108 protein-coding genes and 1 tRNA gene are annotated in these 112,960 nt (G+C 67.7%); 45 read left to right on the top strand and 64 right to left on the bottom strand.

The genetic code is table 11. The features are described from left to right. Nucleotides 1-199: 199 nt before the first annotated feature. Nucleotides 200-940 carry a 6-phosphogluconolactonase gene (locus tag ACWF0M_RS25970; RefSeq protein WP_452238310.1) on the top strand — a complete coding sequence of 247 codons (741 nt, stop codon included), beginning with the start codon at nt 200-202 and terminating at the stop codon, nt 938-940. 104 nt (nt 941-1,044) lie between these two features. Here ACWF0M_RS25970 and ACWF0M_RS25965 read toward each other — a convergent pair whose 3' ends face one another. The 6 genes from ACWF0M_RS25965 to ACWF0M_RS25940 all read right to left on the bottom strand — a co-directional run bounded on the left by ACWF0M_RS25965 (nt 1,045) and on the right by ACWF0M_RS25940 (nt 6,702). After that, nucleotides 1,045-1,365: a hypothetical protein gene (locus ACWF0M_RS25965; protein WP_452238309.1), complete on the bottom strand. Its 321-nt coding sequence runs from the start codon at nt 1,363-1,365 to the stop codon at nt 1,045-1,047. Nucleotides 1,366-1,449: 84 nt separating this feature from the next. After that, entirely contained in the window at nt 1,450-2,073 is a 624-nt protein-coding gene (locus ACWF0M_RS25960) for a hypothetical protein (protein ID WP_452238308.1), read from the bottom strand. Between the two features lie 93 nt (nt 2,074-2,166). Beyond that, a complete protein-coding gene (locus ACWF0M_RS25955) occupies nt 2,167-2,517 on the bottom strand; it encodes a VOC family protein (RefSeq protein ID WP_452238307.1) in 351 nt (116 codons plus the stop codon). Between the two features lie 3 nt (nt 2,518-2,520). Continuing rightward, nucleotides 2,521-3,336: a MerR family transcriptional regulator gene (locus ACWF0M_RS25950; protein WP_452238306.1), complete on the bottom strand. Its 816-nt coding sequence runs from the start codon at nt 3,334-3,336 to the stop codon at nt 2,521-2,523. A 127-nt stretch (nt 3,337-3,463) separates the two neighbouring features. Next, complete coding sequence (locus tag ACWF0M_RS25945; RefSeq protein ID WP_452238305.1) at nt 3,464-4,834, bottom strand: ricin-type beta-trefoil lectin domain protein; 1,371 nt, start codon at nt 4,832-4,834, stop codon at nt 3,464-3,466. Beyond that, nucleotides 4,831-6,702, bottom strand: coding sequence for a ricin-type beta-trefoil lectin domain protein (locus tag ACWF0M_RS25940; protein ID WP_452238304.1), 1,872 nt, complete (start codon nt 6,700-6,702; stop codon nt 4,831-4,833). The genes ACWF0M_RS25945 and ACWF0M_RS25940 overlap by 4 nt, the downstream gene beginning before the upstream one ends. Before the next feature lie 221 nt (nt 6,703-6,923). Here ACWF0M_RS25940 and ACWF0M_RS25935 point away from each other — a divergent pair, with 221 nt between their 5' ends. Next, complete coding sequence (locus tag ACWF0M_RS25935; protein WP_452238303.1) at nt 6,924-8,150, top strand: family 16 glycosylhydrolase; 1,227 nt, start codon at nt 6,924-6,926, stop codon at nt 8,148-8,150. 28 nt (nt 8,151-8,178) lie between these two features. On the opposite strand, the gene ACWF0M_RS25930 is transcribed toward ACWF0M_RS25935, so the two are convergent. Beyond that, the gene (locus tag ACWF0M_RS25930; RefSeq protein WP_452238302.1) at nt 8,179-9,369 is read right to left on the bottom strand and encodes an ROK family transcriptional regulator; all 1,191 of its coding nucleotides are present in this window, start codon (nt 9,367-9,369) and stop codon (nt 8,179-8,181) included. A gap of 246 nt (nt 9,370-9,615) precedes the next feature. Between ACWF0M_RS25930 and ACWF0M_RS25925 the strand changes: the two genes are divergently transcribed. The 7 genes from ACWF0M_RS25925 (at nt 9,616) to ACWF0M_RS25895 (ending at nt 18,031) form a co-directional block, all read left to right on the top strand. Next, nucleotides 9,616-10,677, top strand: a complete 1,062-nt coding sequence (locus tag ACWF0M_RS25925; protein WP_452238301.1) for a LacI family DNA-binding transcriptional regulator — start codon at nt 9,616-9,618, stop codon at nt 10,675-10,677. A gap of 172 nt (nt 10,678-10,849) precedes the next feature. After that, nucleotides 10,850-12,541 (top strand): ABC transporter substrate-binding protein, encoded by a 1,692-nt coding sequence (locus tag ACWF0M_RS25920; RefSeq protein WP_452238300.1) that lies wholly within the window; start codon nt 10,850-10,852, stop codon nt 12,539-12,541. 60 nt (nt 12,542-12,601) lie between these two features. After that, entirely contained in the window at nt 12,602-13,618 is a 1,017-nt protein-coding gene (locus tag ACWF0M_RS25915; protein WP_452238299.1) for an ABC transporter ATP-binding protein, read from the top strand. Then, nucleotides 13,615-14,595, top strand: a complete 981-nt coding sequence (locus ACWF0M_RS25910) for an ABC transporter permease (RefSeq protein WP_452238298.1) — start codon at nt 13,615-13,617, stop codon at nt 14,593-14,595. The genes ACWF0M_RS25915 and ACWF0M_RS25910 overlap by 4 nt, the downstream gene beginning before the upstream one ends. Before the next feature lies 1 nt (nt 14,596). Further along, nucleotides 14,597-15,628 (top strand): ABC transporter permease, encoded by a 1,032-nt coding sequence (locus ACWF0M_RS25905; RefSeq protein WP_452238297.1) that lies wholly within the window; start codon nt 14,597-14,599, stop codon nt 15,626-15,628. Next, nucleotides 15,625-16,623 (top strand): ABC transporter ATP-binding protein, encoded by a 999-nt coding sequence (locus ACWF0M_RS25900; RefSeq protein ID WP_452238296.1) that lies wholly within the window; start codon nt 15,625-15,627, stop codon nt 16,621-16,623. The genes ACWF0M_RS25905 and ACWF0M_RS25900 overlap by 4 nt, the downstream gene beginning before the upstream one ends. Nucleotides 16,624-16,633: 10 nt before the next feature. After that, the gene (locus tag ACWF0M_RS25895; protein ID WP_452238295.1) at nt 16,634-18,031 is read left to right on the top strand and encodes a GH1 family beta-glucosidase; all 1,398 of its coding nucleotides are present in this window, start codon (nt 16,634-16,636) and stop codon (nt 18,029-18,031) included. Between the two features lie 195 nt (nt 18,032-18,226). Here ACWF0M_RS25895 and ACWF0M_RS25890 read toward each other — a convergent pair whose 3' ends face one another. The 5 genes from ACWF0M_RS25890 to ACWF0M_RS25870 all read right to left on the bottom strand — a co-directional run bounded on the left by ACWF0M_RS25890 (nt 18,227) and on the right by ACWF0M_RS25870 (nt 25,496). Beyond that, nucleotides 18,227-20,320 carry an NPCBM/NEW2 domain-containing protein gene (locus tag ACWF0M_RS25890; protein WP_452238294.1) on the bottom strand — a complete coding sequence of 698 codons (2,094 nt, stop codon included), beginning with the start codon at nt 20,318-20,320 and terminating at the stop codon, nt 18,227-18,229. Nucleotides 20,321-20,363: 43 nt separating this feature from the next. Then, entirely contained in the window at nt 20,364-22,382 is a 2,019-nt protein-coding gene (locus ACWF0M_RS25885; protein ID WP_452238293.1) for an alpha-galactosidase, read from the bottom strand. Continuing rightward, nucleotides 22,379-23,194, bottom strand: coding sequence for a carbohydrate ABC transporter permease (locus tag ACWF0M_RS25880; protein ID WP_452238292.1), 816 nt, complete (start codon nt 23,192-23,194; stop codon nt 22,379-22,381). The genes ACWF0M_RS25885 and ACWF0M_RS25880 overlap by 4 nt, the downstream gene beginning before the upstream one ends. Next, nucleotides 23,191-24,036 carry a carbohydrate ABC transporter permease gene (locus ACWF0M_RS25875; RefSeq protein WP_452238291.1) on the bottom strand — a complete coding sequence of 282 codons (846 nt, stop codon included), beginning with the start codon at nt 24,034-24,036 and terminating at the stop codon, nt 23,191-23,193. Before ACWF0M_RS25875 ends, ACWF0M_RS25880 begins: the two co-directional genes overlap by 4 nt. Before the next feature lie 86 nt (nt 24,037-24,122). Further along, nucleotides 24,123-25,496 carry an ABC transporter substrate-binding protein gene (locus ACWF0M_RS25870; RefSeq protein ID WP_452238290.1) on the bottom strand — a complete coding sequence of 458 codons (1,374 nt, stop codon included), beginning with the start codon at nt 25,494-25,496 and terminating at the stop codon, nt 24,123-24,125. Between the two features lie 127 nt (nt 25,497-25,623). On the opposite strand from ACWF0M_RS25870, the gene ACWF0M_RS25865 reads away from it, so the two are divergent. From ACWF0M_RS25865 to ACWF0M_RS25850, 4 genes are read left to right on the top strand one after another with little or no spacing between them, the layout of a single operon-like run. After that, nucleotides 25,624-26,346 carry an SDR family NAD(P)-dependent oxidoreductase gene (locus ACWF0M_RS25865; protein WP_452238289.1) on the top strand — a complete coding sequence of 241 codons (723 nt, stop codon included), beginning with the start codon at nt 25,624-25,626 and terminating at the stop codon, nt 26,344-26,346. Nucleotides 26,347-26,357: 11 nt separating this feature from the next. Further along, the gene (locus ACWF0M_RS25860; protein WP_452238288.1) at nt 26,358-27,083 is read left to right on the top strand and encodes a FadR/GntR family transcriptional regulator; all 726 of its coding nucleotides are present in this window, start codon (nt 26,358-26,360) and stop codon (nt 27,081-27,083) included. Further along, on the top strand, nt 27,080-28,225 hold the full coding sequence (gene dgoD, locus ACWF0M_RS25855) for a galactonate dehydratase (RefSeq protein ID WP_452238287.1): 1,146 nt from the start codon (nt 27,080-27,082) through the stop codon (nt 28,223-28,225). The genes ACWF0M_RS25860 and dgoD overlap by 4 nt, the downstream gene beginning before the upstream one ends. Then, nucleotides 28,219-29,037 (top strand): hypothetical protein, encoded by an 819-nt coding sequence (locus tag ACWF0M_RS25850; protein WP_452238286.1) that lies wholly within the window; start codon nt 28,219-28,221, stop codon nt 29,035-29,037. The genes dgoD and ACWF0M_RS25850 overlap by 7 nt, the downstream gene beginning before the upstream one ends. A 2-nt stretch (nt 29,038-29,039) precedes the next feature. On the opposite strand, the gene ACWF0M_RS25845 is transcribed toward ACWF0M_RS25850, so the two are convergent. Continuing rightward, entirely contained in the window at nt 29,040-30,830 is a 1,791-nt protein-coding gene (locus ACWF0M_RS25845) for an exo-alpha-sialidase (protein WP_452238285.1), read from the bottom strand. 127 nt (nt 30,831-30,957) lie between these two features. Between ACWF0M_RS25845 and ACWF0M_RS25840 the strand changes: the two genes are divergently transcribed. Both ACWF0M_RS25840 and ACWF0M_RS25835 read left to right on the top strand, forming a co-directional pair. After that, entirely contained in the window at nt 30,958-31,578 is a 621-nt protein-coding gene (locus ACWF0M_RS25840; protein WP_452238284.1) for a bifunctional 4-hydroxy-2-oxoglutarate aldolase/2-dehydro-3-deoxy-phosphogluconate aldolase, read from the top strand. Between the two features lie 22 nt (nt 31,579-31,600). Further along, the gene (locus tag ACWF0M_RS25835; RefSeq protein ID WP_452238283.1) at nt 31,601-32,533 is read left to right on the top strand and encodes a sugar kinase; all 933 of its coding nucleotides are present in this window, start codon (nt 31,601-31,603) and stop codon (nt 32,531-32,533) included. 561 nt (nt 32,534-33,094) lie between these two features. On the opposite strand, the gene ACWF0M_RS25830 is transcribed toward ACWF0M_RS25835, so the two are convergent. The 10 genes from ACWF0M_RS25830 to ACWF0M_RS25785 form a co-directional block, all read right to left on the bottom strand. Next, entirely contained in the window at nt 33,095-33,715 is a 621-nt protein-coding gene (locus ACWF0M_RS25830) for a dihydrofolate reductase family protein (RefSeq protein ID WP_452238282.1), read from the bottom strand. Beyond that, a complete protein-coding gene (locus ACWF0M_RS25825; protein WP_452238281.1) occupies nt 33,715-34,206 on the bottom strand; it encodes an SRPBCC family protein in 492 nt (163 codons plus the stop codon). The genes ACWF0M_RS25830 and ACWF0M_RS25825 overlap by 1 nt, the downstream gene beginning before the upstream one ends. Before the next feature lie 3 nt (nt 34,207-34,209). Then, entirely contained in the window at nt 34,210-34,551 is a 342-nt protein-coding gene (locus ACWF0M_RS25820) for a metalloregulator ArsR/SmtB family transcription factor (RefSeq protein ID WP_433816706.1), read from the bottom strand. A 147-nt stretch (nt 34,552-34,698) separates the two neighbouring features. Continuing rightward, nucleotides 34,699-34,929 carry a hypothetical protein gene (locus tag ACWF0M_RS25815; protein ID WP_452238280.1) on the bottom strand — a complete coding sequence of 77 codons (231 nt, stop codon included), beginning with the start codon at nt 34,927-34,929 and terminating at the stop codon, nt 34,699-34,701. 26 nt (nt 34,930-34,955) lie between these two features. After that, a complete protein-coding gene (locus ACWF0M_RS25810; RefSeq protein WP_452238279.1) occupies nt 34,956-36,422 on the bottom strand; it encodes an ATP-binding protein in 1,467 nt (488 codons plus the stop codon). Beyond that, nucleotides 36,422-38,083 (bottom strand): FAD-dependent oxidoreductase, encoded by a 1,662-nt coding sequence (locus ACWF0M_RS25805; protein ID WP_452238278.1) that lies wholly within the window; start codon nt 38,081-38,083, stop codon nt 36,422-36,424. The genes ACWF0M_RS25810 and ACWF0M_RS25805 overlap by 1 nt, the downstream gene beginning before the upstream one ends. Nucleotides 38,084-38,186: 103 nt before the next feature. Next, nucleotides 38,187-39,941 carry a chitinase gene (locus ACWF0M_RS25800; protein ID WP_452238277.1) on the bottom strand — a complete coding sequence of 585 codons (1,755 nt, stop codon included), beginning with the start codon at nt 39,939-39,941 and terminating at the stop codon, nt 38,187-38,189. Nucleotides 39,942-40,046: 105 nt separating this feature from the next. Beyond that, nucleotides 40,047-40,523 carry a winged helix-turn-helix transcriptional regulator gene (locus ACWF0M_RS25795; protein WP_452238276.1) on the bottom strand — a complete coding sequence of 159 codons (477 nt, stop codon included), beginning with the start codon at nt 40,521-40,523 and terminating at the stop codon, nt 40,047-40,049. Beyond that, on the bottom strand, nt 40,520-41,764 hold the full coding sequence (locus ACWF0M_RS25790) for an MFS transporter (RefSeq protein ID WP_452238275.1): 1,245 nt from the start codon (nt 41,762-41,764) through the stop codon (nt 40,520-40,522). The genes ACWF0M_RS25795 and ACWF0M_RS25790 overlap by 4 nt, the downstream gene beginning before the upstream one ends. 136 nt (nt 41,765-41,900) lie before the next feature. Continuing rightward, nucleotides 41,901-42,275 carry a hypothetical protein gene (locus tag ACWF0M_RS25785; RefSeq protein ID WP_452238274.1) on the bottom strand — a complete coding sequence of 125 codons (375 nt, stop codon included), beginning with the start codon at nt 42,273-42,275 and terminating at the stop codon, nt 41,901-41,903. A gap of 214 nt (nt 42,276-42,489) precedes the next feature. Here ACWF0M_RS25785 and ACWF0M_RS25780 point away from each other — a divergent pair, with 214 nt between their 5' ends. The 3 genes from ACWF0M_RS25780 to ligD are packed head-to-tail and all read left to right on the top strand — an operon-like array spanning nt 42,490 to nt 45,753. Continuing rightward, nucleotides 42,490-43,587 (top strand): helix-turn-helix domain-containing protein, encoded by a 1,098-nt coding sequence (locus tag ACWF0M_RS25780; RefSeq protein ID WP_452238273.1) that lies wholly within the window; start codon nt 42,490-42,492, stop codon nt 43,585-43,587. 13 nt (nt 43,588-43,600) lie between these two features. Then, entirely contained in the window at nt 43,601-44,746 is a 1,146-nt protein-coding gene (locus ACWF0M_RS25775) for a branched-chain amino acid aminotransferase (protein WP_452238272.1), read from the top strand. Nucleotides 44,747-44,781: 35 nt separating this feature from the next. Further along, on the top strand, nt 44,782-45,753 hold the full coding sequence (ligD, locus tag ACWF0M_RS25770; protein WP_452238271.1) for a non-homologous end-joining DNA ligase: 972 nt from the start codon (nt 44,782-44,784) through the stop codon (nt 45,751-45,753). A gap of 3 nt (nt 45,754-45,756) precedes the next feature. Here ligD and ACWF0M_RS25765 read toward each other — a convergent pair whose 3' ends face one another. Continuing rightward, a complete protein-coding gene (locus ACWF0M_RS25765; protein WP_452238270.1) occupies nt 45,757-46,449 on the bottom strand; it encodes a CHASE3 domain-containing protein in 693 nt (230 codons plus the stop codon). A 95-nt stretch (nt 46,450-46,544) separates the two neighbouring features. Between ACWF0M_RS25765 and ACWF0M_RS25760 the strand changes: the two genes are divergently transcribed. Together ACWF0M_RS25760 and ACWF0M_RS25755 are read left to right on the top strand one after the other, a co-directional pair. Next, nucleotides 46,545-46,718: a hypothetical protein gene (locus tag ACWF0M_RS25760; protein ID WP_452238269.1), complete on the top strand. Its 174-nt coding sequence runs from the start codon at nt 46,545-46,547 to the stop codon at nt 46,716-46,718. A gap of 10 nt (nt 46,719-46,728) precedes the next feature. Further along, entirely contained in the window at nt 46,729-47,355 is a 627-nt protein-coding gene (locus ACWF0M_RS25755; protein ID WP_452238268.1) for a nucleoside/nucleotide kinase family protein, read from the top strand. On the opposite strand, the gene ACWF0M_RS25750 is transcribed toward ACWF0M_RS25755, so the two are convergent. Continuing rightward, nucleotides 47,336-47,569 carry a hypothetical protein gene (locus tag ACWF0M_RS25750; RefSeq protein ID WP_452238267.1) on the bottom strand — a complete coding sequence of 78 codons (234 nt, stop codon included), beginning with the start codon at nt 47,567-47,569 and terminating at the stop codon, nt 47,336-47,338. The genes ACWF0M_RS25755 and ACWF0M_RS25750 overlap by 20 nt on opposite strands. Nucleotides 47,570-47,894: 325 nt before the next feature. Between ACWF0M_RS25750 and ACWF0M_RS25745 the strand changes: the two genes are divergently transcribed. The 4 genes from ACWF0M_RS25745 to ACWF0M_RS25730 all read left to right on the top strand — a co-directional run bounded on the left by ACWF0M_RS25745 (nt 47,895) and on the right by ACWF0M_RS25730 (nt 50,235). After that, nucleotides 47,895-48,092 carry a hypothetical protein gene (locus ACWF0M_RS25745; protein WP_452238266.1) on the top strand — a complete coding sequence of 66 codons (198 nt, stop codon included), beginning with the start codon at nt 47,895-47,897 and terminating at the stop codon, nt 48,090-48,092. Between the two features lie 79 nt (nt 48,093-48,171). Then, a complete protein-coding gene (locus ACWF0M_RS25740; RefSeq protein ID WP_452238265.1) occupies nt 48,172-49,119 on the top strand; it encodes a proline racemase family protein in 948 nt (315 codons plus the stop codon). Between the two features lie 49 nt (nt 49,120-49,168). Beyond that, complete coding sequence (locus tag ACWF0M_RS25735; protein ID WP_452238264.1) at nt 49,169-49,492, top strand: putative quinol monooxygenase; 324 nt, start codon at nt 49,169-49,171, stop codon at nt 49,490-49,492. Beyond that, nucleotides 49,489-50,235 carry an endonuclease/exonuclease/phosphatase family protein gene (locus tag ACWF0M_RS25730; protein ID WP_452238263.1) on the top strand — a complete coding sequence of 249 codons (747 nt, stop codon included), beginning with the start codon at nt 49,489-49,491 and terminating at the stop codon, nt 50,233-50,235. The genes ACWF0M_RS25735 and ACWF0M_RS25730 overlap by 4 nt, the downstream gene beginning before the upstream one ends. Nucleotides 50,236-50,292: 57 nt before the next feature. Here ACWF0M_RS25730 and ACWF0M_RS25725 read toward each other — a convergent pair whose 3' ends face one another. Further along, nucleotides 50,293-50,940, bottom strand: a complete 648-nt coding sequence (locus ACWF0M_RS25725; RefSeq protein WP_452238262.1) for a GPR1/FUN34/YaaH family transporter — start codon at nt 50,938-50,940, stop codon at nt 50,293-50,295. A 210-nt stretch (nt 50,941-51,150) separates the two neighbouring features. On the opposite strand from ACWF0M_RS25725, the gene ACWF0M_RS25720 reads away from it, so the two are divergent. Continuing rightward, complete coding sequence (locus ACWF0M_RS25720; protein WP_452238261.1) at nt 51,151-52,203, top strand: zinc-dependent alcohol dehydrogenase family protein; 1,053 nt, start codon at nt 51,151-51,153, stop codon at nt 52,201-52,203. Nucleotides 52,204-52,648: 445 nt separating this feature from the next. Here the strand turns inward: ACWF0M_RS25720 and ACWF0M_RS25715 are convergent, their stop codons facing one another. From ACWF0M_RS25715 to ACWF0M_RS25700, 4 genes are all read right to left on the bottom strand, one after another. Beyond that, nucleotides 52,649-54,046, bottom strand: a complete 1,398-nt coding sequence (locus ACWF0M_RS25715) for a HAMP domain-containing sensor histidine kinase (protein ID WP_452238260.1) — start codon at nt 54,044-54,046, stop codon at nt 52,649-52,651. Beyond that, entirely contained in the window at nt 54,043-54,714 is a 672-nt protein-coding gene (locus ACWF0M_RS25710) for a response regulator transcription factor (RefSeq protein ID WP_452238259.1), read from the bottom strand. Before ACWF0M_RS25710 ends, ACWF0M_RS25715 begins: the two co-directional genes overlap by 4 nt. A 57-nt stretch (nt 54,715-54,771) precedes the next feature. Further along, nucleotides 54,772-55,437: a hypothetical protein gene (locus ACWF0M_RS25705; protein WP_452238258.1), complete on the bottom strand. Its 666-nt coding sequence runs from the start codon at nt 55,435-55,437 to the stop codon at nt 54,772-54,774. Between the two features lie 173 nt (nt 55,438-55,610). After that, a tRNA-Met gene (locus tag ACWF0M_RS25700) sits at nt 55,611-55,684 on the bottom strand. A 116-nt stretch (nt 55,685-55,800) separates the two neighbouring features. Here ACWF0M_RS25700 and ACWF0M_RS25695 point away from each other — a divergent pair. Next, complete coding sequence (locus ACWF0M_RS25695) at nt 55,801-56,766, top strand: N-acetyltransferase family protein (RefSeq protein ID WP_452238257.1); 966 nt, start codon at nt 55,801-55,803, stop codon at nt 56,764-56,766. Between the two features lie 119 nt (nt 56,767-56,885). Continuing rightward, nucleotides 56,886-57,470, top strand: a complete 585-nt coding sequence (locus tag ACWF0M_RS25690; RefSeq protein WP_452238256.1) for a hypothetical protein — start codon at nt 56,886-56,888, stop codon at nt 57,468-57,470. A gap of 93 nt (nt 57,471-57,563) precedes the next feature. On the opposite strand, the gene ACWF0M_RS25685 is transcribed toward ACWF0M_RS25690, so the two are convergent. The 5 genes from ACWF0M_RS25685 to ACWF0M_RS25665 are packed head-to-tail and all read right to left on the bottom strand — an operon-like array spanning nt 57,564 to nt 62,974. Further along, nucleotides 57,564-60,554: a UPF0182 family membrane protein gene (locus ACWF0M_RS25685; RefSeq protein WP_452238255.1), complete on the bottom strand. Its 2,991-nt coding sequence runs from the start codon at nt 60,552-60,554 to the stop codon at nt 57,564-57,566. Next, the gene (locus tag ACWF0M_RS25680; RefSeq protein ID WP_452238254.1) at nt 60,551-61,168 is read right to left on the bottom strand and encodes a PPA1309 family protein; all 618 of its coding nucleotides are present in this window, start codon (nt 61,166-61,168) and stop codon (nt 60,551-60,553) included. Before ACWF0M_RS25680 ends, ACWF0M_RS25685 begins: the two co-directional genes overlap by 4 nt. A 43-nt stretch (nt 61,169-61,211) precedes the next feature. Further along, a complete protein-coding gene (locus ACWF0M_RS25675) occupies nt 61,212-62,249 on the bottom strand; it encodes a YlbL family protein (protein ID WP_452238253.1) in 1,038 nt (345 codons plus the stop codon). Beyond that, the gene (locus tag ACWF0M_RS25670; protein ID WP_452238252.1) at nt 62,246-62,518 is read right to left on the bottom strand and encodes a hypothetical protein; all 273 of its coding nucleotides are present in this window, start codon (nt 62,516-62,518) and stop codon (nt 62,246-62,248) included. Before ACWF0M_RS25670 ends, ACWF0M_RS25675 begins: the two co-directional genes overlap by 4 nt. 30 nt (nt 62,519-62,548) lie before the next feature. After that, nucleotides 62,549-62,974, bottom strand: coding sequence for a molybdenum cofactor biosynthesis protein MoaE (locus tag ACWF0M_RS25665; RefSeq protein WP_452238251.1), 426 nt, complete (start codon nt 62,972-62,974; stop codon nt 62,549-62,551). A gap of 363 nt (nt 62,975-63,337) precedes the next feature. Between ACWF0M_RS25665 and ACWF0M_RS25660 the strand changes: the two genes are divergently transcribed. Both ACWF0M_RS25660 and ACWF0M_RS25655 read left to right on the top strand, forming a co-directional pair. After that, a complete protein-coding gene (locus tag ACWF0M_RS25660) occupies nt 63,338-64,648 on the top strand; it encodes a zinc-dependent metalloprotease (RefSeq protein ID WP_452238250.1) in 1,311 nt (436 codons plus the stop codon). Nucleotides 64,649-65,038: 390 nt separating this feature from the next. Further along, complete coding sequence (locus ACWF0M_RS25655; RefSeq protein WP_452238249.1) at nt 65,039-65,581, top strand: NUDIX hydrolase; 543 nt, start codon at nt 65,039-65,041, stop codon at nt 65,579-65,581. 688 nt (nt 65,582-66,269) lie between these two features. Here the strand turns inward: ACWF0M_RS25655 and ACWF0M_RS25650 are convergent. Together ACWF0M_RS25650 and ACWF0M_RS25645 are read right to left on the bottom strand one after the other, a co-directional pair. Further along, nucleotides 66,270-66,896, bottom strand: coding sequence for a DUF2064 domain-containing protein (locus tag ACWF0M_RS25650; protein WP_452238248.1), 627 nt, complete (start codon nt 66,894-66,896; stop codon nt 66,270-66,272). Beyond that, complete coding sequence (locus ACWF0M_RS25645) at nt 66,893-67,300, bottom strand: winged helix-turn-helix transcriptional regulator (protein ID WP_452238247.1); 408 nt, start codon at nt 67,298-67,300, stop codon at nt 66,893-66,895. Before ACWF0M_RS25645 ends, ACWF0M_RS25650 begins: the two co-directional genes overlap by 4 nt. Before the next feature lie 104 nt (nt 67,301-67,404). Between ACWF0M_RS25645 and ACWF0M_RS25640 the strand changes: the two genes are divergently transcribed. Then, complete coding sequence (locus ACWF0M_RS25640; protein ID WP_452238246.1) at nt 67,405-68,328, top strand: NADP-dependent oxidoreductase; 924 nt, start codon at nt 67,405-67,407, stop codon at nt 68,326-68,328. A 37-nt stretch (nt 68,329-68,365) separates the two neighbouring features. On the opposite strand, the gene ACWF0M_RS25635 is transcribed toward ACWF0M_RS25640, so the two are convergent. From ACWF0M_RS25635 to ACWF0M_RS25575, 13 genes are all read right to left on the bottom strand, one after another. Then, the gene (locus ACWF0M_RS25635; protein ID WP_452238245.1) at nt 68,366-69,031 is read right to left on the bottom strand and encodes a response regulator; all 666 of its coding nucleotides are present in this window, start codon (nt 69,029-69,031) and stop codon (nt 68,366-68,368) included. A gap of 118 nt (nt 69,032-69,149) precedes the next feature. Beyond that, on the bottom strand, nt 69,150-69,929 hold the full coding sequence (locus tag ACWF0M_RS25630) for a prepilin peptidase (RefSeq protein ID WP_452238244.1): 780 nt from the start codon (nt 69,927-69,929) through the stop codon (nt 69,150-69,152). After that, complete coding sequence (locus ACWF0M_RS25625; RefSeq protein WP_452238243.1) at nt 69,911-71,983, bottom strand: hypothetical protein; 2,073 nt, start codon at nt 71,981-71,983, stop codon at nt 69,911-69,913. The genes ACWF0M_RS25630 and ACWF0M_RS25625 overlap by 19 nt, the downstream gene beginning before the upstream one ends. Then, the gene (locus ACWF0M_RS25620) at nt 71,980-72,633 is read right to left on the bottom strand and encodes a PulJ/GspJ family protein (RefSeq protein WP_452238242.1); all 654 of its coding nucleotides are present in this window, start codon (nt 72,631-72,633) and stop codon (nt 71,980-71,982) included. The genes ACWF0M_RS25625 and ACWF0M_RS25620 overlap by 4 nt, the downstream gene beginning before the upstream one ends. Continuing rightward, nucleotides 72,609-73,067 (bottom strand): type IV pilus modification PilV family protein, encoded by a 459-nt coding sequence (locus ACWF0M_RS25615; protein WP_452238241.1) that lies wholly within the window; start codon nt 73,065-73,067, stop codon nt 72,609-72,611. Before ACWF0M_RS25615 ends, ACWF0M_RS25620 begins: the two co-directional genes overlap by 25 nt. Continuing rightward, nucleotides 73,064-74,269, bottom strand: coding sequence for a type II secretion system F family protein (locus ACWF0M_RS25610; RefSeq protein WP_452238240.1), 1,206 nt, complete (start codon nt 74,267-74,269; stop codon nt 73,064-73,066). Before ACWF0M_RS25610 ends, ACWF0M_RS25615 begins: the two co-directional genes overlap by 4 nt. 3 nt (nt 74,270-74,272) lie before the next feature. Then, nucleotides 74,273-75,910 carry a GspE/PulE family protein gene (locus ACWF0M_RS25605; protein ID WP_452238239.1) on the bottom strand — a complete coding sequence of 546 codons (1,638 nt, stop codon included), beginning with the start codon at nt 75,908-75,910 and terminating at the stop codon, nt 74,273-74,275. Beyond that, nucleotides 75,907-77,001 (bottom strand): type IV pilus twitching motility protein PilT, encoded by a 1,095-nt coding sequence (locus ACWF0M_RS25600; RefSeq protein WP_452238238.1) that lies wholly within the window; start codon nt 76,999-77,001, stop codon nt 75,907-75,909. The genes ACWF0M_RS25605 and ACWF0M_RS25600 overlap by 4 nt, the downstream gene beginning before the upstream one ends. A gap of 87 nt (nt 77,002-77,088) precedes the next feature. Continuing rightward, nucleotides 77,089-77,439 (bottom strand): type II secretion system protein, encoded by a 351-nt coding sequence (locus tag ACWF0M_RS25595; RefSeq protein ID WP_452238237.1) that lies wholly within the window; start codon nt 77,437-77,439, stop codon nt 77,089-77,091. 43 nt (nt 77,440-77,482) lie between these two features. Then, the gene (locus ACWF0M_RS25590) at nt 77,483-78,244 is read right to left on the bottom strand and encodes an AAA family ATPase (protein ID WP_452238236.1); all 762 of its coding nucleotides are present in this window, start codon (nt 78,242-78,244) and stop codon (nt 77,483-77,485) included. A 150-nt stretch (nt 78,245-78,394) separates the two neighbouring features. After that, entirely contained in the window at nt 78,395-80,161 is a 1,767-nt protein-coding gene (locus ACWF0M_RS25585; RefSeq protein ID WP_452238235.1) for a helix-turn-helix domain-containing protein, read from the bottom strand. A 3-nt stretch (nt 80,162-80,164) separates the two neighbouring features. After that, entirely contained in the window at nt 80,165-81,466 is a 1,302-nt protein-coding gene (locus tag ACWF0M_RS25580; protein ID WP_452238234.1) for an MFS transporter, read from the bottom strand. A 16-nt stretch (nt 81,467-81,482) separates the two neighbouring features. Beyond that, nucleotides 81,483-82,211 carry a 3-hydroxybutyrate dehydrogenase gene (locus tag ACWF0M_RS25575; protein WP_452238233.1) on the bottom strand — a complete coding sequence of 243 codons (729 nt, stop codon included), beginning with the start codon at nt 82,209-82,211 and terminating at the stop codon, nt 81,483-81,485. 146 nt (nt 82,212-82,357) lie between these two features. Here ACWF0M_RS25575 and ACWF0M_RS25570 point away from each other — a divergent pair, with 146 nt between their 5' ends. Then, entirely contained in the window at nt 82,358-84,610 is a 2,253-nt protein-coding gene (locus ACWF0M_RS25570) for an FdhF/YdeP family oxidoreductase (protein ID WP_452238232.1), read from the top strand. Nucleotides 84,611-84,615: 5 nt separating this feature from the next. Here ACWF0M_RS25570 and ACWF0M_RS25565 read toward each other — a convergent pair whose 3' ends face one another. Then, a complete protein-coding gene (locus ACWF0M_RS25565; protein WP_452238231.1) occupies nt 84,616-84,879 on the bottom strand; it encodes a hypothetical protein in 264 nt (87 codons plus the stop codon). 27 nt (nt 84,880-84,906) lie between these two features. After that, nucleotides 84,907-86,070, bottom strand: coding sequence for an MFS transporter (locus ACWF0M_RS25560; protein WP_452238230.1), 1,164 nt, complete (start codon nt 86,068-86,070; stop codon nt 84,907-84,909). Nucleotides 86,071-86,138: 68 nt separating this feature from the next. Here ACWF0M_RS25560 and ACWF0M_RS25555 point away from each other — a divergent pair, with 68 nt between their 5' ends. Beyond that, nucleotides 86,139-86,720, top strand: a complete 582-nt coding sequence (locus tag ACWF0M_RS25555; protein WP_452238229.1) for a CGNR zinc finger domain-containing protein — start codon at nt 86,139-86,141, stop codon at nt 86,718-86,720. Between the two features lie 74 nt (nt 86,721-86,794). Here ACWF0M_RS25555 and ACWF0M_RS25550 read toward each other — a convergent pair whose 3' ends face one another. The 3 genes from ACWF0M_RS25550 to ACWF0M_RS25540 form a co-directional block, all read right to left on the bottom strand. After that, nucleotides 86,795-87,169: a hypothetical protein gene (locus ACWF0M_RS25550; RefSeq protein WP_452238228.1), complete on the bottom strand. Its 375-nt coding sequence runs from the start codon at nt 87,167-87,169 to the stop codon at nt 86,795-86,797. Nucleotides 87,170-87,207: 38 nt separating this feature from the next. Next, entirely contained in the window at nt 87,208-89,403 is a 2,196-nt protein-coding gene (locus tag ACWF0M_RS25545; RefSeq protein ID WP_452238227.1) for an MMPL family transporter, read from the bottom strand. Between the two features lie 1,578 nt (nt 89,404-90,981). After that, the gene (locus ACWF0M_RS25540) at nt 90,982-91,518 is read right to left on the bottom strand and encodes a YgjP-like metallopeptidase domain-containing protein (protein WP_452238226.1); all 537 of its coding nucleotides are present in this window, start codon (nt 91,516-91,518) and stop codon (nt 90,982-90,984) included. 523 nt (nt 91,519-92,041) lie between these two features. Here ACWF0M_RS25540 and ACWF0M_RS25535 point away from each other — a divergent pair. Both ACWF0M_RS25535 and ACWF0M_RS25530 read left to right on the top strand, forming a co-directional pair. Further along, nucleotides 92,042-92,200 carry a DUF5679 domain-containing protein gene (locus ACWF0M_RS25535; protein ID WP_012922897.1) on the top strand — a complete coding sequence of 53 codons (159 nt, stop codon included), beginning with the start codon at nt 92,042-92,044 and terminating at the stop codon, nt 92,198-92,200. A 156-nt stretch (nt 92,201-92,356) separates the two neighbouring features. After that, nucleotides 92,357-93,670, top strand: a complete 1,314-nt coding sequence (locus ACWF0M_RS25530) for an ABC1 kinase family protein (protein ID WP_452238225.1) — start codon at nt 92,357-92,359, stop codon at nt 93,668-93,670. Here ACWF0M_RS25530 and ACWF0M_RS25525 read toward each other — a convergent pair. Then, nucleotides 93,657-95,129: an MFS transporter gene (locus tag ACWF0M_RS25525; RefSeq protein WP_452238224.1), complete on the bottom strand. Its 1,473-nt coding sequence runs from the start codon at nt 95,127-95,129 to the stop codon at nt 93,657-93,659. The genes ACWF0M_RS25530 and ACWF0M_RS25525 overlap by 14 nt on opposite strands. A 93-nt stretch (nt 95,130-95,222) precedes the next feature. Between ACWF0M_RS25525 and ACWF0M_RS25520 the strand changes: the two genes are divergently transcribed. After that, on the top strand, nt 95,223-96,017 hold the full coding sequence (locus ACWF0M_RS25520) for a DUF899 domain-containing protein (RefSeq protein WP_452238223.1): 795 nt from the start codon (nt 95,223-95,225) through the stop codon (nt 96,015-96,017). Here ACWF0M_RS25520 and ACWF0M_RS25515 read toward each other — a convergent pair. Beyond that, nucleotides 96,008-96,175 (bottom strand): hypothetical protein, encoded by a 168-nt coding sequence (locus tag ACWF0M_RS25515; protein WP_452238222.1) that lies wholly within the window; start codon nt 96,173-96,175, stop codon nt 96,008-96,010. The genes ACWF0M_RS25520 and ACWF0M_RS25515 overlap by 10 nt on opposite strands. A gap of 18 nt (nt 96,176-96,193) precedes the next feature. On the opposite strand from ACWF0M_RS25515, the gene ACWF0M_RS25510 reads away from it, so the two are divergent. Then, a complete protein-coding gene (locus ACWF0M_RS25510; RefSeq protein ID WP_452238221.1) occupies nt 96,194-96,721 on the top strand; it encodes an NUDIX domain-containing protein in 528 nt (175 codons plus the stop codon). A 66-nt stretch (nt 96,722-96,787) separates the two neighbouring features. Here ACWF0M_RS25510 and ACWF0M_RS25505 read toward each other — a convergent pair whose 3' ends face one another. From ACWF0M_RS25505 to ACWF0M_RS25490, 4 genes are all read right to left on the bottom strand, one after another. Next, nucleotides 96,788-96,928: a hypothetical protein gene (locus ACWF0M_RS25505; RefSeq protein ID WP_238150791.1), complete on the bottom strand. Its 141-nt coding sequence runs from the start codon at nt 96,926-96,928 to the stop codon at nt 96,788-96,790. Between the two features lie 109 nt (nt 96,929-97,037). Then, nucleotides 97,038-97,325, bottom strand: a complete 288-nt coding sequence (locus tag ACWF0M_RS25500) for a WhiB family transcriptional regulator (protein WP_131285495.1) — start codon at nt 97,323-97,325, stop codon at nt 97,038-97,040. Nucleotides 97,326-97,476: 151 nt separating this feature from the next. After that, nucleotides 97,477-97,674 (bottom strand): hypothetical protein, encoded by a 198-nt coding sequence (locus ACWF0M_RS25495; protein ID WP_452238220.1) that lies wholly within the window; start codon nt 97,672-97,674, stop codon nt 97,477-97,479. 374 nt (nt 97,675-98,048) lie between these two features. Continuing rightward, nucleotides 98,049-100,166: an ATP-dependent DNA helicase UvrD2 gene (locus ACWF0M_RS25490; RefSeq protein WP_452238219.1), complete on the bottom strand. Its 2,118-nt coding sequence runs from the start codon at nt 100,164-100,166 to the stop codon at nt 98,049-98,051. 100 nt (nt 100,167-100,266) lie between these two features. Here ACWF0M_RS25490 and ACWF0M_RS25485 point away from each other — a divergent pair, with 100 nt between their 5' ends. Together ACWF0M_RS25485 and ACWF0M_RS25480 are read left to right on the top strand one after the other, a co-directional pair. Next, nucleotides 100,267-100,506: a mycoredoxin gene (locus ACWF0M_RS25485; RefSeq protein ID WP_131285498.1), complete on the top strand. Its 240-nt coding sequence runs from the start codon at nt 100,267-100,269 to the stop codon at nt 100,504-100,506. A 90-nt stretch (nt 100,507-100,596) separates the two neighbouring features. Continuing rightward, nucleotides 100,597-102,954 carry a hypothetical protein gene (locus tag ACWF0M_RS25480; RefSeq protein WP_452238218.1) on the top strand — a complete coding sequence of 786 codons (2,358 nt, stop codon included), beginning with the start codon at nt 100,597-100,599 and terminating at the stop codon, nt 102,952-102,954. Here ACWF0M_RS25480 and nudC read toward each other — a convergent pair whose 3' ends face one another. Then, nucleotides 102,955-103,878, bottom strand: a complete 924-nt coding sequence (gene nudC / locus ACWF0M_RS25475) for an NAD(+) diphosphatase (protein WP_452238217.1) — start codon at nt 103,876-103,878, stop codon at nt 102,955-102,957. It lies immediately after the preceding gene. Nucleotides 103,879-103,917: 39 nt separating this feature from the next. Between nudC and deoD the strand changes: the two genes are divergently transcribed. Both deoD and ACWF0M_RS25465 read left to right on the top strand, forming a co-directional pair. After that, entirely contained in the window at nt 103,918-104,631 is a 714-nt protein-coding gene (gene deoD / locus ACWF0M_RS25470) for a purine-nucleoside phosphorylase (RefSeq protein ID WP_410784949.1), read from the top strand. Nucleotides 104,632-104,675: 44 nt separating this feature from the next. After that, complete coding sequence (locus ACWF0M_RS25465; protein ID WP_452238216.1) at nt 104,676-105,191, top strand: hypothetical protein; 516 nt, start codon at nt 104,676-104,678, stop codon at nt 105,189-105,191. Between the two features lie 9 nt (nt 105,192-105,200). On the opposite strand, the gene ACWF0M_RS25460 is transcribed toward ACWF0M_RS25465, so the two are convergent. Next, the gene (locus ACWF0M_RS25460) at nt 105,201-105,836 is read right to left on the bottom strand and encodes a TetR/AcrR family transcriptional regulator (RefSeq protein WP_452238215.1); all 636 of its coding nucleotides are present in this window, start codon (nt 105,834-105,836) and stop codon (nt 105,201-105,203) included. A gap of 161 nt (nt 105,837-105,997) precedes the next feature. Here ACWF0M_RS25460 and ACWF0M_RS25455 point away from each other — a divergent pair, with 161 nt between their 5' ends. From ACWF0M_RS25455 to ACWF0M_RS25445, 3 genes are read left to right on the top strand one after another with little or no spacing between them, the layout of a single operon-like run. Continuing rightward, on the top strand, nt 105,998-106,804 hold the full coding sequence (locus tag ACWF0M_RS25455) for an SDR family NAD(P)-dependent oxidoreductase (RefSeq protein WP_452238214.1): 807 nt from the start codon (nt 105,998-106,000) through the stop codon (nt 106,802-106,804). After that, the gene (locus ACWF0M_RS25450) at nt 106,804-107,928 is read left to right on the top strand and encodes a DUF5938 domain-containing protein (protein WP_452238213.1); all 1,125 of its coding nucleotides are present in this window, start codon (nt 106,804-106,806) and stop codon (nt 107,926-107,928) included. Before ACWF0M_RS25455 ends, ACWF0M_RS25450 begins: the two co-directional genes overlap by 1 nt. Further along, complete coding sequence (locus ACWF0M_RS25445) at nt 107,928-109,502, top strand: AMP-binding protein (RefSeq protein WP_452238212.1); 1,575 nt, start codon at nt 107,928-107,930, stop codon at nt 109,500-109,502. The genes ACWF0M_RS25450 and ACWF0M_RS25445 overlap by 1 nt, the downstream gene beginning before the upstream one ends. On the opposite strand, the gene ACWF0M_RS25440 is transcribed toward ACWF0M_RS25445, so the two are convergent. After that, a complete protein-coding gene (locus tag ACWF0M_RS25440; RefSeq protein WP_452238211.1) occupies nt 109,488-110,159 on the bottom strand; it encodes a GOLPH3/VPS74 family protein in 672 nt (223 codons plus the stop codon). The genes ACWF0M_RS25445 and ACWF0M_RS25440 overlap by 15 nt on opposite strands. A gap of 138 nt (nt 110,160-110,297) precedes the next feature. Here ACWF0M_RS25440 and ACWF0M_RS25435 point away from each other — a divergent pair, with 138 nt between their 5' ends. Next, the gene (locus ACWF0M_RS25435; protein ID WP_452238210.1) at nt 110,298-110,885 is read left to right on the top strand and encodes a GNAT family N-acetyltransferase; all 588 of its coding nucleotides are present in this window, start codon (nt 110,298-110,300) and stop codon (nt 110,883-110,885) included. Then, the gene (locus ACWF0M_RS25430) at nt 110,885-112,579 is read left to right on the top strand and encodes an IucA/IucC family protein (RefSeq protein WP_452238209.1); all 1,695 of its coding nucleotides are present in this window, start codon (nt 110,885-110,887) and stop codon (nt 112,577-112,579) included. Before ACWF0M_RS25435 ends, ACWF0M_RS25430 begins: the two co-directional genes overlap by 1 nt. Nucleotides 112,580-112,960: the final 381 nt, after the last annotated feature.

Raw genomic sequence — 112,960 nt, 5'->3', positions numbered from 1 at the left:
CGGGGGACACGGGTGTCGGCGCACCTGCCGGGGTCGGCGGGCGCCGGGCGGCGGCGCAGCCGTCGGGTTCGGCGGACGGCGGGAGTGGGGACGGCCGCTGGGGAGTGGGGACAAGCTATTGGTTGTGCTCGGTGCGCGGCGGGTGTGCTCAGTTCGGTATGGCGCGGTGGTGGGCCGGCGGGTGTGCGAGCCTTTCTGCATGACTGTTGAGCATGCTCTGCGGGTCGTGACGTGTTCGGACCGGGCGGAGCTTGGGCGGGCTGCGGGCGCGGCTGCTGGCGAGCGGCTGCGGAAGGCGATCGCGACTACCGGGCGGGCGCGGGTGATGCTCGCCGCCGCGCCGAGCCAGACAGCCACCCTGGCCGCGCTCGCCGTCGAGCCGGACCTCGACTGGATCCGGGTCGAGTGCTTCCATATGGACGAGTACGTCGACCTGAAGCCCGATGCGCCGCAGTCGTTCCGGAACTGGCTGCGCCGGAGCTTGCTCGACCAGGTGCCGCAGGCAACGTTCCACCCGCTCGTACCTGACGACGGCGCGGACGCCTACGCGGAGCTGATGGGCGGCGACCCGTTCGATCTCGTGCTGTTCGGCCTCGGCGTCAACGGCCACCTCGCGTTCAACGACCCGCCCGCCGACTTCAACGACCCGGAGGCCACGAAACTGGTCGCACTGGACGAGATCAGCCGCCGGCAGCAGGTCGACGAGGACAACTTCCCGGCGCTCACCGACGTACCGACCCACGCGATCACCGTGACCATCCCCCGCCTGCTGAACGCGCACGCGCTGATCGGCTCGGTCCCCGGATCAGTCAAACGCCAGGCCGTCCACGACACCCTCACGCAACCGATCGACCCGAACTACCCCGGTACGGCGCTACGCACGCACCCCGACGTACAACTCTTCCTCGACACCGACTCGACACCCGAGCCGACCCGCTAGCCGACACCCGAGCCGACCGCCCCGGCCGACGCACAAGCCGACCCCCTGCCGGCACCCGAGCCGACCCGCTAGCCGACCCCCTGGCCGAGACCCGAGCCGACGCTCTAGTCGACACCCCAACCGACGCCCGAGGCGACAGCCGAGTCGAACCCGCTGGCCGACTCCGAGCTGACCGCGACCACGCTCACCGTGCTGCCCGCGACCGGGTCACTCACGGACCGCATCGGCCGTACTGTCCTGGCCATCCTGGACCTGGCAACCACGAACGAGCGCGAGCTGCTCCTCGCTCGGCTCCGGCTGATGATCTCGACCCCCGCCACCTGGACAGCCAGTACCGCCTGCAAGAGGCGTTCGTCAGCGCGATCGATCCCACCCTCGAGTACGGCGCCCGCGCCGCCGCGAGCGCCGTACTCGGCGTAACTCACACCGCCTTGCTCCGTTGGGCTGCCGACGACGGCGAGCCCGACCTGACCGACCTGTTCCGCGGGGCGGTCACGCGCCCTGACCGATCAGGTCAGCTCAGGGACTCGTAGATGGGCGATGGCGAGCTCGAACTCGCCGACGTCCAGGACTTCGGCGCCCGCGTCCTTCGTGGTCGCGGCGCGCATCGAGGCGGCGGCTTCCCGGTTGCTGTCCATCGCCTCCTGACTGTCGTAGGTCACCGACGAGACGCCCCGGCCGGACGCGCGGTCGACCAGCAGACTCGCGCTGCAGAACCCCGCCAGGTCCTCGAGCCTCGGCAGCGAAGCCAGCTTGTAGACGTCGATCGCCCGGTCCATGTTCGCGGGGTCGATCTGCACCCAGGTCGCCCGGACGCATGCGCCCGCACCCGAACGGTGGTCACGGTGCAGTACGGCGATCTCCCACTCCTGCACCGTCGGGCTCCCGCCGCCCATGCTCTCCGCGATCCGCTCCCGGACCGGCCGGAGCTCTTCGTCCGTGGCCCGCATCGCCTCCTCGGACTGCCATGCGCTGGTCGTGATGCACCGACCGGACTCCCGGTCGACGATCATGGACAGGCCGATACAGCCGTCCATCTCCAGCAGCCTGGACATCACCTCGTCGCGCACCTGCGCGATGCCTGCATCGAGTGACGCCGGCGCGGCATTGATCGTGGTGGAACGCGCGTACACGATCCACCCCCTAACGCTCAGGGCAGCGCCCCGGCGGCGCCGCCGGATACTCCTCACCCTCCTCCCGGAACGGGTAGCTGGCAAGGGCCGTGCTCAGTGCTGCTCGGCGAGATCGAAGACGTTGCCTTCCGGGTCGGCCAGGGTGATCCAGTGGGCGCCGTACTCGGTGTGCTCGTCGACCCGCTTGGCGCCCAGTCCGACCAGGCGGTCGACCTCGGCGGACCAGTCGGCGGCGGCGAGGTCGACGTGCAGGCGGTTCTTGCCGTTGCGCGGCTCCGGGACCTGCAGGAACATCAGGGTCGGCCCGTCCGCGGCCCGGTTCACGGTCGCGAAGAACTCGTTGCCGTCAGCATCGACCTCGGTCGAGAACACACCGGCCCAGAAGGTGGCGAGCGCAGCCGCGTCGGCGCTGTCGAAGGCGATGCTCTCCAGGGAAACAGACATGGTTCAGCCTTTCAGCACGGGGATCCGCTGGATCGGCCAGCAGACCTCGGTTCGATAATCGGCCGGATCGGGGACGTCCCCCGGGCCGATGGGGTACAGCTCACGGATCGGGCCGGGCGCAACCTTGCAGTACTCCGCAACGTGGCTACCGAGCGCTCCGTAGGTACGGTCGAAGTCGGTCATCGGGCCGGCGTGCACCGCGATCGCGAAGTACCCGCCGGGCAGATCGACGAGCTCGACCCCGTCCGCCGGCGGCTGGTCCGGTGCCACCGGGAGGAAGGTAACCACTTCACCCACGTCATCGGTGAAGAACTCGTCGCTGTACGTCGCTCCAGAGGTCGCCCGGATGTCGCCGGCGACCGCGTCGAGCTTCCCGAAGGCGTACTCGCACCAGGGCCCGATCTCGTCCCGCACGACCTGCCCGGTCACGCCGTACGCACGGAACGCCGGGATGAACCGGTACTGCACATCGAGCACCGGCCGCCCGGGCGTCAGCAGTTCACGCAGTGACGTGACGACGTCGCGCGTGTGCGCGAGCTCCTGCTCCATCCGCTCGAGATGGGCCCGCAGCGTCTCTTCCCGGGCCGGACCGTCGGACGCCTCGACCACCGCGCGGACGTCCGGCAGCGGCATCCGCAGCTCCCGCAGCCGCCGGATCAGCAACGCGGTATCGACCTGATCGGTCCCGTAGCGCCGGTAGCCCGACGAGGCGTCGATCGCGACTGGCGCCAGCAGCCCGATGTCGTGGTAGTGGTGCAGAGTCTTCACACTCAGATGCGTCAGGCGGGAGAACTCCCCCACCGTCACCGTCGCCGTCATGCGACAAGCTTCCACCCTCCGGTAGCCGGAGGGTCAAACCTGCAGGCCATCACAATCGTCGGCCCGCGGCGAGGACACGCGTACGTGCACTGCCGCGGGCCGATTGTGATGGCCTGGAGATCCCCAACTACCCCCGGTACCGCCCAATCACCTTCGTGAAGTCCCAGGCGTTCTGGGCGATGCCGGAGCAGCTGTCGGCGCTGCCGCCCGTGCACGGACGGTCGCGGTTCACCGACCAGAACGTGAACCGGGCCAGGTGGTGCTCGGTCGCGTACGACAGCATCGACTCGAAGTCCGACAGGTTGACGCGCTCACCGGCCACGTCGGTGATGCCGTTCATCGAGGAGATGCCGATCTTGCGGTACGCCGCGTCGTCGGTCAGCCCGTACCGCGTCTTGACCTGGTTCTTCAGCCCGTCGGCCGCCTGCCGGGTGAGCGTGCCCATGTTGGTCGACCCGCCACCGAAGTCGAACGGCATGATCACCCAGCCGTCCAGGTCCAGCCCCGAGCTCGCGCCCCGCTGGATCAGGTCCTGACCGTTCCCGTCCGGACCGGACGTCGTGGTGCCGAACGTCAGGTACGTCGCGATCCCCGGGTTGTTCTGCTCGACGATCTTCAGCGCGTCCACGACCTTCTGGCGAACGGCCGATTGGGCGAACTCCTGGTCCTCGATGTCGACGTCGATGGCCTTCAGCGACAGCGCGTTGATCACCTTCTGGTACGCCGCCGCGAGCTCACTCGCCGTACCGCAGCTCTGCCCGAGCTTGTTGCCGGACCAGCCGCCGACCGAGACCACGACGTCGCCGCCGTTGGACCGGATCGTGTTGATCGCCTGCTGGTCGACGCCACCGGTCAGCGGCCGACTGCCGTCCCACTGCGGGTTGCAGTACCCGTTGGACAGGATGAACGCCATCGTGAACCATTTCACGCCGGCCGCGTTCATCACGGTCGCCGGGTTCGGCGGGTCACCCCAGCCCTGATAGAGGTACGGCGCTGCCGCCATCGGCGCACCTCCCGCAGGAGGCTGCCCGCCATCCGCCGCCGGGGCGTTCCACTTCTGGTTCGCGCCCCCGCTGCACGTCCACAACTGCAGCGGGGTGGCGTTCGCGGAATTGTTGCCGGTGACATCGAGGCACTTGTTCGCCTGCGGATTCACCAGGTCGCGCCCGGAGGTGTAGGTCCATTGCTGGGCCCCACTCCCGTTGCACGTCCAGAGCTGTACCCGTGCGCCGTCGGCGACCGATCCACCGCTCACGTCAAGACACTTGCCCAGGGCCCGAATCGTGCCGTCACTCCCGCGGCTCCAGCTCTGCGCCGCGGTCCCGTTGCAGTCGTACAGCTGGACCGCAGTACCGTCCGCACTGTTCGCGCCGGCGACATCCGCACACTTTCCGGCCAAGCCTGTGATCGTCCCGGTCGCCGCCTGCGCGGGACTGGCCGTCATCAACAGACCGGCGCCGAGCACCAGGGCCGCGGCCGCTGCCGCCAGCCGCTTCATGAGACGGTCCACTTCTGGTTCGCCGCGCCCGAGCAGGTCCAGATCTGCAGCGGTGTCGCATTGGCGGAATTGTTGCCGGTGACATCAAGACACTTGTTCGCCTGCGGATTCACCAGATCTCTCCCACTCGTATAGGTCCATTGTTGGGCGCCGCTGCCGTTGCACGAATACAGCTGCACTCGCGCGCCGTCGGCCACGGAGCCGGCGTTGACGTCGAGGCACTTGCCGAGAGCACGGATCGTCCCGTCGCCAGGACGGGTCCACTGCTGGGCCGTCGAACCGTTGCAGTCGTACAGCTGCACCGCAGTACCGTCCGCGGAGTTCGCGCCGGCAACGTCCATGCACTTGCCGGCCAGCCCAGTGATCTGTCCGCCGCCGCCACCGCCGTCGCCGTTCTGCGAGCCGGACCAGGTGAAGGTCGCCGACGTCTTGGTCGGCAGCGTGTAGACGAACGACTGCGAGCCCCAGTTCACCCGCACGGACTGCGAGCTTCCCGTGGTGTTGAAGGCGATCAGGGCCTTGGAGCCGTCCGGGTTCTTCCAGGCCACGTTCTTCACCGAGCTGTTCGCGGTCGAGTCGATCCGCAGCGCGCCCGGCTTCACGAACTTCGTCAGGTGGCCCATCGTGTAGTACTCGACGGTCTTGGTGACCTGACCGCGCTGGCTGTCGTTGCGGTGCACGGTGACCAGCCCGGTGCAGACGTTGCAGCCGGAGCCGACGTACGGCAGGTGGTTCTCGTCCAGGGCGATGCCCCACTTGACCCACGACTTGTCCCAGTTGCGGGTGTAGTCGATCAGGTTGTTCATGTCCTCGACCTGCTGGTTCGCGATCCAGGTCCCGCCGGAGTGCTCGGTCATGTAGGCGTTCACGCCCGGGTACTGGTTGTGCACCTGGGTCTGCAGGTTCACGTCGCCGCCGTACCCGTGCCAGGCGATACCGCCGAAGTTCGGGTCGTTGCGCAGCGTCGCATCCGCGATCGGGACCGAACCGAGGTCGTTGTAGTTGCCCCAGTTGTAGTCGAGGATCAGCACCTTCGTGGTCAGCCCGGCCGCGTGCAGCGCGGGCAGCAGGTTGTTCTTGGTGAACTCGAGCAGGCCCGAGCCGTTCCAGTTCATCGACGCGTACCCGGTCGAGTCCGAGCCGCAACAGGTCGGCTCGTTCTGCACCGAGATGTAGTCGATGTGGTTGCCCTGGGCCTCGTTCTGCTGCAGGTACTTGACGAAGTACTGCGCGTACGTCGGCGCGTACTCCCACTTGAGCCAGCCGCGGTGGACGAAGTCGTTGTTGTCCTTCATCCAGGCCGGCGCGCTCCACGGCGAGCCCATTACCTTCAAGTTCGGGTTCAGCTGCCGGGCCTGCTTGGTGAGCGGTACGACGTCCGCGAGGTCGTGCTGGATGCTGAAGTCGTTCAGGTCGCAGCACGTGTCGTCGTACGAGTAGTTGAACCGGGCCAGGTCGGAGGCGCCCATCGGGTTCCGGACGAAGGCCAGGCCGATCCCGTTCACCGGGTCGAACAGGTCCTTCATCACCTGGTCGCGGGTCGCGGCCGAGATCACGTTGCTGCTGTTCAGCAGCCACGCCGAGCTGTCGGCGAACGACGCACCGCCGCCCTCGAAGGACTGGTACGTCGTGTTCTCGTTGACGGTGACGGTCTGGTTCGCCGAACCGCCGGCCGGGCCGAAGTTCACCGGCGTCTGCTGCTGCAGACCGCGGGTCACGTTCTGGCCGGCCGAGTCGTTGGTGGTGGTCAGCCAGACGTTGACCTGCTCACCGGCGGCCTGGGCGGGTGCAGCGGTTCCGAATCCGAGCCCGGCGGCGGCCACGCAGAGCGCAGCGACCGCGAGCGGCAAGAGACGTTTCGCGGGCATGGGGCGGTTCTCCCTGTTTTTAAAGGAGTTCGTGGCGGCGTCTGCCCGCGCCGCAACTGTTGGTCAGCAAGAGGTAACCATCCGTGCAAACCGGTGTCAACGTCGAACCCGAGACTTTTTTCAGATCTTTTATTTAGTCCCGGGCTTGACCTGAGAGCGTTCTCACGGCACGCTGCGGGCCAGTCACGTCCTCATTCAGACGCCCCCGAAATGAGGTACTCATGAAGCGTCCACGCTTGCTCGCGCTCGTCGCGATCGGTGCCGCACTGATCGGCACCGCCCTCCTGCAACCCGCCGCCTCGTCACAGCAGCAGGCCGCTGCCGCGACCACGGCAACGGTCTGGGAGGACAACTTCGACGGCCCGTCCGGCCAGGCCCCCGACCCCGCCAAGTGGCGGTACGACATCGGCGGTGGCGGCTGGGGCAACAGCGAACTCGAGTACTACACCAACAGCACCCGCAACTCGGCCCTCGACGGCAACGGCAATCTCGTCATCACGGCCCGCCAGGAGAGCGGCGGGTTCTCGTGCTGGTACGGCCCATGCCAGTACACGTCGGCCCGGTTGCTCACCTCGCAGACCTTCACCCAGACGTACGGCCGGTTCGAGGCGCGGATCAAGATCCCCCGCGGACAAGGGCTCTGGCCGGCCTTCTGGATGCTCGGCGGCGGCAACTGGCCGAACGACGGCGAGATCGACATCATGGAGAACATCGGCAAGGAGCCGGCCACCGTGCACGGCACCATCCACGGTCCAGGCTACTCCGGCGCCGGCGGGATCGGTGCCGCGTACAACCATCCGAACGGCTGGTCGTTCGCCGACGACTTCCACACGTTCACGGTCGACTGGGCTTCGGACTCGATCACCTGGTATGTCGACGGCGTCCAGTACGAGCGTCGTACGCCGGCCGACCTGAACGGCAACACCTGGGTCTTCAACCACCCGTTCTTCATGATCATGAACGTGGCGGTCGGCGGCGGCTGGCCGGGCAACCCGGACGGTACGACGGTGATGCCGCAGACCATGACCGTCGACTACGTCCGCGTCTCCACCCTCGGCAGCTCGGGCGGCAGCGGATCGCAGATCACCGGCCTGGCCGGCAAGTGCCTCGACGTGGCCGGAGCGAACGCCGCTGACGGTACGACGGTGCAGCTGTACGACTGCAACGGCACCAACGCGCAGCAGTGGACGCGTCCGGGCGACGGCACGATCCGTGCCCTGGGCAAGTGCCTCGACGTGGCGAACGCCGGGGTTGCCGACGGCACCAGAGTCCAGATCGCCACCTGCAACGGCAACGCGGCCCAACAGTGGACCTACACCAGCGGGCACGATCTGGTGAATCCGCAGGCCAACAAGTGCCTGGATGTCACCGGCAACAACTCCGCCAACGCAACCCCCACCCAGATCTGGACCTGCTCCGGCGGCGCCAACCAGAAGTGGACCGTCTAACCGGAAACTTTTTGCCACCACGTGACAATTAGTTACCGGAAAGATTTCGTACGGCGCCTCCGTCGCGGAGGAGACGTACTACGGGAAGGGTCGCGGCGCCGAGTGCTACGGCGTCGCGGCCCAGCTCGCACAGGACGATGGACACCTGCGCGTACGGGCGCCGAAGCGCGTGCTTGCCCACCTCGACACGCAGCTCGTCCAGGTGCTTCTCGCCCAGGAGCAGTCCCGCCCAGCCGCCGAGGACGATGCGCTCGGGATTGACCAGGTTGACCAGGTTCGCGAAGCCGGCCGCCAGGTAGCCGATCGTGTCGTTGACGATTGTCGTCGCCGGCTCCGTCGTGGACTGCAGGAGTTCGACGAAGGCCGTCTCCTCGTCGCCGTCGACGGTCCCGCCGGCGAGACGGTACCGGTCCAGGACGCCTTCCGCGCCGACGTACGCCTCGAGACATCCCAAGGCGCCGCAGCGGCACTCGCGGCCGCCGTACACGATCGTCATGTGGCCCCACTCGCCCGCGCTGCTGCGGGCGCCGCGGTAGCTGGATCCGCCGGCGACAAGGGCCGATCCGACACCGGAGCCGACCAGTGCGACGACGGCGTCGGTCGCGCCGCGGCCCGCGCCGAACCACATCTCCGCCTGACCGAGCATGTTCGCGCCGTTGTCCACGTGCACCGGGATATCGGTGCCCTCGGCAAGCATGTCGGCGAGCGGGACGGCCTCCCAGCCGAGTGTCTGCGCGTCGACGATCGCGTTGTCCTCTACCACGCCGGCCACTGCGACACCGAGTCCGAGCACCTGCTCCGACTGGATGCCGGAGGCACCGATCACCGTCGAAAGCCCTTCCAGTACGTGCTTCACGACCTCTTCGGGCGTCGGCGTCGCGATCGGGTGATCGGCCCGCGCCAGCACGTTCATGGCCAGGTCGAACAGCTCCACCCGGACCCGGGTCTCCCCGACCTCGGCGCCGACGACGTACCTGAACGTTGGTGCCACCCGCAACAGAACCCGCGGCCGGCCGCCCTCGGACTCGACCGAGCCGGCCTCCTCGACCACACCTTCGGCGATCAGTTCGGCGACCAGGTTGCTGACACTCGCCGCGCTGAGCGAGGTCCGGACGGTCAGCTCCTGGCGGCTCAGCGGGCCCTCGCGATAGATGCCGGTGAGGATCACCGAGCGGTTGGACCGGCGCATGTCACGCACCGTGGTCCGGCGTACTTCCATCCCACAACCTCACACCTGGCATCACGCAGCAGGCCCCGGGCAGGCCGCTCGACTCCGAGTTCATCATGCTGCCCCCGGCGACGGAAGAGGTGCCTTCTTCCAACTCGTGAACTAAGCCGCGATTCGTTACCACTCCGTGATTGACGGCCCGTTGCCACAGGGGCTTTGATCTACGGAACCGCTTCCGAAACCGGTTCCGGCAGATTTCAGAACATCCGACCCCGACCGCCCGAGGGGAGAGTCAGCGTGTCCATCACGATCGCCGATGTCGCGGCCCGTGCCGGTGTCAGCAAGACGACCGTGTCACGCGTCCTCAACGGCAAGGGTGAGCTGGATCTGCGCACCGCCGAGCGCGTCCGGCAGGTGATCGCCGAGCTCGGGTACGTGCCGAGCGCCCGCGCGGTCGGCCTGGCCCGCGGCCGGACCCGGATCGTCGGGATGCTGGTCCCCTCGCTCACCTGGCCCTGGATGGGCGAGGTGCTGCAGGGCGCCGTCGACGTGGTCGAGAGCGAGGGCTACGGGCTGCTGCTGTTCACCTTCAACCGAGGTGCGGAATCCATGCAGCAGTTCGCCTCCCAGGTCTCGGCCCAGTCGTTCGACGGCCTGCTGGTGATCGAGCCGGAGGGCACGCTCACCTACATCGAGCAACTCCATGCGCGAGGTCTGCCGGTGGTCCTGATCGACGACCGCGACAAGCGCCCGCAGTTCCCGTCCGTCGCCACCACGAACTACGCCGGCGGCGAATCCGCCGCCCGGCACCTGCTGGAGCTCGGTCGTCGCCGGCCACTGGTGATTACCGGCGTCGAACGCTTCGGCTGCACCCACGAACGCCTGGACGGTTTCCGCGACACCTACGCGGAGGCCGGGATCGAGCTCGACCCGAGACTCGTGTTCGAGGGTGACTTCACCCATGAGAGCGGGCGCCGCGGCGTCCAGCACGCACTCGACGAGCGACTCGAGTTCGACGCGATCTTCGCCCACAACGACCTCTCCGCCGGCGGTGCCATCCAGGCCGTCCGGGAGACCGGGCGGAACGTGCCGAACGACGTGTCGGTGGTCGGGTTCGACGACATCCCGTACGCCGAGCACACCGAGCCGCCACTCACCACGGTGCATCAGCCGATGCGCCAGATGGGTCAGGCCGCGGCCCGGATGCTGATGGGGTACTTCGGCGGCACGCCGCTGCCGGAGACCCCGCAGGTGCTGCCGACGACCCTCGTCGTCCGCAGCTCAACCGCCCCCGTCACCATTCCCCACCGCTTGCGTCCGAAGAACTCGAGGGACGTCCCACCAGTTCTTCGGACGTAGCGGATCAGGACTCCGGTGGCGGGGCAGCTGCCCCTGTCCCGCCGCCGGCGTACCCCTCGATACCGATCCGTTAAGGCGTCCGCTCTTCCCATGAGAGCGTTCTCACGCCACGATGCACCTGCTCACGCGGCTCAGGCGTGAGCATCCGCCAACAGATACACAGGAGGAACCGATGCGAGCACGACGTACAGTCGCGCTGGCCCTCACGGGCTTGCTCGCGGCAGCCGCTCTGGCTGCTTGTAGCAGCGGGGACGGGAAGTCCGGCAGCTCCGGGAACAACGGATCGGGCACCGCCGCGACCGTTCTGAACATCGGCATGCCGAACGGTCCGCAGACCGAGAACCACAACCCGTTCCTCGGCTCCTCCTCGGGCGCCTCGCTGGGCTACCGCTGGATGATCTTCGAGCCGCTGGTGATGATCAACGGGATCAAGCCGACCGAACCCGGCAAGCCCTGGCTGGCGACCGAGTGGAAGTGGGACGCCAACTACACCAAGCTGTCGCTGACGGTCCGCGACGGCGTGAAGTTCTCCGACGGCCAGCCGATGACCGCCGACGACGTGGCGTACTCGTTCCAGATCCGCAAGGACAACGAGGGCCTCAACTCCGACGCGATCCCGTACGGGACGATCACCGCGTCCGGCAACAAGGTCGATCTGACCTTCACCCGGTCGCAGTTCACCAACCAGAACAAGATCCTGACCGTGTTCGTGATCCCGAAGCACCAGTGGTCGACGATCAAGGACCCGAGCCAGGACACCCTGAAGAGCCCGATCGGCACCGGTCCGTACACGGTGAAGTCGTTCACCCCGCAGACCACCACGCTGACGTTGCGCGACTCGTACTGGCAGGACCTCCCGAAGGTCAAGGAGCTGCGGTACACGTCGTACAACGACAACAACGCGCAGACCACCGCGCTGGCCAACGGCGCGTCGGAGTGGAGCTTCGTCTTCGTCCCGAACGTGAAGGCCGTCTACCAGGACAAGGACCCGGCCAACCACAAGCTCTGGTTTCCGGCGAACCTCGGCATCCACGGTCTGTGGATCAACACCACCAAGAAGCCGTTCGACAACGCAGGCCTGCGGCGGGCGATGAACCTGGTGATCAACCGCGACGACATCTTCCAGCAGGGTGAGGCCGGCTACTTCTACCCGAAGGTCGAATCCGTCACCGGTATCCCGACGCCGGCGGGTGAGTCGTTCATCGCGCCGGATTACAAGGACAAGAAGCACTCGGTCGACCTCGACGGCGCGAGGAAGGAACTGTCCGACGCGGGCTTCAAGCTCGAGGGCGACGTCCTGAAGGACCCGACCGGCAAGCCGGTGACGATCACGCTCACCGACCCGGCCGGCTGGTCGGACTACCAGACCGACCTGGAGATCATCAAGGACAACCTGTCCACGATCGGGATCAAGGCGACCATCGACAAGGCCAACCAGGACGCCTGGTTCAAGAACATCGACGAGGGCAACTTCGACGCCGCGATGCACTGGACCAACGGCGGCGCGACGCCGTACGACATCTACCAGAACATCATGGACGGCAAGATCCTGAAGCCGGTCGGCAAGGGCGGCGTGAGCGGCAACTACGGGCGGTTCAACAGCCCGGAGGCGACCAAGGCGCTCGACGAGTACGCCAACGCCGCGGACGACGCGACGCGGACCACTGCGCTGAACACGCTGCAGAAGATCATGGTCGAGCAGATGCCGATCATCCCCACCTCGGCGTCCAACGTCGGCGGTCTCTACAGCACGAAGAACTGGGTCGGCTGGCCCGACGAGCAGAACCAGTACGGGCCGGCGCAGCCGACCCAGCAGAACGCTCTGCAGATCATCCTGAACCTGAAGCCCGCCGGCGGCCAGTGACACCGGGACCGCGGCGCCGGGGACTGTCCCCTGGCGCCGCGGTGCCACGATGGGAGTCTGATGACGGTCACCGAGACCGAGGTTGTTCTGGAGGCCGAGGGCCTCACCAAGCATTTCCCGGTACGACGGGGCGTCCGCGACCTGTTCACCCGCGAGCACAAGGCCGTGCACGCGGTGGACGACGTGAGGCTCACGCTGCGCCGGGGCCGGGTGACCGCGCTGGTCGGCGAGTCCGGTTCGGGCAAGTCGACGGTGGCGCGGCTCCTGGCCCAGTTGTACGGGCGCACGGGCGGTGAGATCCGGTTGCACGGGGAGCCGATCACCGTGCGCGGCGGCCGGAAGTTCCGTGCGTACGCGCGCCGGGTGCAGATGATCTTCCAGGACCCGTTCGCCTCGCTGAACCCGACGCACACCGTGCGGTACCACCTGACTCGCTCACTTCGTATTCACGGGCGCGCGGGCGACCTCGAGGAGAACCTGCGCTCGTTGCTGGAACAGGTTCAGCTCACTCCCCCGGAACGCTATCTCGACAAGTTTCCGCACGAACTTTCCGGCGGCCAGCGGCAGCGCGTGTCGATCGCCCGCGCGCTCGGCGCGGACCCCGAAGCGCTGCTCGCCGACGAGCCGGTCTCGATGCTCGACGTGTCGATCCGCCTCGGCGTACTGAACCTCCTGCGGGACCTGAAGGAACGACTCAATCTCGCCATCCTCTACATCACCCACGACATCGCGTCGGCCCGGTACTTCGCCGACGAGACGCTGGTGATGTACGCCGGCCGCATGGTCGAAGGCGGCGACTCCGAGACCGTGACGCAGAACCCCGCGCACCCGTACACCCGGCTGCTGATCGAGAGCGCGCCGGACCCCGATCGGCTCGGTCAGCTGAGTACGCCGGAGGACCAGGCCGGCGGCGAACCGCCCAGCCTGATCGCGCCGCCGTCCGGCTGCCGGTTCAATCCGCGCTGCGTGCACGCGATGCCGAAGTGCTCGACCGATCTTCCGCCTCGCTTCGAGCTGCCGGCCGAGGGCCATTGGGCCGCTTGCTGGCTCTACGAAGAGGGGGCGGTTTCGCGATGAAGTTCCTCATGCAACGGCTGGCGTTCTACGTCTTCACGGCGTGGGCTGCGCTGACCATCAACTTCTTCATCCCGCGACTGATCCCGGGCGACCCGGTGACGTCGCTGATCAACAAGTTCCAGGGCCAGATGAGCACCGACGCGATCAACTCGCTGTACGTGCTGTTCGGCCTGGACAAGAACGCGTCGATCTGGAGCCAGTACGTCGACTACTGGGGCCAGGTGTTCCGCGGCGACCTCGGGCTGTCGTTCACGTTCTTCCCGACCCCGGTGTCGGAGATCCTCCGGCAGAGCCTGCCGTGGACGATCGCGCTGGTCGGCATCACCACGTTCGCCAGCTTCATGATCGGTACGTCGCTCGGCGTGCTGGCCGGCTGGCGGCGCGGCTCGATCATGGACGGACTGTTGCCGGTGACAACATTCCTGTCGTCGATCCCGTACTTCTGGCTCGGTCTGCTGGCGATCACGCTGCTCGCCGGACCGAACAGCTTCTTCCCGTCGTCGGGCGGTTACGAACCAGGGCTGGTTCCGTCGTGGAACGCCGAGTTCATCTGGAGCGCCGTACAGCACAGCCTGCTGCCGGCGGTCACGATCCTGATCTCGTCGGTGAGCGGCTGGATCCTGACCATGCGGAACATGATGGTGACGGTGGCCTCCGAGGACTACATCACCGTCGCGCACGCCAAGGGCCTGCCCGAGCGCCGGGTGATGGTCAGCTACGCGGCCCGGAATGCGCTGCTGCCGAACGTTTCCGGTTTCGCGCTCTCGCTCGGCTTCATCGTCGGCGGCACGCTGCTGGTGGAGATCGTCTTCTCCTACCCGGGCATCGGCTACAACCTGTTCCAGGCCGTCGGCGCGAAGGACTACCCGCTGATGCAGGGCGTCTTCCTGGTGATCACGCTGTCGGTCCTGGTGGCCAACCTGCTCGCCGACGTCGCGTACCTGCTCCTCGACCCGCGTACCCGGAAGGAAGGCTGACGTGTCCGCACCCACCAGCACCATCACCGCGGTGACGCCGGGAGGCCCAGAGGTCGCGGTCGCTCCGGCCAAGCGCCGCCGATTGCGGTTCGTCGCGAACCCGAAAGCCGCGACCGGTCTGGTCGTGCTCGCGTTCTTCTGCCTGATCGCGATCATCGGCCCGTGGATCGCGCCGTTCGACCCGTCCGCCCGCAGCAGCGACCTGATCCAGCCGCCGTCCGGCAAGCACTGGTTCGGTACGACGCACCTCGGCCAGGACATCTTCAGCCAGGTGCTCGTCGGCACCCGCGGCGTGATGTTCGTCGGCCTCCTGGCCGGCCTGGTCGCGACCACGCTGTCGATCCTGATCGGCGTCAGCGCGGGCTTCCTCGGCGGCGCCGCGGACGACAGCCTGTCCGCGTTGTCCAACGTTTTCTTGGTGATTCCGGCACTCCCGCTGATCATCATCGTCGCGTCGACGATCCCGTCGGCCGGCGACCTGATGGTTGCCCTGGTCATCGGTTTGACCTCCTGGGCGTGGGGGGCGCGGGTGTTGCGGGCGCAAACGTTGTCCTTGCGCCGGCGGGACTACGTCGAGGCCGCGCGGGCGACCGGTGAGAGCACCTGGCGGATCATCACGTTCGAGATCATGCCGAACCTGACCGCGATCATCGCGTCCGGTTTCGTCGGCACGGTGATCTTCGCGGTGATGTCAGAGATCACGCTGGCCTTCATCGGGATCTCGACGATCTCCGAGTGGAACTGGGGAACCATCCTGTTCTGGGCGCAATCGCAGCAGGCACTGGCCCAGGGCGCGTGGTGGTGGTTCGTCCCGGCCGGTCTGGCGATCGCGATCCTCGGTACGGCGCTGTCGCTGATCAACTTCGGCATCGACGAGTTCGTCAGCCCGCGATTGCGTTCGAGCGGTCACACCCGGGTCAAGACCAAGGACGGGCATTCAGTCCGGATGCGGGTCGGGTTCACGCCGGTCCTCTCGTCGTCGCGCGAGCCCGTGACGCCCGTCGTACGCCGTGAGCAGGAGGAGGTCGCGTGAAGGCGCCGGTGCTGGAGATCAAGAACTTCCACGTCGACTACGGCCTCGGTGACTCGGCTGTGCAAGCCGTGCGTGACGTCACGCTGACGTTGCACCGCGGCGAGGTGCTCGGGCTGGCCGGCGAGAGCGGCAGCGGGAAGTCGACGCTGGCGTACGGCGTGACGCGCCTGCTGCCGCCGCCCGGCGTGATCAGCGGCGGGTCGGTCGTCTACCACCCGCCGTCGGGCGACGCGTACGACGTGATGACGCTGACCGACGCGGAACTGCGGAAATTCCGCTGGGCCGAGACGTCGATCGTGTTCCAGGGGGCGATGAACTCGCTGAACCCGGTGCACAAGGTCTCGACGCAGATGCTCGACGTGATCAAGGCGCACGAGCCGCAACTGTCCCCGCAAGCCCGGATCGCCAGGGCTCAGGAAATGCTGAAACTCGTCGGGATTTCCGCGGACCGGATGGACGCGTACCCGCACCAGCTGTCCGGCGGCATGCGGCAGCGGGTGATGATCGGGATGGCGCTCGTCCTCGAGCCGCAGGTCGTGATCATGGACGAGCCGACGACCGCGCTGGACGTCGTGATGCAGCGGCAGATCCTCGCGCAACTGGTCGAACTCCGCGAGCGGCTCGGCTTCTCGGTGCTGTTCATCACCCACGACCTGTCGCTGCTGGTCGAGTTCTCGGACCGGATCGCGATCATGTACGGCGGGCGCATCGTCGAGGAGGCCCGCTCGAAGGAGCTGTACACGGACTCGCTCCATCCTTACAGCGAAGGTCTGCTCAAGTCCTTTCCCGCACTCCGCGGCGAACGGCGCGAGCTGGCCGGTATCCCCGGTTCACCGCCGGACCTGCGCGGCATGCCGTCCGGCTGCTCGTTCCACCCACGGTGCCCGCAGGCGTTCGACCGTTGCTCCACCGAGATCCCGGTCCTCGGGATCCCCTCGGCCCGCAACGATCCCACCCGTTCCGTCGCGTGCTGGCTTCCTGGCCGCACCGCTTAGAAGGGCGAATATGAGCACACCATCAGTCGCGGGGGCGGCCGAACTGGTCGCGGGGCTGCCGTCCGGATTCCGCTGGGGAGTCGCGACGTCGGCGTACCAGATCGAAGGTGCGATCGCGGAGGACGGTCGCACGCCGTCGATCTGGGACACGTACTGCCGGGTGCCGGGAGCGATCGACAACGGCGACGTCGGTGACATCGCCTGCGACCACTACCACCGCATGCCGCAAGACGTTGCCCTGATCAAGGACCTCGGTCTGGACACGTACCGGTTCTCGGTGGCGTGGCCGCGGGTGCAGCCGCGCGGCAAGGGCCCGGTGAACCCGGCCGGGCTCGGGTTCTACGACCGGCTCGTCGACGAGCTGCTTGCCCAGGGCATCGACCCGTGGGTGACGCTGTACCACTGGGACCTGCCACAGGAGCTCGAGGACGCGGGCGGTTGGCCGGTGCGCGACACGGCGTACCGGTTCGCGGAGTACTCGATGCTGGTGTTCGATGCGTTGAAGGATCGGGTCAACACCTGGACGACGTTGAACGAGCCGTGGTGCTCGGCGATGCTCGGGTACGCGTACGGGGCACACGCTCCGGGGCGGCGCGAGTACCCGGCAGCGTTGGCCGCCGTACATCATCTGCTGCTCGGGCACGGGCTGGCGACTTCCCAGATGCGCGAGGCGTCACCGCGCAAGCTCGACATCGGCATCACGCTGAACGTCGCGACGGCGTACCCCGCCTCCGATGCGGAGCCGGACGTCGACGCGGCGCGGCGCGCGGACGGGATGGGGCGGCGGATCTACCTCGACCCGCTGGTGCACGGGCACTACCCGGCCGACGTGGTCGCGGACCTCGCGCGGGAAGGCGTCGAGCTGCCGATCCAGGACGGCGACCTGGAGATCATCGCGGCGCCGATCGACGTACTCGGGGTGAACTACTACTTCAGCCAGAAGTTCACCGGGTACGCCGAGGACGGCAGCACCGTCGACGCGAACGGACTCCCGGTGAGCCGCGACGTACCGCTCGGCAAACCGCGCACCGCGATGGACTGGGAGATCGTCCCGGAGGGATTCACCGACCTCCTGCTCAGCATCGCCCGCGACTACCCCGGCCTCCCGATGGTCATCACCGAGAACGGCTCCGCCTTCGAGGACGTCCCCGACTCCGATGGCTTCGTCAACGACACCGACCGCACTGCCTATTTCACCTCCCATCTGTCCGCCGTCGCCGACGCCATCGCCCAAGGCGCCGACATCCGCGGCTACCTCGCCTGGTCCCTGCTGGACAACTTCGAATGGGCCTACGGCTACGTAAAACGCTTCGGCATCATCCGAGTCGACTACGAAACCCAACAACGCACCGCCAAAGCCAGCGCGCTGTACCTGAAAAACCTGGCCGAGCAACACCGAACGCGGTAGACGCGGGTCTCGCGCGACGCGCCGGGCGCGCGCGGCGGTCAGCGCGTCCGCCTGGCCTGGCAATCCCCGACCTGGCGGCGTCGCACCTGGACCTGGCTCAAGTCCACCGAGGTCCCCTGGCCCCACTTTGAGCACGCACCAACCAGAAATCGGGTCGCGAAACGGTTGGGTGGTGCTCAAAGTGGGGTTGGGGGGTCAGCAGGTTGCGGTGGGGGCCGCCCAGTCGGCGCGGTCGTTGTAGCCGCCGTCGCCGGCGTCGCCGACGAGGAGGTCGAGGACGCGTACGCCGGTCAGGTCGACGTCGAACTGCTTCGGCGTGAAGCGGTCGACGATGCCGCTGTCGAACAGGACCTTTCCGTCGCCGACGACCTGGAACGTCGACGTACCACCCTCCGGACCGACGTTGCCGACCACGTCATCGATGCCGACGGTGCCGGTCAGACGTGAGCACGCCTTTCCGACGTAGTACCGGATCAGTGACGGCGAGGCGACCCCGATTCCGGTGGAGTACGTCGTACCGGTGAGCTTGATCGGGTTGCCGCCGCCGACACTCTCGTCGATCGTCGGCGACATCCAGCCGCTGGTCGCGGTGATCCACTGGTGATGCGACAACGGCACAGTCCCGCTCGGCGGCACCGGCGCGACAACCACCGGCGACAGCACGGTCGTCTGCCGCTGCACTCCATACCGTACGGTTTGGTATGTCGTCGTTGCGGTCAGGCTCGCGGTGCCGGGTGGGGCGCCGGCCGGGAGCGTGGCGGTGAACGTGAAGGTCGCCTGCGCACCGCCCTCGATGAGGCGCGGCGCCTTGGACAACGACTTCACCGTCCAGCCGGTGCCACCGGCAACCGTCACGTCCGGGTCGAACACCGGCTGCAGTCCGTCGTTGCGGACGGCAACCTGCACGGTCAGCTCGTCGCCGCCGGCAACCACCGGCGCGACGCCTTCGGGCTGATCGTCCGTGCCGACCTTCGTCACCTGCGGAATGCCTGCCGTCACGTGCGGGATACCCGGCACGCCACGGGCGGGCTGCACGCGGAAGAGCGCCGTACCGTGGGCCGGAACCGCCGCGCTGATCACGCCGCCGCTCTCCGTCACCTTGTCGTTCCAGGCGTTCTTCAGGGTGAATCGATCACCACTCAATCCGACCGCCGACGCGGTGGTGGTCAGCGTCTTCGCGCTGTCGCCCCGGTTGAGCAGTACGACGGCACGGCTGCCGTCGGCGAGCCGCTTGACCCACGTTTCCGTCGTACCGGCCGCGCCGACCCGGACGGCCTGTACGGCGGCCTTGTCCTGGTTGATCGCGAGTACGTCGGGATCGGTCAGCATGCCGATCGTCGTCGCGCTGAGCTTGCGGATGTCGCTGCCGATGACGAGCGGCGCGGCGGCCACCGCCCACAGGGTGAACTGCGTACGGAACTCCTCGTCGCTCATCCCGAGCTCCGGCGCCAGGTAGTCCGGATCGCTGAACGCGCCCGGCTTCACGACCTCCGGGTGCCGCGCGTTCGCGTCGTAGTTCCGCAGTACGTCCTTGAACTTGATGTCGCCCTGGAACCCGACGTCGGTGTACGTACGCCACGACTGCGCGATCCCCGGCGCGTACGACCACGAGTTGATCGACTGCTGCGACTCCGGGTAGTTGCCCCAGTCCGGCGACGTCACCGGGTTGCACAGGTTGAAGATCATCGGCCGGTGGCTGGCGTTGTTGCGCAGCGCCTGGGCGAACTCGGTGTAGACCGTCTTCGGGTCCAGATTCGCCGCGATGCCGCACAGGTAGTCGACCTTGACCGCGTCGAAACCCCAGGCGGCGAACTGATCCGCGTCGCGCTGGTAGTACCCACCGCTGCCGAGACCGCACCTGCCCGGAATGTACGGACCGGCGTCGGTGTAGATGCCGGCCTTCAGGCCCTTGCTGTGGATGTAGTCGACTAGCGGCTTCAGCCCGTTCGGGAACTTGGCCGGGTTCGGCACCAGATCACCGGCGTCGCTGCGGGACTGATCGGCCTGCCAGCCGCCGTCCAGCCACACAATGTCGTAGCCGGCCTTCGCGAGGCCGCGGCTCACCAAGGAGTCCGCGACCGACTTGATCGTGTCCTCGGTGAAGTCGCCACCGAGCCCGTAATACGTGTTCCAGCCCTGGTACGGCGTGGCGCTGAGCACCGGTGCGGAGGCCTGAGCCGCCACCGCACCGGTGCTGGTGGCTCGGGCCGCCACCGCCGGGGACGTGATGGTCGCGATCGTGCCGGCCACCAGGGCCGCCGCGATCACCCCACCCAGAAATCTCCTCATCTTTCATCCCTTCAAGAAAGCACTGTCGTTGAGCGGAACGGGGTCAGTCGAGAAGCTCGACGACCAGGCAGTGCGAGTCGGCGGAGTCGTCGAACACGACCCCGACCTGCAGCAGGTAGCTGCCCGGGTAGGTCTCGTTGCCTACCCGGTAGTTCTTCGCCGGATCCAGCCCGGCCAGCGGCACCCGCCGCGGCCGGGTCGGCAGCGTGCCGCGCACGTTGCCGTCGCCGGTCTCCCACAGGAACACCACGGACCGCGTCGCGCCGACGTACTGCACGCCGGCCGTCAGCCCGTAGACCAAGCTAGAGGCAATCAACTCTCGAAAGCCCTTGTACTGCTCGATATGGCGTGCTGCCGTCTTCAGTTGGTCGTCGGTCCAGCGTGAGAGATCCGCGCCGATCCCGAGTACGCCGGCCATCGCAACGTGGAACCGGAAATCGAGCGACCGCTCCCGACCGTCATGGGTGCCAACGGCATCGGTCACCCAGGAACTCATCAGGTGCGGCGCGAACCCGGTCCGGAACCCCTCCTGAATCCTGAGCCGATCCAGCGCAGCCGTGTTGTCACTGGGCCACAACGTGTCCACCCGCGAGGCCATCCCGAGATCCTCCCGCGCACCGCCACCCGCACACCCTTCGACGGACACCTGCGGATGCTCGGCCCTGATCTTCTCGAGGATCTCGTAGAGGTTGGCAACCACTCGACCATCGAGGTCCCGACGTTGGTCACCACTGTCCAACCGCGGCCGATTGGCGTCCCACTTCAGATAAGTGATGTCGTACGACGACAGCAGGCGATCCAGCGTGCTCCAGATGAACTCCGCCACGTCGTCCCGGCTCAGATCGAGCAGGAGCTGGTTGCGGATCAGGATCGGATCGCGCCCCGGCGTACGCAAAATCCACTCGGGATGCTCGGCCGCCAACAGTGACGACGGGCTGACCGACTCCGGCTCCACCCACAGGCCGAAGTCCAGCCCGAGGTCCTTCAGCTGACCGATGAACGCGTCGAGCCCGCCGGGGAACTTGGCCGGATCGACCTCCCAGTCCCCCAGCCCGCCGGTGTCGTCGGACCGCCCGACGAACCACCCGTCGTCCACCACGAACGTCTCGACCCCAATGCCCGCCGCCCGGCGCGCAAGCTCGAGCTGATGCTCGGCGCGGATGTCGAACTCTGTGGCGAACCAGGAGTTGTAGAGCACCTTCGGAACACGTTTTCGCGACGCGGTCCGCTCGTACTCGTGAAACACCCGCGCCAACCCGTCGGTGCCCTCAGCACTGCATGCACCGACGGCCTTCGGTGACACCCACGTCTCGCCCGGTTCAAGCCGCAGACCCAAGCCCGACGAAGTACGGCCCGCCTGGATCCGCAGCAGTCCGGTCGTGTCCACGTCGGCGGACATCTCCCACGACCCGGACCACGCCAGCTGTACGCCGTACGCGACATCCCCATCGGTCGCGAGGAACGGCGAGTACGAATGCCCCGTGATCCCCTGCGCGCTCCCGATCGTGAACCGGCCGCGCGGAAGCGTCACCGAAGCCTGCTGGAACTCGCTGTTCCACTCGCCCCACAAGTAGTTCACGGTGTTCCCCACCGGCACGACAAACCCAGCCGAATCGTGCCGATGCAGCGTCAACTCGTCCGACCCGTCGTTCCGCACCGAGACCCACCGCTCCACCACATCCCCAACCACGCGGTAGTGCAGCACGAGCCGCACCGCCCGCACCTCATCCACGAACGCCAACTCCAGCGCGCTGTCCCGCGGCGGGGAAACAATTGTGTGCTCCGCGACGAATTGTTTCCCAACCACACCGGTGAATCGCGGGCGAAGCTCGTCTGAACCGTCCGGTCCGCTGATCACCAAATCGACCGGAGACGTGTACCGGACTCCGCGAACGGCGTACTCGAGGGGTTCCACGTCCGCGCGCGGGACGAAATGCTCTGTGCCGACCACCGCAACTGGCATCGGACCAGGACCCCAGGCAACCAACTGGGCCCACTGACCATGATCCGGTACGCCGACGACGTACGAGGTCGTCGTACCGCGCAAGGTCCAGGTCCTCATTTAACCGCTCCGATCGCCAGCCCACCGACGAAGTGTTTCTGGAACCGCAGGAACACCGCGACCGTCGGCACCGCCGCGATCACCGTGCCGGCCGCGATCACGTTCCACGACGACACGAACAGGCCTTGCAGACCGAGCAGCGCCGGCGTGACCGGCATCTTCTCGCCGGAGCGGATAACCGTGATCGACCACAGCAGGTCGTTGAAGATCCACGTGAACGACAGCGCCCCTAGCGCTGCTAGCGCCGGACGGGTCAGCGGCAGGATCACCGCGGAGTAGATCTTCCCCGGCCCGGCCCCGTCGATCGTCGCCGCCTCCTGGATCTCCCGCGGCAGATCCCGCATGAACCCGTGCAGCACGAACGTGTAGAACCCGAGCCCGAACCCGACATGCACAGCGATGAGTGCGATCAGCGTGTCGTAGTACCCGATCAACTCCACGAACCGGGAGATCGGGATCAGCAGGATCTGCGGCGGCAACAGGTTCCCCATCAACATCAGCAACAGGATCGTCCGCCGGAACGGGAGCGAGTACCGCGCCAGCCCGTACGCCGCGATCGACGCCAGCCCGAGACTCAGCAGCACGGCCGGGATCGTCACCAGGAGACTGTTGATCAGCGCCCGGAACTCGTCCGCGTCCTCCCACGCCGACTTGTACGTCGAGAACGTGAACGAATGCGGTAGCGATCCGAGCCCGTTCGCCGCGACGTCGTCGAAGCTGCGGAACGAGATGACGATCACCCAGAGGATCGGCGCGACCCACAGGAAGGAGACGACGCTCATCGCGACGTGGTACCCCACGCGCCTGATCATGTTTCCTCCCGGAACGCGCGGATGAGGTACCCGAGGATGACGGCCAGGGCGAGCAGGAAGATCACCACGGCGATCGCTGACGCATAGCCGAGTTGGGTGGACTGGAACGCGGTCGAGTACATGTAGGTGCTGAGCAGTTCGGACGAGTGGTACGGACCGCCCCGCGTCATCGACCAAACGATGTCGAAGGACCGCAGCGAGTCGATCACGATCACCGACAGGACGACGGAGTTGACGCCCTTGAGCTGCGGGATGGTGACGTACCGGGTGCGCTGCCAGGCGGACGCGCCGTCGACCTTCGCGGCCTCGTAGAGCACGGGGTCGACCGCTTTCAGGCCGGCCAGGTACAGCACCATCACGTACCCGATCTGGCGCCACAGGGCCGGCACGATCACGGCGTACAGCGCGGTGTCCGGGTCGGCCAGCCACGGGCGAACGAAGTTGCCCAGGCCAACGGATCGGAACACCGTGTCGACAAGTCCATCCGGCTGGTAGAACACCCGCCAGATCAGCGCGGTGACGACCAGCGAGAACACGACCGGGGTGAACAGGGCGGCCCGGTAGATCCCGACGCCGCGTCGCTCGCGCTGCAGCAGCAGCGCCATGCCGAAGCCGCCGATCACACTCAGGCCACCGAACAGCACCAGCCAGATCGCCGTGTTCTTCAACGCCGTCCGGAAGATCGGATCCGACACCATGTCGGAGAAGTTTCCGAACCCGACGAACCGAGGCGCCGACAACCCGTCCCAACTCGTCAACGCCAACCAGAACCCCTGCAAAGCAGGCCAGAACACCCAGACAGCCTCAACAACAAACGGCACCAGCACGAACGCGAGGATCAAGGGAGAAACTCTGCGCGGCTTCGTACGACGTGACCCCGCAGCCGGACCGTTCCCGGTCCGGCTCCGCGGTTCCACAGCTGTAGCGGTCACGCCTTGAAGACCTTTTCGGCGGCTGCCTGCCAGTCGGCCAGGATCTTGTCGATCTGGTCGGGCTTGTCGAGGAACTTGGTGAGGGCGGCGTCGGCGGTCGGCTGGAGGGCGTCGGAGGAGTCGCGGTTGAAGAACTGGGTGAGCTCGGCGGCGCCTTCGATCATCGCCTTGCCCTTCTTCACCAGCGCGGTGTCCGCCGACTTACCTTCCGGGTTCGCGGGAATCGCCGTACCGGAGGAGCTTTGCACGTAGATGTTCTGCGCTTCCGGCGTCGCCAGCCAGGTGAGGAACTTCTTCACCCCGTCCGGATCCTTCGCCTTCTTCGACGCGAAGTACCCGTCCGTCGGCGCCTCTTCGGCCACGGGTACGGCAGGATCGATGATCGGGAACTGGAAGAAGTCGATGTCGTCGAGCGCGTCCTTCGGCGCCGAGTCCGCGAAGAACGTCCCGATCAGGAACATTCCCGTCTTGCCCCCGAGCAGCGCCGACGTCGCCTCCTGGAACGGGAACGACTTCCCCTTCGGGTCGAAGTACGGCAGCACCTCACGCCACTTGGTGAAGACCGCCTTCACCTTCGGATCGGTGAAGTTCCCCTGGCCGGCCAGCAGCTCCCGGTGGAACGGCGCGCCGTTGATCCGGATGTTCAGGTAGTCGAACCACGCCGACGCGACCCACGGGGTGTCGCCGAGCCCGATCCCGATCGGCGGGATGCCCTTGCCCTGAATGGTCTTGCAGACGGCGACGAACTCGTCCCAGGTCTTCGGCGGCGTTACGCCCCACTTGGCGAAGTTCGACTTCCGGTAGAACATGCCCCACCAGTAGTAGCTGGTCGGCACGAAGATCTTCTGCCCGGCGCTGCTCGTGGACAGCGTCTGCATCGCCTTCGAGTAGTTGCCCATCGACTCCCAGACACTCGAGACGTCGAGGAGCAGGTCCTTCTTCGCGTACGAGTCCGCGACCGAGCCGGCGTACCAGGTGTAGACGTCGGGCGGGTTCGCCGAGGTCAGGTACGTCGGGAGCTGGGTCCGGAAGATCTCCGACGCGACCGTGTTCAGCTTGACCTGCGCGCCGCCGGTCTTGTTGTACGCGGCAACGAGTTTCTCCATCGCGGCCTTCGCCTGCTCGCTGGAGAGGTTCGACTGCAGGGCCAACTGACCGGTTGGCGCGCTGCTACTGCCCGGACTCTTCGTCGATGTCGCGCACCCCGGTACCAGGGTGGCTGCCCCGAGCAGTCCGAGTCCCTTGAGGAAAGTCCGTCGATCTGCTGCCAGACCCGTCATGCCCACTCCTGAGTTCTGCTCGACGGTGATGCCAGTCGAGTACTGGTCCTTGTTGCCGACGATCTTGCGGCGAGCCGTCCCGAGTGTCAATATTAATTCGTAAATTACGAGCAAATCGCTTGACGCGGCACTGCCTGTCACGGTCAACTGATGGCTCGTTCATCGTTGGAACGGGCCTGCCTGCGTGCTTGGGTAGGGGTGACTTGAGGAGGCGCGGGTGCGGCTGGCTGGGCGGGTGATCGTGGTGACCGGGGCTGCGTCGGGGATCGGCGCGGCCTGCGCCGACCGGGCGCTGACCGAGGGCGCGCAGGTCGTGCAGGTCGACGTACATCCCTGCAAGGACGTGCCGGGCAAAGCCATCAGCGTGGTCGGCGACGTCGCGTCGCCGGACACCTGGGCCGAGGTCCGGTCCCGCGGCCGCGACGAGCTCGGCCCGATCGACGGCCTGGTCAGCAACGCGGTCGTCGTCGACGTGAAGCCGGCCCACGAGTTGTCGCCGCAGTCCTGGCAACGCCAGCTCGACGTCAACCTGACCGCGGCGTTCCTCGGTTTCCAGGCCGTGTACGACGACCTCGTAGCGAACGCCGGCTCCGTCGTACTGGTCTCCTCGGTCCACGCGATCGCAGGCCTCCCGGGACATCCGGCGTACGCCGCGACGAAGGGCGCACTGATCTCGCTCGGGCGCCAACTGGCTGTCGAGTACGGTCACTCGATCCGGGTGAACACCGTGCTTCCAGGCCCGGTCGTTACCGCGATGTGGGACCGCGTCGACGCCGAAGGCCGCGAACGCAGTGCGCAGGCGACGGCGCTCGGACGACTCGGCCAACCGGACGAGGTCGCCCAGGCGGTGGCGTTCCTGCTGTCGTCCGAGGCGTCGTTCGTGACGGCCACCAGCCTGGTGGTCGACGGCGGATGGTCCGCGGTGAAGGACTCGGCATGAGGGAGAGCGGTGTGACGGGGATTCAGCGCGGGGTGTCGCGTGGGCTGCACGGGCAGATCGTGGAAGTGATGGCGGATCGCATCCTGTCCGGGCAGATCCCGGAGGGCGCGACCATCAACGTGACCGAACTGCAGGCAGATCTCGGCGTCAGCCTGACCGCGGTCCGGGAGGCGTTGAAGGTACTGACCGCGAAGGGTCTGGTCGACGCGCGGCAGAAGCGTGGCACGTTCGTCCGCCCGCGCTCCGACTGGAACCTGCTCGACGCGGACATGATCCGCTGGCACTTCAAGGACGCCGACGCCCGCCCCGAGCTGCTCGAGGAGCTGCACGAGGTGCGCGGGATCGTCGAGCCGGCCGCGGCCCGGCTGGCCGCGCTGCGATCCGACGATGCGGACCTCGCGGCCCTCGACGAGGCGCTCGCCGCGATGGAATCCGCGGGTGACAACGTCGCCGCGGCGGCCGCGGACATCGCGTTCCACCGGGCGTTGCTCGCGGCAACGGGTAACGAACTGCTGACCAAGATGGAAGTGATCATGGAAACCGGGCTCGCCGACCGCGACCGGCTGGTGCACAAGCTGAAGCCGTCGGACGACCCGGTGCCGAGCCACCGGCGCGTCGTGGACGCGGTCCGCGCGCACGACCCCGAGGGCGCCGAGCTCGCGATGCGGGAACTGCTCGCGAAGGCGGCCGAAGACCTCATCGAAGTTCGCGGATCGACCCGGCGGCGGCGCCGGTGAAGATCGAGAGGATCGAGACGTTCCTGGTTCCGCCGCGCTGGTTGTTCTGCCGGATCGAGACGAGCGACGGTGTCGTCGGGTGGGGCGAGCCGGTCGTCGAGGGGCGCGCCGAGGTCGTCCGAGCCGCGATCGATGTACTGTCGGAGTACCTGATCGGCCAGGATCCGCTGCAGATCGAGCGGCATTGGCAGGTGTTGACGAAGGGCGGGTTCTACCGCGGCGGGCCAGTGCTCAGCAGCGCGGTCGCCGGACTCGACCACGCCCTGTGGGACATCGCCGGCAAGGTGTACGGCGCTCCGGTCGCAGCACTCCTCGGCGGGCGTGTCCGGGATCGGGTCCGCGTCTACGCCTGGGTCGGCGGGGACGAACCGTCCGCGATCGGTGAGTCCGTCGCGGAGCAGGTCGCGGCCGGGATGACGGCCGTGAAGATGAACGCCAGCGGGCAGATCCAGACGTCGCCGTCCGTTGCCGAGATCAACGACATTGTCAACCGGCTCGCCGCCGCCCGTGCGGTGCTGGGAGATTCCCGGGATGTCGCGATCGACCTGCACGGACGGGTCGGAGTCGCCGCGGCACGGCGAATCCTGCACGCGGTCGAGGACCTGCAGCCGATGTTCGTCGAGGAGCCTGTGCTGCCGGAGCAGATGGCGCACCTGTCGTCGGTCGTGGAGGCGTCGACCATCCCGGTCGCACTCGGCGAACGGCTCTATCACAGGGCCGACTTCATGGCACCGTTGAACGCCGGCGTTGCGGTCGTGCAGCCCGACGTCTCGCACGCCGGCGGGATCTCCGAGCTACGACGCATCGCCGTACTCGCGGATGCTCACGGTGCCCTCCTGGCGCCGCATTGCCCGTTGGGGCCGATCTCGTTGGCGGCGTCGTTGCAGGTCTCGTTCGCGACGCCGAACTTCCTGATCCAGGAGCAGAGCCGGGGCATCCACTACAACGCGACGAGCGACCTCACGTCGTACGTCGTGGATCCCACGCCGTTCACCTGGGTCAACGGTCACGCGGAGTGGAATCCCCTGCCCGGCTTGGGAATCACGGTCGACGAGGAGGCCGTCCGCGCCGCGGACCGCACCGGCCACGCCTGGCGCAACCCGGTGTGGACCCACGAAGACGGCTCGTTCGCGGAATGGTGACCGTCGTCACGATCGATCCAACTGACGGCGGCCGATGGTCGTCGCTGCAGCTCGCCGGTCGCGAGTGGCTCTGGGCCGGCCCCGGCCTGATCACCGGCCCACGTACCGGTCTCGCCACCTTCGTCGACGCCGGCGGCGTGGACGAATGCTTCCCCACCGTCCGCGGCACCCCCGACCACGGCGGTCTGTGGAATCAGCCCTGGAACACCACCGTCACCCACGACAACGCGATCCTGACCAGGACATTCACCCCGGGCCCCAACACAGTCACCGTCGACTACCGCCTGCAAGCCCAGGCGGGCTACCGCTTCATCTGGGCCGCCCACGCACTCCTCGACTGCATGCCCGGCGCGACCATCTCCGCTCACCCCGAGACCGAGTGCCGCCTGTATCCCGAGGCAGCTGCGCTTCTTCCGTGGGCCTGGCCCGTCGGCCCGCAGCGCCTCGACGACCCGGTTCCGGACGCGCCCTGGGTGACGGCTGGTTGGCCAACTCCGTTGGATCTCTCGGTGTACGACGAGTCGGACGGCACCGCCGTCGGCGCCGTCCTGGTGGACTGCCCAACGGTCTCGGTCCGCGATCGCGGCGCCGAGCTCACCATGACGTTGAGTTGCCCTGGGCAACCAGTCTCCACCGCGCTGTGGCGTAACCAGGGCGGCTTTCCGGACGATGCGCCGTACCGGAGTCTCGGGGTCGAGCCGATGCTGGGCCGCGTGTTCGACCTGGCGACCGCCGGTCCGGGCGACGCCGCGGTCGTGCCGGAGAGTGGTGAACTGACCTGGCGGTTGACGCTGTCCGCCAGGCCAGTGTGATGTCACCCGAGCGGAAGGTCGAGTACGACGTTGGGCACCGACGTGCTGTTCGCGGTGCGAATGCTGTTCAGCTCGGTCGCGGTCAGGGCACGTTTGTAGATCCGTACCTCGTCGATGGAGCCGTCGAAGTGGTGCGCGCCGTCGAGGCGTTGCCCGACGTACATCTTGAAGGGCCGGCCGGGGCTGACCGATCCGGCCGGGGCCGTGACACTCGCGGCCTGGGTGCCGTCGACCCAGATCGAGAGCGTGCCGGCCTTGCGTTGCAGGGCGACGTGGTGCCAGGCGTTGTCGTTGTAGGCCTTCGTCGTTTGGACGGCGGCCGTGTTACCGCCGGTGGTGATGAGACCGCGGATGCGGCTGTCCGCGGGCTCGGCGCGGAGCCAGAACTGGGAGAACTCGTTGATGTTGTAACCCCAGAAGATGGCTTGCGGCGTCGTGCTGGCGCCGTACTTGATCCACGCCATCGCGGTGAAGTCACCGGCGCCGACCGCGAGCGACTCGGCGAACGGCAACTGGATCGCATCGTCGACGCCGTCGAGGTCTCTCGCCTGCCCGAACTTGCCGGTCACGACCGTGGTGTCGCCGCGCAGGTAGCTGTCGTTGTGCAGGCCGGAGACGTCAGGGGTCGTGGCGCCGAGCGGTGCGTCGGGGTGACCGATGTCGGTCTCGGTGAAGCGCGCGAAGCGGATCTGGTCGCGGGCATCGACCGTACCGCCCTCGTACAGCAGGCCGATCTCGCCGGTATCGAGGATCGCCATGTCGGAGTACCCCGACCAGTCGCTGGTGATTCTGGTGCCCTCGGCAACGGTCTGCCAGGTCTTGCCCTCGTCGAAGCTGGACCGGATCGTCATGTACCTGCGCCGATCGGGATCCGCCGGCGCCGCGAACAGGAGACGGTTGTACTTGTCGCCTTGATCGACCGCCCGGAGACGTTGCAGCGACCCTTGTACGACGGGGGTCGTCAGTCCCGCGATGGTCGCGAACGGCGCGGAAAACGTTTGACCGCCGTCGTTGCTGACCGCGGCCATGCGACTCGCGCCCGACGTACCGGAGTTGTTGCGCGCACCGGCGTACACACCGCCGTCGACCTTCTCGACGACGCTGATCTCCTGCGGGGCGGCGTCCGAGCGGAGGTCGGTCGCGCCCTTGTGCCACGTGTCGCCGTGGTCGTCGCTGTAGACGAGCTGACCCGCGTTCTGTCCGGCGCCGTTGTCGTAGTTGGTGCCCGCGACGAGGCGGCCGGCATGGGCGCCGCGGGTCAGCTGGATGCCGTGCACGGGGCCGGTCGCGTACCAGCCCCAGGCGGGATCATCGATCTGGTCGCCGATGTTCTTCGCCGTACTCCACGTCTTCCCGTCGTCATCACTGAACTGGATGTACGGCGTGCGCGGGCGGCTCGTCGTACCGGGGTCCATCGTGCTCAGCAGCACGATCCGGCCGGTCTCGTAATCGACGATCGGCGCCGGGTTGCCGCGAGTGGCGACCGCGTTCGGGTCGGTGTCGGTGCCGGAGAGGATCGTCTGAGTCGCCGACCAGGTGCGGCCGTCGTCCTCGGAACGGCGCAGCACGAGGTCGATTTCCTGGGAGTCCGCGCACCACGCGCGGCGGGCCTCGGCGAACGCGAGCAGCGTGCCGGCCTTGGTCTTCACGATCGCGGGGATGCGGTAGCAGCCGAATCCGGCGTCCCCTTGGTTGAACAGCACTGTTGTGGTGACGGCAGCTTGGGCGATTGGTGTCGGGATCGTCAGCGCGGCGAGCGCGAGGACCGTCAGCAGGGCTTTGAGCTTCGGCATGAGCGGATGCCTCCTGAAAGTAAACAACGGGGCGGTTGTTCACTTCGAAATTTAGCCACACATTCGGCGTCCACACCAGAGCTCATGGGACGTCCTATGTCTATTCTGATCACCTAGGTTGGAGATTATGGATCTGCTTGCCGAACTCCGGAGCCGGAAACTGCTCGCGATCATCCGCGCCGACGCGGCGGACACCGCCTTCGCCTGCGTCCAGACACTCGTCGAGGCCGGCATCACCGCGCTCGAGGTCTCGCTCACCACACCCGGCGGCGTCGAGGCGATCGCCAAGGCGCGAGCGCAGTACGACTCGAACATCCTGATCGGCGCCGGCACCGTCATCACCGCTCTTCAGGCCGACGAGGTGGCGGCCGCCAACGCCGACTTCACCGTCACGCCCGCAATCACCCGCGGCGCCCACCGATCGGTCGAGCTCGGCCTGCCGCTGCTGTGCGGCGCGCTCACGCCGACCGAGGTGGTGGCCGCTCTGGATCTCGGCGCCACCGCCGTCAAGATCTTCCCCGCCAAGGTCTACGGCCCCAGCTACCTCTCCGAACTCCGCGCACCGCTCCCCGACGCCCCGCTCATCGCCGTCGGCGGCATCGACGCGGTATCCGCGCCCAAGTACCTCGCCGCCGGCGCCCTCGCGGTCGGCGTCGGCTCCCCCCTCCTCGGCGACGCCGGCACCGGCGGCTCCCTCTCCGAACTAGCCATCCGAGCCAGCACCTTCCGCACAGCCCTCAACGTCTGATTCCCACCCCCGGAGTACTCGAATGACGGATCTGCTAACGCTCGGCGAGACGATGGTCTCGGTGCGGACCGCACGCCCGATGCGGCTCGGCGGCGACGCGCACCTCTCGATCGCCGGCTCCGAGAGCAACGTGGCGATCGGTCTCGCGCGGCTCGGGCACGACGTCACCTGGCTGAGCGCCGTCGGCAACGACGAACCGGGCCGGCTGATCGAGCGCACCCTGCGCGCAGAGAACGTCGGCACGCGGATCCGGTACGCCGACGACGCGTTCACCGGGTTCATCGCGTTCGACCAGCCGTCGCACGACATCACCCGCGTGAGCTACCACCGCCGCGGATCGGCCGCCTCCACCCTCACGCCGGACGAGACCACCGCTGCCGTCACCGCGACATCCCCCAAGCTGCTCCACGTCACCGGCATCACCCCAGCGCTCTCCGACACAGCACGCGCCGCGACGCTGGCCGCCGTACGCACAGCCTGCGCAGCCGGCACCCGGGTCTCACTCGACGTCAACTATCGCGCCCGCCTTTGGAGCCGCCCCGAGGCAGCCGCCGCTTTGCGCGAGCTCCTCCCCCACGTCCACACCGTCTTCGCGTCCGACGACGAACTCGACCTCCTCACCGACGCCGAAGACCCGGTAGCCGACCTCCTCCTCGGAACTGTCGACCACGTCATCGTCACCGCCGGCGGCAAAGGCGCGTGGGCACACTCGGCCGACGGCACCATCCACAGCCCAGCGCTCCCCGTCACCGTCGTCGACAGCATCGGCGCCGGCGACGCCTTCGTCTCCGGCTACCTCTCCGCCACCCTCGACAACCTCACCCCAGACGCCCGCCTGACCCGAGCCACCACCTCAGGCGCATTCTGCGTAACGGCGTACGGCGACTGGGAGTCCCTCCCCACCCGCCAAGACCTAACCCTCCTAACCCACACCCAAGGCACCGCCCTCCGCTGACCCCCACCGCCCCAGCCGACCGGCAGGCCGCTCCCCCACCGACCCACCCGACCAGCGGGCTGTTTCACCGCTGGCCCGCCCGACTGGCGGGCCGTTTCACCACTCACCCGCCCCACTGGTGTCCTGCTTCTGAAGTCCGTGCCATAAGTTCGGCGGGGTCCGACGCGCGCCCAGGAATTCGCGGCGCTCGGGCCTCCCCAAACCGGTTTGGGGAGCCATACCCACCCGAACCAGCCTGTAACACTCCCCAAACCACCGGAATCGGCCGCAGGCTCCATCTTTGAGAAGCCACCGACCATCATCGGGCCGCGAGAATGGTCGGTGGGTTCTCAAAGATGCGATCCGCGGGTCGATCCGCTCCGAATGGGGAGTGCTACAGGCTGGTTCGGGTGGGTCTTGCTCCCCAGACCGGTTTGGGGAGGCCTTGACGGCGCTCATGCTGGGCGCACCGCCTACCAACAATTTATGTCACGGACTTCAGAAGCAGGACACTAGCGCGGGTTGTTTTACCGATGGCCTGATACACACAACCCGCCAGCGGTCACATAACCCGGCATCCGCCTAGCGTTCGCGGATCGCGTAGGTCAGGTGGGTCACCTTCGGGGAGTGCTCCGCGTGGACCTGCTCCAGGGCGACGCGGCTCGCGTCCACGCCCTCGAACAAGCGGATTCCGGAACCGAACAGCACCGGCGATAGGGCGATCGTGAACTCGTCGATCAGGCCGGCGTTTACGTACTCCAGGATCGTCGCCCCGCCGCCCGCGACGCGAACATCGCGGTCACCGACCGCCGCGCGGGCCTGCTCAAGTGCAGCCTCGATGCCGTCGTTGACGAAGTAGAACGTCGTCCCACCCGGCCGCTCCCAAGGGTCGCGCTTCTCGTGCGTCACAACGAAGACCGGCGTATGGAACGGCGCCTCCTCCGGCCACATCCGCTCGCCGGCATCGAACATCCGCTTGCCCATCACGCTCGCACCCGTGCGCTCGTACGTCTCCCGCGCAATGTCGTTGTCGCGCCCCTCCTCACCGCCCTTGCCCAGCTTGAGGTTCTCGCGGAAGAACTTCAGCGGAAAGACCCACCGCTGCAGTTCCATCCACTGCTTCCCCATCAGGTCCTTGGGCGAGTCAGGCGCGATGAACCCGTCCAGCGACATCGACACCCCGAAGAACACCTTGCCGGCCATCAGCCCTCCGCTCCCAACCGAGCGACGACGTACGCAGCCAGGTTGCTCAGCGTCTGCCGACCACCCTCGATCGCGCCGTACTTCTCGACTGCCTCGTCGCGCAGTTCCTTGGTACGGAACACAGTCCGCATCTCGATCCGCGTCGCCGAACCGTCGGGCGCGAACGTCAGCACCGACGCGAACGTGTTCGGGTCGGTGCTGGACTCACCGTGCAGCAGCGAGATCCGCTCCGGCGGGATGATCTCGGTCCAGCTGATCCACTCGGGGTAGTCCGTCCCGTCCGGCCCGTGCATCACGAAGTCCCACACCCCGCCGACACGGAACTCGAACGCTCGCGTGGTCGTGGTGAACCCCTCCGGCCCCCACCACTGCGACAGATGCCGGACCTCAGTGAACGCCTCGAACACCAACTCCCGCGGAGCGTCGATGACCCGAGAGATAACGATCTCCCACTCAGCCGTCGCCAATGCTTCTTGTCCAGCCCCTGCCATCAGCTACTCCTCCTGCCGTGTCTGCTTCAGGTCCTGCACGTACGCGTCCAACCGGTCGAAGCTCTCGTTCCAGAACCGCTCGAATCCGCCGGCCCACTCGTGAACCGGCCGCAGCCCCCGCGCATCAAGCCCGTACAGCCGCTGCTTGCCCGCCTTGCGATCCCGCACCAGCCCCACCTCCCGCAGCACCCGCAGATGCTTGGACGCCCCGGGTTGGGTCATCCCCAACTCCTGGGCCAGCTCGGTCACCGGCCGCTCACCCGCCCGCAGCAGCACCAGAATCTCCCGCCGCTGCGGCTCCGCGATCGCATTGAAAACATCCGACGTCGTCGCCGCGCGTGCCATGCAGCCCATCATATGCCCATATCGGCATGCGTCAAGCGCGGGTCACGCCAGAGAGGACCACCCAAGCCGTCCCACCTTGTGCACCAGATCCGCAGATTCAGCGCCCGTCGGCACGGATCTGGTGCACAAAGTGACTCGGGCGGTGGGTCAGGCGTCCTCGGTGGGGAAGAGGATAGGGCTGAGGAGGTAGCGGGAGCGGGCTGGGGTGGCCTCGTTCGACAGGGTCGGGAGGATGGCGGCGCGCAGGCCCTCGATCAGCTGGTGGAGTTCGGGTTCGGTCAGCCAGATGCCGTCCTGGCGGTAGCCGACGAGATCCGCGATCGGGTCGGCTCCGTCGCGTTCGACGTACGCGTTGAACTCCGCGATCAGCGCCGCCATCGTCGGCTGGTTGCCTTAAGCAACCGCTAGGCAAGCAGCGCGGGGTCAGACTCCAGTTCCTTTTCCGGGTCCAGGGGCAGGACGATCTTGAAGACGGTGCGGCCCGGTTCGGACTCGACGCGCAGGTCGCCGTGGTGTTTCTTCACCACGATGCGCCAGGAGATGTCGAGGCCCAGGCCGGTGCCTTCGCCGATCGGCTTGGTGGTGAAGAACGGCTCGAAGATGCGGCGCCGGATCGCGTCGGGGATCCCCGGCCCGGTGTCGCCGATCTCGACGACCGCGTAGGCGCCGTCCCTCCGGGTGCGGATCGTCAGCGTCCCGGATCCGCCCATCGCGCTCACCGCGTTGTCGATGATGTTCGTCCACACCTGGTTGAGTTCCGCGGCGTACGCCGGGATCGCGGGCAGCTCGGGATCGAAGTCCTTGACGACCTCGTACCCCTGCAGCTTGCCCGACATCATCACCAGCGTCGACTTCAGCAGTTCGCGCAGATCAACGGTCTGGTACGGCGCGCGGTCGATCTGCGAGTACTGCTTGGCGGCGCCGACGAGGGTCGAGATCCGGGTCACGGAGTCGTCGATCTCGTTCATCAGCGACTCGGTGTCGATCGTGTACATCAACCACCGGACAGCACCTTCGAGGTACTTCGGGCCGACTGCCGCCAGCACGTTCTCCATCCACGGCACGTCCAGGCCCGCGGCGGCGAGCACCGGCGCCACGTCCCAGCTCGCCTGGACATCGTGGTCGTCGAGCCAGTCCGTCAGGACGTCCTCGCGGTCGGACAACTCCATCGGCGGGATGTCCTTGTCCTTGTTCTTGTCCAGCCGCTCGACCGCGTCGTCCTGCAGCGCGACGATCTGGTGCAGCTTGGTCGCATCCAGCGTGCCGTCGGCGAGCATCGCCAGCTTCGACCGCATCCCCGACACGCGCTGCCGCAAGGTCGCCGCGGCCCGGACCGCCGCCGCGGCCGGGTTGTTCAACTCGTGGGTCAGACCCGCGGACAAGGAGCCGAGGGCAAGCAACCGCTCGCGCTCCCCCAACGTCTCGTTGGTCCGCCGCATGCCCATCACGAAGCCCTCGATCAGGTGCACCGCCATCGGGAACCAGGTGTTCATCATCGTCGCCATCGTCTCGGCGCTGATGACGAAGAACTCCGACGGCTGGGTCACCTGCATCGTCGCGGTGTACGACTTGTGATCGTTGGCGCCGAAGAACGCGTTGAACGCGCCGGAATACACCCCGCGCTGGCCGGTCCGGTTGATCTCCACGAGCTCACCGTGCGACAGCTTGCAGAGCCGGATCTCGCCGGTGAGCAGGACGTAGCAGCAGGTGGCCTCGTCCCCCTCGTTGAAGACGATCCCGTCGTGCCAGCTCTCGACGTACCCGACCTCGGACAGCCACTGCAGCTGCTCCTCGGTGAGGCTCTCGAAGAGGAACAGCGTGCGCAGCTCGTCGGGAGTCAGCCGCCGCGGCTCCACAGCTTGGTCAGTCATCAGAGCATCTCCAGGTATCGGTGCACCAGTGTTACGGCCATCGCTCCGTCGCCGACCGCGGAGGCGACCCGCTTCACCGACTCGGCCCGTACGTCGCCTGCGGCGAACACGCCCGGCATGCTCGTCTCCAGGTGGTACGGCTCCCGCTCCAGCGGCCAGCCCGGCGGTCTGCCGTGCAGGTCGGGTCCGGTGAGCACGAAGCCTCGGTCGTCGCGGAGCAGGTCACCGGGCAGCCAGTCCGTCCGCGGGGCCGCGCCGATGAACACGAACATCCATTCCGTGTCCACGTCGTGGCTCTCCCCGGTCTCGCTGTTCAGCAGGGTGAGACACTCCAGGTGCTCCGAGCCCTTACAGGAAACGACCTGCGTGCAGGTGTGCACCTCGATGTTGTCGATCCCGTCGATCTGGTCGATGAGGTACGACGACATCGTCGCGGTGAGCGATGGTCCTCTTACCAGCATATGCACGCGCTTGGCATGCCTCGAGAAATAGACCGCTGCCTGCCCCGCGGAGTTCGCCCCGCCGATGATGTACACCTCGGCGCCGGCGCACGCCGGACCCTCGGTGGTGGCCGAGCCGTAGTAGATGCCGCGACCGCACAGGTCGTCGACACCGGGCGCCTGGAGCGTCCGGTAGGCGACGCCGGTCGCCAGGATCACCGAGTGCGCCGAGATCTCGCTCCCGTCCGCGAACCGCAGCCGGCGCGCGTTCCCGAGCGTCTCGAGCCCGACGACCTGGCGGGTCGTCAGCAGCTCGGCCCCGAACCGGACCGCCTGCCGCCGCGCCCGGTCCGTCAGCTGCGCGCCGGACACCCCGTCCGGGAAGCCCAGGTAGTTCTCGATGCGGCTCGACTGCCCGGCCTGACCACCGGTCGCCAACTGCTCGACCAGCACGGTCCGCAGGCCCTCGCTGGCGCCGTACACCGCTGCGCCGAGCCCGGCCGGCCCGCCGCCGACCACGACCAGGTCGTAGAAGTCCTGCGTCGGCGCCGTGGACAGACCGACCTTCTGCGCCAGTTCGGCCTCGGACGGCGCGACCATCACCGTCGCGTCGGGCGTGATCACGACCGGCAGCGTCGTACCGTCGACCCCGGCCGCGTCGAGCAGCCGCTTGGCCTCGTCGTCGTCGACGTTCAGCCAGCGGTACGGTACGGCGTTGCGGGCGAGGAAGTCGCGGGCCGCGAACGAGGGCGCCGACCAGCGGTGACCGATCACCCGGGTCTCGTCGCCGGACGGCTCCGGGGTCGACCGCCACAGGTCGAGCATCGCGTCGACCACCGGATACAGCTTCTCCTCCGGCGGGTTCCACGGCTTCAGCAGGTAGTGGTCGAGGTCGACCACGTTGATCGCCTGGATCGCGGCATCGGTGTCGGCGTACGCCGTCAGCAGCACCCGGCGGGCCAGCGGGAACAGGTCCATCGCGGCCTCGAGGAACTCGATGCCGGACATCTGGGGCATCCGGTAGTCGGCCAGCAGCAGCGCGACGGGTTCGCCCCGGAGCTTCAGCTCCTTCAGCGCGTCGAGCGCCTGCACCGGGTTCTCGGCCCGGACGATGCGGTTCTCCTCGCCGTACCGACGGCGGAGGTCACGGGCGATCGACCGGGAAACCCCGGGATCGTCGTCCACGGTGAGGATCACCGAGCGGGTCGTTGACGCTGTCATGCCTCCTTCATACCAGCGGAACCCTACAAACAGGGATCGGTAATCCACAGGCCCTCGTCCGGTTCGCGAGGGGCTGATTCGCGAACCGGACGAGAGGGGCGGCCTACGGGAGGGCGTCGAGGTACGGCGCGTGGCTGTTCTGGAACTCCCAGTTGTAGTAGCGGTCCCAGTTGATCGACCACGTCATCAGCCCGCGGAAGCCCGGTGAAGTACCGCCGCGGAGGCTGTAGCCGCCGCAGGTCTGGCCCTTCACCAAGCAGTCGAGCGCTTCGTGCACGGCTGCCGGGGCGGTGTAGCCGTTGCCTGCGCTGACCGCCGCCGGGAGCCCGAAACCGATCTGGTCGTCGCGCAGTCCCGGAAACGTCTGACCGGTGTTCGCCACCGGGAAGCCGGCCTTGACCATGTCGGTCATCGCGATGTGGAAATCCGCGCCGCCCATGTTGTGGTACTGGTTGTCCAGGCCCATCACCGGACCCGAGTTGTAGTCCTGGACATGCAGGACGGTCAGCGAGTCCCGCAACGCGTGGATGACCGGCAGGTACGAACCGGTCCGGTTGTCGCCGCCACTGGAGCCGCCGTAGAACTGGTAGCCGACCTGCACGAAGAACGTCTCCGGCGCCATCGACAGCACGAAGCTCTGGCCGTACTTCGCCTGCAAGGTCTTCAGCGCCGAGATGAGATTGACGATCACGGGTGTGGTCGGGTTGCGGAAGTCGGTGTCGCCCGCGTTCAGATAGAGCGAGTGCCCTTCGAAGTCGATGTCGAGCCCGTCCAGACCGTAGCGGTCGATGATCGCGCTCACCGAACTGACGAACGCATCCCGGGCCGCAGTGGTGGTGAGCTGCACCTGTCCGTTCGCGCCGCCGATGGAGATCAGCACCTTCTTACCCGCAGCCTGCTTGGCCTTGACGGCCGCCGCGAAGTCCGCGTCGCTCTCCACGTTCGGGCACTCGCTCGCCGGGCACCTGTTGAACCTGATGTCCCCCGAGGTAACGCTCGTGGGCTCGCCGAACGCCAGATTGATGATGTCCCACTGATCCGGCACGTCGGCCATCCGCACGTACCCGGACCCGTTCGCAAAGCTCGCGTGCAGGTAGCCAATCAACGCATGCTTCGCCAGACCGGCGGTTGTGCAACCCGCTGTTGTAGCTGTGGTTGAAGCTGACTTCCCTGACTCACCGGCGCTGTTGTGCGCCGCCACCGAGTAGGAGTGACTGCTGCACGTCGCGAGGCCGCTGACCGTCGCCGTCGTACCAGTGACGGTCTGTACGACGTTTGCGCCTTCGTACACGCGGTATCCGGTCACAGTGCCCGTGGAGGCCGGCCAACTCAGCGCGATGGATGACGTGGTCGTGCCGGTGACTGTCGGCGTACCAGGTGTGCTCGGAGCACCCGGCGTACCGCCCGGACCGTCCAGGGTGAAGTCGTCGGCCTGGTACGCCGGTTGGCCGTACCAGCCGTGCACATAGACCTGCACCGACGTCTGACTCGCACCGGTCGTGAAGCTCACGGTCAGCTCGGTGAAACTCGCCGCGGACGGCGTCCAGGTGGAGACGCCGCCCGCGACACCCAGGTAGACATATGACCCGCGCACCCAGCCCGACAGCGTGTACGCCGTGTTGGGCTGCACCGACACCGTCTGGCTGCACTGCGCATAGTCCGAGCTCGTCACTGCTCCGTTGAGGGCATAGCCACCGCTGCGGACCGGAGTACTGACGACTGAGCCTCCCGAGCAGTTCCAGCCGCTCAGCGAACCGGTCTCGAAACCGGGGTTGGCCAGGATGTTCGCGGCCTGCGCGGGCACCGTGATGCCGGCCAGCAAGACCCCGACGACAACAGCGAGCCATCGTGCACGCATGGAACCTCCTCGGGCGGCGGTCCATTTAGTAGAGACGCTCCATAACTGTGGGTCAATGCGTTCACCCCGTCGGAAACCCGACGCTGTCCGGAACCCGCCGCCTACTCAGCGCCAGGTACTGCGGTCCGCCGGACCACCTGCAACGGGCTCGAAGACCACGTCCTCCTGAGGGACCGCATTGCCGCGCTTGTCGATGAAGCCGACGTCGACAAGGTCTCTGGACCCGGTGCTCCGCCGGACCACGGTCGGTCCGCCCGGACGCGGCACATGCACATCACCCCACTGCTGCAGGGCCGCCAGTACGAGCTTCAGGTCCTCACCTGCCGAGGTCAGGTGGTACGACGACCTCGTCCGCCGACCCTCCTCGTGATACTCGCGCTTCTCCAGCAGGCCGGCTTCCAGCAACGCGGTCAGCCGGTTCGTCAGGATGTTCGGCGCGATGTGCAGGAAGTCGCGGAAGTCCGCGAACCGAGTCGTCCCGAGGTGGGCCTCGCGCAGGATCAGGAAGCTCCAGCGGTCACCCACCAGCTCGAGGGTCCTGGCGATCGAGCAGTTCGGCCGGTTCGCCGTACGCGTGGTCATCGCGCCTCCTCCACCTGCTGCCTTCCGGTCTGCGCCGCCAGGGCTCCGGCAGCTGCGATGACAAGCACCGCCAGGCTACCGATCACGATCACGCCCAGCCGCAACGCCGTACCGAGACCTGACGCCGTCGCGACCAGGCCGAGCGTCAGCGCGATCGCTCCCTGAAGGACGTAGGCGACCAGGTACACAGCTGCGACCGTGCCGCCGCGGTGGTGCGCCGGAGCGTGTGTGGTGATCAGACCCAGGCCTCCCGAGAAGAGGAGCCCGTAGCTGATGCCACCGAGCACGGTGGCGGCCATGAACACCGGAAGCGAGTGCAGCTGGGCCGAGGTCTCGAGGAGGGCCAGGTCGACCAGTGTGGCCACTGCGCCCGTCGCGACCAGTCGTCCGGCGGGGAAACGGCGGCCGGCGATGGCGGTGACGCCGATCGTGACCGACATGATCGCGAGGACCAGACCGGTGACGAAGATGTTCTCGGTCCCGATCAGCTGACGGGCGACCTGCGCGCCGAGAGCCAGGAAGACCGAGCCGAACGAGTACGCGGCGGCCACTGCGGCGGCGGAGGCGACGTACAGCACGCGGAGGCCCTTGGCCAACGTAATCGGACGCGGCCGCCAGCCGCCCCGGCTCTCATCCTTGGTGTGCCGAGGCAGCTGCCAGACGAAGCCGAAGACGACGGCCACGACCGCCAGCAGCACCCAGAAGTCGAGGTGCAGGGGCGCCGGCGCGTACTCGATCAGTCCTCCGCCGACAATCGTCGCCAGCGACAGACCGGCCGCCGTCGCCGCGGTCGTGATGGATGACGCGCGCGCTGCCTTGCCGCGTGCGCTGAACTCGAGCACTGCTGCCGTCGCAGGAGTGAGTGCGAGACCAACGCCTGCTCCCATCAGCGCGCGCCCGGCGTAGACCCAGCCGACCGACGGTGCGACGGCGAAGAGCAGGACACCGGCGAGCATCGCGCCAACGCCGTACAGCATCGTCGTACGGCGGCCGATGTAGTCGGACAGCTGCCCGAAGACCAGCAGGAAGACGACCAGCACGACCGGGTAGACGGCGAAGATCGTAGTAGTCACGGTGGGAGTGAGGTGCCAGGTCGATGCATAGAGCGGGTACGTCGTCGTCGGGGCGGCGCTGGTCCACAGGCTGATGCCCGCGACCGCGGCGGCGGTCCAGAAACTGGCCCGCCGGCTCAGAGTGCGAGGTGAGTGCGAGGTACGCAGTTCGACGGTGCTGGTGGTCACGCCGGGTTCCTTCCGGAGAGCTTCCCTGAGTTTCGTTCTGAAACTCAGAACACCTGAGTTGCTTGATGCAATCCAGATCCAGTGGGTGATCCCCGTCACATCCGGGTCAGGTCCGACGACGGCGGGCGGCGTCCGGTCACGGACCACAGGCGAGGCATGGCCACGGCCGGCCGCAGCGGGAGCAGAGGCCGTCGACCCCCGGCGCCGGCAGCCACACGGCCGCCACGTGCTCGGCTGGTCGCTGGTCGACGGTCCTGCTCACGGTCCTGCTCACAGTCCTGCTGACGGTCGCAGCAGCATTGGGGAGCCAGTGGACCTGGGTGCGGCCGCCGGTCCCGTGCACGGCCAGGACGGAGTCGATGCAGTCCCAGGTCGACGTACTGGACCAGGGGCCGCGCCAGCGGAGGGCGACGGTGCCGTCGGACCACTCCACGCCCTCGGCGAGGATCGCGGTGGGGTTGGGGTGGCGGACCAGACGGAAGAGGCGGGCCTGTCGCTGCAGCGTGTTCACCTCTGCAGAATCGCCCAGAACGCAGTGCGCACAACAGGTGTGGGCTGTGGGCTGTGGGAACAGCCCACAGCCCACATGCCCTTGTTTTCCACGGTTTTTGTCGGCGAGGGCTTGTAGCTTGGCCGGCACGCACCACATGAGCTCGAAGCGCGAACGGGGTGGTCCTGTGACCGAGGCATCGATTGGGACATCGATTGGGACATCGTTCGGTCCGTTGCTGCGGCAGTGCAGGCAGGCGGTCGGGCTGAGCCTGCGCCAACTCGCAGCACGGGTCGGGTACGACCACAGCTATCTGTCGCAGGTGGAGCGCGGGCAGCGGCCCGGCTCTGCGGACCTGGCCCGGCTCTGCGACCGGGAGCTCGGCACTGACGGCCGACTGACTGCCACCTTCGAGCGAAGGCCCGCACGCGCAGGTCAGCTCAGGCCGGAGGCCGATCCGTTGGAGACAGCATGGCGAGGGCTGGTCGCGACGCTCGATGCGGGCGGACCGGTGCCCGCCGACTACCGCAGTGTTCCACCGGCCTCGCTACTGCCGGAGCTGGTGCGACAGTTGCACGGCGCTGACGGAGTGGAAGCAGCCGAGCTGAGCATGCTGATCGCCGAGACCCTCGCCAGGCTTGGTGAGCGGAGCACTGCAAGGCGTTGGTGGTGGGCCGCACGTGCGGCCGCGGACAGCATCGGCGACGGCTCGCTGCCGGCGCTGGTGCGGGCCAGGGAGGCAATCATCGGTCTGGCCGAGCGGCGTCCGTTGGCAGAGCTGCTGGAGCTCGCGGACGAGTCAGTCGCGCTGGACCGGCAGGCGCCGGGCGCGGCAGGCTGCGTGCCACGGACAGCGCAGGCACTCGTCCTTGCCCAGCTCGGACGGACCCAGGAGGCGCACCGTGCACTGCAGGAGCTGATCGGTATCGGTGACGAGCTTCTGCGCGCCACCCCACAGGCAAGGCCGTACCAGTTGCACTGGGCCGAGGGACGCGTCTGCACCCTGCTGGGGTACGGCGTGGCGGGCTGCGTCCTGCTGGAGCGCGCCAGGGAGCTCTGCCTGGAGAGCTGGATCGGCGAGCGCGCACGACTCGACCTCTGCCTGGCCGAGTGCCTGGTCGTCGCGGGCGAGGTCGCAGCCGGGCTGGCCACGGCACTGCGTGTCCTGGTCGAACTGCCGGACGAGTGGCACGACTCCTTGGTGTACGACGCTGCCGATCGAGTGCTCCACGTCGTACAGGCAGAGCCCGGTGCAGCCGAGCTACGGCAGCTGCTGGCGCGCTCGGCGGGCCGGAGTGGTCGGAGTGTGGGCGGCGGGTCGAGCTGGAGGTGAGGGCAGGGGTAGCGTGCGGCGAGTGACAGGTGAACAGCGGGCAACGGTAGTGACAGACGCGTGGGACTTCGCGGTCGAGCTGCGCAGCGATCCGGCCAGTGCGGAGGCACGGGCGGTCGTGCTTGCCGATCCGGCGTTCGGACAGTCGTTCACGGATCACATGGTCGTTGCCAGCTGGTCCGTCGACCGCGGCTGGCACGACTCGAAGGTCACGGCGTACGCGCCGCTGTCACTCAGCCCGGCGGCTGCGGTCTTCCACTACTCGCAGGAGATCTTCGAAGGCCTGAAGGCGTACCGGCACCCCGACGGCTCGGTGTGGGCCTTCCGGCCGGACCGGAACGCCGCCCGGTTCACTGCAAGCGCAGAGCGACTCGCGCTGCCGCAGGTGCCGGAGGACGAGTTCGTCGCGGCCCTGCGCGCGCTGGTGACCGTGGACGAGGCCTGGGTGCCGTCAGCCGAGGACGGCGAGACCAGCCTGTACCTGCGGCCGTACATGATCGCCACCGAGGCCGCCCTGAGCGTCCGGCCCGCCCACGAGGTGCTGTTCGGCGTCATCGCCTCCCCCGCCGGCCCGTACTTCAACACCGGCCCGAAGCCGGTGTCCATCTGGCTGACAACCTCGACCATCCGAGCGACGCCGGGCGGGACCGGCGCGGCCAAGTGCGGCGGCAACTACGCGTCCAGCCTCGCCGGCCTGGCCGAGGCAGTCGCGAACGGCTGCGAGCAGGTCGCGTTCGTCGACGCGGTCGAGCACAAGTGGCTCGAGGAGATCGGCAGCATGAACATGTTCTTCGTGTACGCCGACGGCCGGATCGCGACACCCGAGCTGAACGGCTCGATCCTCGAAGGCGTCACCCGCGCATCGGTGCTCGAGCTCGCCGCCGACCTCGGCTACCCGGTCGAGGAGCGCCGCGTCTCCGCCGATGAATGGAAGGACGGCGTCCGCTCAGGCGAGATCACCGAGGTCTTCGCCTCCGGCACCGCCGCCGTCGTCACTCCGATCGGCCGCCTCGCCTGGCCGGACGGCGACCTCACCATCGGCGACCACTCCGTCGAGCACGGCGTCGGCCCGGTCACCGCCAGGATCCGCAGCACCCTCCTCGACCTCCAGTACGGCCGCACCCCGGACACCCGCGGCTGGCTCACCCGCCTGGCCTGATGCCGTTTGTCCCCGGCGCCGGTTAGGTTGGCGTCATGGCCGAGTCCAAGGCGAAGTCTCCGGCGATCGAGCTGGAGGTGGGTGAGCGCACCGTTCGGATCTCCAATCCGGACCGGGTGTACTTTCCCGCGCGCGGTGAGACCAAGCTGGATCTGGTGAAGTACTACCTGTCCGTCGGGGACGGGATCGTCAACGCACTGCGCGAGCGGCCGTGCATGCTGCACCGGTTCCCGGAGGGTGTCGCGGGCGAGAAGGTGCACCAGAAGCGGCTGCCGCACGGAGCGCCGCCCTGGATGGAGACGGTCCGGGTCAAGTTCCCGCGGTACAACCGGACCGCCGACGAGCTGTGCGTCACCGAGATCGCCCACGTCGCCTGGGCGGTGCAGATGTCGACGGTCGAGTTCCACCCGTGGAACTCCCGGCGCGCCGACACCGAGACGCCGGACGAGTGGCGCATCGACCTCGACCCGATGCCGGACTGCCCGTTCGATCGGGTACGCCGGGTCGCGCACACCGTCCACGAACTACTCGACGAGCTCGGCGCGGTCGGCTACCCGAAGACCTCCGGCGGCAGCGGCATCCACATCTACGTGCGGATCGAGCCGGAGTACGGGTTCTCCGACGTACGGCGGGCTGCGCTGGCGTTCGCGCGTGAGGTGGAGCGGCGTACGCCGGAGGACGTGACGACCACGTGGTGGCGGAAGGATCGCGATCCTCGACTGGTCTTCGTGGACTTCAACCAGAACGCCCGCGACCACACGATCGCGGCGGCGTACTCGGTCCGCGGCAACCCGGAAGGCACCGTGTCGACCCCGATCCGCTGGGACGAGATCGACGACGTGAACCCGAAGGACTTCACGATCGCCACCGTCCCCGCGCGCTACGCCGAACTCGGCGACCTGCACGCCACGATCGACCAGAACGTCTACTCACTCGCAACACTGATGGACTGGGCCGCCCGCGACGAACGCGAAGGCGCGGAAGAGCCGCCACCACCTGACGAGTAGGCGTCAGAGCGGCTCGGCGGTCAGCATCGCCGCAAGTCTGAAGAGCGGCATGGAGATCTGCCGGATCAGCCAGTATGCGATCAGCGCACCCGCCAGCAGTGCCGCGAGCAGGCAGCCGAGCAAGATCAGGACCGCCTGCGTCGCCGAGCGGGGCAGCCACCTGGTTGCGGATTGCAGCGAGCTCTGGCCGAGGTTTCGCGTCTGTTGCAGCGACTCCTCGTACTGCTTGCGCAGCACCCGGTTCGGGCCTACCGACGCTGCGATCGCCGCCTGCTTGTTTCCGGCCCGGTACGTCGCGAACTCCGCCTGCGTCGCCGTCCACCAACGCTCGAATCCGGTGCTCGACTCGCTCGCTGCGCCGCGCTCCTCGGCGGTGGTGGCAGCTCGTTCGGCGGCCGCGAAGTCCCGGCGTACGGCGGCGACGTGCTGATCGGCTTCTCGCTGGTACATCGGGTCGCCAGTGAGCAGGAAGCCGCGCTGATCGTTGGCAACGCTCTTCGCATCCAGGGACGCGGAGGCGATCGCCGTCGCGTACGGGACGTCGTCCTCGACCCGGGCGTCGCTCCGGCTCAGATTGACGATCAGCGCGATCGCCACTCCGGCCACAATCACCAGCAGCGCGAGCAGAGCGCCCAGCCCGGCCCGCACCTTGCGGCCGAGCGGAATCTTGCGCGGAACGGAATCGATGTCGGACACGCTGCCTCCCCACCAGATGCTCACATTGTGCACACCTGATCCGTCGTGCGACAGGTCCTCACTCCCTGCCGACGAGTCCGTGGTGCAGGAGGTTGGTGAGGGTTTCGATGGCGGTCTCGTCGGGGATCGTTTCGCCGTTGGACGGGTTGACGACGAGCCAGTCGACTCATCCGCATGCCGTCGACATCACCTCACCAGAGGCGCTCGCGATTTATCACGCCCAGCCGCGCGACGAGATCCTTGTCCGGCCGGACGGCTACCTCGCCTAGGATCCCCATCATGGACTCAGCCGCCGCCTACGATCGTGCCGTCGAGTTGGCGACACACGGGCGGCGACAGATCCTGGGGATCACCGGGGCGCCGGCGGCCGGTAAGTCGACGTACGCCGAGCAACTCGCCGCGAGGCTGACCGCCGACGGATACAAGGTCGCGCTCGTGCCGATGGACGGCTACCACCTGGCGCAGTCGGTTCTGGAGGCCGAAGGACTCGCCGATGTGAAGGGCGCGCCGCACACCTTCGACGGGTACGGCTTCGTCGCGCTGCTCAAGCGGCTGAAGGAATCACCGGACGAGCAGATCTGGGCGCCACGCTTCGACCGCCGCATCGAGGACTCGATCGCCGCGAGCATCGGAATCGCCCCCGAGGTCACGCTGGTCCTGACCGAGGGCAACTACCTCCTGCTCGACGAAGCGCCTTGGTCGACCATCCGCAGCCTGCTCGATCAATGCTGGTACGTCGAGGTGCCCGAGGAGCTCCGCCACGCGCGCCTCGAGGCCCGGCACCAGGCGTTCGGGAGATCACCCGCGGAAGCGTACGAACGCACGTACGGCTCCGACGAACGCAACGCCCACCTGATCGCGGCGACGGCACCGGCAGCCGACGCGATCATCCAACCCGGTCAATGAACGCAGCCACCCCGTCCAGGTAGAGCTGCAGGCCGAAGCCGAAGTCGGCCTCGTTGTCCTCCTCGAAGCTCCCCACCTCGTCGAACACCCCGGCGTCGACCGTGCGCGCCACCGCCGGATACACCCGCGGATCCGCGACCTGCCGCAACGTCGAACCGAACCGCTGGAAGACATCCGGGTTCTTCGCGTAGCCGGCCGCCAGGTCGAACGCCACACGAGAACAACGGCCGCGTCGCGCTTGCTTGATGTTGTGGTCTATTCCTTTTCTCTGTCGTCCTGGCGACTTCGCTGTATCGCAGACGCACGAACCGCTGAGTGAGTGCCGTTCGGCGAAACGTCTGAGCGTGACCCCTTGGTCGGGTTACGGTCAAGGTCCCCCCCAACGTGTGGTGGTCCCACTCCCCCCGGGACCCACACGGACGAGCGCCCCGATCATCGATCGGGGCGCTTTGTTTTGCCCGATCTTTTTTCGAGGGTGTGTCGAATCCGGCCGCTCCGGTCCGACGTATCAGTAAGAGCGACCAAAGGAGAGGGTCAGAATGAACATCACCACCGAAATCCGGAACATGATCGTCACCATGCTGGCCGAGGGGAGCCCGGTCTGGTACGTGGCCGGCATGGTCAACATGCGCAGCCACGACGTGTACGTGATCGGCTGCGAGGCCGGCTACCCCGACAAGGCCAAACTGCGCCGAGCCGTCTGGGCCGCGCGCAACCGCGTCCCCCAGGCCGCCTGACCCAGCTCCTTCAGGCCGCTCGAGCCGCTGCCTGCCCCTTCGGGGGCGGACAGCGGCTTTCGTCTTTAGGGTGCTTGTTGTGGACGACATCAGCGTTGTGGACTATCACACGGCCGGAGAGCCCTTCCGGATCGTGACCTCGGTCGACATCCCGGGAACCTCCGTGGCGGACCGCCGGGTCGCGGCGCATTCGTCCGACGCGATCGACGCAGTACGGCGGTTGCTGGTGAACGAGCCGCGTGGTCATGCGGACATGTACGGCGGGTTCGTCGTACCGGGTGATGACGACGGGGCCGACTTCGGCGTGGTGTTCTGGCACAAGGACGGGTACTCGACGGCGTGCGGGCACGGGACGATCGCGCTGGCGACCTGGGCCGTCGAGACCGGCCTGGTCCAGCCTGGGGATGTCACCATCGACGTTCCCTCCGGAAGGGTGACCGCCCGGGTCGACGACTCCGGAAGTGTTGCCTTCCGCAACGTTCCGTCGTACGTGCTGAAGCGCGGCGTACCGGTATCGACCGCACGTGGGGATGTACTGGCGGACATCAGTTATGGCGGTGCGTTCTACGCCTCGGTGGCTGCCTCGTCGGTCGGCCTGTCGGTGACGCCGGCGTGCTACGCGGACCTGATCGCGATCGGCCGCGAGATCAAGTGGGCCTTGGACGCGGTCGCCGTACATCCTCACGATCCTCGCCTGAGCGGTCTCTACGGAACGATCCTGTACGACGACCTCGGGCCCGCGCACCAACGCAACCTGGCGGTGTTCGCCGACGGAGAGGCCGACCGCTCCCCCTGCGGCTCCGGTACGTCGGCACGCCTGGCCCTCCTGCACGACGAGGGCCGCCTGCGCACGGGCCAGGTCCTGCACCACGACTCCATCGTCGGTACGACGTTCCTCGGCCGCGTCGTCTCGGAGACTCCCGCCGGCGTCATCACCGAGGTCACCGGCTCCGCTTTCCGGACCGGCACCGCGACGTTCAGCCTCGATCCGCGCGACCCGTTGGGCACCGGATTCACGCTCCGCTGATCTCAGATTGCGACCGTGACCGCTGCCGCCGGCCGCTAGGTTTGTCCTCATGATCTTCATCACCGCGAAGTTCCGCGTGAAGCCCGAGCACGCCGACAACTGGCCGACCATCACCGCCGATTTCACCGCCGCCACCCGCGCCGAACCCGGCTGCCTGTGGTACGACTGGTCCCGCTCGCTCGACGACCCGAACGAGTACGTGCTGGTCGAGGCCTTCGCCGACGACGACGCCGCCACCCACCACGTCACCTCGGCCCACTTCAAGGCCGCCCAGGAGCACCTGCCGCCCCACCTGGTCGAAACGCCCCGCATCGTCAACTTCAAACTCCCCCAGGACGACTGGTCGGAACTCGGCGAACTCGCCGTCAATTGACCCGTCTGACCATCGCCTCCCTCAACACCCGCGGATCGCCGCCGCAACTGCACACCCGTTACGCCGCGATCGGCCACGCCTTCGAGACGTCCGATACAGACGTGGTCAACCTGCAAGAGGTTCTGACCTACTACCACCTGCGCCTGCTGCGCTCGTCCATGCCGTCGTACCGCGCCAGCTTCCGCCGATCCGGGGCCGGCCCAGCAGGCGGCCTGGTCACGTTCTCCCGCCGCCCAGCCGCGGCTGCCAGCTACAGACGTTTCCCGAGCGCCTCTGTCAGTGCGTTGCCCCGCATTACCCGCCTGACCGCATCACTGAAGGGCGTGCTGTCGACCAGGCTCCCGGGCCTCACGATCCTCAACACCCACCTGTCCGCCAACCACGACGGCGACTGGTCCCCCACCAACCGCCACCACCGACTCCACCAGGCCCAACTCACGACGCTGGCGCAGTACGTCGGAACCGTTGAAGAGCCCGCCGTCCTCACCGGCGACTTCAACATCGCCCGCGACAGCTCCCTGTACCGCGACTTCCTCCGCAGCACCCACCTAACCGACGCCTTCGGCGACCACTGCCCACCCACCTTCCACCAGGCCTACCTCCCTGCAGGCAGATCCCCGCACTGCATCGACTTCGCCCTACTCTCCAACCCCGCGTTGACCGTCGAATCCGCTGAGGTGACGGACACCTACCCCAGCGACCACCTGGGCCTACTCGTCCACCTCAAAGGGGCTTCGGGATGAATGGACAGACCGTCTGGGATGCTGCGGTGCTCGGCTAGCGCAACAGCCGTCGGCTGCTCAGCCTCGGACCAGCGGCTGCCCGAGTGGGAGGGCTCGACCGCCTGTTGCCTGGGACGCCGAACTGAAGAAGAGATAGACACCCACCGCGGCGAAGACGAACACCACCACACCGGCGACCTTCAGCGTGCCGGCTGATTGCTGAAGCGTGCCGATCAAGACCAGCACCAAGGCGATCTCGATCAACACGAAGAGCACCGTGTAGGCAATGGGAAGCCGGAGTGTGGCCAGCGTCAGCATCCCAATCACCACCAGCCACGAGATCAGGAACAGTCCCTGCGTGTGGAGAGCGTCCCCCGCCACGATGGCGAACCAGTTGTGCGTCAGGCCCAGTACGAGCGTCGCGTAGCTCAGCCAGAATCCGGCGAAGATGCCGAACACTCCGGCCACCGCACTCTGGCCGACAGCCGCCGACCAGACGGCCGCGATCACCAGACCGAGACCGGTGGCCGCGACAATAATCGGGAGCGAGGCCCCGACCGCCGCCGCAGATACATAGCCGACCAGGACCAGACCGAGCGCGACCGATCCCACGATGAAACTGGGGAGACCGATCAGTGCTGGGTCTCCCGCCACCGCCGGGACCGCGGCTTCAGCGGCAAGTTGTACCTCTGTGGCACTGTGGGCATCGGCGTCGATGGTGGTCATGGCGAGCTCCTTCCGGGCGCATCGCGAACGTTCTCATCGTTGCCCCTTCTCGCCCGGCCGTATGTCTCGATTTGAGGCAGCCGGGTCCGTTCCAGCGCTCAGCGGAGCCGTCTCAAGATGAGACCGGCGTCGTCTGCCTGCGGTGTGAGCATGCGAGACGTGCCGGTGCGCACTCTTGGTACCGACTGGCCGACGAGAAGGGGAGTACCGATGAAGGCGCTCGTTTACCACGGACCTGGCCAGAAGGCCTGGGAAGACGTTCCGGATCCCGCGATCAAGGACCCGACCGACGCGATCGTCAAGGTCGAGGTCACCACCATCTGCGGCACCGACCTGCACATCCTGAAAGGCGACGTTCCCGCCGTCACCGACGGCCGGATCCTCGGCCACGAAGGTGTCGGTGTGGTCACCGAGGTCGGCGCCGACTGCAAGAGCGTGAAGGTCGGAGACCGGGTCATCATCTCCTGCATCAGCAAGTGCGGGACGTGTGACTACTGCAAGGCCGGCCTGCCCTCGCACTGCAAGACGCTCGGCGGCATCGGGTGGATCTTCGGACACCTCATCGACGGCACCCAGGCGGAGTACGTGCGCGTCCCGTACGCCGACAACGGCCTGATCCCGCTCCCCGAAGGAGTCTCGGCCGAACAGGGCGCCATGCTGAGCGACATCCTCCCCACCGGCTACGAGATCGGCGTACTGAACGGCGCCGTCAAGAACGGGGACGTCGTCGCCGTCATCGGTGCCGGACCCGTCGGGCTCGCCGCGATCATGACCGCCCGCACGGCCGGCGCCGCGAAGATCATCGCCGTCGACGGCAACAAGTTCCGGCTCGACCGGTCCCGCGATTTCGGCGCGACCGACACGATCGAGGCCGGCGAGAACGTCGTACAGGCTCTGCGGGACCTCAGCCGCGACGGCCTGGGCGTCGACGTGGCCATCGAAGCGGTCGGCCTCCCCGCAACCTTCGGCACCGCGCTCGAGTCCGTCCGGCCCGGCGGGCACGTCGCCAACATCGGCGTACACGGCGAGAGTGTGCAGTTCCCGATCGAGCGGCACTGGATCAACAACCTCACCATCACCACCGGCCTGGTCAACGCCGTCACCGCACCCGAACTCCTCGAAGACATCAAGAAAGGCGCCATCGCCCCCGAGAAGTTCGTGACCCACCAGTTCCCCTTCGGCCAGTTCGAAGAGGCCTACGACACCTTCGCCAACGCCGCCGAACAAGAAGCCCTCAAGGTAGTCATCACAAACACCCAGTAAGCCGGACATAGTCTGACCAAGAGCCGCCGGGACTGGGCACACTCGCCGGGCTCCGCGGACAAGCTATGCCGTACCCGCGGACCCCAGCGCCTGTCCCCAGTCACGGCCGCGCTACACGAAACGCCCGTGCCTGTCGGTCCAGGCGTCCTCCCGTCACGACCCAGGGTCGGTCTGGACGGTTGTGATGCATCGGGTGAACGATGGGTCGCCTGGGCGGCCGTGTGCGCGCCACCCCCGCCCAGTCCAGCCACGCCCGTCGGAACACCGCGTCATGATCGACCCGACGGCCACCCCTTCTGCCTCTGCCCAGGCTGACCCCTGCTCGGCGACGAGGCCGCCCGACCTCGCGATCAACACCCACCTGCTCGACACCCGCGCCGGCGACAGGTCGCCGACGAGCCGCTACTACCGTCTCGACGACACCTACCCCTGCGACCACCTGGCCCTACTGGTCCGCCTCAAGGTCCAAGGGTCGCTGCGACGACTCGGGAACAGGAACGTCGGCGTGTTCGGTACACACCGGCAGTTTCAGGCGTAGTAGCGCGCCGCTTCGGCGCGGCACTACTTCAGCTGTCCCGCCATGAGCCTCAGCGACCTGTCGGACGATGGCCAGACCGAGCCCGGATCCGGGATGCGCGCGAGCAGCGGGTGAGCGGTAGAAGCGGTCGAAGACGAATTCGAGGTCGCTGTCGGGGATCCCTGGACCGGAGTCTGCGACGTCGAGAGTGCCGTCCTTGACGCTGATCAGAACCTGGCCGTCGGACGGGCTCCACTTCACCGCGTTGTCGACCAGGTTCGCAACGGCGCGTTCCAGGGCGTCGGGGTCTCCGTGAACGAGGGTGGGCGCGCAGTCCAGCTCGAATCCGATCTGTGCCGCCCGACGTGTCGCGCGGGCCGCGACGCGCTCGGCGACGAGATCGAGGCGGACGTCTTCGGTATGGAAAGCAGGCTGGCCGTAGCGGGCCAGGTCGACGAGGTCGTTGATCAGCGCTTTGAGTTCGCTCGCCTGGTCGAGCGCTTCGGCGGCGAGTTGCGGGGCCTGTGCGTCGGACAGATCTTCCGCCAGCAGTTCGAGGTTCACGGTCAGGCTCGTCAGTGGTGTGCGCAGTTCGTGCGAGGCGTCGGCCACCAGCCGGCGCTGGGCGCCGACGGACTCGTCCAGGGCAGCGGTCATCTCCGCGAACGCGGAGCCGAGCCGGCCAATCTCGTCCTGGCCGTCGGCGGGGATCGGGATCGCCAGGTCGCCGGTGGTGCGAATCAGCTCGACAGTCTCGGTGAGCCGATGGACGGGGCGTAGGACGCGGCGTGCGGCCAGGCGTGCTGCCAGAGCTGCCAGGACTCCGGCGACCACCGTCGACGCGGCAAGCAGCCAGGCCAGTTGGCGCAGGGTGGGTGCAGGATCGGACTGCGGGATCGCCGTACGCACGAGCGTGCCGGACGATCCTGGGAACGGGGTGGTGTAGATGCGGTAGGCGACACCGTCGTAGACCGCGTTACGGAAGTAGGCAGCGGCGCTTCCGTGCGCGACGGCGACGTCGCGGTCTGTGAGGTCGACGAACTGCGTCGACGGCCCGGCCCGAACCGGGTCCGGCACGATTTGCAACTGGGTGCTCCCTATCCCCAGCGGAACAGCTGGGAACGCCCCCTCGTTGGACGTCCCCCTGAACTTCTCCTTGATGGCTTTCGCCACGTCGGGTGCCTGGCCGGCCGCCTTCACGAGAGCGCTGTCGATCTGGCCGCGGAGGTTGGATTCCACGGCCGGATACAGGACCACCGACACGAGCACCACGACGCCGGCAGCTATGGATCCTCCGGCGATGGCAAGCCGGGTGCGCAGGTTCACGACTCCTCGCGCAGGACGTAGCCCAGGCCGCGAACTGTCTGGATCAGTCGGCTGCCGCCGTCGGCCTCTAGCTTGCTTCGAAGGTAGCTGATGTAGACCCACAGCGCGTTCGACTCCGGCCCGAAGTCGTAGCCCCACACGGACTCGAAGATCTGGGTCCGGCTCAGCACCCGGCCGGGATTGCGCAGGAACAGCTCCAGCAGGGACAGCTCCGTCTTGGTCAGCTCCAGCCGCCGGCCGGCGCGCTCTGCCTGCCGTCCGCTCAGGTCCAGGTCGACGTCGGCGAAGTGCAGCACCTCGGCCCTCGCGCCGCTGCGCCGCAGCAGGGCTCGAAGCCGGGCCCTCAGCTCCTCCAGAGCGAAGGGCTTGGCCAGGTAGTCGTCGGCCCCCGCGTCGAGCCCGGCGACCCGGTCGGTGACCAGGTCCCGGGCCGTCAGCATCAGGATCGGCGTGTCGTACCCGCCCGAACGCAACGTCCGGCATACCTCCAGCCCGTTCGGTTCGGGCATGAGGACGTCGAGCACCATCGCGTCCGGGCGGAACACGCCGTGCTCGGCGAGGGCGGACGTCCCATCGGCCGCGGATGCCACGTCGTACCCGTCGCGGCCCAACGCATGCTCCAAGGACCGCCGCACGGCCGGGTCGTCGTCCACGACAAGTATCCGCATGGTCATCCATCCTCGCCGTCAATCGTGAAGTTCTGATGATGTACGACGCGGCAACTGTCAGCCGTTGTCCAGCGACTGTTTCAGATCCCCCAATGCGGTATTGAGCCGAGCGGCGCTGACCCCGAGCGACTGGGCGAGGTCACGGAAGGCCTTGGATGTCGGAACGATTCCTCCGGGAGCCGAGACCAGCGCGACCAGGGCTGCCTTGGCCTTGGCCTGGCTGACTCCGAGTGCCGTCGCCAGCCGTGCCGCTGCGGCGTCGCTCGCAAACGGCGAGTTCCGCGGGTCGTCCGCCCCCTTCTTGCCGTCCGCCTTGGCCTTGTCATCCTGGCTTTCCTTGCCGTCCTGCTTACCGTCGCCGGGACGAGGGCGTCCAGGGTTGAGCAACAACGGTTCCACGGCGGCCTTGACCTGAGCGACCGGCAATCGCAGGTTCGCCGCGACCGCTGCGACGAACGCCTCCGGTGTGACGGTGGTCGAGCCGGCCAGCGACATCTTGGCCGCGACGAGCGCGGCCTCGAGTCGATCGGTCGTCACCCCGAGCTGCGCCGCGACCTTGGCGAGATCGGTGCGCTTGGCGGGCTTGGCCTCTCCCTTGGCTGCGGCGCCGGATTTCACGGTGCCGGATTTCGGATCGGACCCGGATATCGCCGCCGACGCCGTACCGGTAGTGGCCAGCGCGGCGACCGTCACCGTCGCCACGACCAGCTGTGTGCGTTTCATCATCGTGATCCCTCTCGTCCACTGAACGCGCCGGACGAACCCCGGCGCCGTGGACGACAACACAACCGATCGGGCCTCAGCTACGGTTTCACTCAGCTTTAGAGCTTCCTTAGAAGCACTGTCAGGACCGCACAAAACGAAGGCCCGGACCTGTTGGTCCGGGCCTTCTTTCGTAGCGGGGGCAGGATTTGAACCTGCGACCTCTGGGTTATGAGCCCAGCGAGCTACCGAGCTGCTCCACCCCGCGCCGTTGTGTCTTTAGTTTAGAGGATCTGGGCCGAGCAACCAAATCGGTTCCCGGCGGGGCCCCGGACCTGCGAAAACCCCGTGTTCGACCGGGACGCGGCGGCGTACCGTCCGAGTATGTCCCGACACGTCATTCGGCCGTTCGAGGAGCCGGATCTGCCGGCCGCAGCCGGTCTGCTCGCCGAGCGGCATCAGGAGCATCGCAAGCGTCACCCGCTGCTTCCCGCCGACTACGAGGACGAGCAGCTCGCGTTGGTCGAGGTGACGGCGGCCTGGGAGACCGAGGGCGCGTCCGGCGCAGTGATGGTCGAAGGCAGCGAGATCACCGGATACTTGCTGGCCGCGCCGAAACAGTCCCCGGTCTGGGGTCCGAACATCTGGGTCGAGGCTGCCGGTCACGCCGTACGTGAGCCAGAACACGTCCGCGATCTGTACGGCGCTGCCGCGGCGAAGTGGGTCGACGACGGCCACATCGCGCACTACGTCCTGGTGCCCGACGACCCCGCGCTGATCGACGCGTGGTTCCGGCTGGCGTTCGGTTCGCAGCACGCGCACGCCGTCCGTCCTGTGCCTGACTCTCCCCTCCAGCCGCCATCAGATCTCGCCGTACGACGTGCCGTGCGTGCGGACAGCCCTGTACTCGCGGAGCTCGACCTCGAACTGCCCCGGCATCAGGGGTTGTCGCCGGTGTTCTCGTCCGGGGAGCTGCCGACTCTCGAGGAGGCGGTGGCGGACTGGGAGGAATCGATCGACGACCCGGACTATGCGACTTTCGTTGCCTCGTACAACGGTCAGGTCATCGGTTCGTCGATCGGCTGCTCGCTGGATAAATCGAGTGCGCACAGTGGGCTCACGAAACCGGACAACGCGGGCTTCCTCGGGTTCGCGGCCGTGCTGCCGTCGGCTCGCGGACTCGGCGCCGGGCGCGCGCTGGGCGAGGCCGTGCTGCAGTGGTCGGCGGAGACCGGGTACACGTCGGTCGTGACCGACTGGCGGGTGACGAATCTGTTGTCGTCGCGGGCGTGGCCGCGGCTCGGGTTCCGGCAGACGTTCCACCGGTTGCATCGACTGATCGGGTACTGACCGCGAGTTTGTCCACAGATCCGAATTCGCCGGTTCGGACGAGGGCCGATCGCTGCACCTTCTTGGTCACGAAGGGCGTCTCGCAGCAGGCGGGGCGCCACCGTTTCAAGGAGGCAGCCATGTCGCGTTCATCGCTTCGTTCCCGAGCCGTGCCGTCCGCCCGTCGTATCGTGACCGGGAGCGCGATCGTGCTGGTCGCGCTCGGGATCCCGACGACAGTCCCTGCCTCAGCGACCGAGTTCACACCTTCCTCGACGTACGCAGCGACTCATCCATCGACCGAGCAAAGGGCTGGCACCTTGGACGGCTTCGTGATCGAGAACCTTCCCGACGGCCTCGGCACGCCGAGCGACTTCGAGTACGAGTGGGAGGACGTGTCCTTCCACAGCCGGGTCTGGGAGACCGGGCCGGATCCGGAGGGAGCGTTCAAGGTCGATCTGACCGTGAAGACGCTCCGCGGCGAGAAACTCACCGATCTCGAAGCAGTGAAGAATTTCCTGGTCGAGTACGAGGAGAAGGAGCCGGGCGACTGGCAGCTCGAACCGGTGAAAGTCGGCGGGTACGACGGTCTGTTCGCCGGCAACGAGGTGTTCTACTTCATCGAGCCTGGCGTCGCGGCCGAGGTCACGATCGATCACGACCGCTTCACCGACGAAGACGTGCTCGATACCGCGGCCGGGTTCCATCCGGAGCCGACAACCTGATGCCGTAGGCAACCACGCCGGCGACCGACGGGACGAACGGGGCGTCGACGCCGACTGATGTCGGTGTCGACGCCCCGGGAACCACGCTGCGACTCAGCCTGTCGGTGAGGTCGGTGGGCTCGTCGGCGTCGTCGATGCCGGCGGGGTCGACGGGTTCGCGGACGGCGACGCCGATGGTGTCGCCGTCGGTGTCTCGGCCGCGCCAGCGGCGGCCCGGTCGAGCGCGGCCTTCATCTGGTTGAGGTTCGTCTGGTAGCCAGCCAGGTCGCCGTTCTTGAGCGCTGCCTGGGCCCGGGTCCATGCGGCCTGCGCGTCGGCGATGGCCTGCTTCACCGTCTGGTTCGGCCCCTGTGTAGTAGGCGGCTTCTCGGTTCCTGGAGGCAGCTCACCGGTGTCGACGCTGGTCTTGAAGACCTTGGTGAGGGCTTCCTGCAACGTCGAGCCGTAGGCGACGCCGTCACCGAAGGACACCAGGACGTACCGGAGGACGGGGTAACTACCCGGCCCGCTGGTCCGCACCGAGTAGACCGGCTGGACATAGAGCAGACCACCGCCGAGCGGCAGAGTCAGCAAGTTGCCGTACTGCGCTCTTGCTCCGCTGTTCGGCTGGTTGATCGGCAGCAACGCCGTTCTGATGCTCTCGTCGGTCTGGAACTTGTTGTAGACCTGCCCCGGACCAGGTATCTGCAGGTTGCCCGGCAATCGCAACACCCGGAACTTGCCGTAGTCCGGTGAGGTGGCCTCGGCATCGACGGCCATGAACGCAGTGAGGTTCTCCCGTTCACCGTTCGGTACGTACACCGACGTCAGCGAGAACTTCGGCTCGGTCTGATCGGGCATCCGCAACGAGAGATAGAAGGGAGGCTGGCTGATATGGGTCGCCGAGTCACCACCGGAGGAGACCGCGGTCGGGTCGTCCGGCACTCGCCACAGGTCGCTGTTCTGGTACCAGGTGCCGGCGTCCTGGACGTGGTACTTCGCGAGCAGGTCGCGCTGCACCTTGAACATGTCCTCCGGGTAGCGCAGGTGCGACATCAGGTCCGGCGAGATGTCCGAGCGCGGCTTGACCGTGTTGGGGAACGCCTTCATCCAGGTCTTCAGCACCGGGTCCTTGTCGTCCCAGGCGTACAGCTCGACCGAACCGTCGAAGGCGTTGACGACAGCCTTGACAGAGTTGCGGATGTAGTTGATCTTCTCGCTCGGCTGCTGCGCGATCGTCCCGCGGCCGGTGGTGGTGTCCCGGGTGCTGACGTCCAGGTCGACCTTCTCGGAGTACGGGTAGTTGTCCGAGGTGGTGTAGCCGTCGACGATCCAGACGACCTGGCCGTCGACGATCGCCGGGTACGGGTCACCGTCCGGCGTCAGCCACGGCGCCGCCTTCTCGACCCGCTCGCGCGGGGTGCGGTCGTAGAGGATCTTCGACTCCGGGTTCACCCGGCTGGACAGCAGGATGTTCGCATCCCGGAACTTCGTTGCGTACAGCAACCGGTTGCCGAACGATCCGATCGGGACGCCACCCTTGCCCTCATAGGTGTTCAGCGTCGGGTCGCCGCCGCTCTTGCCTTCCGGCGTGTCGAGCTCGACCTTCTGGCCGCCCTGGGGGGCGCCGACGATCGAGTAGTCCGGCGACTGCTCGCCGAAGTAGATCCGCGGTTCGTACTGACCGAGGTCACCGGTGGGTGGCAGGTCCTTCTCGGTCCACACCGGGGTGCCACCCTGCGACTGGTTCCCGTTCGCGGCGACCACTCCGTAGCCGTGGGTGTAGACGGTGTGGTCGTTGTTCCAATTGCGCTGCCCGGCCGGCAGCCGGTCGACCTGGACCTCGCGGACCGCGAGGACCGTGTCGTTGACCTTGCCCTTGATCTTGTACCGGTCGACGTCGAGATCGGTCGGGAACGAGTAGAAGCCTCGGACCTGCTGGAGCTGCTCGAAGGTCGGGCCGATCACGGTCGGGTCGATCAGCCGGATGCCCGGCAGGACTTCGGCATCCGCCGTCAACTGCTCCGACTTCGCCGTGGTCTGCGCCTTGTACTCGGTGATATCGACGTTCTCGAGCCCGTACGCCTGACGCGTGGCCGCGATGTTCTTGTCGATGTAGGGCGCTTCCTTCACCGGCTCGCTTGGACGCACCCGCAACTGCTGGAGCGCGGCCGGCCAGAGCGCACCGAGGAGGATTGCCGACAGAATCAGGACGACCGTGCCGACACCGGGAAGGAGCCAGGTCCGGCGGACCACGTTGGCGAAGAACAAGATGGCGCACAGGACCGCGATGACGGCCAGGATCTCCTTGCTCGGCAAGATGGCGTGGTCGCCGGTGTAGGAGACACCGGTGAACAGCTTCGCGTCCGAGGTCGTGAGACCGAACCGGTCCAGCCAGTAGCTGAAGGCCTTGAGCAGGACGAGCAGACCGAGCAGCACCGAGAACTGCACCTGCGCCGCGCCGGAGGCCTTCTGCCCCTTGGCGGACGGGCGGAACCCGCCGTACAGGTAGTGCGTGATGATCGCGGCGACCAGCGACAGCAGGACGATCGAGTAGCCGAAGCCGAGCAGCACGCGCAGCCACGGGTAGTCGAAGACGAAGAACGCGATGTCCTTGTTGAAGTGCTTGTCGGTGATACCGAAGGGAGTCCGGTTCCGCCAGGCCAGGAAGACCTTCCACTCCCCCGATGCTGCCGAGCCGCCGAAGACCAGCATCAGGGTCGCGACGACGCCGACCGCGACCTTCCCGTGCTGCTGCAGCAGATCGCCGTACCGCTCGAAGCCGGGGCTGGGGGCCGGGGCGAGCGCCACCCGGGGACGGGCGCGGAAGGCGACGATGACGTTCGCGACGACCGCGGCCGCCATCAGCAGACCGACGATCACGAACAGCAGCACGCGGGTGCCGAGCACCGTGCTGAACACCGAGCCGAGGTCGACCGATCGGTACCAGAGCCGCTGGGTCCAGACGTCGGTGAAGACGCTGAAGAGAATGAGCAGGACGATCAGTGTGGCGATCGTCGGCAGCAGAGCACGAGGGCGTCCGCCTGTTCGCCGGGTCCTGCGGGCCGGAGGCTCTTCCGGCATGTCATAGACGCCGTCGCTCATCGTCGCTTCTCCTCGTCGTCGCTCATGCCGTCGACCCCAGGACCCTCGCCCGACCGGCTGCCGGCCGAAGGTTCGAATGTCAAAGACAGTACTTCGCACAGCGTGGGGACCAAGTCGATACCGGTGAGCACTGCGCTGTCCTCGTCGTGGGCACGCAACCGGACGGCGCCGAACCGGTCGCCCTCCCGGAGCACCGCCGCCACCATCCGGACCTCGTGCCGGCGCGGATCGCTACCGGCCAGCCGGGCCAGCTCGGCGTCCGACTCGACGCTGGACAGGCCGGACTCGGCCGCCGCCGGCAGCACGATCCGCTCGATCGCCAGTGCGCATCCGGCGACGCCGTCCGGCCATTCGATCCGGCCGAGCGTGTCGGCCAGACGGTCGTCCTCGACACCACCGGGAAGCTCGCCCTGGGCGACCGGGGTGAGCGGCTGCGACGCGTCCTCGGCGCCGAGTTCGGCGGCGAGGTGGGGTTCGGCGCGGAGCAGGTCCGCCGTCGGAACCAGCGCGAACAACTGCGCGGGCTGGTCCCAGCCCGCGCTGCTCACGTGCTTCTCGATCTCGACCACGGCGCGGCTGAGCGCGTCCGGTGGCAGCGTGCCTACGGAATCCATGCCGGCAGATCTTCCCTTCGGCTCACCAGTTCGTACAAATGGCTCATTGGCTGCACGACGGGACAGCTCCCTTGCCGTCGGCGACCGCCTGCAGGGCGCTGATGGCGTCGGTCAGCGTGCTGATCTTCACCAACTGGATGCCCTTCACGTCCGCGTGCAGCGCGGCCGCGCAGTTCGGCGCCGGGACCAGGAACACCGTCGCGCCGTCGTTCCTGGCGCCGGCGATCTTCTGCTGGATACCGCCGATCGCGCCGACCTGGCCGAGCGCGTCGATCGTCCCGGTTCCGGCGACGTGCTTACCGTTCAGCAGCGCGCCCGGGGTCAGCTTGTCGTAGATGGCCAGTGCGAACGCGGTGCCCGCACTGGGGCCACCGATGTCCTGACCGAGGTTGACCGTCACCTTCACCTGCGAGTCGACACCGATGGTGATCCCGACCATCGGCCGGGTCTCGTCACCGGGCGTCGCGGCGGTCTTCAACTGGACGGTCTGCTCGGCGGTGCCGCGGTGGATCAGGAAAACGACGTTCTCGCCGACCTTGTGCTTGCGGACGAACTCGCCGACCTGCGGGACCTGCGTCACCGTCTGGCCGTCGACGGCCAGCACGATGTCGCCCGGCTTCAACTTGCCCTGCGCCGGCGAGTTGTCCGCGACCGTCGAGACCTTCGTGTGGAACGGAACCTTCGCCGCCTGCAGCGCGGCCGCGACCGCGCTGTCCTGCGAGCCGGTCATCTCCGCGGTGTTCTGCTGCTCGACCTGGTCGGCGCTCTGGTTCGGCGGATAGATGATGTCGCGCGGGAACAGGTCGTGGTGCGGGTCGAGCCAGTTCCGCATCGCCTGCGGCAGGGTCAACTGCCGGTCGGGCGAGGTCACGGACACCGTGGTCAGGTCGAGCTGGCCCGTGGTCGGGAACGTGGCGTGGCCGGTGATCTCGACGACCGGCTTGTTCTTCGCCGATCCCAGGGTGTCCTTGACCGGCCCCGGGCTGAACGAGACGAACGGCACCGGGAACGCGGTGACCAGCCCCAGCGAGACGACGAGCACGACGATCGAGGTGACCAATGTGGCGGTACGACGTGTCACGAACCCTGCCCTGCGATCTTGGAGCCGGAGCTGCGGACCTCGGAAGAGACCGGCTGATGGTTACGACGACCCAGACCGCGGCGACGTTCCGGAACGGCCCGTGGGCCTGGCGCGGCGAGGGCGGCGCTGAAGCGGCGGAAGTCCTCGACCGAGGCGAAGGCTCCGCCGGAGCGGCGGCGCTCACGGCTGCGCCACCCGCGCCACGCCGCCCAGCACATCGCCAGCAGCGTGGCGACCAGCGGGAACGCCAGCCACGCCAAAACCTTCATCCGGCCACCTTCATGCGCCCAGCGTACGGGTCAGTGAGCGCCGACCCACTCGCTGCCACCGTCGATGAAGTGCTGGTGTTTCCAAATCGGGACCTCGGCCTTGAGGTCGTCGATCAACTGCCGGCAGGCGGTGAACGCCACATCCCGGTGCGATGCCGCCACGGCCACGATCACCGCGGCGTCGCCGATCACCAGATCACCGGTCCGATGGACGGCGGCCAGCGCGGTCACAGCGGGGTCGTCACAGACACGCTGCGCAACCTTCCGCAGGTGTTCCAGCGCGTCCGGGTGCGCCTCGTAGCTCAAGCGGTCGACCGGCTTCTGCTGGTCGTGGTTGCGCACAGTGCCGATGAAGAGCGCAGTTCCGCCCGCCGTCGGGTCCGCGACAGCCGCCAGTACCTCGTCGCTGGACAACGCGCTGTCGCGAATGTCCAGCAGTCTGATCGCGTCGCTCATCCGTTCCTCATTCCGGCCAGGTCCCCCGCTCACACCACACCATTCCATCCCCGCACCGCAATTCTCCCTCCCACCCTCCATTTCCAGGACATCCCCTCCCTCTCCGCCCGACGACGCGGGGCGCGTCGCGGCGTACCTTCCGCCCGACGGCACGGGAACGCGTCGTGGCGTAGTGCGGGGGCTGCGCTGCGTGGTACGGCGTACACCGGGAGAGACTGTTGCCTTCCTCACCGACCTGCGGGACCGGGTTCGGGCTCTGCCGGCGGCGAACAGCGGAGGGTTGTGCGTTCACCGAGCGAGGAACTGATGGACGGAACCAGTACGTTGGAGTTGTACGCCCCACCCGCACAGGAAGGCCCTCCGATGAGCGACGAACCGGACAACCCGGACAACCCGTTCAAGGGAACGCCGTTCGAGGCCATGTTCCAGCAGTTCTCCGGTGCGGCCGGAGCGGGCGGCGCCCCGGACCTGAACGCGATCTTCGCCCAGGTCCAGCAGATGCTGAGCGGCTCGACCGATGGCAAGCCGGTGAACTGGGACCTGGCCAAGGACATTGCCCGCAAGACCGTCTCCACCGCCGGCGACCGGTCGATGACGTCGGCCGACACCGATCGGGTCGCGGACGCGGTCCGTCTCGCCGAGCACTGGCTGGACGACGCGACCACGCTGCCCGAGGTGTCCGCGACCTCCGCGGCCTGGAGCCGTGCGGAGTGGGTCGAGAACACGCTCCCGGTCTGGCAGACGATCGTCGATCCGGTCGCGGAGCACGTCGCCGGCGCGATGGGCAACGCGCTGCCCGCCGAGGCGCAGCAGTTCGCCGGTCCGATGGCGGGGATGCTGCGGCAGTTGGGCGGTTCCGTCTTCGGAGCGCAGGTCGGTCAGGGTCTCGGCGAGCTCGCCGGCGAGGTAGTCAGCTCGTCCGACATCGGGCTTCCGCTGGGCCCGACCGGCCAGGCGATCCTGCTGCCAGACAACGTCGCGAAGTTCGCCGACGGTCTCGGCCTGACCGATGAGGACGTCCGGTTGTACCTCGCGCTGCGTGAGGTGGCGCATCAGCGGCTGTACGCCGGGGTGCCGTGGTTGCGCCAGCATCTGCTGGCCGCGGTCGCCGACTACGCGGCCGGGATCGAGGTCGACACCGGCAAGATCGAGCGGGCAATGGCCGACATCGACCCGCAGAACCCGGAAGCCATGCAGGAAGCGCTCGCCGGCGGCTTGTTCGAGCCCGAGGACTCCGAGCAGCAGAAGGCGGCGCTCGTCCGGCTCGAGACCACGCTGGCCCTGGTCGAGGGCTGGGTCGACGACGTCGTACGGCAGGCCACCAAGGACCGGATGCCTGCTGCGGTGCAGCTCGCCGAGACGGTACGGCGGCGGCGCGCGGCCGGCGGTCCGGCCGAGCAGACGTTCGCGACTCTTGTCGGTCTGCAGCTGCGGCCGCGCCGTCTGCGCGACGCCGCGAACCTGTGGGCCGCCGTCCGCGACGCCCGCGGTGTCGACGGCCGGGACAACCTCTGGTCGCACCCGGACCTGATGCCGAGCACCAGCGACCTCGACGACCCGATCGGCTTCGCGCAGCACGCCGGCGAACTCTCGGACATCGACATCAGCGACTTCCTCAACGAAGAAACCTCCGAGAAGCCCCAGGACGACGACGGAGACAACCCCACAAAGTAGAGGGCGACACCCCCACCAGATATACGGCGACAACCGGCCGGTGGACGGCAACAACCCCACCAGGTAGACGGCGACAACCCCACCCGGTAGACGGGAACAACCCACCCGGTGGACGGCAACAACCCCACCCGGTGGACGGCAACACCCCACCTGACGGGCGGTGACACCCCACCTGACGGGCGGTGACACCCCACCAAGTACAGGGCGACCACCCGACTTGGTGGGCGGCAACACCTCACCAGGTAGCCGGCGACAGCCCTACCTGGTGGGCGGCGACAGCCCAGCTGGTAGGTGGCGACCGCCCACCAGGTCGGTGGCAATCGGCCCGCCGAGTGGGGGTTGCCGGACCCCGCCTGCGAACGCTCGGGTGGGGATGGGGAGACTTGCCGAATGCTTCATGAGGATGCGGTTGAGGTCTTGGAGCGGTGGCGTGCGCCCGATGCGGAGCAGGAGGAGCTGCGGGCGCACTACCTGCGGCACCTGGCGGCGCATCCGGACGGGATGTGGCGCAGCTGCCGACCGGAGCATGTGACAGCCAGTGCTCTGGTCGTCGACAGTACGGGCGAGAACACGCTGTTGACGTTGCACAAGACCGTCGGCCGCTGGCTCCAACTCGGCGGCCACTGCGAGCCCGGCGACATCACACTCAGTGGCGCGGCCCTACGGGAAGCGACTGAGGAGTCCGGGCTCTCGGGTCTGACGGTGAGCCCCGAACCGCTGCAGCTTTCACGCCACCTGCTGCACGCGGGTGGGTGCGCGGGCGCGTACCACCTGGACGTCCAGTTCCTGGTCAGCGCGACAACAACGGAGTACGTCGTCAGCGACGAGTCGGACGACCTGTCGTGGTTCCCCCTGAACGCCCTCCCCGCCGACACCGACACCAGCGTCCAGGCCCTCGCAACCCGAGCCCACCACCAACTCGCTCGACCCTGATCCCACTCCGCCCGAAGCGGCTGAGCATGCATCTACGAGCACAGATGAGTGGGCCGGCCCAATGAGCCGGCCCACCTCCTCACAGCAGGACAATCCCCACCCCAGCCCTGCTATCCCCGTAGCACCGCGTTCCCCGTGATGTGATCCCCCGCTGGTACTGCGTTTCCAGCCACCCCCGTGTGTTCCCCCGATGCACTGCCCCGCGCTGCAACCACCGTGCGGTGCAGCTTTCCCAACTGTCCCCGTGGCTCCCCCGGTCGTACTGCGACCCGTGCTGCGATCCCCCGCTGGTACTGCGCTTCCAGCCACCCCCGTGGATTCCCCCGATGCACCGCCCCGCGCCGCAAACTCTGTGCGGTGCAGCTTCACAACTGTCCCGTGTGCTCCCCCACTGCACTGCCCCGCGCTGTAAATGCTGTGCGGTGCAGCTTTCCCAACCGTCCCCGTCGTACTGCGACCACCTGCTGGTACAGCGTTTCCGGCTATCCCCGTCGTACAGCGTCCCCGTGATCCCCCGTTGGTGCAGCGTTCCCCGATCTCGTGGTGCGGTCCCCGTCGTTTGGTGCACCCGAGCCGCATCCCCCCGGTGCGGTCGGGTCGTCGTCGGGTGCCGCCCCTGAACGGCATCGGCGATCGGTGAAAGCTCCCCGTTGCATGGAGAACGAGCCGATACGAAGAAGGTGACGGGTCAGGCGTGACGAAGTAGGGATCTTGTCGCGTCCCAGCCCTCGAGGCCGGGATCCAGTCGCGCTAGGTCAGCGTTCGATCGCAGACGGTGCCAACCAGGGCCCGTGGCGACCGCGTGGCGGCGGGGTTTGCGGGCCTCGAGGAGGGCCAGCGGTGTGTCGAAGGTCGGCGCGAGTTCGGTGATCCATGCAGCGACGGGGAGCTTGACGCCGACAGCAACGAGCGAGCCGTCCTCGGCCGGCGTGACGGCGATGTCGGCGTGGCTCAAGGCGCGGAACAGTTTGCCGATCAGTAGTCCAGGCAGATCGGGTACGTCGTGTGACACTGCCACGACCGCCGCAGCAGGTCCGGCGAGCTCCACCGCGTGCAGAACGGGCCGCTCGGGATCGACTGCGTACGTCGGAGTACCGGGCCAGGTCAGCGCCCTCATCTCGGCCACCGCGTGCTCGTCCCCGGCGACGGCAACCGCCACGTCGACGCGATCGAGCGCTGCCAGCACCTCGTACGTGTCCTCGGCCAACGCCAATCGCCACGCCTCGTTGTCCCGCCCCGGTGGCGCCCACGTCCCCGCCCCCGGTACGACGACGACAACCACGCGCCGGTCGGCCGCACTGTCCGGTCCAGTCATGCCGACGTGCTCACGTGGTCATAGGTGCTGCGGGCAGCGGCGACCTCGGAGATGTGGGTTTCGGCCCAGCTTTTGATGGACGCAATGAGCGGCATCAGGGTGCGGCCCAACTGTGTGAGGTCGTAGTCGACGCGGACCGGGACGGACGGAGTGACCGAGCGGGTCAGGAGCCCGTCGCGTTCCAGCGAGCGGAGCGTCTGGGTCAGCATCTTCTGGCTGACGCCGGCGATGCGTCGCGACAGGTCGGAGTACCGCTGGGGCCCGTCCGCGAGGGCGGTCAACACCAGGGTCACCCACTTGTCGCTGATCCGGTCGAGCAGTTGCCGGGCCGGGCAGGTCGCCAGGAACGCGTCGTACTCGCGGGCTGCCTCTTCCCGGCGCTGGGCAGCTGTTCGGGTCGGCATAGCTCTCCTCGTCGTGCGATACGCACTCCGAAGTGCGTACTTCCCGGCAGAGAGTAACTCTCCGACAGTGGTGTCTCCAACCACGACAAGGAGAGAGCAACGATATGCGCGCGCTAGTAACACGTCGCCCCGACGCGATCGAGTTGATCGAGACCGACGTACCCGAGCCGGCCGCAGGACAGGTCCGGATCAGGGTGGCCGCGGCCGCGGTCAACCCGGTGGACGTGGCGGTCAGCACCGGAAAGGCCGTCCAGTACGGCGTAACCCGTGCCCGCGATCAGTTCGGGCTCGGCTGGGACGTCGCAGGCACCGTCGACGCTGTCGGGCCTGGGTGCAACCTCGAGCCGGGTACGCCGGTGATCGGGCTGGCGGATCTGCTCGGACGACCGCTCAAGACACATGCGGAGTACGTCGTCCTGAATGCCGAGGCGGTCGCGCCCGCACCAAAGGACCTGGACCTCGCCGCTGCTTCCACCATCGCTCTCAACGCCCTGACCGCATTGCAGGCGCTCAAGGCCATCCAACTCACCCCCGGTCAGACGGTCCTCGTCACAGGCGCAGCCGGTGGGGTCGGCGGGTACGCCGTCGAGCTCGCCAAGCACTTCGGTCTGACAGTCATCGGCACCGCAGCAGCGGAAGACGAAGACTTGGTACGGCGTCTTGGCGCGGACCATTTCGTGTCACGCGCGGAGGACCTGACAGCCGCGGTGCACGCGATCGTCCCTGGCGGCACCGACGGTTCGGTGGACGCGGCGGTGCTCGGCATCGGTGCGCAGGAGCCGGTCCGCAACCGCGGCTGGCACGCGCATGTCCAGGCGGGTCCGACCCCACCGGCCCTGCGAGGCATCACCGTGCAACAGATCTTCGTCGAGGCGAACCGTTCGGAGCTGTCCGAGCTGGTGCACCTGACCGAGGCAGGAGCCATCTCCACGCGGATCGCCGGCACCTTTCCACTCGAGGACGCGGCAACGGCGTACCGGCAACTCGCCAAGGGCGGCGTCCGCGGCCGCCTCGTGCTGGTGCCCTAAGCGACATGCCCTAAGCGATGTGCGCTAGGCGGAGGGCCTAAGCGGAGACCTGCAGTTCCGGGGTGATGAGGCCGAGCCGAAGCGCGGTCATGATCGCGTTGGCGCGGTTGGTGGCGCCGAGCTTGTCGTACAGGCGCGAGACGTAGGTCTTGGCCGTCGACAGGCTGACGAACATCGTCCCCGCGATCGCCGGAACCGAATGTCCACGGGCCAGCAGCGCCAGCACCTCCCGCTCCCGCGGACTGAGCGCCATCACGGCCGGCACCTGAGCGGCGGCACTACCGCGCCGAGCCAGCGCGGTCGCGAGTCCGGTCGCGGTGAAGGACGACGCCGCCACCGCGGCGTGCCGGATCGCCCCGAGCACCTCGGTGTTCGGGGCGGTCTTGCCGACGAATGCGGACACCCCGGTCTCCAGCGCCCGGAACAGTACGTCGTCCTCGGACTGCGACGTGAGTACGACGATGCCGATCCCGGCGTGGCGGTCACGCAGCTCACGAGCGAGGCGCAGCCCGTCGGCGTCCGGCAGCACAACGTCCAGTACGACGACATCCGGGTGGTGGGCGGCGACCGTCGTAGAGGCCTCGGAGGCGAGGGCGCACTCAGCGACGATGCTGATCTCGGGATCCGCGCTGACCAACCGGATCAGCCCGTACCGCGTCAGTGTGTGCCCGTCGATGACGACCACGGTGATCGAGCTGCTCATGATTGCCCCCGTTGAATCCCCAAGCGCAGCGTGACGAGTATCACCTGCTGTAACTATGATCGCTCAACTACTACGCCGCGTTACGCCGTTTCAAACAGGTGCTTTTAATCTAAACGCGCTAAACGTTCGGTAACCAAGTTCCGGAGGGAAGCCGAGCGAACACAGCCAGCACAACCCCGGCGATCATGAACGGCCCGAACGGCAGTGCGGTCTTCCGTCCCCCGCCGGCGATCGCGATGACGCCGATGCCGACGACGCCACCCAGGAAGAAGGCAGCGAAGGCACCGATCAGCAGTGCATTCCACGACAGGAACGCCAGTACGCCGCCGACCAGCCCCGAGAGCTTGACGTCACCCCAGCCCATTCCCGCCGGGTACAGCAGCACCAGCAGCAGGTAGAACCCGAACAGCGCCGCTCCACCGAGCACCGCGCGAACGAGCGCCGACCAGTCGTGGTCCCACCACGCGGCGCCGGCTAGCAGTGCTAGCAAAATCGGGTACGACGGCGCCACGATCGCGTTCGGCAGCCGTCGTACGTCGAGATCGATCAACGCGAGCGCCACACCGGCGCCGACGAACCAGAGGTACGCCGGGAGCGCGGCAACCATGTCGATCCGCAGCGCGACGGCCGCGAACAAGAGCCCGGTCGCGAGCTCCACGAGCGGATAGCGCACGCTGATCGGCAACCGGCAGTCCGCGCACCTGCCGCGCAGCAGGACCCACCCGACCACGGGCACGTTGTGCCGGGGCCGCACGAGGCTGTCACACCGCGGGCAATGCGACGGCGGACTCACCACCGACTCCCCTCGCGGTACTCGGTACACCACCACGTTCAGGAACGACCCGACCGCCAACCCCAGCAGCCCGGCGACGAACACGATCATCCCGGCCTCGACCAACTGAGCACCGTCACCTGACGATGCCCCGGACTCGGAGCCATCGGGTTGCTGTCGACCAGCGCCACCTTCGACCGCAGCGCAGGCGTGCCGGTGGTCGAGCACGGGCCCGCCCCGGAGCAGATGTACGCGGACAGGTAAAGACTGAACACGAAACCGGGCGAGTCGTCAGGTACCTCGATGACCGGCCCGCCGAAGGTGAAGCTACCGGTCACCTTGACCCACAACGACCGCGAGACGACCCCGAACCGGAAGACCTGCTCCTCGGCGTTGTTGAGCGTGATGTCCAGAACCGCCTTCGGTGTGTACGTCGTGCCCTGGACGTAGAACAGGCTGTCGTTGGACGATGCGGTGACGACTGCACAGGTCGAGGCATTGCCCGTGCCCGTGTACGGCGTGTTCGTGATGCAGCCGCTGCCGGCGCGCAGTGTCGGCGGGACGAAGGTGAGCTCGAGGCGGAGCGTGTCGAGCATCTCGGTGCCCTTGTGCTTCGCGATAGCGGCCGAGTAGGTGAGCTTCGCGCCGGAGAACGTGCCTCTGTTGACGAGCTGCGCGAGCGTTCCGACGCCGCCCTGCAGTACGTCGATTGACTCGGTGTGCATGGCGTTGTCGCCGTACGACGGAACCGTGACAGTGAACGGAGTACCGTTCGTCGGGTCGAGACGGACCGAGAGAGCGTCCTGACTCGATCCGGCAGTGTTCCCGTGGACGACAACGAGTTTCGCTCCGGTGAGAACAGAACCGGTGGGGATGGTGGTCGGTGGCGTGTAGCCCGACACCTTCACCGTTCCGGTCTCGTTGCTCGCGCTCGTCTTGACCCAGGTCGCGCTCTTCCCGTCCGCCTGCGCGATCCAGCCCGGGTTGTTGACGAAGAGCCCCGCGTCGTCGACCGTCGTCATGCTCAGCGCGTTGGCGCCGGTCCAGGCCGTCGGCGTGTCCGAGCCCGTGGTCTGACCGTAGATCGCGATCGGTGCCTTGTTGGTGTGGTACGAGCCGCAGATCTCCGCATGCCCCTTGTTGACCACGAGCTGGCTGTCGCCGCCGAAGACGAACTGCACACCGACGGCGTTCGCGTCGTTGATCGGGTTGTCGCACGAGCCGGGGACGGCGGGCAGCACCGGCGGCTTGGCAATGATGTTGCCTGCGGCATCGGTCGGGGTGCCGCCGACCAGCGTGCCGTTGTCGATCGTCCAGAGATTCCTACCGGACGGCAGCAAGGGATTGGCGTTCGTGCCACTGTTGCGGAAGTCGAAGTAGTACGTGCCCGGTTTGAACCACCAGGTGCTGTCCTTGCACGAACTGCTGCTGCTCATCATCGCGTTCAGCCCGGCGGCATCGTCGTACGTGCCCGGTTCGAAGGTTACGACCGTGCCACGCGTGGTGCAGGCCGGCAGGTCGCGGTGCGGTGGCGGCGTGGTCGTGTCGGGCGCGTAGGCGGGGTCGTCGCCGAGCACGTTGGTGGCGTTGCCGATGTTGCACGCCGTACCCACGCTCTGGATCGTTCCGGAGCAGGAGCCGCGGGCCCAGACGTTGGCGTTGGTGTTCAGGATGCCTTTGACCACGTTGATCGTGGAGTTCGAGAACACGTTGCCGTGCACACGCAGAGCGGAGCCGGTGCTCGGCTGCGTGATGTTCAGGCCGTCCTCACCCGCGACCTTGCCCAACGTCAGGATGGCGTTGCCTGGGCGGTTGCAGTTGGACAGCGACGGGCATTGGATCAGGACCTTCTTCGGGTCGGCCTCGCAGGTGACCGCGGCGGAGTCGGAGCCGTGGAAGTTGGTCAGCTGGAGGGTGTCGGCGGCGCCGAAGCAGTGCTGGCCGGTGTTGTGGTTGTAGGTGCTGTTGCGGAGGTTGTTGATCGCGGCCTGCATGGCGCCGTCGGCGTTGTACGTGTCGGCGACCTGGTCACGCAGGCCGACGGTGGTCCGGACGCTGGTGTCCGACAACGTGAGGAGCGCAGACAGGCTGAGCGCGATCACCGTGATCACGATCAGCACGAGGACGAGGGCCGCGCCGTCGTCGCCACGGGCCCGGGCACGGGCGATGCGGTCTCTCATTGCTGCCTCCGCTGACCGGTGAGAGTGATCGGGTAGTCGCCGACGGACGCCCCCGTGACCCGGAACGTCAGCGAGATCTCATCTGGTACGTCGGCCGCGTCGCAGGGGCTCGAACACGTCACAGAGATGCTGCCGGGCTTCACGTTGTGCGCAAGGACGATGTCGGTCCCCGTGGTTGCGGGTCCGAGGCACTTGACCCGGTGCAGTTCGCTGACGTCGCCGAGCGGTCTCAGGTAGTACGCGACGACGTTCGTCGCCGCATCGGTCATCGACTTGTCCGGGTCCCACGCATCCGAGAGGAGCCGGACAACCGCTGTCGGGGTGGCCGCCGTTCCGCAGGTGAATCCTCCGGCGTTGTACGCAGCGTTCAGCTGCACGGACCGTTTGAAAGGCACCGAGTTCGCATTGACCGCGGCCCAGTCCCGCAGACCCACCTCGGCGACGTCGCGGGCGAAGTACGACGAACTGATCTGGGCGTCGTGCGACAACTCCAGCCGGTCGGACGTGTCGGTGGTGTTGCGAAACGCACCGATGACCACATTCGCCAGCGGCACCGTGACGATCGCGAGGATGGCGACGGCGACGAGCAGCTCGACGAGCGTGAAGCCCTCGTCAGTACGCCGGGTCAGCATGTCGTGTCCAGTCCGCACGGTTTCCGCAGTACGACGTCCACTCGCTCGGTCGCGCGACCGTCGGCGCTGGCGACCTGGATCGTCAACAGCTGCAGGCCGAGATCCGTCGAGCAGCTCGTCTGCCACGAACCGCCGTTCCAGTACCGGACCGTCCCGCTGACAACGCTCGGCGTGAAACCGGACGGGGCGGCGAAGGCCGGCACCAGAGCGTCCGGCTTGTACGACGCCGCGCTCGCACACGGGACGTAGTGCTCGGCAGCGACCGAGGTCTGGATCGCCTCGGCGTAGTCGCGGACGGCCGTGCCGGCGGTGGCCTGCTTGCGGTGCACGTCGGAGATCAGGACGCTGGTGACGAGGCCGGCCATGATCGCGACCACCGCGATGCCCATGATCGCGACCGCGATCAGCAGCTCCAGCAGCGACTCGCCCTGCTCCCCCCGAGCCCCGCTCATGACTGGACCTGGCGGAAGATCCCGTACATCGCGGACACCAGCGCGACCGCGACGAACCCGACGATCACCCCCATCACGACGATGACCAGCGGCTCGAACAGGCCGATCAGCTTCTTCAGCTTGTAGTCCAGCTCGCCCTCGTAGTACTCGGCCGTGACCTCGAGCTGGGTGTCCAGCGTCCCGGTGTCCTCACCGACCCGCATCATCTGTGCCGCGGTCTTGGGGAACAGCTTGGTCGCGGCCAGTGGACGGGCGAGGCCCTCCCCCTCCAGCAGGGCCTCGCCCGCCACGCCCAGCGAGCGACGAAACACCAGGTTCGGCAGCGAACCGGTGGCGACGCGGAGCGCCTCCGGCAGCTGCACGCCCGCACCGACCATCGACGCGAGGATGCGGCAGAAGCGCTCGACCAGAGCGAACTGGATCGTGCTGCCGAGCACCGGCAGCGCCAGGAACAACCTGTCCCGCAGGTAGCGACCACCGTGCGTCTGCACGATCCCGAAGACGAGCAGCGCCAGTACGGCGACTCCCCCGCCGACTGCCCACCACCATGCGGTGAGGAAGTCCGTGACTGCCAGCAGCATCCGGGTCGGCAGTGGGAGCGTCGCGTGCAAGCTGGCGAAGAAGTCCTTGAACCGCGGCAGCACGAACGCCGCGAGCACGATCACCGTGACCGTCGACATCACTGCCACGATCGACGGGTAGATCATGGCCTGCTTGACCTTGCGGCGCGCTTCGAGGTCGCGCTCGAGGTACGTCGCCAGTTGCTGGAGCACCGTGTCCAGCTGACCGCTCAGCTCGGCGGAGCGCAGGATGCCACGGTAGAACTCCGGGAAGATCTTCGGGTGCCGGTCGAAGCAGTCCGAGAGCTTCTCGCCGCCACGCAGGCCGTGCTCGACCTCGGCCATCATCCGCCGTACCGACGCGTTGTCGGCCTCCTCGCCGAGCGAGTGCACCGCATCGATCAGCGGCAGGCCGGACTTGATGAAAGCGCCCAGCTGGCGGGACAGATGCATGACCTCCTCACGCTTCACCCGGTGCGGCGTGATCTCCAACTGCAGGACGCTGCGCTTCTCGGTGACTCGGATGTCGCGCAGCTCGCGCTCGTACAGCGCCAGCTCGGCGTCCTCCCTGCTCTCCGCCTTGGTGGTGCCCTTCGCAACCTGGCCGTCGGGTGCCGTCGCGACGTACGCGTACCTCGTCATCGGTCAGCTCCCGACCATGTAGATGGATCGCATGACCTCGCCGATGGTGGTGACGCCGGTCTCGACGAGCCGGATGCCTTCCTCGGTCAGCGTGCGCATCCCTTCGTAGCGGGCCACCTTGCGGATCTCGTCGTGCGCGGCCCGGTCGACGACCAATTCGCGGATCGCGTCCGACACCGGCATCAGCTCGTAGACACCGGTCCGCTCCAGGAACCCGGTGTGCGCGCAGAAGTTACAGCCCGCGCCGCGGACGAAACCGTTTTCCGGCGTCCGTCCGCCGGCTGCGGCGAGGAAAGCGAGTTCCTCGGCCTTCGGCTCGTAGTACTCACGGCAGTTCGCGCACACCCGCCGTACCAGACGCTGGGAGACCACTGCGGTCACCGAGGACGCGATCAGGAACGTCTCGATCCCCATGTCCAGCAGGCGATGCAGAGCGGTCGCGGCGTCGGTCGCATGCAGGGAGGAGAGGACGAAGTGGCCGGTCAGCGCGGACTGTACGGCGATCCGCGCGGTCTCCACGTCACGGACCTCGCCGACCAGGATCACGTCGGGGTCCTGGCGCAGGATCGACCGCAGACCACCGGCGAACGTGATACCGGCCGCTTCGTTGATCTGGATCTGGTTGATCGAGTCGAAGGTGTACTCGACCGGGTCCTCGATCGTCATGATGTTGCGCTCGGGACTGTTGATCTCACCGAGCGACCCGTACAGCGTGGTGGTCTTGCCGCTGCCGGTCGGTCCGGCGCAGATGACCATGCCGTACGGCGCCCTCAGCAGACCGGAGTACGTCGCGGCCATCCGATCGGGCATCCCGAGCTGTTCGAGGCGGTAGAGCGGGCGGCTCTTGTCCAGCAACCGCAGTACGACCTTCTCGCCGCCGACCACCGCAGTGGCGGAGACCCGGATGTCGACGGGCCGGCCTTCGACGTCCATGCTGATCTGGCCGTCCTGCGGGCGCCGGCGCTCGACGATGTTGAGGTCGGCGAGGATCTTGATCCGGCTCACCACGGCCGGGCCGATCGACCCAGGCAGCTCGAGTACGTCGTGCAGCGCGCCGTCGATGCGATAGCGGACCCGAACGCGGTCGCCGTGCGGTTCGATGTGTACGTCGGACGCGCGGTCACGCAACGCCTGGGTGATCACGAGCTGCACGACCTGGACCACCGGCGCGTCGTCGCTGGCGCCAGGGGTCTCCGCACGGAAGTCCTTGCGCACCGCGTCGCGGGCCTCGAACACCTTGACCCGGTCGTCGATGCCGGTCAGCGCGCGGTACGCCGTACCGATGGCGTGCAGCACGTCTGTCGGCGCCGCGAGCTTGAGTGCCACGTGGTGCCCGAGCGCGGCCTGCAGCTCGCCGACGACAGACGGGTCGGCGACGGCGACCGTGACGACGTCGCCACGAAGCTCGAGCGGTACGGCGACCAGGCTGCGGGCGGTCCGTTCGTCGATCAGGGCGGCCGCGGCCGGGTCTGGGCTGACGGTGCGCAGGTCGGCAAGGTCGAGGTTGTGCTGCTCGGCGAGGTGGCGGGCGCGGGTGCGCTCGATGTGCAGGTCCTGCTCGGTGGCCGCCGGGATGATCTCCGGGTGCGAGTTCGGTGCGGCGTGCCGGGGTTCGGGCCGGTCGGCCTTGCGGAGCTTCATGCCGGCACCCCCGCTCGCAGCCGCGGCCGGGCCTCGACGTCCTTCGGGTAGAGGCTGCGCGCGACCGCATCGTCGTACGTGACGACCCCGTTCTGCACCAGCCTCGACAGGGACTGTTCGAGGGTGAGCATGCCGTCGCGCTGACCGGTGACGACCGAGTTGCGCAACTGGTGCGTCTTGCCTTCCTTGATCAGGTTGCGTACGGCGGCGTCGGCAACCATCACCTCGTACGCCGCGACCAGGCCACCGCCGATCCGCGGAACCAACCGCTGGTACACCACACCGGTGAGCGCGGCGGCGAGCTGCACTCGTACCTGGGCCTGCTGCTCAGCGGGGAACACGTCGATGACGCGGGCGAGTGACTGCGCCGTGTCGTTGGTGTGCAGGGTCGCGAAGACCAGGTGGCCGGTCTCGGCGATGGTGAGGGCGAACCGGATGGACTCCAGGTCGCGCATCTCGCCGACCAGCAGTACGTCGGGGTCCTCGCGCAGGGCGGAGCGCAGCGCATCCGCGAAACTGGCGGTGTCGCTGCCTACCTCACGCTGGTTGACGGCGGAGAGCTTGTGGTCGTGGACATACTCGATCGGGTCCTCGACCGTGATGATGTGGCAGGCGCGATCCGTGTTGATCTGCCCGATCATCGCGGCCAGCGTGGTCGACTTGCCGGAGCCGGTCGGGCCGGTGACGAGGACGAGACCCTGGTGTTTGCGGGCGAACTCGTACAGGACCGGCGGCAGGCCAAGCTCGTCCATCGACGGGATCTGGCGCGGGATCATCCGGAGCGCCACCGCCGTGTCACCGCGCTGGGTGAACGCGTTGCCGCGGATCCGGGCCTCGTCGCGCCAGGAGAACGAGAAGTCGTGTTCGTGCTTGGTGTTCCAGTCCGCGGCCTGCTCTACGGTGAGGACTTCTGCGAGCAGGCTGTCGGTGTCGTCGCGGGTCAGTGGGTCCAGGCCGCTGACGGAGTACAGGCGCCCGTGGACGCGGAGCTGTGGTGGCATGCCCGCGGTCAGCAGCAGGTCGGTGCCGCCGGCGTTCCAGAGCTCTTCGAGCAGCAGGTCGACCCGGCTGCCACGAACAAGACTGATCATGGTGCTTCTCCAGGTGGTGTACGAGTTCACGAAAACCGGTGAGGAAGGGCCTTGGGGAAACCCCTCCCCACCGGCGTCAGGTGGCGATCAGCCCTTGTAGCCGACGCACTTGCTGGCGGCGTTTCCTTCGAGCTTGGTGATCGTGGTCGTGGTCGCCGCGTAGTCCACGTCAGCTGCTGGCTGGTGCAGGAAGCCGCTCGCGACGAGCGCAGCCATGTCAGCCGGGTAGGTGTTGTTCTGCGCGTACGCAGCCTCGGCAGCGACGGAGACGGTCTTCACGTCCGTCTTGCAGGCGCTCTGGGCGCCGCGGTCCTGGATGCCGTTGACGGCGAAGACGACGATGCCGGACAGCACGCCGAGGATGATGATGACCATCAGGAGTTCGATCAGGGTGAAGCCGGACTCGTTCTTGCGGGCTTCGTGGATTCGGTTGAGCATGATGTGATTCGCTTTCTGTTCAAAGGGTTTTGGACGGTCTGTGCTACGCGGAGGGCGGATCGCGACTGCACCTCCCGTCGCTCGCGCCGAGGACATCGGCCAGTCGGCGGACGGCCTGGCTGACCGGGTGGTCCGGGTAGCCGACGGAGATGGGTTCACCCCGGTTGATCGAGGCGGGTACGTCGGTCCAGTTCGGCAGCTGCACCGTGATCGGAGTCCTGACCAGCTGGTCCACGTCGGCGGCGGCCAGATCGGCCCGGCTGTCCGACCGATTGACCACGACGGTCCGGTCGCCCGCGTCGTACAGGAGGTCGAGGACGTCGAGGGTCAGCCGCAGGTTCTTCAGCGACGGCCGCTCCGGCGTCGCGACCAGCACCTGGTGGTCGGCCGCGTCGAGCGCCGCGAGTACCGACGCATTGAACTGCGCCGGCGTGTCGACGACGACGTAGTCGTACACGCCACGCAGTACGTGCAGGAGCTCGGCGACGAGCGTGTGGGGGATCTGTACCGCGTCCCCGGGACCCGTCGGAGCCAGCAGGCAGTCCAGGGCCGGCCGGAACGGGGTCATAAGGCTGACCGCTTGTTCGGCGGTCAGAGATCCTGCCCACTGCAACCCGTCGTACAGACTGCGTGCTGGACGCAGCCCGAGAATGCACGCGACGTCGCCGAACTGCAGGTCCAGATCGACCAGGCAGACGCGGTGAGTGCCGAGGGCGCACAGGGTGACGGCGAGGTTCGTGGCGACGGTTGTCTTCCCGCTGCCGTCCTTGGCCGCGAAAACTGTGATGATGCGCCCGTCCGACATCCCGACACCCCCTGGCGCCACTCTGTGTCACCGCGATGCGCGTTGACTTCGCCTAAAGAGTGGCGGTGCAGCGGATTTCGTCACAGCGGGTGAACGGACGACAGGAGCTGTCGTTCGGTCGACACCCTGTCGTCCGAACGGCCGACAGGGTCAGCCGACGGCGGAATGGAGGCGGAGCGCAACCTGGACATCCAGGGCGCGGTCCGGGGACTGCCAGCCGTCGCCCAGCAAGGCGGTGATGCGGTCGAGTCGCTGCTGCACCGTGTTGGGGTGGATGTGCAGCGACGTGGCGGCCCGGGTCGGGCTCTGGCCGGCGGCGAAGTACGCCTGCAGTGTGCCGATCAGGTCGGTGCCTCGCTGGGTGTCATAGTCGAGGACCTTGCCGAGTACGTCGTGCACGTGAGTGCGTACGTCGACCTCGGACGCACCGACCAGGCCTGCCACACCCAGGTCGTCAGGTGTCGCGGACTCGCAAAGGCGGCCCAGACGGACCATGGTGGTGACCAGGCGTGACGCCTGTCGGTGTGCCTCGACCAACGGCTCTCCCCAGGCCGCGGGGCCTGTCACAGCGATCGTCACGCCGGTGCGCTTGGCCAGCTCGGACAGGTCGCGTGCGGTGGCCGCAGCGCTCGTACGAGCGAACAGCAACACCAGGTCCCCGCCGTACGGACCAGACAGCACCAGTCTGTCTTCCAGTGGTGCGGACAGCCGCGCACGTACGCCGGTGTAGTCGCCGCGGCACACCGCGACGACCAGGTGATCGTGCCGATGGTTGGGAGCGAGTAACCGGAGTCGATCGGTCAGAGCGCGCGGATCGGCGCTCCCACTCAGTACGTCGGCCAGCAGGTCTGCCTGTGCTCGTTGGGATTGCTCAGCGGCCTGTCGACGGAACAGGAGTACGAGTGCGGTGACAACGGCTGCTCGCTCGACGATGCGCTGGTCTGCACCGGACAGGTCGTCGGCACCACCAATGACCAGCGCACCGAGCCGTTCGCCCTTCGCGGTCGCTGCCACGACCCAGCAGTCACCAGTGCGAGTCAATCGACCGGACTCGGACTCTTGCCACGGCACCGGCGTACCGGGGATGCTCCCGGCTACTGCCAGCTCGTTGCCGCTGGCATCGACCAGTACGACCCACACGTCGAGCAACTCGGCCAGTGCGGCGGCGATGGCGTCCACATCGCCACCGGACAACACGATGTCGGCAAACCGGTCATGCGCTGCGGCTGCGTGCTCGACGCCGGCGTGTGCAGCAGACAGCTGGTCCAACGCCGCAGCGGTCTCCGCCGCCGCACGTACCTGTACCAAGGTCACTGCGGCCAGTGTGGCCAGTGAACCGAGCAGCGACACCTCGTCACGACTGAACGGGCGTCGTGTCCGGTTCGACGCGAACAACACACCCACAAACGCTCCGTCGACCACTAACGGCGTACCGCAGATCGCTACCAGCCCTTCCTCTCCGACCGCGTCGTCGATCGGAGTGGTGTGCCGAAAGCGGCGGTCCGACGGGTAGTCGGCAGTCCAGTACGGCTTGTAGGTCTCCGCCACCAGACCGCCGAGTCCTGCGCCAAGGGGCAGCCGCAACTGCTGGAACGCGGCAGAGACGGAGCCGTCGGTGGCCCGCATGTACGTGTCGCCACGCGTCTCGTCGTACAGAGTCAGGTACGCGACGTCCGTGCCGACGAGGGTGCGGGCGCGGTGGACGATGGTGTGCAGTACGCCGCCAGGGTCGCGGGCGGATGCCAGCTCGCGCGCCACGTCGACCAGTGCGGACAGCTCGGCCTCACGCTTCTTGCTGGCGTCCATGCCCGCCCGGATACGCAGGGCGAGGTCGCGTGCCACCGCGTCCTCGCCCGCCGCCCGGGACAGCTCGCTCCCGGACGCATCCTCGGCCAGCAGCCGCAGAAGCTCCTCCATGGCCTACAGCGTAGTGAGATCTCGACGATGTGTTTCGGTGTACGACGTCACCGCGACGATCGAGATCACCGCGCACGCCGCGACGTACACAGCGATCGCATACCCGGAGTCGTACGCCTTCAGCAGAGCGACCGCGATGAACGGCGCGAGACCGCCCGCGACGATCGACGCGAGCTGGTAGCCGACCGAGACACCGGAGTACCTCACCCGCGTCCCGAACAGCTCAGTGAAGAAGGACGCCTGCGGTCCGTACATCGCACCGTGCAGCACCAGACCGACCGTCACAGCCAGTGTCGCGAGTGCGAAGTTGCGAGTGTCCACCAGTGCGATGAACACGAACGCCCAGACGCCGACACCGACCGCACCGATGAGGTACACGGGCTTGCGGCCGATCCGGTCCGACAGCGCGCCCCAGAGCGGGATCGCGAAGAAGTGCACCGCAGCGGCGATCAGTACGGCGTTCAACGCGAACGACTTGCCCATGCCGAGGTGTTCCTTCGCGTACGTCGCGATCACGATGGTGAAGATGTAGTAGCTGACGTTCTCCGCCATCCGCGCACCCATCGCGGTCAGCACCTCCCGTGGGTACCGCGTGATCACCTCGAGAATCGGCAGCTTGTCCGCCGGCTGCTGCTTGGCGCGCGCCTCCTGGAACACAGGTGACTCCTCGATGCGCAGCCGCACCCACAGGCCCACCAGCACGAGTACTGCGGACAAGAGGAACGGAATGCGCCAGCCCCACGAGTTGAAGGCCGCATCCGACTGGAACGCAGCCAGCCCAGCCAGTACGCCGTTTGCGATCAGCTGACCCGCCGGCGCACCGGCCTGCGGCCAGGACGCCCAGAAGCCACGCCGTGCCGGATCACCATGCTCCGACACGATCAGTACTGCGCCTCCCCATTCACCACCCAGTGCGAACCCTTGGATGAGCCGCAGCACCGTCAGCAGGACGGGGGCGAGCGCGCCGACCTGTGCGTACGTCGGCAGCAGACCGATCGCGAACGTGGCAACACCCATCATGAGCAGCGAGAGCACCAGCAACTGCTTGCGGCCCAGCCGGTCACCGAAGTGCCCGAACACCACGCCACCGATCGGACGCGCGAAGAAGCCGACCGCGAACGTGGCGAAGCTCAGCAGCGTTCCGGTGAGCTCCTCACCCTTCGGAAAGAACAGGTCGCCGAACACCACCGATGCGGCGACCCCGTACAGGAAGAAGTCGTACCACTCCACCGTCGTACCGACGAGACTCGCGCCGACCACCCGGACGATCGACGAGCGGGTACGCACTGGTTCTGTAGCTGTCATTGGGCGGGCTCCTCAGTTAGTGGGCGGTCCAGCCGCCGTCGAGTACGAACGAGCTCCCCGTGATGGAGGCGGACGCGGGGCCGCACAGCAGGGCCACGAGCTCCGCCACTTCGGCCGGTTCGATCAGCCGCTTCACCGCGACCGGCTCGAGCAGGACCTTCTCCAGCACCTCTGACTCGGACAGGCCGTGGGTCGCGGCCTGGTCCGCCAGTTGCGCGGTGACCAGCGGCGTCCGGACGTACGCCGGGTTCACACAGTTGCTGGTCACGCCGTGCGCAGCACCTTCCAGCGCGACGACCTTGCTGAGTCCTTCCAGTCCGTGTTTCGCAGCGACGTACGCCGCCTTGAACGGGCTGGCACGGAGCCCGTGGACCGAGCTGATGTTCACCACACGGCCCCAGCCGGCGCCGTACATGTGTGGGAGCGTCTGCCGGATCAGTCGGAACGGTGCCTCCAGCATCAGCCGGAGGATGTAGCTGAACCGCTCCGGCGGGAACTGCTCGACCGGTGCGATCTGCTGTACGCCGGCATTGTTCACCAGGATGTCCACGTCCGTCGGGAGCTCCGACAGCCGCTCCAGCTCGGACAGGTCGGCTACGACGGTCTCAACGCCTTCCAGCGCGTCCAAACCGGCCCGGTCGAAGTCGACGGCCACCACGTGGACGCCGTCCGCGGCCAGACGCTGGGCGCACGCGGCGCCGATACCGGACGCGGCTCCGGTGACGAGGGCTCGACGGGTCTCCATGGCCGATGACTGTAGAAATCCGGACCCCGGCGCACTATGGGATGCGGTCACACAACCCGACGCGGTCGCATAGCCCGACGAGCTACTTATCCACAACCGGACCTATCAAAGCAGCGCGCCACGATAGGTGGACCTATTGTTGAAACATGGTCGATATCGAACCGCCGAAGCGGAAGGCCGCCGGTGTGCCCGCCGTGCTGTCGTCGTTCAAGTTCGGTCTCCGCGAAATGGGGCCGGTGCGCACCGGTCGCGCCTTCCTGAAGATGAACCAGGACCGCGGGTTCGACTGCCCGTCCTGCGCGTGGCCGGATCCGGAGCACAAGCACACCGCCGAGTTCTGTGAGAACGGCGCGAAGGCGGTGGCCTGGGAGGCGACCCGCAAGCGGGTGCCCCGAGAGTTCTTCGCCTCGCATTCGGTCGAGGAGATGGACCGGATCTCCGAGTTCGACCTCGGCAAGCTCGGCCGGATCACCGAGCCGATGCTGCTGCGGGCCGGCGCCACGCACTACGAGCCGGTCGGCTGGGACGAGGCGTTCCAGGTCGTCGCCCGGCACCTGAAGGCGCTCGTCGACCCCAACGACGCCGTCTTCTACACCTCCGGCCGGACCAGCAACGAGGCCGCGTTCCTGTACCAGTTGTTCGTCCGCGCGTACGGCACCAACAACCTTCCCGACTGCTCGAACATGTGCCACGAGTCGTCCGGTACGGCGCTGTCCCGGGTGATCGGCAGCGGCAAGGGCGCGGTCACGCTTGAGATGCTCGAGGAGTCCGAGCTGATCGTGGTCGTCGGGCAGAACCCGGGCACCAACGCGCCGCGGATGCTCACCCACCTCGAGGCCGCCAAGCGCAACGGCGCCTCGATCGTCGCGGTGAACCCGCTGCCCGAGCCGGGCCTGATCCGGTTCATGAACCCGCAGAAGCCGCGCGGCCTGGTCGGTAAGGGTACGCCGCTGGCCGACCAGCATCTGCGGATCCGGATCGGCGGCGACCAGGCCCTGTTCCTTGCCCTCGGCCACCTTCTGATCGAGGCCGAGGCGGCGAACCCGGGCACCGTGCTGGACAAGTCGTTCATCGAGTCGCACACCAGCGGCTTCGACCTGTACGCCAAGCACAACAGCGAACTCGACTGGCCCGCGGTCGAGCAGGCCACCGGGCTGCGGCGGGCCGAGATCGAGGAGCTGGCACAGCGCTTCATCAAGTCCAAGGCGACCGTGGTGTGCTGGGCGATGGGGCTGACGCAGCACCGCGACGCGGTCGCGACGATCACCGAGGTCGTCAACGTGCTGCTCCTGCAGGGCAACATCGGCAAGCCCGGCGCGGGCCCGTGCCCGGTGCGCGGACACTCGAACGTCCAGGGCGACCGCAGCATGGGGATCTGGGAGAAGATGCCCGACGCCTTCCTGGATCGGCTCGATCACGAGTTCTCGTTCACCTCTCCGCGAGCGCACGGCATCGACGCCGCCGCGACCGTTCAAAGATTGCGCGACGGTGCGGTGCGGGTGTTCTTCGCGATGGGTGGCAACTTCGCGTCCGCGACCCCCGACACCCAGGTCGTGCATCGCGGGCTCAAGCAGTGCGACCTGACCGTGCACGTGTCCACCAAGCTGAACCGGTCGCACACGATCACGGGCCGCGAGGCGTTGATCCTGCCGACGCTCGGCCGGACCGATCACGATCACACCGCGGCGGGTCCGCAATCGGTGTCGGTCGAGGACTCGCAGGGCGCCGTACACCTGTCGAAGGGCAACCTGATTCCGCCGGCGCCGGAGCTCAAGTCCGAGATCGGGATCGTGTGCGGGCTGGCGCAGGCCGTCGTACCGGATGTCGGGCAGATTCCGTGGACCGATTTCGCCGACGACTACAGCCTGATCCGGCAGCGGATCGGGCGGGTCGCGGACGGGTACGAGAACTTCGAGGAACGGCTGCGGGACGGTGACGGCGGCTTCCTGCTCGCGCACGCGGCGCGGGACAAGCGGGAATTCAAGACATCCGACGCGCGGGCGCAGTTCACCGCGAACGAGCTCACCTGGTTGCCGACGGAGCCGGGCCGGTTGCTGCTGCAGACGCTGCGCAGCCACGACCAGTTCAACACCACGATCTACGGCCTCGAGGATCGGTACCGCGGCATCCACGGGACCCGCGACGTCGTCTTCGTACACCCGGACGACCTGACCGAGCTCGGCCTCGAGGACGGCGGGTACGTCGACATTGTGAGCGAGTTCCGGGGCGTCGAAAGACGGGCGTCGCACTTCCGTCTGGTCTCGTACCCGACGGCTCGTGGCTGCGTGGCGGCGTACTACCCCGAGACCAACGTCCTGATGTCGGCCGACGACCTCGCGAAGGGCAGCAACACCCCGGTCGCCAAGGGCCTCACGGTCAGGCTGGAGCCGCGCAGCTGAGTGCGTCAGCCCAACCAGGAGCCGACACCGTCCCACGCGTACTCGAGTTCGCGGGCGACAGCGGGATCCGGGAGCCGGGACGTGACCTGGGCGAGCGCTATCCGCATGCCCTCGGACCCACCGTGCGCGTCCAACTGGAGGCCGAGCTCGCGAGCACGGGCCTCACCGGGACCTTCGTCCAGGTACTTCCCGGCCTTACCGATCTCCGTTAGTTCCTGGACGACGGCCTGCAGGTCCAGGCCACCCGTCTGTTCCGATGCGTCGGTCACCGTTGCTCCGATCCGGGTCGAGCTCCCTCACTCGGCAACAGAATGCAGCCGCCGCCTGACCCACGGTTGAAGTATCGCGAGCACAAGGGCCACCGCGGCGGTCGCGAGCCAGAGTCCTGCTGGGCCTGCATTCTTGAGCAGTTGGGTGACGGTGATCGGCGCGATCGTCGTGGCGATACCCCAGCTCAGGCCGAAGACCGCGAGGTAGCGGCCGCGGGCCTCGTCGGGCGCGAGGCCGGACGCCTGGGTGAGGTAGCGGGTCAGCAGGAACAGTTCGCCGAGGCTCCACAGAACCGAGGCGAGCAGGAACACGATGAGGTTGTGGGCGAACGCGCTGACCACGAGACCCGCCGCGACCAGTACGTAGCCGATCGAGATGGCACGGAAGTCGTCGAGGTGCTGCACGCGGAGCAGTCGTTGGGCGACGATCAAGGTGACCGCGGACACCGCGAGGATGATGCCGGTGCCCGACTTGGGCAGTCCCTGCTCGAGCAGCGTCAGCGGTACGCCGATGATCAGCTGCATGTAGATCGTCGCGAACACCGTGCCGCCGGCGAGGAGCAGGAGAAGTCGCCTGTCTCGCCAGACTGCTGCGGGGCGATCCGACGCGCGCTCCCGGCGTACGTCGGGAGGCAACGCGAGCGCGACCAGAGCGGCGCAGGACAAACAGGTGATCGCATCGGCGACGAAGAGCCAGCGGAGGTCCCAGTGGCTGATCGCGGCGGCGAGCAGCCCTGCCAGTACGCCGGCCACGGCGAGCGCCGCGCTGTACAAGCCATACGCGGCGGGGCGATCCTCGGGCTCGGTGACGTCGGCGATCATCGCCTGGCTCGGCGGCTCGTAGATCTCGAACGCGAGGCCGAGCAGGATCGTCGCGAGTACGGCGGACCACAGCGCGTGGCTGAGCGCGATCCACAACTGCGCGATCGCGCAACCGGCCAGACCGAGGACGATCGTGCGGCGGCGACCGAGGCGATCGGCCAGCTGACCACCGAGCAGCCGGGACGGGATCGTCGCGGCCCCGAAGACCGCGAGAATCAGACCGACCTGGCCGAGCGAGGCGTGGAACTCGACCGAGAGCACCACGCCCAGGAACGGGAGCGTGAACGCGCCGATCCGGTTGACGGCGCGAGCGACGACCAGGATCCACACCGTCCGGGAGAGCCCGCGCGCCGTGACGACTGCACTCACCTTGAACCCCCATGACTGTCTAAGTGGCTATGATCGGTCACGCAAGCCTGAGCCTACGGAGGTGACGCGTGACTGGTCAAGTGTCTTTTGATAGTCATGCCCGGAGTGTGCTGGCCGCGTCCGTCGAGTACGTGAACCGGCTGACCCCCGGGTACGCCGGTGGCGTCGAGCACACCGCCCCGTCCGACGAAACCCAGGCGGTCGCGGAGGCGCTGACCGCGATCGGTTACCCGCCCAAGTCCGTGCCGGCGGATGATGCGCGGCGACTGGTGCAGCTCGCGGGGCGGATGCGAATCGTCTTCGAGGCCGCGAACACCGGCGACCTGGACGCCGCCGCAGCGGAGATCAACGCGCTGCTGGTGGACACGAACGCGCGTCCACAGCTCGACCGCGGCAAGGACCGCCCATGGAGCCTGCACTTCCATGGCCCCGACGAGCAACTCGCGAACGGCTGGGCCGCCGGCTGCGCGGCCGGCCTCGCACTCGCCGTCGGCAGCGACCTGGCCGGCCGACTCGGCGTCTGCGCAGCCCCCCACTGCGACCGAGTCTTCGTCGACGTCTCCAAGAACGGCCAACGCCGCTTCTGCTCCCCCCAATGCCAAAGCCGCGTCAAAGCCGCCGCCCACCGAGCCCGCCAAGCCACCACCTGACCCGAACTAAGAACAGGCGCTGGCGACCGAAGACATGGCATACGGTGTGCCCAGTCCCCTGCAGGTGTGCCGAGTCAGCGACGGGTCAGGGTCGGGTTGGCCGGGTCCTCGTTGTTGATGAGGAGCTGCGCGCGTTCGCCGGGACGGACCTGGTCGACGTACAACTGCTCTCCGGGGCTCTCCGCCGAACCGATCGGGTACGCCGTCCGCAACTCAGGCGCCCGCTTGAAGTAGTCGAGCCCGACCCGAACAACGTCCCGCCCACCCCGCCCCCGCAACACCTCCGCCAACTCATCAGCCAACGTCGTCTTCCCAGCCGCCGAACACCCGTCCACCCCCACCCGCACGGGATGCGCACGCCCGACCGCCAACACAACGTCGGCCAACTCCCCCAGAACCGCCGCCCGCTCACCCATGCCCGACATCGTCCGGTACAGCAGGTGCCCCACCCGAACGAATTTCGAATGGGGCACCGCACTGGTCGGGCTCAGCCGACTGGGGTTAGTTCGCGTTCTTCTTCGGGGGCTGGGGTGGCGTGCTTGGCGGTGTTGTCTCGGAGCCACTTGGGGGCCCACCAGTTGGCGTCGCCCAGGAGGGTCATGATGCTGGGGAGTACGACGGCGCGGATGATCGTTGCGTCGATCAGGATCGCGACCGCGAGGCCGACGCCCAGCTGCTTCATGTCCAGCGTGCTCAGGGTTGCGAAGACCGCGAACACGCCGATCATCACGGCCGCCGCGCTGGTCACCACGCCGGCCGAACCGGTGATGCCTTCGGCCACCGCCTGCTTCGTCGGTACGCCACGCAGTACCGCCTCGCGGATCCGGCTGACCACGAACACGTGGTAGTCCATCGACAACCCGAACAGCACCACGAACAGGAAGAGCGGCAGCCAACTGACCACAGCGCCGTTCGACCGGAAGTGCAGCAGTCCTTCGGCCCAGGTGTTCTGGAAGACCGCGGTGACGACGCCGTACGCCGCGCCCGCACTCAGCAGGTTGAGCCCGATCGCCGTGATCGCGACCACCACCGACCGGAACGTCACCATCATCACGATCATCGTCAGCAGCAGCACGAACCCGATCACGAGCGGCAACTTGTCCCGCGTGTGGGCTGCATAGTCGACGTCCGCGGCCACGAACCCACCGACCGCGTACTCGACGCCCGGAACCTTGCCGACCGTCTCCGGCATCAGTTCCTTGCGCAGCTTGGTCAGCGAGTCCCGTGCCTGGTCGCTACCGCCCTCGTACGGCGTGGCGACCTCGAGCGTCGCGACCGTACCGTCCTTGGAGAACCGCGGCTCTTCGAGACCGTCCGACGCGAACAGGCTGTCGCCCTTGGTCCGCTGCATCAGCTCAGCCAACGCGGCCTTCACCGCAGGCTGCTGGTTCGCAGGCGCCCGTACGGCGACCTCGTGGCTGGTTCCCGTACTGGGGAAGGCCGCGGTCAGCCGGTCGTACGCCTTCATCACCGAGGTCGTCCGCGGCAGATCCTCCGTGCCCGGGAACTTCAGCGTCATCCCCAGCGCCGGCGACGCGACCGCGAGCAGCGCCGTGACGGCGACCAGCAGCGTGGCGATCGGGTGCTTCAGGGCCGGCTTGAGAACCGTCGGCCAGAACCGCGGCTGCTTGTTGCCTGCCGTCAGCCGCCACACCAGCGGGATCCGCGGCTTGTCCACCCAGCGACCGAGCTTCGCCAGTACGGCGGGCAGCACGGTCAGCGAACCGACGACGGCCACTGCGACGACCAGGATCGAGCCGACCGCGAAGGACGAGAACACCGCGTCGCGGGCCAGGAACAGGCCGGCCATCGAGATGATGACCGCCGTACCGGAGACGACGACCGCGTGCCCCGACGTCGCTGCGGCGATCTCAACCGCGTCGACGTGACCGCGACCCTTGGCGCGTTCCTCGCGTTCACGGCGCAGGTAGAAGAGCGAGTAGTCGACGCCGACCGCCATACCGATCAGCAGAATCACGCTATTGACCGCATCCACAGCCGGCACCAGCTGCGAAGCCGCCGCCGACAAGCCGATCGCGGCGGCCACCGCGGACAGCGCGAGCACCAGCGGTACGGACGCGGCGATCAGCGCACCGAAGGCGATCAAGAGGATCGCCAGCGTCACCGGCAGGCTGAACATCTCCGCCCGCTTGAAGTCCTTGCCCAGCGTCTCGTTGAGCGCCTTGTCGATCGACAGTCCGCCGACCTCTTCGATCCGCAGGTCCGGGTACTGCTGCTGAATCTTCGCGGTCGTGTCGAGCAGCGGCTGGACGCGCGCGCCGTCGTCCGAACCCTCCGGCACGTCCTTCAGCGTCACCCGCACGATCACCGCGTCGTTCTTCGGCGACGGCATCGGCTGAGCGACCTCCGCGACCCCACCGAGGGCGCGCATCTGCTGGATCACCACCGCCGCGGCCGTGTTCGCCGCCGTCTTGTCGAGCTGCCCGGACGGAGCCGTGATCAGCACGCTCTCGACGTCCGGGTCGTCGAAGTTGCCGGACTTGACGATGTTGTCCGCCCGGGTCACCTCGCCGATGTCACCCTCGTTCTTCGACTCCTTGGTCCCGGTCACCTGCCCGAGCGCGAAACAGGCGATCACGACGACAACCCACATCGCGATCGCCCGCCACGGATGGGTCGCGCTCCAGCGCGCTGCCCGGACCGTGATCTGTCCCCTGGCCATACGTTCCCTGCCCCTCTGCGCACCCACCGGCGCCCCACCCAGCGCTCCCTGGCGTGGCGCTGGCTACGGAAAGAAGCCTCGCCGCCGTGACCCGCCCCCGACCATGCAGGAAGCCCCCCAGGTCACCCTGAGGCAAACCCCACCCCACCCTTTCCCGTACGCCATACGCACCCCGGCCCACCCCAACCTTGGGCCTCCACCAACCGTCCCCAGCCACCCCAAACGGCCAACCAAACCCCAAAGCCGAACGAACGGCCGCGCAGGCGGCCGGGAGGACGGCGCCGGCGCCGGCGCCGCGAGCTGGGGTGGGCGCCAACCCGACTTTGGGCATGACGTCCGCACACAACGCACCGATCCGTACGGACTCGGTGCACAAAGTCGAAGCGAACGCTGGCGCGGACGGAGCCGACGCGGGCGGTACGCCGTACGCGCCCCGGCCGGCCTGCTCCGCGCCACCCCCGACTCCACCACCCAACCTTGAGCCCCCACCAACCGTTTCCAGCCACCCCAAACGGTTGGCCAGAGCCCAAAGTCGAACGAACGGCCGTGCAGGCGATGAGCGGGACGGCGCGGGCCAGGTGGGGATGAGGCGCCTGCCCCACTTTGTGCATGACGCCCGTATGCGACGCGCCGATCCGTGCGGACTCGGTGCACAAAGCCGAACGAGCGCGGGCGCGGGCGGAGCCGACCCGGACGGTACGCCGTACGCGCCCCGGCCGACCTGCTCCGCGCCACCCCCGACTCCACCACCCAACCTTGAGCCCCCACCAACCGTTTCCAGCCACCCCAAACGGTTGGCCGGAGCCCAAGGTCGACCGAACGGCCGGGCAGGCGATGAGCGGGACGGCGCGGGCAAGGTGGGGATGAGGCGCCTGCCCCACTTTGTGCATGACGTCCGTATGCGACGCGCCTATCCGCGCGGACTGGGTGCACAAAGTCGAACGAACGCGCGGGCGCGGGTGGAGCCGGTGTGGGCGGTACGCCGTACGCGTCCCGGCCGCCTCGCTCCGCGCCAGCGCGACTCCACCACCAACCTTGAGCCCCCACCAACCGTTTGCGCCCGCCGAAAACGGTTGGTGAAGGCCCAAGGTTGGCCGGAGCACAACGTCGAACGGACCGCCGGGCTGGCGGTAGGCGGGGACGGCGCCGGCGAGCTGGGGTGGGCGCCGACCCGACTTTGTGCATGACGTCCGTATGCGACGCGCGGATCCGTGCGGACTGGGTCCACAAAGTCGAACGAACGCGGGCGCGGGTGGAGCCGGTGTGGGCGGAGTCGGCGCGGGTGGAGCTGGTGTCGGCGGTACGCCGTATGCGTCGCGGCCGGTCTGCTCCGCGCGGGCCCGGCTCCGCCACCCGGCTTTGGGTCCTCACCAACCGTTTTCGGCGGGTGCAAACGGTTGGTCGGGGCCCAAGGTTGGGTGGCGGTCGTTGGCGCGGGGGTGGAGGCGAGGCGGGCGCGGGGCGGGGCGGGCGCAGGCGGGGGGCCGGGGGCGGGGTGAGGGCGGAGGCGGCGCAGGGGCGGGGCGGAGGCGAGGCGGGCGCGGGGGGCGGGTGGGCGCGGGTGAGGGTGGAGGTGGGTTAGAAGTCTTCTGGGGTTAGGGAGGTGGCGGCGGAGATGCCTTCTAGGTAGCCTTCGGCGCGTTCGGATTTGGGGTAACGGTGGACGAGGGCCCAGAAGGTGGCGTTGTGGGTCGGCTCGATCAGGTGGGCGAGTTCGTGGACCAGGACGTAGTCGACGACCCACGCCGGCATGGACTGCAAACGGGTCGACAGGCGGATCGATCGGTCCGCCGGAGTGCAGGATCCCCAGCGTCTGTTTTGGTTCGAAACCCACCTCACGGACGCAGGTTCGGGCACTTCGGGGAGGTGGCGACACGCGAGTTCGTGTGCTCTGGCCAACAATTTTTCGTCCGACACGCGCGATCGGCTGCGCTGCTTCTCGAGTCGCGCCAGCATGGTTTCGACCCAGCGCGCCTCCTCGGCGGCGGACAGCCGGTCGGGCATCAGCACGACCACCCGCTCGCCGTCCCGGTACGCGCTGACCGTCCGCTTGCGGCGCTTGCTGCGCCGGATATCCACATAAGGCGGGATCGGGCGCGGTGGAGAGTCGGCCATGGCTCAAAAATGTACCCCCCGATTCCGACAACTTTCTTCGGTCCACACCCTGTGCATGGGTGTTTCCGCAGGTCAGACGCCAGATTTTGACGTCGGCGACCCTCGTTGTTCACATCGTGTTCCCCCGCCCGTCCACAGCGCCCGGCGGCGCGTCCCACAGGTTGCGCACAGAGTTATCCACAGGGGTGGACAACGTGGGCTTGCCCCCGCCGCCGCGACCTCCTAGCGTCATCGGCAACAGGCTCCCGGACCGCTTCCGGGGCCGCTCGGAGGGGAAGCCGAGTGGTGGCGGAAGCGGATCACCGGGAGCCTGTTCCGCGTCGGCGAAAGTTTCGGTAAGGGCTTTCCTCGGGGGATTCACGCGGCACGCGGACCGGGAGGTGCGCTTGAGCCTGCGCCAGGAGGCCGTAGGGTGAATCCCGACTGGGCCGAACGGCCTACGGCAGGACGGTCTGCCGTTAGCATCCAACGACTGCCCGGGGTGAGACCCCGGGCTGGAATTCAGAGCAAGGAGAGGGCCCTCATGGCAGAGACCTGGAGCGGCGAGTTCTACTGCGTCAAGTGCAAGGCCAAGCGCACCGCCGACGGCGAGGTCAAGGTCAACGACAAGGGCACGCGCATGGCGAAGGCCAAGTGCCCCGAGTGCGGTACGAACCTGAACCGGATCCTCGGCAAGGCCTGACGCACCAGCACCACGTCGTAGAGGCGGTGTCCGGCACGTTGCGCGTGCCGGGCACCGCCTCTCGTCGTACCCGACGCCGTACCTCGACCGCGACACACAGCGACATACTTGGCCCCCACCGGCGCCGGGGCTTGGGCGACCGGACAGAATGGGAACGTGTCGGACCTTCCTCGTAAGGCGCTGAGCCGGACCGCGAAACTTGCCAGCCTGCCGCTCGGTGCCGCCGGGCGTGCGACGGTCGGCCTGGGCAAGCGGATCGGCGGCGCGCCCGCCGAGGCCGTGTACGCCGAGTTCCAGCGCCGTACGGCGGACCAGTTGTTCGCCGTCCTGGGTGAGCTCAAGGGCGGCGCGATGAAGTTCGGGCAGATGCTCAGCCTGATGGAGTCCGCGATGCCGGAGGAGCTCGCGGCGCCGTACCGGGCGACCCTGACGAAGCTGCAGGACTCCGCCCCGCCGATGCCGGCCTCGACCGTGGACACGATCCTGAGCCGCGAGCTCGGCAGGCGCTGGCGGGACCGCTTCGACGAGTTCGGCGACGTACCGGCGGCCGCCGCGTCGATCGGCCAGGTGCACCGCGGCCGGCTGAAGGACGGCCGTGAGGTCGCGGTCAAGCTGCAGTACCCGGGCGCCGCGGAGGCCCTGCGTGCCGATCTGCGTCAGCTCGGCCGGTTCGCGCGGACGATCGGCAGCCTGATCCCCGGCCTGGACGTGAAGCCGCTGATCGCCGAACTCCAGGAGCGGATCGGCGAGGAGCTCGACTACGACCGTGAGGCGCAGGCCCAGCAGCAGTACGCCGACGCGTTCAAGGATCACCCGGAGTTCGTGGTGCCGCGGGTCATCAAGCACTCTCCCGCGGTGATCGTGTCCGAGTGGATCGAGGGCCGGCCGCTGTCGTCGTACATCACCGGCGGCACCAAACAGGAGCGGGACACGATCGGGCTGAAGTACGTCCGGTTCATGTTCAGCGGGCCGAAGTACGCCGGTCTGCTGCACTCCGACCCGCATCCGGGGAACTTCCGCGTGCTGGCCGACGGGCGGCTCGGCGTGGTCGACTTCGGCCTCTGCGCGCGGCTCCCGGACGGCCTGCCGCCGGCGATCGGGCGGCTGCTGCGGATCTCGCTGAAGGGTGACGGCCTGGCGGTCCGGGACGGGCTCAAGGCCGAGGGCTTCATCAAGCCCCGGATGGAGATCGACCCGGACCAGCTGATGGACTACTTGGCGCCGTTCGCGGAGCCGGCCCGCGAGGAGAGCTTCCAGTTCAGCCGGGACTGGATGCGCGCGCAGGCGAACCGGACCGGCGACTTCCGGTCCCCTAACGCGTCCCTGGCCCTCCGCCTCAACATGCCGCCGTCGTACCTGCTGATCCACCGTGTCTGGATCGGCGGCATGGCCGTCCTGTCCCAGCTCGAGGCCGAGGCCCCGTTCCGCTCGGTCCTGGAGGAGCTCCTGCCCGGCTTCAGCGACGACTGAGCGCGGGCAGCGCGCGCAGGGTGACCGCCAGCAGGATCGCCATCGCAGTGAGCGCCACGGCGGTGATCCCGGCGGCGACGTGGAGTCCGGAGGTGAAGGCGTCGCGAGCCTGATCGAGTACGTCGGCAGGCGCGCCCTGGCTGATCGCTTCGCCCAGCGAGTTGTCGCCACGACCGTCGGTACGGCTGCGGTAGACCGCGGTGACCACGCTGCCGAGTACGGCGATGCCGAGCGAGTACCCGAACTCGTTGCCGGTCTGGGTCAGCGCACCGGCGGAGCCGGCCTTCTCGGGCGGCACCGAGCCGATGACCAGGTTCGTCCCCAGAATGACCAGCGCGCCCGGACCGAGGCACTGCACGGCGAACGCGATCACCAGCACCGTGGTCGAAGTCGTCAGGCTGACCACGGCCATGCCGGCCACCGTGAACGCGACACCGGCCGGGATCAGGATGCCCGGGCGGATCCGCTGGCCCAGCCGCGGCGCGAGCTGGAAGCCGATCGTCGACGTGATCATGCCCGGGACCAGCGCCAGACCGGCGTCGAGCGGAGTCATCCCCTTCACCAGCTGGAAGTACTGCGCGACGAAGACCATCACGCCGCCGGACAGCATCGAGTACGCCGTCATGCTGCCGAGCGTCACGCTGAACGTCCGCCGCGTGAACAGGTGCACGTCCACCAGCGGGTCGTCCAGCCGCCGCTGACGCCGTACGAACATCCAGCCGAAGGTGCCGCCGACCAACAGGGACCCGATGGACTGGGCGCCGGCGCCGTGCGCGGCGAGGTGCTTCAGGCCGTGGATGGCCGGCAGAATCGCGGCCAGTGACAGCAGAACACTCGGTACGTCGATACGCCCGGCCTTCTCGTTCCGGTACTCCGGGAGGATGAACGGCCCGACCGCCAGCAGAACCACCATCGCGGGAACGCCGATCAGGAAGGCGGAGCCCCACCAGAAGTGGTTCAGCAGGACGCCACCGACGATCGGGCCGACGATCGCGCCGACGGTGAAGCAGCCGCCCCAGACACCGAGCGCGGTCGCCCGCTGCCGCTCGTCCGGGAACAGCGTGGAGATCAACGCCAACGTGCACGGCGCGATCGCAGCTCCGGCGATGCCCAGCACCGCGCGGGCACCGATCAGCATCTCGGGGCTCACGGAGTACGCCGCCACGATCGAGGCGACGCCGAACACCGCAGCGGCGATCAGCAGCAGCCGCCGGCGGCCGAGGCGGTCGCCCAGACTGCCCATAGTGATCATCAGGCCGGCCACCATGAACCCGTACACGTCCAGGATCCACAGCTGCTGGCTACTGGTGGCGCCGAGCGCTGCGGTGACCGCAGGCACAGCCAGCAGCATCACGAACAGGTCCAGGGACACGAGCAGCGACGCGAGGCACAGCACGCCCAGCGCGATCCACTGCCGCTTGCCGGTGGCCACGGTGTCGGCCTCGAGGCTGAGGGTCATGATCCGGTCCTTCCACAGGAGTGTTGTCACTCACTGCGTCGGACGGCACATTGCGAGATCGACAGTGGGTACAGAGATTTCCAGGAGGTCGTGATGACAACGATGGACAACCTGCCCGCGGTCATGTCAACGGAGGAGTGGCTCGAGGCCCGCCGGGAGCTGCTGAGGCTGGAGAAGGAGGTCACCCGGGCCCGTGACCGCCTGAATGCCGAGCGCCGACGGCTGCCGATGATCCGGATGGACAAGCCCTACATCTTCGAGGGACCGGGCGGTGAGCTCGGTCTGCTCGACCTGTTCGACGGCCGGGATCAGCTGGTGATGCACCACTTCATGTTCGGGCCGGACTGGGACGAAGGGTGCCCGAGTTGCTCGTCAGCCGCTGACGAGATCGGCAACCTCCGCCAGCTGTACGTGCGCAACACGTCACTGGTCGCCGTGTCGCGGGCGCCGTACCCGAAGATCGCCGCGTTCAAGGAGCGGCTGGGCTGGACGTTCCCCTGGTACTCGTCGTACGGGAGCGACTTCAACTACGACTTCCACGCCACGCTGGACGACCGCGTCGCGCCGGTGATGCTGCACTTCCGCACGCAGGAGCAACTGGCGAACGAGAAGGGGACGCCGTGGACGGACGGTCCGTGGACGGCGGACATGAACGGCGAGGAGATGCCGGGCATCAGCACGTTCGTCCGGGTCGGCGACGAGGTGTTCCACACGTACTCGACGTTCGGCCGGGGCATCGAGGACTTCCACAACTGCTACCGGTACCTCGACCTGACCGTCCTCGGTCGGCAGGAGGTCTGGGAGGAGCCGAAGGGGCGCGCCGAGCCGCTCGGTCTGCACGTCGGCGGACCCGCGATGCGTGTCCCGGACCGGTACGACTACCAGTAGACCGAGTCGAGCTTCCCCTCGATGCCGCGGACGTTCTCCCGGGCACACCGGTCGCAGTACAGCAGCTTGCGGCCGTCCTCGACCGAGGTCATCCAGGTCAGCGGCACGTCCTCGGACGCCGCCTGTTGACCACACAACGCACAGGTAGCACTTGCCATAGGACTATTCTGCACCGCGTGCGATGGGTGATTCACGGCGAGGGTGAGGTCTGGGGCAATCGATGGTTGAGCGTACGGCGGTTGGACGTCGAGCAGCCTGATGGCGAGCGGTACGACTACCACGCGGTGCGCCTCAAGGACATCGCCGCCGCGGTCGTGACCCGGGACGAGTGCGTGCTGCTGATGTGGCGGCACCGGTTCCTGACCGACACCTGGGCGTGGGAGATCCCGATGGGGATCATCGAGGCCGATGAGAGCCCGGTGGCCGCCGCGGCACGGGAGCTCGAGGAGGAGACCGGGTGGCGGGCGGACGGGCTCACTGAGCTCATCCGCTCGGAGCCGGCGGCCGGGATCATGGACTCGCGGCATTTCGTGTTCCGGGTGACGAGTGCGCGGTACGCCGGACCGCCGACGGAGCGCAACGAGTCGGACCGGATCGAGTGGATCCCGCTGGCCGACGTACCCGGAATGATCGCCCGGCACGAGATCGTCAGCGGCATCACGCTGGTCGGCCTGCAGCAACTGCTGCTCTCTGAGCGTGGCTGAGGGGCGGCACCCCCTTTGGGTGCCGCCCCTCAGTGATTCAGCTGGTCAGGCTGTGATTCTGGTGGATCAGACGAGGCGGGCGAGTGCGAGGCGCGCGCGTGCGCTGGCCCTCTCGGCTCGCCGGCCTGCCCGCTCGGCCTGCTTCTGCGCCTTCTCGATCTGGTGAGCGAGGCGGAAGCGCCGGTTCTGCTCTGCGTCCTTCAGCAAGCTACGACAATGAGCACGGGCGAGATCTTCGTGAAGTAAATGCATTTCGGTGCTCCTGGTGAAAGTCTGAGTGGTCACGTTGAACTCGTTTCGGATGGGTTGAAGGTCGTCAGGCGGCGGTTACGGTGTCACTCTTGCGGGGACGCCCACGGGGCCGCTTGCGCGGAACCACCACACCTTGGACGAACAGTTCGCCGCCCCACACTCCCCACGGCTCGGAACGCTCGAGCGCTCCGGCCAGGCACTCGGCCTTCAGCGGGCAGGTGGTGCACAGCGACTTTGCGTACTCGACGTCCGCCGGCGATTCGGCGAAGAAGAGTTCCGGCGCGTAGGACCGACAGGGCAGGTCCTGCGACGTTGCGACCTCGGTGAAGACATCGAGGAAGCTCACGCTCATTCCGGTCACCTCCCAGTGACTTTTGGTTGCTGATCTCTTGTCGTCGGTGACGGCTGCCGGTTTGACGGCCGCCAAATCTTTGGGACAAACAAAAGGGCCGCGGGACCCTTGGTGGGTTCCGCGGCCTGGAGGTGCCGGCTCTGACGTCTTGTCAGACCGGTGGACTCCATGCTCGAGAACCCGAACCGCCGTACTTCACATCGCCGACAGCTCCGCCCGTGAACTGGGCAGCGCCGGAGGCCATGAGCACAACGGTCGCGACGTGCAGGCGCGGCGAGGCACCCTGAATCGGGGCGCACGGCAGCGCGGCAGCGTCGCTGAACGGCTTCTTGACCGTGTTGGTGATCATTTCCAGGGCACCTCCTCTCGTTGTGGCGAAGCGGGCGGCTAGCTCGATCGCTATGGTGGTTTGAAGTTTTCGGCCAGGCTTCGACCGCAGAAAGAACAGTACGCCGTCCGCGCCGGAGCCCGCAAACTATTTATTGTCAGTTCGCGAAGTTGGCCGGAAGTTGCCGCTCCGGCGGCGGGAACTCACCGCTGGCCAGCCCCGGCGAAGCCAAAAACAGATACCGTCGGCACGCTCCGGGACGCCATCCGCACGCTCCGGGATCGTTGCCTCTGTCACCTAACTGCCACGTCTGCCCCCAGCAGAACACGGCACGTCCTCCAGGATGCGCCGCGATTCTCGTGCCTGGCAACAGGTTTGCCCGAAAGGGCAACCGGTCAGCGGGTGCAGAGGTTGAGGATGTGCTCGCCGTACTTGGTCAGCTTGGTGTGGCCGATGCCCGGGATCTGCCGGAGCGCCTGGGCGTCGCCGGGCTTGGTCTCGGCGATCGCGGTGAGGGTCGCGTCGGTGAGGATCACGAACGCCGGCATCTTCTCGGACTCGGCCTGCTCGGTGCGCCACTCGATCAACGCGTCGTACAGCTTCTGGTCGATGGAGGACGGGCAGTCCTCGCAGCGGCCGAGCTTGCGGGCGCCCGGGTCGGTCAGGCCGCGGCCGCAGACCCGGCATTTCGGGATCGGGCGGCTGGACTTCTCGGAGCGCGCCGGGCGCTCCCAGTTGGTGGGCGTCGACGGGGTCCACTCGGAGCGCGCCGTACGGACGCCGATCGGGTCCAGGAAGCGGGTCGGCCCGCGCGTACCGCGACCGCCCGGCGAGCGGGAGGTGGACCAGCTGATGAACAGCTGCTGCTTGGCCCGCGTCACGCCGACATAGAACAGCCGCCGCTCCTCCTCGACCTGCGCCGGCGTCTGGGCGTAGGTGATCGGCAGCGTCCCCTCGTGCGCCCCGACGATGAAGACGGACTCCCACTCCAGGCCCTTGGCCGCGTGCAGCGTCGCCAGCGTGACGCCCTCGGCGAGCGGCGCATGCTGGATCGTCGCCCGACGGTCCAGCTCGGCCATCAGCTCCGGCAGCCGCGCGTCGGGATTCGCCGCGGCGAAGTCGGACGTCATCGTCACCAGTGCGCTCAGCGACTCCCACCGATCCCGCACCGCGCCAGTCCCGGTCGGTGGCTCCTGCGTCCAGCCGGCACCGCCCAGCACTCCGGTCACCGTGGTGACCAGGTCGTCCCCGGCCTGGCCGGCCTTGGCCTGCCCACGCAGCAGTACGGCGGCCTGCCGGATCTCCGCGCGCTCGAAGAACCGCTCCGCACCCTTCAGCACGGTCGGGATCTTCCGCTCGGCCAGCGCCTGCTCGAAGTTCTCCGACTGCGCGTTGGTCCGGAACAGTACGGCGATGTCCCGCAGCGCCACGCCCTCGTCCTTGAGCCGTACGACGGCCCGCGCCACCGCGTCCGCCTCCGCGACCTCATCCGAGTACTCGCGGTAGACCGGAACCGGCCCGGCCTCCTTCTGCGACCGCAGCGTGACCCGGCCGGGCAGCCCGTTCGGACCGGCCGCGTCCAGGATCTTGTTCGCCACGTCGACGATCTGCGGCGTCGACCGGTAGTCGCGGACCAGCTTGATCACGGTCGCCGACGGATGCCGCGACGCGAAGCGCACCAGGTTCTCCGGGTCGGCGCCGGCCCACGAGTAGATCGTCTGCGCCGGGTCGCCGACCACACACACGTCCTCGCGGCCGCCGAGCCACAGGTCGAGCAGAGTCTGCTGCACCGGCGAGACGTCCTGGTACTCGTCCACGACGAACGTCCGGTACTGCCGCCGGATCTCTGCCGCCACCCGCTCGTCCTCCGCGAGCAGCGCGACCGTACAGAGCAGGACGTCCTCCAGGTCGATCCGCCCGCGTTCCAGCTTCACATCCTCGTACGCCGCGAAGATCCGGGCGATCGTCGCCGGGTCGAAGGCCGCCAGCGCCCGCGCCGACTTGGGCGCCAGCCGCGCATAGTCGTCCGGCCGGACGTTGCTCACCTTGGCCCACTCGACCTCACCGGCCAGGTCGCGCAGCGCGGGCGTGTCCACCCGGACGCGGCAGCGGGACGCGGCCTCGGTCAGCAGCGGGAACTTGCGGTCCGCGATCGGCGGCAGCTCCCCGCCGTACACCTTCGGCCAGAAGAAGCGGGCCTGCCGAAGCGCGGCGGAGTGGAACGTGCGGGCCTGCACGCCCTGGACGCCGAGCTGCGCGAGCCGGCCGCGCATCTCCCCCGCGGCCCGCTGGGTGAACGTCACCGCGAGCACCCGGACCGGGTCGAACGTCCCGGTGCGCACGCCGTACGCGATCCGGTGGGTGATCGCCCGCGTCTTCCCCGTCCCCGCACCGGCCATCACCGCGACGGCACCGTGCAACGTGGTCGCGACGGCCCGCTGCTCCGGGTCGAGGGCCTCCAAGAGGTCGTCGGCGGATGCAGATCGTGTGAAGTCGCTCACGGGTTGAGACATGCGGGAACAGCACCACCAGCACCATGGTTCGGATACGTCGAGGGCAACCCTAGACGGCGCGCCCGACAAATCCCCTCCCCACTCCTCAAGGAGTCCGCCGATGTCGGCTTTCACGATGTACTCAACGCCTTGGTGCGGTTACTGCCACCGGCTGAAGGGCCAGCTGAAGCGGGCCGGTATCGAGTTCACCGAGATCGACATCGAGCAGGTCCCGGAGGCCGCGAAGATCGTCGAGAAGGTCAACAACGGCAACCAGACGGTGCCGACCGTGGTCTTCCCGGACGGCACCGCGATGACGAACCCGTCGCTCGCCCAGGTCGCGGAGAAACTCGTCGCGTAACAACTGACTCAGGTCATATCGCCTGAGTTATGGACATTACGGTCATGACCGTTATACCTTGCGGTGAACTACGCCGCAGGGAGTCCGCCCATGTTCTCGCGCCGTCAATTCCGTTGTGCCCTGATCACGTTCGCCGTGACGCTCGGTCTGCTCGCCACCGGCGGACTGCACGCCACCGCGGCCCCGCCGGGGGATCTGCCTGACCCGTTCCCGTCGGAGAACTGGCCGCTCGGCACCCCGACGCGACCGATCGCGCCGTCGGCCGATGCCATCTTGGACCTCGGCTCGCCGATCAGCTCGCTCACGATCATGGAGGGCGCGATCGGCCACACGCCCGACGGTCGCGACGTCGTGTACGCCGTACCTGCGGGTGAGAACGCGCGACTCAACGTCGTCGACCTGCACAGCCGCCAGCTGATCCGCACCGTGCCGTTGCCCGGCGCCGCCGGCGGCTGGGCGATCGTGGTGACGCCGAACGGTGACGTCTACCTCGGTACCTACGCCAACGCGCACCTCTACCGCTACAGCCCGGCCACGGGTGAGGTGACCGACCTGGGGCAACCCATTCCGGGCGAGTCCCAGATCTACGGCCTCACCTCCGACCGGGCCGGCAACGTGTACGCCGGGACGTACCCGACGGCCCACGCGTTCAAGTACGACGCGACGACCGGACAGGTCACCGACTACGGCTCACTCGACCCGGTACAGCAGTACGCGCGCTCCACGGTCTACGACCCCGACCACAACAAGCTGTTCGTCGGCGTCTCCACTCCGAACGCCAGGCTGCTCCGCATCGACGTGGACACCAAGGCGGTCGAGGACATCACTCCCCCGGGCACGACGGCCAAGGACTTCATCGACCTGGACTACGCCGCCGGCAAGGTGTTCGCGAACGCCAGCAGCCGCCTGGTCGTGGTCGACGCGGTGACGGGCGAGCAGGTCAAGTACACCGACAGCACCACAGGCCAGCAGGTAATGGACTACCCGATCGCTGCGCGCGGTGTCTCCGCAGCCGGACCAGGTGGCGTCTACTTCACCAACAACACCCTGTCCCTTACGCACTACGACCTGGACACCAACACGGTCGGTCCGGTGTCACCGCCGCGCACACTGACCCGTGGCGCATCCATCGGCTACGGCTGGGTGACTGAGAACGGCGTACCGGTGCTGTACGGCCTGGCTGGTAACTACTCCGGTGGAACGTTCCGCTACAACCCAGCGGATGGGACGCTCGCGCAGTGGAGCTCACCGTTCCAGTACGTGCCGTCGCCGCTCATGCACGAGCTGGCCGACCCCGTCACCGGCAAGGTGTTCGTCAACGTCTATCTGAACGGCTCCACGGCCATCTACGACCCGGCGGCCGGCAAGTCCACGGTCACCACCCGGCAGGGACAGGTGGAAGGCTGGGCGTGGGCGGGCAGCAAGATGTACGTCGGCATCTACCCGTACGGCCGGTTGTCGCTCTGGGATCCGGCCCTACCGGACAGCCCGACCAACCCAAAGGAACTGTTCAGCCTGGTCGACAGCGATCACCAGAACAGGCCGGTCGCCGTGGTCCCCGCCGGCAACAGCGTGTACGTCGGCACCACACCGGCGTACGGCGAATACGGGGGCGCGCTGACCGTGTACGACGTACCGACTGGCAGCCACACGGTCTACCGCAACCTGGTGACCGACCAGACGATCTCCTCCATCGTTCCCTCCGGTGCTGACGTCTGGGTCGGCTCAAGCATCGAGGGTGGTCAGGGCACTGACCCGCGGGCCAGTGAGGCGCACCTGATCAAGGTGGACCCGGCAACGGGCGAGGTGCTCACCGACATCGTTCCGGTGTCCGGTGCGGCCAGCATCAACGAGCTGATCACCGGACCGGACGGCAACATCTGGGGGCTCGCGGACGGCATCGTGTTCGCGGTCGACCCGTCCATCGGTGAGGTGCAGCGCCTGCTGCCCGTGTTCAGCGGAGCCACCGGATCGCAGGACGGCGCACTGTCCTGGCGCGACGGCTACCTGTACGGCGTGACCGGCGGCCGCCTGTTCGTCCTGGACATCCTGAGCGGCCGCACGACCGTGCTGCGCGACCACGGCCTCAACCGGCTCACGCAGACGCCGGACGGCACCTACTACACGCTGTTGCGTCCGGACGGCTACATCAACCCGACCAACTTGGCGTCGTACACCCCACCGGTCGACCCGTGTCCCCAGTCGGACGTCAGGGCGACGGTCTGGACAGGGAACATCGACAGTCACGTGCAGAACCGCTTCCTGACGTACGGCTGCACGTTGACCGACGTACTGCCGGACGCGGAGGCTGACTGGCCGAGCCACGGGGCATACGTGCTCGCAGTCGACCGCAAGCTGCGTCAGCTCGAGGCGGACGGCTCGGTCGAGCGCTGGGAGGGCATCCTGATCAGGATCGCCGCAGCGCGGTCCGATGTGGGCAGGACCTAGTCACCAGCTCCCGGTGAGGCTCTCGCCGTACCAGCCTTCGATCAGGCGGCGGGAGATCGAGATCGCGCCCGGGAGGGCCATCGTGCCGGCGTCCACCAGCACGCGGAGGTCCTCTCGGGTGAACCACTTCGCCTCGGCGATCTCGTCCTGGTCCACGTCGATGTCGAAGTTCGTCGCCTTCGCGTAGAACCCCAGCATCAGGCTCGCGGGCAGCGGCCACGGCTGGCTGCCCGCGTACTCGACCTCCTGCCCGACGATCACACCGGTCTCCTCGAGCACCTCACGCCGTACGGCGGCCTCCAGCGACTCACCGGGCTCCACGAAGCCGGCCAGCGTGGAGTACCGGCCCGCAGGCCAGGCCTCGTTGCGGCCGAGCAGTGCGCGGTCCTGGTCGTCTGTGACCAGCACGATGATGGCCGGGTCGCTGCGCGGGAAGTGGGACAGCCCGCACGACGGGCAGCGCCGTACGTGTCCGGCCTCCGCTATCTCAGTGTGCTCGCCGCAGTTCCCGCAGTGCGTGTAGACGGCGTGCCAGTTGGACAGTCCGATCAGGTGCACGGCGATGCCGGCCTGGCGGTCGTCCAGCACCGCGCCGAGCTCGCGGAGTCCGCCGTACGACTCGTCGCCCTCCCCACTGACCATTACGCCGAACACCGCGCGGCCCTCTGCGGTCATCCCGGCCCCGGACTCGCGATCGATGCCGAGGAAGACCCGGATCCCTTCCGGCGCATCGGACGGCGGCACGAACCGCACCGCGGAGCGGTCGTCGACCACCCGGATCTTGTCACCGGCCACGACCGCCACCTGCGTTTCGGGCGCGGCCCAGGCCTTTTCCAGCCAGTCGTCGTCACGGCGGCGGTCGGCGGCGCGGTCCAGCACGGACCGGGACAGGGCTAGCGAACCAGGAGCGATGGAGTAGGCCACATGCCTCAACATATCCCGCGCCCGTGAGAGCATCCCCGCATGAGTATTCACATCGCCGCCGAGAAGGGGCAGATCGCACCCCGGGTGCTGTTTCCGGGCGACCCGCTGCGGGCCAAGTGGATCGCGGAGACCTACCTGTCCGACGTGATCTGCTACACCGAGATCCGCAACATGTTCGGGTTCACGGGCACCTACAAGGGTGAGCGCATCTCCGTGCAGGGCTCCGGTATGGGCCAGGCGTCTGCCTCCATCTACGCGAACGAGCTGTTCGAGGAGTACGACGTACAGACCTTGATCCGGGTCGGCACCTGTGGCGCGCTGACCGAGGCGGTCCGGGTCCGCGACGTGATCATCGCGATGTCCGCGAGCACCGACTCGCAGATGAACCGGCTGCGCTTCCACGGCATCGACTACGCGCCGACCGCCGACTACAAACTGCTCCGCGCAGCAGTGGACGCGGCCGAGGCAGCAGGGCTGAACGTGCACGTCGGCCAGGTGTTCTCCGGCGACCTGTTCTACAACGACCGCCCGGACCTGGTCTCGCGGACCGCGGAGTACGGCGTACTCGGCATCGAGATGGAGGCCGCGGCGCTCTACACGCTGGCCGCGAAGTTCGGCCGCCGCGCGCTCGGCATCATGACCGTGTCGGACCACCTGATCACGCACGAGGTGACGTCCGCGGAGGAGCGCCAGACGACGTTCTCCGAGATGATCACGATCGCCCTCGACGCAGCGATCGAGGTGCCGGTCTGAGCCCCCGGTACGGCGCTGCGCTCCTGGCCTGCGCCGCACTTGTCGTGGGGACCACGTCCTGCTCCGGCAACAAGCCTGAGTCGAACGGAACCCCAAGCACCAGCACCTCCGGTACGCCGACCGCGAGCAACACGTCCTCAGGACCCGAGGAGACGCTGCCGGACCTCACGGCGACACAGGTCGTCGCAGCGTTCACGGGCAAGCAGTACAAGTGCAGCACCGACGAGGCGTACGAGACCTGCAGTAGCGGCTTGCGGTCGGTCCAGGTGCTGACCGGCACGCACCCACGTCCGCCGGTGATCTCGCTGCAGGCGGCCGGCCCGGCGACCGAGTCGACGACGCGGCTGACCGAGTTCGCACCGGAGGCGCTGGAGCTGGCGCACGTGAATCCGCGCGGTCAGATCGCCGACTGGCTCAAGCAGCAGGCAGGCAAGGCGTCGGCGCAGACCACGTTCGGCGACTGGAACGTCGAGTTCTCGACCGAGTCCGACACCGACGCACCGGGCGCGATCCTCACGCTCACCGACAAGCTCTGCAAGGCGAACTGCGGCGCCGAGTAGCAGCTGTGGCTACGCCGCGACCAGCTTGGGCAGGACCTGCATGATGCGGTTCGTCAGCAGGTCCGGGACCTTTTCCGGGTTCGCGGCGTAGCCGACCACAGCCTGCTCGAACAGGCCGTCGACCAGCGCGTACGCCGTCGGCGCGTCCACGGTCGGTGTGGTTCCGGTGAGATCGGCGTACCGCGACAGGATCCGCCAGATCATCTCTTCGAGCAGCAGGTCGATCGCCTCGACGTCCGGGCGGAGTTGCTCCTCGAACATGCTCTGCGCCCGCAGGTCGTACCAGAGCTTGTGCATCGGGGTCTCCTCGACCAGCGTCTGGGTCATCTTGCCCAGGAAGCCGGTCGCGAGCTCGTCACCGGACGTCGCGGCCTCGACCACCTCGTCGTACCGCCGGGCGCACTTGGTCTTGTAGTAACGCACGCAGTAGCTGATCAGGTCGATCTTGTCGCGGAAGTAGTAGTGCACGACGCCGTGCGTGAACTCGGAGTTGTTCGCGATCTCGCGCAGGCTGGTGCGCGCGTAGCCGAGCTCACCGAGCGTCTTCAGCGCCGACTCCGCCAGCGCGACCCGGCGGCGTTCGATCTTGTCGATCCCGGAGACACGGGCAGGCCGCTCCTCAGCAGCGGACGCCACGGCGATCACCCACTCTCCTACTCGGATCCGATGCGCCAGAGTACCCCGCCCCGGGCCAGGCGCGTCCCGGAGCGGGGAGATTTCTTGACAAGTGTCAAACAAAGTCTTGACGACTGTCAAAAGACTGGATCAGAGTGTGAACAACCCGCGCAGAGCAAAGGAGCTTCCAGATGGGTTCACTCGATCTCTCCGGCCGCAAGGCCCTGGTCACCGGCGGAGCGCAAGGACTCGGCGAGGGGATGGCCAAAGCCCTCGCGGCGGCCGGCGCCAAAGTCGTGATCAGCGATATCCAGAAGGACGCCGGCGAGGCGGTCGCCGACGCGCTCGACCAGGAGTACGGCGCGGGCAACGGCTTCGTCGCCCACGACATCACCGACGACGGTGCCTGGGAGAACGCGGTCGTCGCCGCCAACGACATCCTCGGCGGCCTCGACATCCTGGTGAACAACGCGGGGGTGGAGATCACCAGCCTGCTCACCGAGGTGACCGCGGACCAGATCCGCAAGATGCTCGAGGTCAACGTCCTCGGCACCACGCTCGGCATCAAGTGGGGCCTGCGGACGATGCGTCCCGAAGGCCTGGCCGGCCAGGGCGGCGCGATCATCAACGTCGCGTCGGTCGCCGCCACCATCGCGTTCCCCGGCATCGCCGTGTACTCCGCGACCAAGTCCGCCGTCGACCGGCTGACCCGCGTCGCCGCGATGGAGTCCGGCAAGCTCGGGTACGGCGTCCGCGTCAACTGCATCTACCCGGGCCTGGTCCCGACCGCGATGGGCGCCGGCCTGGCGAACGACGTGGCCCAGCTCGGCCTGTTCGAGTCGCCCGACGCCGCGGTCGCCGCGGTGATCGGACTGACCCCGGCCGGCCGCCTCGGCGAGGTCGCCGACATGGCCGACGCGGTGGTCTTCCTCGCGTCCGACGAGGCCCGGTTCATCACCGGCATCGGTCTGCCGGTCGACGGCGGAATGGGGATGTGATGGCGAGCAAACCTGTTGTTGTGTACGGCGCCTCCGGCTATACCGGCCGCCTGGTCTGCGAGTACCTGCGCCAGTACCACGTCCCGTTTATCGCGGCCGGACGTGACGAGGCGAAGCTCAAGGCTTCTATGGAGTCACATGTTCCTGGCATCGAGACAGCCGACTACGAGATCGCAGCAGTCGACCACGACGTCGCTGCGCTCACCGAGCTGTTCACAGGCGCGTCCGTCGTACTGAACACGGTCGGACCGTTCAGTGAGCTCGGTCCGGCGGCTGTGGAGGCAGCACTCGCAGCAGGTGCGCACTACACCGACACGACCGGTGAGCAGGACTGGCTGATGACCTGCGACGAGAAGTACGGTCCGCAGTTCGCTGAGGCCAACCTGGTGCTGGCCCCGGGAATTGCGCAGATGTACACCACCAGCGAGATCGCTGCGCAGCTGTGCCTCGAGCAGCCCGGCCTGGACACCCTGGACATCGCCGTCTTCTGGGGCGGCAGTCCGACCATCGCCTCGACCCGCACGATTCTGGTGAACGCTGCGACGTCGAAGGCGCACTACCTCGAGAACAACCAGTACGCCGAGTTCCCCGTGCAAGGCCTGGTGTCCTTGGTGGTTCCCGGCCAGCACGAGCTCGCACTGTCGCTGCCCTGGGGTGGCATGTCGCATCCGGTGTGGTTCAAGCGCGATCCACGGGTGGCGAACTGTAAGGCACAGGGCGGTGTGTTCAACGCCGCGCTGATGAACGGGGTCCCGCAGATCGTCGCAGCGGCGCTGGAAGCCACGAAGGACATGTCGCCCGAGGACCGCAACACCGCACTGACCGAGACAGCTCGGCAGGTGATGAACGAGATGCCGCCGCGGGAGAACCCACGCGTCAACAAGACGCTGGACTCGGTGCACGCGTCCGGACCGCTCGGGCGGGCGCACTGCGTCATCCACGGCAACAGCAACTACCAGCAGACCGGTCTGCTCCAGGCGTACGCGGCGTACTCGCTGCTGCAGACGCCGCCGAAGCGGGTCGGTTTCGCGAGTGGCTGCCAGGCATTCGGTCACCGTGAACTGCTTGGCGTACTGCGGAGCTTCGGGCTGGTGTCGGAGCCGCAGCTCACGGTACAACGCTGATGCGACTGGTCGAGTACCTGGACAAGGGGGCGTCGCTGGCGCCGGGTGCCCCCTGTCTGACCACGGACGGGGAGACGCTGACGTACGCCGACGTACAGCAGCTCTCGTACCGGATCGCGGGCGCGCTGGCGGCAGCCGGCGTACGGCCGGGTGGCAAGGTGGCGATCCTGTCCGCGAACGACCCGGTGGCGTTCAGTTGCGTGTTCGGGATCAGCCGGGCCGGTGCGGTCTGGTGCCCGATCAACCCGCGCAACGAGGCCGCGGAGAACCGTGAACTGCTCGACCAGTTCGACTGCGAGGTACTGATCTACCAGGCGGCGTTCGCGCCGCTGGTGGACCGCATTCGGGACTCACTGCCGAAGGTGCACACGTTCGTGTGCCTCGACGGCGAGCCCTCCAGCTCCGGCCCGACCCCCCACCCCAGCGGCCGGAGAACTGTCGGCTGGGACGCGTTCTGCGGGGGCGCGTCCCAGCCGGCACCCGATCTGATCGACCTGACCGACCCTGGTGATCTGGCGATGATCGTCGGGACAGGTGGCACGACCGGGCGCCCGAAGGGAGTCATGCTCGGCAACAGCAACCTTGAGACGATGACCGCGCTCACGTTGATCGGGTACCCGTTCGGCGAGCGACCGGTCTACCTGGCGCTGGCGCCGCTGACACACGCAGCAGGTGTGCTGTGCTTCCCGGTGCTCGCGTCCGGCGGCGAGATCGTGATCATGCGAGCTCCCGACGTACATGCCTTCTTGGAGCTGATACCGCGCCACGGGGTGACGCACACGTTCCTGCCGCCGACGCTGATCTACATGGTGCTGGCGGCGCCGGAGCTCGACTCCACGGACCTGTCGTCGCTGCGGTGCTTCTGGTACGGCGCTGCGCCGATGTCGGTCGCCCGGCTCGAGGACGCGCTGCAGCGGATCGGTCCGGTGATGGCGCAGCTGTTCGGGCAGACCGAGGCGCCGATGATGATCTCGATGTTGCCGCCCGCCGCACACTTCGATGCCGACGGCAACATCGCCCGGGGACGGCTGTCTTCCGCGGGACGGCCGTCCCCCCTTGTCACGGTGGCGATCATGAGCGCGGACGGCACGCTGCTCCCGCACGGTGAGCGCGGCGAGATCGTGGTGCGCGGGTCGCTGGTGATGCAGGGGTACTACCGGAACGCCGAGGCGACCGCAGCGGCTTCGGCGTACGGCTGGCACCACACCGGCGACATCGGGTACCTGGACGACGACAACTACCTGTACATCGTCGACCGAGCGAAGGACATGATCATCACCGGCGGCTTCAACGTGTACTCCACCGAGGTCGAGCAGGCGCTGATGGCGCACGCCGACGTACGGGACTGCGCAGTGATCGGCCTGCCGGACGAGAAGTGGGGCGAGCGGGTCGTGGCCGTCGTACAGCTCCAGCCGGGCAGTGCGGTCGAACCGGACGAGCTGATCGCGTTCGCGAAGGCACAGATCGGCAGTGTGAAGGCACCGAAGCAGGTGCTCGTCTGGCCCGACCTGCCACGCTCCAAGGTCGGCAAGGTCGTGAAGCCGGACATCAAGGCCCGGCTAGCTGCCGGCTGAGGCTCCGGCGGTCGACGCCACCACGATGGCGGCTGTGACGGCCGCCTGCATCTCGGCGACTGCCTTCTTCACTGCGGCCGCAGCCCAGTCCGAATCGGCGATCTCCTTCGCCCGCTGCTTCAGCGCCTTCTTGTCCACCGCATCCGTGATGACCTTCGGTACGACGTTCAGCGCACTGAGGAGAGCGATCAACGCAGCGGTGCGCTGGTCCGGCGTCGTACCGACCTTCAGCACGCTCTCCAGCCCAGCGCGCACCTCCTGCTCGTGCCGCGCGTCCTTGGCGGGCCAGCGCGTCACCGGGAACAGTCCAAGCACCCTGCCCTGGTCTTCCTCCAGCACACCCCGCTCGGCGAGCCGCGCCAGCAGCTGGTTGCGCAGCCGCTTCGAGAGCGCTCCGATCTGGTCCTTCGGCTTCTTCCCCGGCTTGTTGACCACGTACGCCAGGCGCTCGTCCAGGATCGGGTCTCCGGTCGGTGCGCCGTCCAGCACCTGCAGACGGCCCGCCTTGCCGTCGATGGTGATGTCGAGCTTCCGGTTCAGCGTCAGCTCGATCAGCACCGCGCCGGCCAGCGCGTAGTCCAGGCCGGGCGACCCCGCGACGGGCTTACCGGTCTCGTCGTCGTACAGGAGCAGCAGCAGGTCCTCGGCGATCAACATGTCACCAACGTAGGCAGGATGTGCGGTTCGGCACATCCGCCGCGCGGGCTACTTCCGGGGTCCGCCCTGGGATGGTTGGATCGGTTTAGGTAAGGTAAGCCTTAGCTAACACGCCCGCCCAGCCTGGGAGCATCCGCCATGACCAGAGCATTGCCCGAGCCGACGTACCGGCGGTTCGTCGCCGGCCTCGGCACCCTGAGCCTCCGCCCGTTAGACCTCGCTGAGGACGTGACCACGCTGCACAGCTGGGTCACCCAGCCGTATGCGCGGTACTGGGGCTTGCTGACCGCGTCCGTCGCCGACGTGCACGCGGAGTACCTCCGGATCGCCTCGACGGCGCATCACCGCGCGTTCCTCGGCGAGCACGACGGGCGGCCCGCGTTCCTGATGGAGCGTTACGAACCGTCCGAGGACGTTGTGGGCCGGACGTACGACGTGGCGCCGGGCGACATCGGCATGCACGTCCTGGTGGCGCCGCCCGTGGTGCCGATTTCCGGGTTCACCGGGGCGGTGTTCGAGACGATCATGGACAGCCTGTTCAGCGATCCGCTTGTTGATCGGGTGGTGGTCGAACCCGACGTACGGAACGTGAAGATCCAGGCGCTGAACGCGCGGATGGGATTCCGCGAGCACAGCATCGTGACGTTGCCCGAAAAGCAGGCGTGGTTGAGTTTCTGCACGCGTGACCAGTACGCCGAGGCGCATCGAATGAACGAGGCGGGCTGATGAATCACTGGACTGTGGTCAACCAGGCGCTGGTCCGGAAAGCGCTGGCGGAGTTCACCCACGAGCGCATTCTCGAACCAGTTGCTGACAGCAATGAGTATGTCGTCGGCCGGTACCGGTTCGCCGCCCGGCTTTATCCCTTGAATCATTGGGATATCTCTTCAGTTGTCCGCGACGACGGTTTGGCGGTCGACGCCCTGGAGTTCATCACCGAATTCCACGAGCAGCTCGGGATCGGGCGCGAGATGCTGCCGGTGTACCTGGAGGAGATCAGCAGCACGCTGGCGTCGGCGGCGTACAAGCTGTCGAAACCGGACCTGACGGCGGCGGACCTGGTCACCGCGGACTTCCAGACCATCGAGGCCGGGATGACCGAGGGGCATCCGTGCTTCGTCGCGAACAACGGGCGGCTCGGGTTCGGGCTCACGGACTATTTGGCTTATGCGCCGGAGACCGGCGCGGGCGTGCAGCTGACGTGGATCGCGGCCCGGCGGGACCGGACCACGGTTTCTTGTAGTTCTTCGACGACGTTCGACTCGATGCTGCGGTCGGAGTTGGGCGACGAGATGTACTCCCGCTTCGCGGCGGTCGCCGACCCGGCGGAATACGTCTATCTGCCGGTGCATCCGTGGCAGTGGGACAACAAGACGTCGATCACGTTCGCCGCCGACATCGCTTTGCGGCACATCGTTCATCTCGGGTCGACGGACGACATTTATCAGCCGCAGCAGTCGATCCGGACGTTCTTCAACCGGTCCGAGCCTTCCCGGTGCTACGTGAAGACGGCGTTGTCGGTGCTCAACATGGGGTTCATGCGCGGGCTGTCCCCGTCGTACATGGCCGCGACGCCGGCGATCAACGACTGGGTGCACTCGGTGGTCTCGAACGACGTCGTCCTGAAACGCTACGGCTTCACGGTGTTGCGCGAGATCGCGGCAGCCGGGTACCACAACCGGTACTACGAGAACGCGACCGACAAGACGTCGCCGTACCGGAAGATGTTGTCGGCGCTCTGGCGGGAGAGCCCGGTGCCGTCGCTGGAGCCCGGTGAGCGGCTCGCGACGATGGCGTCGCTCCTGCATGTCGACCGGCACGGTGCGTCGGTGGCCGCGGCGCTGGTACGGGCGTCCGGCCTGGCGCCGGCGGACTGGCTGCGCGCGTACGTCGACGCGTACCTGATCCCGTTGCTGCACAGCTTCTACGCATACGAATTGGTGTTCATGCCGCACGGCGAGAACCTGATCCTGGTACTGCGGGACGCGATTCCGATCCGCGTGACCATGAAGGACATCGCCGAGGAGATCGCCGTACTCAGTCCGTCGACCTTCGTGCCGCCTGAAGCGGAGCGGGTGCGGGCCGACGTACCGGACGACGAGAAGTTGCTGTCGATCTTCACCGACGTCTTCGACTGCATCTTCCGCTTCCTGTCCCCGCTGCTGGATCGCGAGCGCCTGCTGACGCCGGACGAGTTCTGGTCCGTGGTGGCGGACGCGATCCGCGACTACCAATCGGCGACACCGGAACTGGCCGAAGCGTTCGCGAAGTACGACATCTTCGCGCCGGAGTTCGCCCTCTCCTGCCTGAACCGCCTCCAACTCCGCAACAACCAGCAAATGGTCGACCTGACCGACGTAGCCGGCTCCCTACAATTCGTCGGCACCCTCCAGAACCCCCTGATCACCCCGCCCGACTAACACACCCGCGCCCTGCGCCCGCCGCGTCACCCACCCACACGAGGGGACATCCGGCTCTTGTGACTTATGTGTGGGTGGTCGACGGGTTCCAGTGCGGTGCGGGCCGGGTGTGATGTGCACGCTCGACAGGACATGTCGAGTGGCGGGGTAGTGCACCTGAGCGTGAACGTGCCCGTGCGTACACCGTCTCACCGGTGCACTACCTGTCGAGCGTGCACATCACCCCGCCGCGAGCACCCGTGCCGCCACCAACCCGATCACCCAGCCGCCCATGCAGCACAAGAACGGATATCCGGCTCTTCTGACTGATCCGTGGGTCAGTTTCGGCCGGGGAGGGGTGGGCGGTAGCCGCCGAGGGTGAGCATGGCCAGGGCGATGAGG

The sequence above is a fragment of the Kribbella sp. NPDC055110 genome (assembly GCF_053607525.1).
This window is presented reverse-complemented; position numbering and strand designations above follow the sequence as displayed.

What these genes read in the sequence shown, in the direction of transcription:
- ACWF0M_RS25970 (WP_452238310.1), top strand. Translation starts at nt 200, where the DNA reads ATGACTGTTGAGCATGCTCTGCGGGTCGTGACGTGTTCGGACCGGGCG.
- ACWF0M_RS25955 (WP_452238307.1), bottom strand. Translation starts at nt 2,517, where the DNA reads ATGTCTGTTTCCCTGGAGAGCATCGCCTTCGACAGCGCCGACGCGGCT.
- ACWF0M_RS25950 (WP_452238306.1), bottom strand. Translation starts at nt 3,336, where the DNA reads ATGACGGCGACGGTGACGGTGGGGGAGTTCTCCCGCCTGACGCATCTG.
- ACWF0M_RS25945 (WP_452238305.1), bottom strand. Translation starts at nt 4,834, where the DNA reads ATGAAGCGGCTGGCGGCAGCGGCCGCGGCCCTGGTGCTCGGCGCCGGT.
- ACWF0M_RS25940 (WP_452238304.1), bottom strand. Translation starts at nt 6,702, where the DNA reads ATGCCCGCGAAACGTCTCTTGCCGCTCGCGGTCGCTGCGCTCTGCGTG.
- ACWF0M_RS25935 (WP_452238303.1), top strand. Translation starts at nt 6,924, where the DNA reads ATGAAGCGTCCACGCTTGCTCGCGCTCGTCGCGATCGGTGCCGCACTG.
- ACWF0M_RS25930 (WP_452238302.1), bottom strand. Translation starts at nt 9,369, where the DNA reads ATGGAAGTACGCCGGACCACGGTGCGTGACATGCGCCGGTCCAACCGC.
- ACWF0M_RS25920 (WP_452238300.1), top strand. Translation starts at nt 10,850, where the DNA reads ATGCGAGCACGACGTACAGTCGCGCTGGCCCTCACGGGCTTGCTCGCG.
- ACWF0M_RS25915 (WP_452238299.1), top strand. Translation starts at nt 12,602, where the DNA reads ATGACGGTCACCGAGACCGAGGTTGTTCTGGAGGCCGAGGGCCTCACC.
- ACWF0M_RS25910 (WP_452238298.1), top strand. Translation starts at nt 13,615, where the DNA reads ATGAAGTTCCTCATGCAACGGCTGGCGTTCTACGTCTTCACGGCGTGG.
- ACWF0M_RS25895 (WP_452238295.1), top strand. Translation starts at nt 16,634, where the DNA reads ATGAGCACACCATCAGTCGCGGGGGCGGCCGAACTGGTCGCGGGGCTG.
- ACWF0M_RS25890 (WP_452238294.1), bottom strand. Translation starts at nt 20,320, where the DNA reads ATGAGGAGATTTCTGGGTGGGGTGATCGCGGCGGCCCTGGTGGCCGGC.
- ACWF0M_RS25885 (WP_452238293.1), bottom strand. Translation starts at nt 22,382, where the DNA reads ATGAGGACCTGGACCTTGCGCGGTACGACGACCTCGTACGTCGTCGGC.
- ACWF0M_RS25880 (WP_452238292.1), bottom strand. Translation starts at nt 23,194, where the DNA reads ATGATCAGGCGCGTGGGGTACCACGTCGCGATGAGCGTCGTCTCCTTC.
- ACWF0M_RS25850 (WP_452238286.1), top strand. Translation starts at nt 28,219, where the DNA reads ATGGTGACCGTCGTCACGATCGATCCAACTGACGGCGGCCGATGGTCG.
- ACWF0M_RS25845 (WP_452238285.1), bottom strand. Translation starts at nt 30,830, where the DNA reads ATGCCGAAGCTCAAAGCCCTGCTGACGGTCCTCGCGCTCGCCGCGCTG.
- ACWF0M_RS25840 (WP_452238284.1), top strand. Translation starts at nt 30,958, where the DNA reads ATGGATCTGCTTGCCGAACTCCGGAGCCGGAAACTGCTCGCGATCATC.
- ACWF0M_RS25835 (WP_452238283.1), top strand. Translation starts at nt 31,601, where the DNA reads ATGACGGATCTGCTAACGCTCGGCGAGACGATGGTCTCGGTGCGGACC.
- ACWF0M_RS25830 (WP_452238282.1), bottom strand. Translation starts at nt 33,715, where the DNA reads ATGGCCGGCAAGGTGTTCTTCGGGGTGTCGATGTCGCTGGACGGGTTC.
- ACWF0M_RS25825 (WP_452238281.1), bottom strand. Translation starts at nt 34,206, where the DNA reads ATGGCAGGGGCTGGACAAGAAGCATTGGCGACGGCTGAGTGGGAGATC.
- ACWF0M_RS25820 (WP_433816706.1), bottom strand. Translation starts at nt 34,551, where the DNA reads ATGGCACGCGCGGCGACGACGTCGGATGTTTTCAATGCGATCGCGGAG.
- ACWF0M_RS25815 (WP_452238280.1), bottom strand. Translation starts at nt 34,929, where the DNA reads ATGGCGGCGCTGATCGCGGAGTTCAACGCGTACGTCGAACGCGACGGA.
- ACWF0M_RS25810 (WP_452238279.1), bottom strand. Translation starts at nt 36,422, where the DNA reads ATGACTGACCAAGCTGTGGAGCCGCGGCGGCTGACTCCCGACGAGCTG.
- ACWF0M_RS25805 (WP_452238278.1), bottom strand. Translation starts at nt 38,083, where the DNA reads ATGACAGCGTCAACGACCCGCTCGGTGATCCTCACCGTGGACGACGAT.
- ACWF0M_RS25800 (WP_452238277.1), bottom strand. Translation starts at nt 39,941, where the DNA reads ATGCGTGCACGATGGCTCGCTGTTGTCGTCGGGGTCTTGCTGGCCGGC.
- ACWF0M_RS25795 (WP_452238276.1), bottom strand. Translation starts at nt 40,523, where the DNA reads ATGACCACGCGTACGGCGAACCGGCCGAACTGCTCGATCGCCAGGACC.
- ligD (WP_452238271.1), top strand. Translation starts at nt 44,782, where the DNA reads ATGGCCGAGTCCAAGGCGAAGTCTCCGGCGATCGAGCTGGAGGTGGGT.
- ACWF0M_RS25755 (WP_452238268.1), top strand. Translation starts at nt 46,729, where the DNA reads ATGGACTCAGCCGCCGCCTACGATCGTGCCGTCGAGTTGGCGACACAC.
- ACWF0M_RS25745 (WP_452238266.1), top strand. Translation starts at nt 47,895, where the DNA reads ATGAACATCACCACCGAAATCCGGAACATGATCGTCACCATGCTGGCC.
- ACWF0M_RS25735 (WP_452238264.1), top strand. Translation starts at nt 49,169, where the DNA reads ATGATCTTCATCACCGCGAAGTTCCGCGTGAAGCCCGAGCACGCCGAC.
- ACWF0M_RS25725 (WP_452238262.1), bottom strand. Translation starts at nt 50,940, where the DNA reads ATGACCACCATCGACGCCGATGCCCACAGTGCCACAGAGGTACAACTT.
- ACWF0M_RS25720 (WP_452238261.1), top strand. Translation starts at nt 51,151, where the DNA reads ATGAAGGCGCTCGTTTACCACGGACCTGGCCAGAAGGCCTGGGAAGAC.
- ACWF0M_RS25710 (WP_452238259.1), bottom strand. Translation starts at nt 54,714, where the DNA reads ATGCGGATACTTGTCGTGGACGACGACCCGGCCGTGCGGCGGTCCTTG.
- ACWF0M_RS25705 (WP_452238258.1), bottom strand. Translation starts at nt 55,437, where the DNA reads ATGAAACGCACACAGCTGGTCGTGGCGACGGTGACGGTCGCCGCGCTG.
- ACWF0M_RS25695 (WP_452238257.1), top strand. Translation starts at nt 55,801, where the DNA reads ATGTCCCGACACGTCATTCGGCCGTTCGAGGAGCCGGATCTGCCGGCC.
- ACWF0M_RS25690 (WP_452238256.1), top strand. Translation starts at nt 56,886, where the DNA reads ATGTCGCGTTCATCGCTTCGTTCCCGAGCCGTGCCGTCCGCCCGTCGT.
- ACWF0M_RS25685 (WP_452238255.1), bottom strand. Translation starts at nt 60,554, where the DNA reads ATGAGCGACGGCGTCTATGACATGCCGGAAGAGCCTCCGGCCCGCAGG.
- ACWF0M_RS25680 (WP_452238254.1), bottom strand. Translation starts at nt 61,168, where the DNA reads ATGGATTCCGTAGGCACGCTGCCACCGGACGCGCTCAGCCGCGCCGTG.
- ACWF0M_RS25670 (WP_452238252.1), bottom strand. Translation starts at nt 62,518, where the DNA reads ATGAAGGTTTTGGCGTGGCTGGCGTTCCCGCTGGTCGCCACGCTGCTG.
- ACWF0M_RS25665 (WP_452238251.1), bottom strand. Translation starts at nt 62,974, where the DNA reads ATGAGCGACGCGATCAGACTGCTGGACATTCGCGACAGCGCGTTGTCC.
- ACWF0M_RS25660 (WP_452238250.1), top strand. Translation starts at nt 63,338, where the DNA reads ATGAGCGACGAACCGGACAACCCGGACAACCCGTTCAAGGGAACGCCG.
- ACWF0M_RS25655 (WP_452238249.1), top strand. Translation starts at nt 65,039, where the DNA reads ATGCTTCATGAGGATGCGGTTGAGGTCTTGGAGCGGTGGCGTGCGCCC.
- ACWF0M_RS25650 (WP_452238248.1), bottom strand. Translation starts at nt 66,896, where the DNA reads ATGACTGGACCGGACAGTGCGGCCGACCGGCGCGTGGTTGTCGTCGTC.
- ACWF0M_RS25645 (WP_452238247.1), bottom strand. Translation starts at nt 67,300, where the DNA reads ATGCCGACCCGAACAGCTGCCCAGCGCCGGGAAGAGGCAGCCCGCGAG.
- ACWF0M_RS25640 (WP_452238246.1), top strand. Translation starts at nt 67,405, where the DNA reads ATGCGCGCGCTAGTAACACGTCGCCCCGACGCGATCGAGTTGATCGAG.
- ACWF0M_RS25635 (WP_452238245.1), bottom strand. Translation starts at nt 69,031, where the DNA reads ATGAGCAGCTCGATCACCGTGGTCGTCATCGACGGGCACACACTGACG.
- ACWF0M_RS25625 (WP_452238243.1), bottom strand. Translation starts at nt 71,983, where the DNA reads ATGAGAGACCGCATCGCCCGTGCCCGGGCCCGTGGCGACGACGGCGCG.
- ACWF0M_RS25615 (WP_452238241.1), bottom strand. Translation starts at nt 73,067, where the DNA reads ATGAGCGGGGCTCGGGGGGAGCAGGGCGAGTCGCTGCTGGAGCTGCTG.
- ACWF0M_RS25610 (WP_452238240.1), bottom strand. Translation starts at nt 74,269, where the DNA reads ATGACGAGGTACGCGTACGTCGCGACGGCACCCGACGGCCAGGTTGCG.
- ACWF0M_RS25605 (WP_452238239.1), bottom strand. Translation starts at nt 75,910, where the DNA reads ATGAAGCTCCGCAAGGCCGACCGGCCCGAACCCCGGCACGCCGCACCG.
- ACWF0M_RS25600 (WP_452238238.1), bottom strand. Translation starts at nt 77,001, where the DNA reads ATGATCAGTCTTGTTCGTGGCAGCCGGGTCGACCTGCTGCTCGAAGAG.
- ACWF0M_RS25595 (WP_452238237.1), bottom strand. Translation starts at nt 77,439, where the DNA reads ATGCTCAACCGAATCCACGAAGCCCGCAAGAACGAGTCCGGCTTCACC.
- ACWF0M_RS25590 (WP_452238236.1), bottom strand. Translation starts at nt 78,244, where the DNA reads ATGTCGGACGGGCGCATCATCACAGTTTTCGCGGCCAAGGACGGCAGC.
- ACWF0M_RS25585 (WP_452238235.1), bottom strand. Translation starts at nt 80,161, where the DNA reads ATGGAGGAGCTTCTGCGGCTGCTGGCCGAGGATGCGTCCGGGAGCGAG.
- ACWF0M_RS25580 (WP_452238234.1), bottom strand. Translation starts at nt 81,466, where the DNA reads ATGACAGCTACAGAACCAGTGCGTACCCGCTCGTCGATCGTCCGGGTG.
- ACWF0M_RS25575 (WP_452238233.1), bottom strand. Translation starts at nt 82,211, where the DNA reads ATGGAGACCCGTCGAGCCCTCGTCACCGGAGCCGCGTCCGGTATCGGC.
- ACWF0M_RS25570 (WP_452238232.1), top strand. Translation starts at nt 82,358, where the DNA reads ATGGTCGATATCGAACCGCCGAAGCGGAAGGCCGCCGGTGTGCCCGCC.
- ACWF0M_RS25545 (WP_452238227.1), bottom strand. Translation starts at nt 89,403, where the DNA reads ATGGCCAGGGGACAGATCACGGTCCGGGCAGCGCGCTGGAGCGCGACC.
- ACWF0M_RS25540 (WP_452238226.1), bottom strand. Translation starts at nt 91,518, where the DNA reads ATGGCCGACTCTCCACCGCGCCCGATCCCGCCTTATGTGGATATCCGG.
- ACWF0M_RS25535 (WP_012922897.1), top strand. Translation starts at nt 92,042, where the DNA reads ATGGCAGAGACCTGGAGCGGCGAGTTCTACTGCGTCAAGTGCAAGGCC.
- ACWF0M_RS25525 (WP_452238224.1), bottom strand. Translation starts at nt 95,129, where the DNA reads ATGACCCTCAGCCTCGAGGCCGACACCGTGGCCACCGGCAAGCGGCAG.
- ACWF0M_RS25520 (WP_452238223.1), top strand. Translation starts at nt 95,223, where the DNA reads ATGACAACGATGGACAACCTGCCCGCGGTCATGTCAACGGAGGAGTGG.
- ACWF0M_RS25515 (WP_452238222.1), bottom strand. Translation starts at nt 96,175, where the DNA reads ATGGCAAGTGCTACCTGTGCGTTGTGTGGTCAACAGGCGGCGTCCGAG.
- ACWF0M_RS25500 (WP_131285495.1), bottom strand. Translation starts at nt 97,325, where the DNA reads ATGAGCGTGAGCTTCCTCGATGTCTTCACCGAGGTCGCAACGTCGCAG.
- ACWF0M_RS25495 (WP_452238220.1), bottom strand. Translation starts at nt 97,674, where the DNA reads ATGATCACCAACACGGTCAAGAAGCCGTTCAGCGACGCTGCCGCGCTG.
- ACWF0M_RS25490 (WP_452238219.1), bottom strand. Translation starts at nt 100,166, where the DNA reads ATGTCTCAACCCGTGAGCGACTTCACACGATCTGCATCCGCCGACGAC.
- ACWF0M_RS25485 (WP_131285498.1), top strand. Translation starts at nt 100,267, where the DNA reads ATGTCGGCTTTCACGATGTACTCAACGCCTTGGTGCGGTTACTGCCAC.
- ACWF0M_RS25480 (WP_452238218.1), top strand. Translation starts at nt 100,597, where the DNA reads ATGTTCTCGCGCCGTCAATTCCGTTGTGCCCTGATCACGTTCGCCGTG.
- deoD (WP_410784949.1), top strand. Translation starts at nt 103,918, where the DNA reads ATGAGTATTCACATCGCCGCCGAGAAGGGGCAGATCGCACCCCGGGTG.
- ACWF0M_RS25455 (WP_452238214.1), top strand. Translation starts at nt 105,998, where the DNA reads ATGGGTTCACTCGATCTCTCCGGCCGCAAGGCCCTGGTCACCGGCGGA.
- ACWF0M_RS25450 (WP_452238213.1), top strand. Translation starts at nt 106,804, where the DNA reads ATGGCGAGCAAACCTGTTGTTGTGTACGGCGCCTCCGGCTATACCGGC.
- ACWF0M_RS25445 (WP_452238212.1), top strand. Translation starts at nt 107,928, where the DNA reads ATGCGACTGGTCGAGTACCTGGACAAGGGGGCGTCGCTGGCGCCGGGT.
- ACWF0M_RS25440 (WP_452238211.1), bottom strand. Translation starts at nt 110,159, where the DNA reads ATGTTGATCGCCGAGGACCTGCTGCTGCTCCTGTACGACGACGAGACC.
- ACWF0M_RS25435 (WP_452238210.1), top strand. Translation starts at nt 110,298, where the DNA reads ATGACCAGAGCATTGCCCGAGCCGACGTACCGGCGGTTCGTCGCCGGC.
- ACWF0M_RS25430 (WP_452238209.1), top strand. Translation starts at nt 110,885, where the DNA reads ATGAATCACTGGACTGTGGTCAACCAGGCGCTGGTCCGGAAAGCGCTG.